This is a genomic window from Legionella stuttgartensis (assembly GCF_977063405.2).
Genome location: NZ_CDRUHA020000111.1, coordinates 1 through 115,343 on the forward strand (window position 1 = coordinate 1; position 115,343 = coordinate 115,343).

The window sequence follows — 115,343 nt, forward strand, 5'->3', positions numbered from 1 at the left end:
TCATTAGTCCCTTTATTTTAGATGAGTTTTCTGTCTTGGTCTTTTTGTAAACTTCTTGGGGTATTTTCTGGTGAAACTTTATTGATGGCCTGCGCCATTTACTAGCGGGTTATTAGCACTGTCTACACCATTTTATCCATTACTCATTGCCCTACTTTTCTTTGCCCTTTCCTGTTTCTATACCGCATACTTTAACGTAGATATTAATTTTAACCGTATTGCATTTTCACGAGGACTAGCCGGTATAGGCCTAGCATTATTTTTATCCCCCCTCTTTCATTTATCAGTATTCACTTTTCCTGAAACAAAGCTCGCTGAATGCATATGTTTTTTTCATGTGTCACGTTTGCTTGGTAGTGCGTTAGGCGTTTCATTATTTCTTATTTTATGGCATAGACGCGAAGTCTTTTTTCACCTTCGATTGGGCAGCAATTTGACTGCATTTTCCCCTGAAACACAAAATTTTTTACAACAGGCAAAACTATTCCATCTCCAAGGTAAACATGCTCTTGCTCAATTAAATAATTACCTTACGCGTCAGGCTATTGCTTTGGCACTTGATGATTGTTTTTATCTTATGGGTTGGATGGCGCTTTCTATGATGTTTTTGTTAATTTTTATAGCCGTAGCTCGTGCTAATAAAGATCAACCCCTTACAAGAATGGTATTAAATCATAGTGTTCCAAAAGTTAAGCAATCTTAAATATTTTTTGAACATATTATTCTATTTTCCATCAACAATTTGCAACAATTAAAAAGTTTTGTCCATTTATTACGCTTTTGAATTGATAATTTATCATTTTTACAAAATTTACATACTCCTGAAAGCTTAAATTTAGTTCCTCTTCAAATAAATATTCATATTCAAAAACAATTGGCATTTTATATTTTTCTATTGTTTTTACCGCCCCTTGCATTGCCAATAAATCACCGCCTTGAATATCGATTTTCATAAAGCTTACTGGTTTTTCAAAATCAAGATCATCTATCATTATTGATTTGACTGGACGCCCTTTCCCATAGACATAATCTATTCCGTAAGAACCATAAGTAGAAAATCGCTCGAAATCTTGGACAGGAAAAAACAGAGTCTCATCCCTACGATTATGGACTGCACCGAAATGACTTATGATGTTTTGGGCATTTTCTGCAATATTTTTCCTCAAAACAGAATAAACAAAATCATCAGCCTCAAATGCATGTACGACACCTTCATCACCCACTAATTGAGAAAACAAAACTGCCATTTGACCAAAATTAGAACCAATATCTAATACTGTAGTTCCGGGTTTAATATAACGCTTAGCTACTTCATAAATAGGCTCATCAAAAATATTCCCAGAAATGATGGCATTCGCAATAATGTCTTCATGCGCATCCGTTGGCAAAAAATAATTTCCTGTAGCAGTGATATGGTGTGTAAGGCTATCCGTTTTTTGACTTTTCTTAACAACTGTTTTGTTTATTGAGTCCATTCTTTTTTTAAATTCATCACAATGCCAAAAAGAATTTAACATTTCGATGAGTGATTGATGATGAGCATAATGAATATCCAATACTTCGATACTTTCTGGTTGGCGCCCCAAAAAGATATGGTACATGGTACATACATCTTCTTTAGTAAAATCTTTCACTGTCTTTCCCTAGATCAGTAGATCATATCCCCCGACCAATTTATGTAAATTAAATTTGAATCAATAATCTGAAACTCAAAGGCTTATAGCTACATAAAAGATAACGCTACATTTGCCCTATTAAAAACATCAATGAATTAATGCTAATTCTTCTGTAAAAAATGGACCATCCATAAGTTTTTCTGGCCATTTATAAAGCATTACGGTAAGAGTATTACGATGTTCACCAAATATAAAATCGACAGAGTTGGTGCGCGCAGGAATCATCTGATGTTGCGTGTTATATACTGTCTCTAAATGGTCCCTTATTTTTTTAATTACTGGCGAATCCTTTTTATTTAATAACAATAAGCAAACCCCTATTTCGGCAATAACATCATTCTCCGAGCGCTCTATTATTTGTTGCATATTACGCTCAAAATAATCGCTTATCCAGAGGAAGGATTCGTCATTTACTGAGTTTTGATAATAATGACTCGCTGCAGTGACAAAATACGTCATACCATAAAGTTTTGCTTCATACTCCAATTCGGATAGTTGACTATCCATATAATCGGGAAAAGTTTGCTGAAAAAGTTTGGTATAGGATTTCCTTAAATCAATAATATTTAAATCATGTAAATAATATACATAATTAACTAATTGAGCTCCATAAATCCTAATGTTTTCCTCATTGACGATAAACGCCTCCAAGCGAGGGATTTGAGTTTTTAAAATGTCTATAACCGTATTCGTCTGTGGAAACAAAGAAGTATTTTCCAAATGATAGGAAAAAATCTTATTAGTTGTCTCTAACAAATAAAGATAAAAAAAGTAATCATGGGTTAATTCAAAATAGCAATTGAAAGAAGGTTCCTATCACTGGAACTTTTTATAATTTGATGTACTATCGCGAAAGGAAACCTGGGAATTCTATTCTCTATAATCCCCGGGTTTCTCTGCATTAAACCCTGGCTACAAGACCTATTCAACCTTACGCCAAGTGGTTCCGTTGACCCCATCTTCTAACTCGATGCCACGACTTAGTAAGTCTGCTCTTATCTGGTCAGCACGCCCCCAATTCCTATCAGCACGTGCTTGAAGTCGCTCAGCAATTAATTGTTCTATTTCTACTCTATCCTCTTCAGCAAATCCTGATTGTAAAAATGAAGCCGGGTCTTCCTGCAATAGCCCCATAATACCTGCTAAATATTTCAAGGTAGCACCTAGAACCGGTGAGTTATTCTTATTTACTTCATGGCTAAGCTGAAACAAAACAGATAATGCCACGGGTGTATTAAAGTCGTCATTCATCGCCTGGTTAAATTCATTAATCCAATGATTATCTAATTCTCCGTCAGCAATAGTATGGCCGTCTTTTATGGTTTGATACAAACGAGTTAATGCTTTTTTTGAGTTGGCCAAATTTTCTTCAGAATAATTCAATGAACTACGATAATGACTGCTTAAAAGGAAATAACGCACCACTTCAGGATGATGATCAGCCAAAACATCAGCAATAGTGAAAAAATTGCCCAATGATTTTGACATTTTCTCGTTATTAACTTGCAACATTCCTACATGCAACCAATAATTTGCAAATGGCTTTTCGGTAGCCGCCTCACTCTGAGCGATCTCATTTTCATGATGAGGAAATTGTAAATCCAAACCGCCCCCATGAATATCGAATTGCTCACCTAACTCACTCATAGCCATTGCAGAACATTCAATATGCCAGCCTGGACGTCCTTCACCCCAAGGAGATGGCCAACTGGGCTCGCCTTGTTTTGCTTTTTTCCATAAAACAAAGTCCAATGGGGAGCGTTTTTCTTTCACAATTTCAACACGAGCTCCAGCGACTAATCCCTCTAAATCCTTGTGCGATAATTTACCATAGTCAGCGAATGAGTCGACTTGGTAACATACATCACCATTATCGCTAAGATAAGCATTTCCTTTCGCAAGCAAACGTTCAATTAATTGAATAATACTGTGTATATGCTCCGTAGCCCGTGGTTCTACATCCGGTGCTAAAATATTTAAGGCTTTTGTATCCTCATTCATTGCTGCAATATACTGAGCAGTCAATTCATCTATTGGTATAGCACGCTCATGTGCACGTGCGATAATTTTGTCATCAATATCCGTAATATTACGCACATATTTCACCTCATAACCTTGGGAACGCAAATAACGAACAATAACATCAAAAGCTACCATAGAGCGAGCATGGCCTATATGACAATGATCATAAACAGTAATACCACAAACATAGAGCCCGATTTTTCCAGGTGCAATTGAAACAAACGGTTCTTTTGTTCTGGTTAAAGAATTATATAAATGCAACATATCTGCCCCTTTAGCTTACCCTAGTTTTCCCCAAGTATCTTTCAAGTCAACGACACGATGAAATATGTTAACACGTCCATCTTTTAATTCATTAACACCATAGTATCCCAAACGCTCAAACTGAAACACTTCGCCTTCTTGCTGAGTTGCTAAAGCTGGTTCACAATAGGCTTGTTTTATTTGCAATGAGTTATGATTTAAAAATTGGAAAAAATCGTCCTCTCGGCCAGGGTTGGGATCATTAAATAAACGGTCATACTCTAATACAGTCACAGGATATGCATGTTCACATGATACCCAATGGATGACCCCTTTTACTTTTCTATCTTCAGGATTTCTTCCTAAAGTTTTTTCATCATAGGTACAGCGCAACTCAATAATATTGCCCTGTTCATCATGAATCACTTCATGACATTTAATTACATAAGCGTGACGTAAACGCACTTCAGCCCCGGGAGATAAACGGAAGTATTTTTTAGGTGGCTCTTCCATAAAATCTGAACGTTCAATAAAAAGCTCTCGCGTAAACGGTAAATCACGTCGCTCCGAATCTGGATCTTGCTGATTATAAGCTGGCTTTAATACTTCTACTTTACCTTCTGGATAGTTTTCTAGAACTACTTTTATAGGATCCATAACGCATAAAGCGCGTTTCGCTGTTCTATTTAACTCATCACGAACACATTCCTCAAGTATGGACATATCGATTACAGAATCACTACGTGATATTCCTATTATTTCACAAAACTGGCGGATTGCAGCTGCTGGATAACCGCGTTTTCTCATCCCACGTATCGTAGGCATTCGTGGATCATCCCATCCAGTAACAGCCTTTTTTTCGACCAGCTCACGTAATTTGCGCTTGGAAGTGACTGTATGTGATAAATTCAAACGTGCAAACTCTGTTTGTATCGGTTTTGCAGGTAACGGTAAATTGTCTACACACCAGTCATAGAGAGGACGGTGATCTTGAAACTCTAAGGTACACAATGAATGAGTAATTTTTTCTAAAGCATCGGAAATAGGATGAGCATAATCATACATCGGATAAATACACCATTCGTCACCAGTACGCTGGTGATGCGCATGTCGAATGCGGTAGATTACCGGATCACGCATGTTCAAGTTACCAGACTGCATATCAATTTTTGCTCTTAATACATGGGCACCATCAGAAAACTCCCCTGCTTTCATGCGTGTGAATAAATCCAAGCTTTCTTCGATGGGTCGATTTCTGTATGGACTTTCACGTCCAGGCTCTTGTAAGGTTCCGCGATAAGCACGAATTTCTTCCATGCTTAAACTATCCACATAAGCCAAATCTTTTTTAATAAGTAACACAGCAAAATCATACAACTCATGGTAATAGTCTGAAGAGTGCGTCATGTCATGCCATTCAAACCCTAACCAACGTACATCCTCAATAATGGCATTGACATACTCTTCCTCTTCTTTGATTGGATTAGTATCATCAAAACGTAGATAACAGATTCCTCCAAACTCTTGCGCCAAACCAAAATTCAAACAGATAGATTTAGCATGCCCTACGTGCAAATATCCGTTAGGTTCGGGAGGAAAACGAGTCACTACAGACTTATGTTTGCCACTCGCCAGTTCATCAGTAATCAGTTGTCTTATAAAATGAGCTCGTTTTTCAGTTAATTCTATCATTGGGATATTTCCGTCACTGTTATTACTATGTAGCTTCAGTAAAAATAAGCTATAACTCGATTAATCTTATATGCCGGTTATTGAATACCGGATTCCCAGGTTACGCTTGTGTTCATCAAACCAACCCAATAATGCATTTTTCTCTATATCTCATTAGTTGGAATAAGACTGGCGCAACTTTTGTTATCATTTTAAATTTTTATCCATAGCATGTCGCATAGAGTAAATTAAATCGGCTCCCGCTTCCAACATATCTTTATTCGCGTTGTACGCTTCCAGAACTCGTGTAATCAGGGCCGCTCCAACGATAACACCATCTGCAAATCTGGCAACTTCTGCAGCCATTTCTGGTGTTTTTATGCCAAAGCCTACCATTAAAGGAAGCTTGGTTTGTGCTTTACGGCGTTGATACTGCGCGTTTAAAGATGATACATCCAATGCATCTGAACCAGTAACACCTTTTAAAGACACATAGTACAAATAACCCTTGGCGAATTGGTTAATTAATGCCATTCGCTCATCGGATGTCGTAGGAGAACAAAGAAAGATACTGTATAAACCATATTTTTGCCAGATCTTAGCTACTTCTTCACTTTCCTCGGGAGGTAAATCTACTAAGATTGTTCCATCTACCCCGGATTCTATTGCCTGTTGTGCAAAAAGTTCATAGCCAAAATGCTCAATAGGATTTAAATAACCCATGATAACAATTGGCGTCTCCTGATCCTGCAAACGAAACTCTTTCACCATATTCAAAACCGTTTGGCAATGCACATCCTGAGCAAGCGCTCGTTCCATTGCTCTTTGGATAACAGGTCCTTCCGCCATGGGATCAGAAAAAGGAATACCCAGTTCTAAAATATCTGCCCCGGCTCTAACCAGTTCATGCATAAGCTTCACCGTGATTTCGGGATAAGGATCTCCGGCAGTAATGTAAGGACTAAGCATTTTTTTACCACTGGCGTTCAAGCGCATCAATGTTTTGTCGATTCGATTCATACGGTAATCCCATCAATTTGTGCCACAGTGTGCATATCTTTATCACCTCGACCTGATAAATTCACGATAATACTTTGATCCACTGACATCTTCTTGGCAAGCTTCATTGCATAAGCCACTGCATGGCTGGACTCAAGAGCAGGAATAATTCCCTCAACCCGTGTTAAAGTACGAAAAGCGTTCAATGCTTCATCATCATTAATTGCTTCATAAATAACGCGTCCTGTATCTTTTAAATAAGCATGTTCAGGACCTACTCCCGGGTAATCAAGACCTGCTGAGACGGAGTGAGTATCTTTGATTTGACCGTATTCATCACAGAGCAAATATGTCCGGTTACCATGTAACACCCCCGGTTTTCCCGCAATCAATGAAGCAGAATGTTCGCCACTTTCTAACCCCTTTCCTCCTGCCTCAACTCCATAGATTGCAACCGTTGAGTCACTTAGGAATGGGTAAAATAAACCGATTGCATTAGAGCCACCGCCTACGCAAGCAACTAATGCATCGGGTAAGCGTCCGGTTTTTTCCAGAAATTGAGCTTTTGCTTCTATGCCAATAACAGATTGAAAATCTCGAACCATCTGGGGATAAGGATGTGGGCCAGCCACTGTACCAATAATATAAAAGGTATCATCAACATGGCTTACCCAATCACGCATCGCTTCATTTAATGCATCTTTTAACGTTTGTGATCCTGATGTAACTGGGACAACTTCCGCACCTAACAATTTCATGCGATAAACATTAGATGACTGACGTTTTATATCCTCAGCCCCCATATACACCACGCATTCTAAACCTAATTTAGCCGCTACTGTTGCAGAAGCCACCCCATGCTGGCCAGCGCCTGTTTCGGCAATTACTCGAGTTTTTCCCATACGTGTGGCAAGGAGCGCTTGCCCTACTGTATTATTAATTTTGTGCGCCCCGGTATGGTTCAAATCCTCACGTTTTAAATAGATTTGTGCCCCCCCGATTTCTTTACTTAAACGTTGAGCATGATAAAGTGGATTAGGTCGTCCCACATAATCTTTTAATTCAGCATTTAGCTCTGCTAAAAAATTGGGATCTTTTCGATATTTTGCATAAGCTTCTTCTAATTGCTTTAATGCATACATCAGGGTATCTGCTACAAAAATACCACCGTAGGGACCAAAGTGCCCGTGCTCGTCAGGAAGTTCTTTTTTGTTCATCTCTACCTTCATTAACTTCTTAAAAATGAGCCTGGGTGAAGCGCAGCGTAACCCGAGATCAGCATTCCAATTTCCCGGGTTACGCTGCGCTTCACCCAGGCGACTATACTACCAATTTAACAATTTCTGCATAAACCGACTCATTTTGCCATGATCTTTAATCCCAGGTGATACCTCAATGCCACTGCACAGATCGACAGCATAAGGATGACAAGATTTAATTGCTTCGAGTACATTAAATTCATCCAATCCACCAGCCAATATGTAAGGCTTTTCCAGCTTTTGTGGAATAATTTTCCAATCAAAAGCACATCCAGTTCCACCGCGCGCTACCTCTGAAGGTGTGTCTAACAATAATGCGCGTGCTGTTGCAAAATCCTGTGCAGCCTGATGAATATATGTTGCTGAATTACAGTGTATTGCCTTAATAAAAGGCATATTAAATTGCTCGCAAAACTCAGCGGATTCATCACCATGAAACTGCAATAGCTGAATCGGTAATTCTTCTACTATTTGATGGACTAAATCACGTTCAGGATTCACCAAAACAGCAACGGAATTTACAAATGCAGGCAAATCTTTTAACAAGACTTTTGCCTGATCTATTGAAACATAACGTGCACTTTTCGGATAAAAAATCAAACCTATAGCATCAACACCCAGATTAATCGCATGCGCGACATCTTCGCTACGTGTCATACCACACATTTTGACTCGTATGCGTGCCAGATTCATTATTTCTCCATAAGAAAAGAAGGCCCCGGATTATTCTGTAATATAGAAAACGTCTGAGGGTAAGTCACTTGTACTAAATACAACCCATAAGCAGGTGCTGTTTCGGCACCGAGTCTTCTGTCTTTTGCTTTTAGCACTTCATCTACCCAAGATACAGGATGTTTTCCTGAACCTACTGCAATTAATACACCAGCAATATTTCGTACCATATGATGTAAAAAAGCATTAGCAGTAATATCTATTATCACCAAATCACCAGTACGACTCACCTGTAATTTATGAATATTCCGCATAGGCGTATTCGACTGACATTCAACAGAGCGAAATGAAGTAAAATCATTCTCTCCTAATAAAACCTGGGCCGCTTGATGCATCAAACGATGATCTAATTGCCGGTATTGCCAAGTTATATTGCTTCGAAATAAAGCAGGTCGAATAGCACCATTATAAATAACATAACGATATCTTCTCGCAGTGGCAGAATATCTCGCATGAAATTCTTCTGTTAATTCTTTTCCCCATTTAACGCAAATATCTTTAGGCAAAAAAGAGTTCGCGCCATGAATCCATGCACGAATACTACGCACTTTATCACAGTCGAAATGAATTACTTGGTTTGTAGCATGTACACCAGTATCTGTCCTACCTGCGCAAACTACAGAAATAGGACCATCTGCTACCTTTGATAAAGCATGTTCTACGGCTTGTTGCACAGTATGCAAGCCTGTTTGTGCTTGCCAGCCATGATACTGGCTACCATCGTACTCAAGCACTAAGGCGATACGCATTGAATATTCCTGATAAAAGGGTCAATTTATAATACAGTATATGTTTTGTCTATACCTTAATATAATTGATTTACAAGTTTATTAAATATTATAGTAATTTCTTTTATCTTGGTTCTGATTTTTAGTAATTAATGATTTTCGCCTATAAATTAATAGGTATTAAAAAGTGTCTTCGACTATTTTATTGATTTGATTCATTCAATTATGATACTTTCTCATTCCGCAATTAATTGGCGTCAATAATTGTGCATATCATTATAATCATTAATTGAGACTCATTATGAAAAGGAATTTATTTTACTTAGGTATTACCACTTTATTATTTGTCTGCCATAGTTCTTCTTTCTCTAAAAACATCGAAAACATTCAAAATTCCTTACATCAATCTATCTCCAACGCTCAAGGTAATTGGTTTTTATCAATTGGAGGAGGCGCGCAATTTCCGGAATTAAATTCCCATACCAAAGTAAATAATGGCTCGGGGTTTCCAGCCCCTTATGGTGCAGACCGCTACTCAATTACGAGTAATAATGGAGGAATTATTGCAGCATCTGCAGGCCGACGTTGGCAAAATGATGGCCTCTGGTTCCCTTCTTATTCATTGAGCATCTTTTGGCAGTATTTTTTCAAAACACATATCAGTGGGGAAATTACACAATATTCTTTACCTCAATTTACAAACTACAACTACAATCTGGACTTTACTTCCAATCTCTTATTAGCCTCTGGAAAAATAAATCTGATGAGATATGGAATATTTTCACCATTCATTAACGGAGGAATTGGCAGCTCTTTCAACAATGCCTCTAACTATAGTGAATCCGCATTATCAGGAGTTACCCCGCGAATTAGTCCTGAATTTAGAAACTCTAATACAAGTGAGTTCGCTTACAATATAGGTGCAGGTGTGGATGTACAACTCCTTCCGCAATTGTTCCTCTCAGTGGGTTATATTTACCAGGACTTAGGCCCACTCGCCTCTGGTAACGGAGTTAATGCTTGGACTGGAGAATCATTAACTCTTGGTTCCTATCGTTCAAACGAAGTTTTAATCACAGCCACCTATCTTTTTGGTAAAGAAAAGAACTTTGTTAAATAAAGAAATAAAACCCTCATAGATAAGCCTGGGTCTAGCGTAGCAAAGCCCAGGTTGTTTTTGCTAATGGAGCTCACGTTACGAGCAAAACCCTCATCCAGGTCATAATAAAAATTATGGTTTTCCTTGTATTTCATCAATTAAGCGTTGCGCTTCATCTTTTTGTGACTTAGTACCATGTTCCATAACTTCGTTTAAAGAATGCAATGCAGATTCTATATCTTCCATTCCTATATAAGTTCTTGCTAGAGCAAGCAGAGTATCTAGTGCCTTTTTGTTTTTTAACTGGGAAAGATCACTATTCTCATCGTTTTTCTGTGTTTGAATTACATCATCAGATGAAGGAGTAAAATCCAAACCATTGTCCTCATCGCCGTGCTCTTGAGAATTATTTTCTCCTAGAGTCGGCTTTGATGTAAGCATATGATGTAAACCCGATTCAAACTCAAGTAAATTATCTTCTTGAGATTTATCTTTTTTGCCATCATTAGTTCGCTCAGATGACTCAAATTTCTCTTCAGTAGGTATAATTTCCAACAAGTGCTCTTCATCTGTTGCCAATACTTGAGGCTCAGGAGCATTAGAAGTACCTTTTGTGAACTCACTTGCAGCCTCAAAATTAGGTTCTGTTTTTATCACAGGTCTAAACTCTAATTCCGGCTCAGCCTTTGGTTCAGGTTCTGGTTTTAATTCAGGTTCTGGTTTTAATTCAGGCTCAGGTTTTAACTCAGGCTCAGGTTTTAACTCGGGTTCAGGTTTTAACTCAGGTTCAGGTTTTAACTCAGGTTCAGGTTTTAACTCAGGCTCAGGTTTTAATTCAGGCTCAGGTTTTAATTCAGGCTCAGGTTTTAATTCAGGCTCAGGTTTTAATTCAGGTTCAGGTTTTAATTCAGGCTCAGGTTTTAATTCAGGTTCAGGTTTTAATTCAGGCTCAGGTTTTAATTCAGGCTCAGGTTTTAATTCAGACTCAGATTTTAATTCAGGCTCAGATTTTAATTCAGGCTCAGGTTTTAATTCAGGCTCAGGTTTTAATTCAGGCTCAGATTTTAACTCAGGCTCAGGTTTTAATTCAGGCTCAGGTTTTAATTCAGGCTCAGATTTTAACTCAGGCTCAGATTTTAACTCAGGCTCAGATTTTAATTCAGGTTCAGGTTTTAATTCAGGTTCAGATTTTAATTCAGGTTCAGATTTTAATTCAGGTACAGTTTTTTCATTAGACTCTGCTTTAAACTCTTGTACAGGTTCTTCCGTAATAAGCCCCTCATCAGAACAAATAATGGGTTTCTGTGAATCAGAATGTACAGTAATTGGAGCATTGGTCTTTGCTGTAACGGATCCTTTTTTTGCTTGATCACGCCATTTAAAATAAAAATATGCAGCAACCCCACTCGCCCCACCAGCAACAAGCAATAACAGAAATAAAATCCAAAAATCAGATGAGTGATCTGAATTGTTCATGGAGTTGGCTTGTCCTGCAATGGCTATCCGCTCTTTCATCATCGTTTGAATTTGATTACGGATTAATTGAAGCTCGTGATCGCGTATATCTAATTGTTTTTGTAATCTTTTATTTTGTGTTTGTAATAAACTGAGTTGTTCTGTTAATAGAGCATTAGACTCCCGCAAAGAATCTACTGCAGCAGTTGTAATTGATATTTCAGCTTTCAGTGTCCTATTTTGCTCAGGACTCACTTGTTTCTTGGTCTCCAAAGACGAGATTGAACTTGGCAAAGTAAATCTAGACAATGTTTGGCTCGGTATCAAAGTTGAAACATCAGAAAACTTTGGTACAGGCGGTATTTGTGAGTACTCAACAGAGGCTGCACTGGATGCTTGTCCTGTTATATAGGGAGGAGCTAATACATGATTAATTGATGTTTTTTCGTTCCATGCTTTATCATGAGCCATTACTTCAACTGTAGCTAAGTCAGCTGGAACCTCCTGAAAATCTTTATCAGAAGGAACGTTAAGGCGAACTCCATTTTTTAATCCATTTAGATTTCCATCAATAAATGCATCCGGATTTGCTCCTACAATTGCAAGAACAATTTGCGGTAAAATTGCTTCTGAAGTTTTATATCTTTGTGCAATCTGCCATACATTTTCATTAGATACTGTCGGACCATAAACTGCTTTTTTCTTTTGTGTAGCCTGATCCTGATTCACTTGACGATACTTCTTAGTCGAACCTGTTGTATTTTGATGATAAGTAGTAAATTTTCGCTGATAGGTTAAACCGCTTTGTGCAGTTGTATTCGCTAATTTATAACCAGGTGGATCCAGCAATACCGTAAAAACTTTATTAATTTGCCCTTTAGACCAGATCAAATCGACAACAAGTTCCATATAGGGATCCGTCATTCGTTCTGTTGAGTGAACGATCACAACGAATTTTCCCTGTTTATTTTTTCTAATATCAAAGGAAAGAGAACTAACTTCTTCAGAATGCTCAATACCTAAGCTTCGATAGCTTTGTGGATCAGCAAGTCCTACTTTAATACCGGACAAAGAAACGTCGTGTACATCGAGTAATTCAATTTCAGCAAGAAAAGGCTGGTCTAAAGCTGATTCTACTTTCATTTTACCTAAACCTAGGGTGTACGCACTTATTGGCAAAGTAAGTGAAAACAGAGATGAAAATAAAACCGTTTTTTTCAATCAGAGCTCCATGCCCTTTGGGGTTGAAGACAGAAAATTAGCTTTTAAAAAAATTAACATTCTTTACTAATCCATTCAAGTAATTAGCGTTCTTATGAACATCTTAAGTAGAACTATTTAATTTAAAATATTCTATTTGGCTCACGAAACAAAATACTATGAAAAATGCATTATTCAATTAGATAACTCTACTTGCAATGCATGCAAGAGTCCATCGTTATCTCTATAAAATTTCTAACAAAAATGAGCTTCCCATCTCAAAAGGAATAATTGATAATAGCATGAATTATTATTAAAAATAGGATAAAAATCATGGAATTCAGCAAAATAAATCCGCTTGCTTTAAGTATTTCTATTAGTATTCTATCAGCACTTGCTTCATTTTTTATGGGCTTGGCGGCATTTGTTTTTTATACTGGTAAACCCTTTGTCGCCATGGTAGGCAGTATATATCTTTCATATACTCCCTCCGTGGCTAATGCCGGTCTAGGTGCGGGCATAGTACTCATGAACACTTTTGTTAGTAGTTATATTGCTGCTTGGGTATATAACTTTCTGCTCGATTACATTAGATAAGAGTTGGCTCCTTAGTATAATCTTGTGTCCCATGATAATGGGATGCAGTATAACAGTCTTCAAGGGAAATAAAATCAAACCAACAGGTTTGAAGTAACATCAACATCTTGTATCCCATTTCAACATTGGTTTCAATCAATTGATCGATAAGTAATTCTAATTGTTCATGCTGATGCAATGGTTGTTTTGCTTTCGGCTTTTCCTTACACATTTTAGCAAACATAGCCTGGAACCTTTCTTCAACCATTTTAGGTACGGTCGAATTACCATCAAAAATACGATGATCCGCGCTGATAGAGACGGGCAACATATCTTTAGGTACAAATGACTGTGTATCATGTTGCCAAACAGGTCTTCGATCAACTTCCATTATAGTAAATCGCATGGACTCAGTTTTACGAAGTGGTGCCATAGATTGGGTATAACCAAAAACACCAATATTACTTAATGAGATATACGGTGTTCCTGCGAGGGGATATGGATAAGTGTTATATGCATATTCATAAACCATATCTTTCATTAGTTGCTGTATACGTGGATTTGTTTTTTCTAAGTGTTCACGTTTTTTATAGCAATAAACCATCATACCTACTATGGTGCGAATTTTTGCAGACAAATCATAAAAGCTAAGATTATGACAATTTTCGAAAACAATTGTACCTAGATGATCACCACATCCCGGCAGCAATACGACAAGACCAACATAAGCTTCCTTCGTTTGGAAAATTTTTCGAAAACTCAAATAATTTCTAAAAGAATCCGAGAGCGTCATCCAGGAACTAACTGCCTGCAACATCAAAGTAGTCAAGGTCTCTGAAGCAAATTTTTTATTAAAAAAGTCAAGGCATGAGATATCGATCCTAAACTGTCCAGTCATCGTTGGATCGCTTGGGTTATCCCACTGAGTCATGAGTGCTTTTCGAATTGGAGTCATTTCAACTTCTCGATTTGACTCAGTATAATTTCGAACTCTAGGTAATAGTTCATCTGCAAATCCAATGAAATTCTTCCAATTTTCACTGGGTTCAAGATTGACTTTACTTAGCTGCTGAGTATGTTTTCTATTGAGGGATTCTTTAAAATGCATCACTCCATCAACACCCAATAAAGCACAAACAGAAGACATATATTTATATTGCATAAAAATATTGGTGATTAATTGTTCTTCCAGATAAGCAATTTTCGGTTTTATTTGCTCAACATCTGGCATACCAATATCACGATATAAATCGGCTTCGCATACATGACGATGCTCATCTTCGAGAATTGTTGTGAATACTTTTGGTGCAACACCATAACGATGTAGGCTTTCAAAAATTTCCTCAATCCATCCCTCACCTATAAGATTAAGCAACATAATTGCTACTTTAGGGCAACTTTCTGCTCGAATAAAATTACAAATGATTTCAATATGTGGGCTGTAGGGAGGTGGAGAAGCATAAGGGGCGCAAAGCATATAAACAATTTTAGTGAATACTAAGCCATGAAATATTTCGTCAAGCAATTGTTGACGCATGCGCTCTCTGTATTCAACAGTAGACATTTTTGATTCAAATTTAAGCGGAATTTGCACTGCCAATACTTCGAGCTGTGCTAAAAGTGAAAACGTGTAAATATAAAATAGCTTGTCAGATTGAAGCTCAAAAGGTAAACCATCGCAAAATAACTCGTCAATTCTATTTTTAATGAGTTGTTTCTCATCTGCCGTAATCTTGTTCCATCCCTCTAAAATCCATTTTTCTGCGCCCCAAGATGGTCTAAGTAATTCACTAAGTTCTTCCACAATATTTACCATAAAATCAAAGGTATTTCAGTATAGAGATAGCAAGCTTATGAGTCAATCATGCTCCGTTGCAAAAAAATTTTGTAATTTAGCTCCTCCTCACCTGAGTAAAATATGTTCAGCTCTTTTAATCTGTCATGTACAAAGTAAGATGCTTCCAATAACCATGATAATAATTAATAATGGAACGAATTATTAGGAAAATAATAGGTAGCTATATGAAATTCGGCAAAATAGATCCTGTTGCTTTAGGGGCATCTCTTGGCGCTCTCTCTGGAATATCTACATTCTTCATGGGGTTAATGATTGTAATTTTTAATAAAGGGAAACCCTTTACTGGTGTGATGGGAACAATATACATGACCTATGATCTCTCCTTACTCCAATGTGTTCTTGGTGCAGTCGGAGTATTCATTAGTACCTTCATTAGTAGCTTTCTCATCGCCTGGCTTTACAACACTTTGAGTAAACGAGTTTGAAGCAGATGTACAGTCCAATGTACGAGACAATAATGCGAACTAACTTCATTACAGAAGCTTAAAATTTTTTTTGAATTCCAGTACATAGATATTAAAGTTCAATGAATAGTTGGGAGTAGCTTAAAATTATGATAATTACTTCATACATCATTAATCCTATTGCATTACCCCAACCTCTAATTCATAATTTATTACCTTGCTTTTCTTATGGGTAACTATGTCTGCATCATTGATTGATGGAAAGGTTGTCGCTTCTCTTCGTCGAGAGGAATTAAAACACCATGTACATGATTATGTACAAATAAATCATCGCGCACCAGGTCTTGCTGTCGTTCTGATTGGCAATGATCCAGCCTCTACTGTCTATGTAACCAATAAGCGTAAAGCGTGTGTCGAAGTAGGTATTACCTCTCATTCTTATGACTTATCTGAAAAAACAACTCAGGAAGAACTAATCAAGCTGATTGATGATTTAAATTGCTCTGATCAAATTGATGGGATTCTTATCCAATTGCCATTGCCAAAACATATAAATGAACGTGTCATTATTGAGCACATCAAACCAGAAAAAGATGTTGATGGCTTTCATCCTTATAACTTGGGACGACTAGCACAGCGTAATCCATTATTACGCCCATGTACGCCTCTTGGCATAATGAATTTATTAAAACATTATCAAATTGAAGTCAAAAGGAAACATGCTCTAGTTATTGGTGCATCAAATATTGTGGGTCGCCCTATGAGTTTAGAATTACTCCTTGCTGGAGCAACAGTAACTATTGCCCATAAATTCACCCAACAATTAGAAAAATTTGTGCGAACCGCTGATATTGTGATTATAGCCACAGGAAAAATGGATATTATTGATTGTGAATGGCTAAGTAAGGAACAGATCATTATCGATGTAGGTATTCATCGATTAGCGGATGGTAGCATTAGAGGTGATATAGATTTTACAAAGGCGGTAAACAAAGTCTCATGGATAACTCCCGTACCCGGCGGCGTAGGACCAATGACTATTGTCACATTACTCGAAAATACACTAAAAGCGGCCACTTTAGCGAATCAAATAGACGGGTAATTGATCAATAAAAACCCCCCGCCTTTTATTCCAAAGCGTTTAATAACTGGCATCTTTTAGAGACGCTCAGCTACTTATCTAAAATATCCCAGTCAAAGTCTCCGCTCAACTCGTCGAAATCATCTTTAAATTCCTCTTTTAAACGTTTACGCTCTAGCTTCTCTTCGAGCATACGTCTAATGTTTTTTCGATGAGCTGTAGATTCGATATCATCATCGTAATTATAATCAGAGAATGATTGGTCATCATAGTCTTCGTGAAGATCCATAGCTTTCCCCTTTTATACTCTCTTAAAAAGAGTATAGTAGACAAATTATAAAAATGTTTTAGGAACACTATGCTCAGTTATCAACACGGATATCATGCAGGTAATTTTGCAGATGTCATTAAACATATTGCTTTAACCCATCTTTTGAATTACCTAACACGTAAAGATAAGCCTCTTTTTTATCTTGAGACCCATTCAGGGAAAGGCTTATATGACTTAAAGAATAAACAAGCTGAAAAAACTCAGGAATACAAACAAGGCATTCAACGAATTTGGCCTGATCAACGCACCCTACCCTCTGTTTTTCAAGACTATTTTCAGGCGATCAATCAACTCAATTCCACTCCTTCATTAAAATATTATCCTGGTTCACCGTTTCTCGCGATTAATACCTTACGTATGCAGGACAGAATGTACTTTTGTGAGCTTCATCCCAGGGAGTTTGAAGCTCTAACCCAGCTTCAGCGTATGAATAAGAAAGTGCATTTTAGCAATACTGACGGTATCGCAGCGATGAAAGCACTACTTCCACCGCCAGAAAAAAGAGGATTAATTTTTATTGATCCTTCATTTGAAATAAAAGACGAATATAAAGAAATTCCTCTTTCAATCAAACACGCTTATTCTCGTTTTTCTACAGGTGTATTTTGTCTTTGGTATCCGTTGGTCGATAAAAAATTGACTGATAGACTTAACAGAGGTATGAAAGAAATCAATGCCAAAAATGCTTTACGTATTGAATTTAATCTGACAGCAAAGCCAATGGAAGGTATGTCGGGTTGTGGTCTATGGATAATTAATCCACCCTTTACTTTAGCAGAAGAAATGAACACTGCCTTAAATATACTTAAAACTTATTTTAATCCGGATAGTTCCTCTTACATCATTGAGACTTATTCATGACGATTTATCCTATTCCTGCTTTTTCAGATAATTACATTTGGGCCATTATTGATACAACTGCAGGAACTTTTGATTGTGTCGATCCTGGTGATGCAGAAGCAGTAATCGAATTTGCACAGACACAACAACTGCGCTTGGGTTCTATTTTGTTAACTCATCATCATCAAGATCATATTGGAGGAGTAAGTCAATTACTCAAAACCTATCACTCATGCACTGTTTATGGTCCAAGTGATCCGCGCATCCCTTATGTAAATAATACGATACGAGAACATCAGTCCCTTCGAGTTGGGCGATGTGTTTTCAAAATTTTATTCAATCCAGGACATACCTCAAGTCATATTAGTTATTATGAACCTAGTAAAGGATTATTATTTTGTGGTGATACCCTTTTTTCTGCGGGTTGTGGCCGTGTTCTTGACGGGACAATGGAACAATTACATCAATCATTGCATCTTTTCAAAACATTACCCCCCACCACAAAAATATTTTGCGCCCATGAGTACACAGAACAAAATCTACGCTTTGCACAAACAGTGGAGCCTAATAATCCGGTTATTCAACAATACTTAAAAAAGATACAAAGCTCCTCCCAATTTTGCACGCTTCCGTCAACTCTGGAACTCGAATTATTAATTAATCCCTTTTTACGTACCAATCAGCCCGAAGTACAAAAATATGCATTAACACATGGGGCAACATCAAATAACTCATTAGAAGTATTCAGCGTTTTAAGAGAAGAAAAAAACATATTTAAATAAGACCAGGTTTTTATGGAGATACAAACCGAGCTGGCACAACTAATTGAGGCATTTTCACTTTTTCAGCGGGAGATGTGGAGGGTAATTTGTTCTCACTGACTCCCCTCTTCATATCGATACTGGAGGTCTTTTTCCCCATAAAAAACCCAAGTTTTGAATTTGAAAGAGTGGGAATTATACTTTCATTCGAAGCTCCTCTTGCCTTTTGTCTTATCTTCTCATGAACCAATAATTTAGATTGCATATCTTCATTCAAAACAAATGAGGGTATCTCATCCAATAATGCCGTTTTTTCTGAGAGATTTGATTGTTCATTGCTTTGTGCGGAGAATTGGTTAAGAAAGACGGGGGCAACCATCCATGCAGCAAGAGCAAAACAGACTAAAGCCACAGGGATAGACAAATATATAAAGCTATAGCTGATAAAAGCCACTGTTGCCATTAAGACAACAAGCTGCTTTAAGCTAAAATGCTCCGATGAGTCTTTAACCTCCTGCTCGAGTTTGGGTGCTACTGCATTTACCACAGGCTTCAGTTTCGCTAACTCGCTTTTAAACTTACTCAGAGTTAAAAGATACGTTTTACGAAGATTTAACATGTTTTGTTTATTTTCTTCTGCAATACGCTCATGATTCGTTTGATAATCCAATAACTCTTGAATCGCTTGTCGACTTTTCTTAGGTAGATCATCAGGTATTGTTTCGAGCCATTGCCCCAATTCCTCAAAAATAGTCTCCTCGGGAAGTTGCTCCATTAATGCAAAAAAATTTGGATGAGCGGTTATCTTGATTAAATTGATAAATTCAGGAAATGAAAAAGAACTTATTTGACCTATAAAATTAGAGTCTAACAAACTTAATTGCAACAAACTTTCATAATAAGGACTATTTTTTAATACATTTAAAACTCTCTTTGAGTGGCAAGCATGTTGCAAAAAAGCCATGACCGTGTCAACTTGTAATAACTCATTAGGTTTGCATTCTCTGTACTGTTCCAACAGCTCTAGAACATCGGGAATAACTTGTAGCCATGGGATGTATTGTGGTTTTTCTATAAGCTCTAAGTATTTTGATAAGGCTAATAGAAGCGCTTTATTTTTTACTAATGGACCAAACTTATCTAGTAAAAGTCCTATGGTAATTTTTTCATTATCTAATGTCGTAATTGCATGAATGGCCTCCGATAAATCATTACCAATGTCGTCAATACCAATAAGTATTTGTGCTACTAGAGACTCTGAATTTGCAAAACTACGTTTGAGCGTTTGTTTTATCCATCCGAAAATCGTGGGGATGATAAAACGATTTATAATAAAAGACATTGGTCCTCCAATAAATATGGAGCCGACACTAAGGACATGACTTATTCCTGTGAACCATGTGGTTATACTTGAAATATCGAGGGTAGGAAGACGTATCTCATCCCATTTTTTTTCAAGTATCTTAGCCTTCGTTGTATCAATATAATTTTCTATATAACTTCTGATCGACTTGACAGGAACTAATTTTCCAATTACCGGGATGGTTTGCGCAAATTCCAACATTTCATCCAAACTTGTTTTAATTAGTTTAACGTATGCATTTATCTGCTCTGATCCAAGCATTCCCTTTTCATCTACAGCATTCCCCAGTGCCTGTTTAAAGCTGCATTTCTTTTTAAAATAAGGATCAAAAAGCTCAACTAATTCATCTAAGTTATCAAAATTTTGTTTTGTTATCTTATGACCATCCAGTTTCCATTTACGGTGAAAAATGTCTGAAAAAATCCGTAATTGCTTAACTGTGGTTTGCAAATGAGGCGTTAATTTTTTTACAGTTTCAAGTGGAATAGAGGGTTGTACGAATTGCACATCATTAAATTGATTTTCTGGAAGCCAATTATCCACCACGTGTTGATAATCACTGATTCGTGTTGACAAAAATTCATCTATTACTTCATCATCGAATAAGGGGTGTTGCTCTAATAATTTTCCATAATGCTTCTCTGCATTTCGATTTAAGGAACTTAAAGAACGCAATAACTGCTGTGGATCCGCAATCGAATTATCCTCTCCATATTGGGATGCTAATATTTTATCAGCAGTTTCCCGCAGTTTTAGAATCTGGTTTACCATAAAGTTACGAGCTTCTTCTAACAAACGAGTTTTTGCACGTTCTTGTTGTTGTTTTAGGCTAATATTGAGTTGATGTTTTCTAAAAGCAGCTGCCAAAGTTTCTGGGGAGTCAGAAGGATTACCTAGATTTTGTGCATCAATGATTGAGATAAATTGTCCAGGCTTCCCATTTCGAGCTGACCTTCCTTGAATTTGGCGCAACTCACTGGGAGTTAAATCGGTACATAAATTAATGGTCAATAAACCATCTTCATGCTCCGGATCAATATCTGCACCTCGAGCAAGACTTTGATTCGCCGCAGTTAAAACATCATCTTTTCCAGCAGTATAAATTATATTTTCTTCTGATTTCCCTGCCTCTTCGAAACCATGATAACTCTGAATTTTCCAGTCTGTTCGCGACGTAATAAAATTCTTAAATAACTCTGTATATTGTGGTGAGCGGGTAATTAACAAAATAGGTTGAGTTGGATTTTGCAGTTTGTGTTGCTTAATCCACTCAAATGTTTTATGAAGATGCTCTTCTCTCCCGAACACTGTTATTAATCCCAGATCTTTGGATCGATCCGGATAAAATGTAGGATAACTGAACGCTAGTAAACCTTGCTGCGTATAAAACTCAGCCCGTTCTACGCAGGACCCAGCTGTTCCAGTCAAGCCAATAATAGGGCCATTATGTAATCGATAATAATCAAAGAAATTTTTTGCACTGTTAACAAGGATTGTTTCGGTGCTCGGTTCAATTTTGAATGGATGAACTGGTGGCGGTTGTTTATTATTTAGCCGTGTATGGAGTAATTGTTGGACATACTCTGAATAATTAACATTAGGAGCTGGTCTTTTAGTACTATCAATTATAGGGGCTGCATAAAAATATTCCTTACCCTTTTCACTTATTTTAACGATGTAATAGTCTTCTTTCTCTTCAAGCTCATGAGCAATCATGGCTGATTCAATTAACATCCCTAAAAACTCGTTGGGTATTTTTTGTATAAAATCAAGAAACTCTTTACTTGGTTTTTTAGCAATAAAATAATTCTTTAAATTAACGATATCGTCGTCTTTGCTGCAGGGATTATTTAGATAAATTTCCTTTTCTTTAACAAATTCAAGTAATAACTTATTCAGTTCGGGCCACAATTTTGTATCTTTGCCCATAAGATCTATTGTAGCTGCCAAGCGAAACTGCACGGTAGAAGTTAAAGTTGCATCAATTTCATCCCCCACCAAAGAGGGATTAGTTGGCATCACTTTTTTTTCCAACGCCATACGCATGCGAAATAAAGAAAGATTCGATGCCGTAGAATAATTTATGCCGTTGGGGATATATTCTGGATGAGTACTTTGTGCAGTGATAATGCTTTTCCCATAAGGGATTCCTAAATATTGATAGAATGGTGAAAATTTCTCCAAGGCGTTTTTAGCCAATTGATCATTTTCAGTAACAATATCAACCGTTCGCCCCATTCCACACAGTAAAACAGCATGCATTGCAGCAACAATACTCTTCCCTTCTCCGGTTTTAATTTCATGAATTATGTTGCCCGGATAATGAATGTGTTTTAGAAGTGTTAATATTTGCGTGTGTCGAGGAAATTTATTAGTAGTTCTATATAGAGCTTCAACACTTAACGCAATTAATAGTAATTGGTTACGTTGAACATTCACTCCTCTATATAATTGTTCTTGTAGTACTTTGAACAGGAGCTGAAACTCTCTTTCATTCAATTCATTAATAGTGACTTCTTTGTTAACTCCATCCACATAAATTTTTATGGGATTTTGAGCCATATAGGACATTACAAATTGATAATCCTGCAATAACTGCGCTTGTTCCTGAGGGCTCAATGGTAAATCGTCATCTGTTTCATGCGATTTCAGTTTAATTTGCGAAATTTGTTCCCTTATTACTTCGGGATTATAATCATATCTTTCGAGGTTCTCTTGATATTTTTTACGCAAAAATAATGCAGTAGCCTTTTCTAAAGATGTAGCTGCCAATAGTTTTATGACATCTTCAACATTCGCTATCTTTAATTTATAGATCGATGCTATTTTCTTCAAATCCTGGATTGGTTTGTTGTTAAGATTTTGCAATTGAGTTAACAGCGATTTGTTCTTTGTCTGACAAACTTGACCGAGCAGCAACAAGCAGCGTATGTCCTTTTCTTTTTTTTGCTCGAATAAAGAAATTATTTCAGGGAGTTCTTGAGTAAGACCCTGTTGGTAAAGCCCCTCCAGTAAATTTAATGCAAGTGTATTGGGTTTAACTATTTCTAAGAGTTGGATTATTCGTCTTAATTCAGTCGCATCTAAATCCGAATGGGACTTTAGGAAATGGCTGCCTCCTTCACTATCAATAAGGGGAATAAGTTTCTTAAAAAGTTGTTGCGCTTCGACCACTCCAAATGGCAACAAAATTTCCATTAGATTAAACAATAAATTAAGATCTCCTTTCACTCCAATTAATAAAAAAGTTTCCAGAAGCGTGCTAATTAAATCTTTTGTGTTGGCTAAGGCGTAGTAAAATTCAGGCTTTTTCGCCAAAATCAGTAAGAAATGAGCAGTTAACTTGTCTAATGATGGTTGATTTTCATGTTTTGATATTTCTGTAGCCACAAGCTGGATCAAAGAAATAAATGAATCCTGGTTTAGGGTTTTATCAAGAAAATGGTCAAAGACAAGATGCACAAAGGACTTTGAATTTACTTGAAAGATTGTATTATTAGAATACAAGCAGGCCTTTATTTTATCAAAATTCCCCAGAAAATTTCCCATATCCATTTTTGGATAAAGTTTTTCTAAATAATACCTAATAAGTTTTTTATATTCCGGAGAACTATTTAACTCATCACACCAAACATCTATAAGTGGCCATGGAGAAAGCCCAACTTCATTTATGGCGGGAAGTGCTTTTATCAAGTTTTCTTTTTGCGTTGATAGGAAATGTTCTATATTTTTTTTAGGAAATTTTCTTAAGAAGATTTCTGGTATTGGAGTTTTAGCGGTTTTGTACGCAAAAGTATGCTGATTTTGCCAAATACTCCATAAGCTCTGAATCCCCTTATGTTCATCGGTGGTTGTTTTGTTTAATTGTAAAAATAAACTGTTGATGCATAAAAAAATCTCATCAGATGATAGTGAATTAGACAAGCTATGGCTTTTTATAAAAGCCATAAATTGCTCCGTAAATCTCCTGTGGTCGAGATCCCGATGATATCCTTTCCCGGTATATTGAGTGACATAGAAAGCAAATAAGAGTTCTGAGATAAACTTCGTGTTTGGACTTACTGCTTGGTGTATCAGTGGTTCATACAAATTTCGATAATAATTAAGACTTTCCCTTAGGTTTTGTGCTCCCAAGTATCGAAAGACAGCTGTTTTAAGCAAACTATTGTCGGGTTGATGACTTTTAAGAATGTTTAAAAGTTCCATCTCAGAAATGGAATAAGCATTATTTTTAGGATTGATAGCTGATGCATGAATTTGCATTTCAGAAGAAATCACGTGAAACCCATTCCAAGTACAAGCATATGGAACATCCATAGGTAAAAATGAAATCCCTTTGATTTCTTCAATTTGTTCTTCTAATGCATGCTTGGATATGGCATGGTCAAGTAAGCGTTCTAGCCCTGTTGCGAATGTTTCAAATGAGGTAACTGGAGCAATACATAAACCATAATCATTAATTAAGTTTGATGTAAGTTGACTTAATAATTTTTGTGCTTCCTCCTCATTATTTTCGCTGTACGCCAAAAACTTTGCATACAATCGGTACCATAAAGCTTCAACCGTCCAGAGATTATGGGCAGTGATTTGGAAATTATTTTCTGCAGCAAATGACATTAAGTGCAAACAAAATCGGTCGAAATCAGGCCATTCATCCGGGGATTTGGAAATAGGAATTCGCGCAGCTAATCTTATAAAAGTTGATTTTAAGAATGCCTTAAGAACTTCTTTGACGGCTGAACTATTGACTGCATATTGAAAGTAAATCTTATAAAAATAGTCTAATAATGCCCGTTCTTTCAAAAAAGATAATAATTTTAAAAACGAATCAAGACCCTTTTTATGATTACAAATAAGAATTTGTAAAAGGATTTTTAAGTTGTCCTCATTGTGCACAGTAAAACGTGCCATAAATTGCTCTAAAAGCTCAACTTCCCCCAATCGATTCGGACAATAAAAACGTATTAAAACGAGAAATTGATGCTCCAGAACGCCAATTTCTTCCTTATTTAAAGATGGATGCGAATTAAAAAGCTTAAGCAGTGATTCAACACTCTGAATAAGTTCAATTTTTTGTCTACTGTCAACCGAGCCCAGTTCCTCTTCAGTAATAAGTATGCAAGGTTGAAGAGAAGGTACAAATAATTCCTCAGTGGGCGACTTTTGTTCTATAGATGGTATATTCCATAAGCGTGAAAGAAGTATTGAAGATACAGACTTGGGTATATCATTTGACGTGGTTGTATAATCATATAGGGTGCGCCCAAATAAGTAATGGTCCTTAATTATTCGATTTTCTTCAAACAGTCCATCGCGAATAAGCTCGATATTCGCTATAAGAGAATCAGCCACAATCGCTTCAATATTATCTATTGCATAATGAGGTAGTTTAATTTTTATAGCGGAGGACAAACCCTCTTCAGCCATCAATCCAATACCGAATATTTTAGCGGCTACTTGCATACGAAAGGCATTATCATTTGCAAGTTGTCCATAAAAATGCGCACGACTATGGTGCTTTAAATAAAACTCAGTGAGACACCCTGCTTGTTTCAATAACTGTTCTTCATTGACGACAGTCGGTAGTTTTTTTTTGGCAAAAGTCTCTAATCGTCTACAAAAACTTTCTAAATTAACTTTTAAATCCCATGATGAAGCAACTGTCGTTTGGGAAGACACAGCTGCAGCGTGCACGGATTGCTGATTAACCGCTTGTTGCTGAGTGTTTTGAATTTGCTGATTAACCGCTTGTTGCTGAGTGTTTTGAATTTGTTGATTAACTACCTGTGTCTGCGCAATAGATTCTTGCTGTGTTATAGATAATCGTGCAGTGGACTTTAGTTGTCCACGACTTAAAGTTTTGGACCTGCGTATATTTTCGCTTACTTCTTTTGCATATATATATGCAGTAGGTTTATTTTGGGGTGTTTTCTCATAAATTTTATTTAACAATCTGAGTTTTTTCTCAAAAAGATCAGGAGCTAATGCTAATTCTTGAATATTTCTGTATGTAGCCGATAAAAAATTTCTTGAAGACAAATAATACCCTGCCTCTTGCGGAAGGGGTTGAAAAAGACAGGACGTTTCCTGAGTTTCGGGTCTTAGTTCCAATAAATTCGCATTAATATTATCTTTAGTAATTAAAAAAATGTGAATCATTGAAGTAGACTTACTTTCTTTTATCAACCTTAAAATATCTTCATAAACCTTTTGTCGCTCGAACTCATTTTCATATTGGCTTCCCCTAAAAACGAAAGTCAGTTCCGGAATCTCGTAGAAGACACTGTTTCGAAAAAAATTAATTAATTCAGAAACATTAATTGGATAAGCAAGAGCGATAACCTTAGAGATGGAGGCTGTTTTTAAAAACTCATAGGAAATGGATACTTTGTAGCTAATAAAAGATGCGAAGACAGAATCAAAAAAACGATAATTTTTCAACGGAGTAGTGTAATCTATATAAGGTTTATCCCAATCAGTGGAATAAGGGTTATTTGAATAATGATTAGCAATCGTTTGATTAAGAGGATCTCGTGCTGATATAGAGGGTTTATATTGATAAAATATCCCTTTTCCTATTTGATAAGATAAACGATCTGTCATTTTCTTGTATTCAGTGGTAGTTCTTACACATACATCAATACCCGGTCGAAAATGAGAAGGGGGTTCTTCATGTTCAGGCACTAGAAATACTTCGCGAAAATTTATACCAATTGTAAAACCATTTTCCAAATACTGATCCAATTTCCTAAGCAGGATATTGGTTAAAAACGATTTATCATACCAATCGCCAAGCTCATCCAGTTCAGCTATAGTGTCCAACGAAAGGTATGCTTTACGACTCCGCCAAAACGGTAGACTTTGAATTGTGTGTTCTGAATTCCCACTCTGGAGTTGCATAGCGGCAATTTTTTCAGCATAGGGATTTTTAAACCATCCCATTAAGAATTGTTTTAGTATAGGGATAGTTAAATTGTGAATAACCCCTGACTCAGAAGAAGTCCATAAGTACTTTGGTTTATTCTGGACAGAAAAAAAAGAGGTAGGGTGTTTTTTTACATAAAGAAAAGCTACATCTGAATTTTTCATGAAACCACTTTATTAATTATGCTATGAAAACCACACCTACCATTAATAAATGAGCTATCCAAATCCCGCGAGATAGAGTGCCCTCACCTTAATCAATGTGCAAGTATATTGTTCTTTATCGTGTTTCACAATGAAAAATATATTTTTAAATAATCGAAATTCAATTTTAAGCACTAAAGAAAAAGGTATGTTTATCATTTACAGTTCAAAACTGTTAGTCATAAAGAATTAATTTTATTCTTTATGGCTTAGATGAATTCAACAAGGGTTTAATACTATGGCTAATTTTAGTAAACTCAATAGCTAATAATATTCATAGGTATTGACCATTGAAATTTAAGTTTTTCAAAATAAAAGTTTTTTTATTCTGGCTACTCATTTTTTTGGGCATTACTAACAACACAATAACCTTTGCAGCGGTTGATTCCTGGGAAGTATTACGCGCTCAACTCACCTTAGATCATCAAACATCGCGGCCTGAAGTACAGGAGCAAATCCGCTGGTTTATAGCACATCCAGGCTTTCTTACTAAAGTATGTCGTCAATCTGAACCCTATCTTTATCATATTATTTATGAAGTAAATAAGCGAAATCTCCCTGGAGAGTTAGCTCTGTTACCCATGATTGAAAGTGCTTATGATCCTTTTGCTTATTCCGTAGCGGGTGCGGCGGGATTATGGCAACTGATGCCACAAACGGGAGCAGGCTTGGGATTAAAACAAGATTGGTGGTTTGATGCACGGCGCAGTATCAGTTCCTCTACCGATGCCGCGCTCAATTATCTTCTATATCTTAATAGATTCTTTAATGGCAATTGGGTTCTGGCCATAGCTGCATATGATGCAGGCGAAGGGACTATAGACCGAGCGATCAAAGCAACGGGTGGACGTGCTCAAAGTTTCTGGGATTTAACCGTCCCAAGAGAAACTCAAATATACGTGCCTCGTCTGCTCGCCTTAGCAGAAATCATTAAAAGTCCCACACAATATAAAGTAACATTACCTGAAATTCCTTATCTTCCTTATTTTGTCGAAGTAAATATTGGGAGTCCAATTGATTTAAACCACGCTGCGAAAATGGCGGGAATCAGTTATAAAGAATTAATCAAATTAAATCCGGGTTTTAATCGTTGGACAACCGCTCCCGATAAGCCCATCAAATTGTTAATCCCTGCTGAAAAAGTACATCAATTTAATTTAAATCTTGCGAACCTTCCTGCAGAAAAACGTGTGAGCTGGGAAAAGCACATCGTACAACCTGGCGACAACTTGGATAACATTGCTGTTAGATACCACACAACGGTGAATTTAATAAAACAGTTAAATCAGCTGAGGACAAATCATGTTGAGCCCAATCAGTTCCTTTTAATTCCGAGTACCAGAAATACCCCGGTAGTAGTTAAACGAGAGCCAGCTATAAATGTCCTCCCATTAGAACATCAAATAACTGTCCCACAAAATCATCGTGTTATTCATATTGTCCAAGAGAATGAGACCTATCAGACGCTGATAAAAACGTATGGTGTTAGTGTTAAAGAAATTCAAATGTGGAATAAATTAGCAACAACTCAAGCTCTACAAAAAGGGCAACAACTCATTATTTTGAAAAAAGTAACTCCACCAATACACTACATTGTAAAAAAGGGGGACAGCCTCAGTTCTATAGCGCAACAACATAAAACCAAAATAGAACGTATTCTTTCATTAAACCCCGGCCTCAATCGAAACGATCCTTTATTAAGTGGACAAAAAATATTAGTCGGTTAATTGATAGGCGTTAAATGAGTTAATGAAGCATAGCCCCGATTTACTCTGTTCTTGGACTGAACTAACCGTTTTTATGAATACATAATTCCCGATTGCTAACAATTATTTTGCATTTGTAGTATAAAGCAAGGAGGTGAGCACAAAAACTTGTGTTATAATGAAAGTAACTTATTTTATTGCATTAAAGTATATGAAATTACTATTTGATTTTTTTCCTATAGTTTTATTTTTTATAGTATACAAGTTTTTTGGTATCTATACTGCGACAGCTATTGCGATGATTGCCTCTTTAAGTCAAGTCGCTTTTTACAGATTAAAATTCCAGCATTATGAAAAAATGCATCTAATCAGTCTTGCAATAATCATGGTTCTTGGAGGAGCTACCCTCTTCTTCCATAATCCCTGGTTTATTAAATGGAAGCCAACCGGTATTTATTGGCTCTCAGCTTTAGTCTTTTTTAGTTCAGGTTACATTGGCAGCAAACCATTGATCCAAAAAATGATGGAAGCAAATGTAACGCTACCAGGAAGGATCTGGTATAGACTGAACACAGCATGGGTATTGTTTTTTATTTTAATGGGTGCAGTAAATATTTACGTTGCCTATAATTTTAATACCGATGCCTGGGTTAACTTTAAGTTATTTGGTGGGGTTGGTTTTACTCTGCTTTTTGTATTAATTCAAGCTTTTTATCTAACAAAACACATGGACGAGACTGGCCTTGAAAAACAATAGGAGCAAGAATGAGACTATTGCTAGTAGAAGACGACGAGTTACTTGGTGATGCGGTCAAAACCGGCTTAACCCAATTTGGTTATATAGTAGATTGGCTTAAAGATGGTGAAGCAGCTCGCGCGGCTTTAAAATCCGAATCATTTGAGCTAATTATTCTAGATTTGGGTTTACCAAAGCTATCTGGACTCGCATTATTACAAAGCGTACGCCATGATGGTAATCCTACTCCAGTTATTATTTTAACAGCCCGAGAATCAGTTGAAGATCGTGTAAAGGGATTGGATAGTGGAGCAGATGATTACTTAATTAAGCCCTTCGATCTCAACGAACTTAGCGCAAGAATCAGAGCTCTAGTTAGACGTTCACAAGGCCGTGCTGACTCAGTTCTGCAATATAGAAATATTACTCTAGATCCAGCCGCCCACTCCGTATTCGTTGATGATGTTTTAGTTAATGTTCCACGTAGAGAATTTGCATTATTACAGAAACTTCTAGAAAACAGCGGTCAGGTTTTATCACGTGAACAGCTCATGCAAAGTATTTATGGTTGGGAGGAAGATGTAGATAGTAATGCACTTGAAGTTCATATACATAATCTACGTAAAAAACTTAATGCCAACTTTATTCGAACAATTAGAGGTGTTGGATATATGGCAGAAAAAAATGATGGTATTGCTGTATCGTGAAATCTTCTATAAGAAAGTTTCTTCTAATCAATCTATTGTTGGCCATTACTATAACGACCACATTAACTGCTATAGGTAACTACTATCTTGATCAAAAGGATATTCAAGATCACTTGGATAGTTTAATGGCCGTTTCCGCTCTTTCTTATCAAGCTTTATTAGGTGATGATCTTCATCAACGCCCTCTTGCGAAAATTCAAGAAGCACTCGAAACAATCCCGCAAAAGATTGATACATACTATCAAAAGAGATTTCTGAATGAAGAGCCTCCTGAAAATTATCTCGATAAGTTTAATTTTCAAGTGTGGACCAATGGTGGAAAACTGTTATTGCATTCCTCCTCAGCACCCAAAATTCCTTTGACTTCTGAAGTAGATGGATTTAGTGATAAAAAAATATCCACCCAAGATTGGCGTGTTTTCACTACTTACAATGATAAAGCAGGAATTCGCACCGTTTTAGCTGAGCGTTACGATACCCGAAACGAGCTAGGTCATCGAATTGCACAAGATGACCTCTATATTATGCTTTTAACATTCCCATTATCTGGCTTATTAATATGGATTATTATTGGCCGTGGTTTAGATAGTCTGGATAAGGTTGCAGAAGAAGTAGCTAACCGCGCCCCCACTCATCTTGAACCGGTTGATTTACACGAAGTTCCGGAAGAAATCAAACCCGTAATTGACGAATTGAATAAATTGTTTTTCAGACTCAAAGAAGGATTCGAACGCGAAAAACGTTTCGCAGCTGATGCAGCGCATGAACTACGCACCCCTCTTGCCGCACTAAAAACACAAGCGCAAGTAGCATTGCATTCTAATGATATAGAGGAAAAAAATCAGGCACTACAAAAGCTTATTGCAAGTGTTAATCGAAGTACCCACATAGTTCAACAGTTACTTACTATGAGCCGACTTGTACCAGAAGCAGCGCACATGGATGAGAAAGATGAAGTTAACTTAAGTCGATTAACTCGCGAAATACTTGCTATGCTTGCACCTGCGGCGGTCGAAAAGCAAATTGATCTTGAATTTGAAAGTGATGCAGAAAATTTAACTGTTTATGGAAATTCTACTGCTCTGGGAATATTAATTCGTAACCTTGTTGATAACGCTATACGATACTGTAATGCACATGGACGGATTATCGTACGTCTGGCTAAATTAAAAAATGAGATAATGCTTGAAGTCAGTGATAACGGACCAGGTATCCCAGCGGAATTACAATCACGTGTTTTTGAGCGCTTTTTCCGTGTCTTAGGAAACAAAAGCCCCGGAAGTGGTCTTGGCTTAGCAATAGTTCAGCAAATTTCCGAATTGCATGGTGGAAGACTTATGCTCGATACCCCTAAAGAAGGCACAGGTTTAATTGTAAGATTCTTCATACCTGTCCAAGAAAATAAATAATGTAGTAAACAGGTGCATATCTGCACCCGAAGAATAAAATAAAATGCCTCTTCCATTCCATACATTTCATTAGCGAGCTGCTAAAACTTGCAATGCATCACGGATAAGCTGCTCACAACTTTTAGAATTATCATTCACCTTATTGACTGCTTTTAACGCTTCTTGAGGCCTATACCCCAATGCTTCTAAAGCACACACTGCCTCATCTTGACCACTCATTATAGGAAGCGATTTATTTAGAGAAGCCGAAGCGGACATAGAAAATTGTTTCATACTATCACGCATTTCAACGACTAAACGTTCCGCCGTTTTTTTACCTATGCCTGGCAACTTCATTAAAATGGAAGCGTTTTCCTGTTGAATGCATTGAATAAATTCATTCGGTGTTATACTCGAAAGAATTGACATGGCCAGTTTTGGACCAATACCATTCACTTTAATTAAAGCTCTAAATAGCTCTCTCTCTTGTCTCTCTAAAAAACCATACAAAAGTAAAGCATCTTCACGAACTACTGTGTGTATGTGTAACCCTACTGAACCATTTAAACTATCCAACTGAAAAAAGGTATTTAATGAGGTTTCGACATCATATCCTACACCATGGACATTAAGAACCAATTTTCCTGGTTGATGTTTATCAATAATTTGTCCATCCAACCAACCAATCATCTCTTTCTTCTCCTTAATCCCCGCCTGCCAATTACTGATGACAAATTATGACGCATATGACTATGGCAAATTGCAATTGCCAATGCATCTGCAGCATCTTTCTGTGGCGCCTTATTCAGGGCGAGCAAATGCACGACCATGTGACTTACTTGCGCTTTTTCAGCTGCTCCATAACCAACAACCATTTGCTTAATTTCTCGTGCTGAATACTCGCTTACTTTAACACGATGAGATGCAGCAGCAACCATAGCCACCCCGCGTGCATGCCCTAATTTTAGAGCTGAGTTTGGGTTTTCATGCATAAATATTTGTTCAATCGCCACTTCATCTGGTGAGTAATGATCCATTAATTGACAAATACCATCATATATTTGCAATAATTTTTGACTCAGCTCACCATCTGGAGTAGTACGTATACAGCCACTATCAACGTACTCGATTTTACGGTCTGATTCTTTTATCAGACCGTATCCAGTAATCCTTGAGCCAGGATCTATCCCTAAAATAATGGCCATTAATTCATTGATTCTAGAAGTTTTTCTGAGAACTCAGCATTACTATATACTTCTTGAACATCATCTAAGTCTTCCAACATATCGATTAATTTCAAGAGAGTTTCCGCCGATTCATCATCAATAGAAACTAAAGTTTGTGCACGCATGGTTAAATGAGATTGCTCAATATCTAAGCCTGCTTCTGTAAGCGCATTTAATACACTATGATAGGCTTCAACTGGGGTAATCACTTCAATCTGACTATCATCAACAGAAACGTCATCGGCACCAGCATCTATAGCAATTTCCATCACCTGTTCTTCAGACTGTCCAGGCGCCATAAGAATCTCTCCTTGATTGTTGAAGAGATAAGATACTGAACCATCAGTCCCCAAATTGCCACCGCACTTAGTGAATGCATGACGCACTTCGGATACAGTTCGGTTTTTATTATCCGATAAGCAATCGACAAGAACTGCAACTCCTCCGGGTCCATAACCTTCGTAACGCATGGCCATCATTGTTTCGCCTTCGAGTCCACCTACACCGCGCTTGATGGCATTATCAATTGTATCCCGCTTCATATTTGCAGCAAGCGCTTTTTTAACTGCATCCCTTAATCTTGGATTAGAAGACTCTTCTCCTCCTCCCATACGAGCCGCTACGGTAATTTCACGAATTAACTTAGTGAATATTTTTCCACGTTTTGCGTCTTGAACTCCTTTCCGGAATTTAATATTTGCCCACTTACTATGACCTGCCATAACACTACCTCAAACCATATTTAATTTTGTATAAATTATACATGCTCTTTTGTTAAAAAGAATAACTTAACTTACATTTGGACTCGACATTTTTAACTTTTTTAGACTATAGTAGCCACCATCTTTACGTTTTTAAAGTTATTGTAAATAAATGTGGCCTGAAAGAAGCGTGGTATACTCCAGGTTAACACTACAGTACATATTCCCCGGGTTTCGCTGCGCTCTACCCAGGCTACTCAATGAACCATAAACACTAAAGGAGATAACAGTGTATTTGCAGGGATTTGGTAATCATCATCAAACTGAAGCAGTTCCAGGCGCTTTACCAAGTAGCCAAAATTCACCACAACACTGTAGCTTAGGTCTTTATGCCGAACAATTAAGTGGAACGGCTTTTACTCGTCCAAGACAGAATAACCTACATAGCTGGCTTTATCGCATTTTACCTTCTGTTGCTCAAGGTACTTATCAAGCCTATGAAATTGAACTGTTTAAACCTCATCATGCGGAACAATCTCCAAATCCCTTACGTTGGTCTCCCATAGAACTATTTAAAGAAGAAAATTTTGATTTTGTTGAAGGAATGTTTCATCTTGCTGGAAGCCAACATGTGAATGCATATGTTTATCATTGCACTCGCTCCATGCACAATAAATACTTTGCCAATAATGATGGCGAAATGCTTTTTGTTCCTTACTTAGGAGAAGCAAACTTACACACTGAGTTTGGAAAATTAAATATATGTCCCGGTATGATCGCTGTTATTCCTCGGGGTGTTAAATTCAAAATGGAACTTATTGGTCCCGAAACAAAAGGATATCTATGTGAAAATAGTGGTAGCCCTCTTACTCTACCTCCGCTAGGTGTCATCGGTGCAAATGGTTTAGCTAATCCACGACATTTTCAATATCCAATTGCAGCGTTTGAACAAGGTGTTACGCAAGCAACTGTTATATGTAAGTACCAAAATAAATTATGGACAGCGAAATGCGATCACTCCCCTCTTAATGTAGTAGCCTGGCACGGTACTTATGCCCCCTATTGTTATGATTTAAGCTTGTTTAATACAATTAATACAGTCAGCTTTGATCATCCTGATCCTTCTATTTTTACCGTGTTAACTTCCGAAAGTGATACCCCCGGTGTAGCAAATTTAGACTTTGTCATTTTTCCTCCTCGGTGGATGGTAGCCGAACATACATTTAGACCGCCCTATTACCACCGAAATTATATGAATGAGCTCATGGGACTTGTGCGAGGTGAATACGATGCTAAAAAAGAAGGGTTCTCGCCCGGCGGCGTAAGTATTCATAATTGCATGACACCCCATGGACCGGACCAAGTAAGTTTCGAACAAGCGGTAGCACAAAAATTAGAGCCTGAACTGTATTTGAATACCTTAGCTTTTATGTTTGAAACCCGGGATGCATGGATGGTTACTGAGCAGGCCATGCGTATACCTCAGATGCAAAAAGATTATGCTGATTGCTGGAAAGGACTTAAGGTAAATTTTAAATGCCCATAAACATGGCATAGGTGCAACTTGGCTGCACCAGAATAAGTTCAGGAAGCTCATTGAACGAAGTGAAAAGGGATCTCCGTCTTTGCGGAGATACCCCCAATTACAGTTAAATTGCTCTCATAAAGTTTCAACCAAAAACTTTAAGTCCTTTATTTAAAGCACAATCAAGCTGATAAGTTGCGAGCTGTTTAAAATTCGTAGCATCCATCACTGTATTTTTTATAGAAATGTTTCCATCTGAGCTTATATTATATTTAACGAGTTCAAAGATAGGAATACCGCGAGCAACAGGATTATCCAAAGTAAAATGCTTTATTGAGGCAGTAATTCGTTTATCATCTATAATAAGGAAAGCATCAGGTTGTACCGATGCGGTAATAGAATTCAAAGACGGTTTTTGTGAACTACATTCTTGAATATTCATTACTAAAGTAACTTTTTTTCCTTGAGAGATTGCATCAGAAATGTCCATAAATGTTGTTAATTGTTCTGCACGAACCACTGAAGATAAAACAACTAAGACCAATAAAATCATTTTCTTCATTACAACTGCTCCTTATCTTTTTTTATTAATATAAAAAATGTAAACGTTCTCGCCCAATCCACTAAACAGTTACTAAAAAAATAGCCTGGTTAAAACGAAGTAGTTCCTTCATTTTAACCAGGCTAAAATAAATGGATTAAGATTTTTGCAGTTAAAATTTAAAACAAATCTTCCTGCGTTAATCCCATTTTTTCCAATAAACCACGTAATGTTTTTAATGCTTCAACTTGGATTTGACGAACGCGCTCTCGTGTCAAATCAATTTCTTTACCTACATCTTCAAGCGTTGCTTTTTCAAAACCTCTTAAACCGAATCTTCTTGCAATAACCTGTTGTTGATTTTCAGTCAGCTTATCCAATAAAGATTCTATATGTAAACGCAAATTTTCATTGGTGAGCAACTCTGCAGGATTCACGCTGTTTTCATCAGCGATAGTATCCAATAAAGATTTATTTTCATCAAAACCAATGGGTGTATCAACAGAGGTTACTTTATCATTTAAACCCAACAACTTTTGAACATCTTCCAATGGTTTATCAACCATTTCTGCAATTTCTTCAGGTGAGGGCTCATGATCCAGTTTTTGTGTGAGTTGTCTTGCGGCCCTAAGATACACATTCAACTCTTTAACCACGTGTATCGGTAAACGAATTGTCCGCGTTTGATTCATAATAGCACGTTCAATCGTTTGTCTAATCCACCATGTCGCATAAGTTGAAAATCGAAAACCTCGTTTAGGATCAAACTTCTCGACTGATTTCATTAGGCCTAAATTTCCCTCTTCAATTAAATCAAGAAGAGGTAAACCGCGATTAAGATAACGACGTGAAATTTTAACTACAAGACGTAAATTGGATTCGATCATCTTTTTGCGAGCAGCAACATCTCCTTTTAAAGCAAGAGTTGCATAATGCACTTCTTCTTCAGCGCTGAGCAAAGGAGAAAATCCAATTTCACTTAAATAAAGCTGTGTCGCATCCATCATTTTTTGTGCATTTTTGCCACGAAATGAAGGGAATGCAATATCATCCGAAAAATCAGGAAACTCGGTAACTTCTTCTTCATCTTTTTCAAGAAGCGAATCAATGTCCTCCTCTATTAAGAGCGATTCATCGTCTGGTTCAGACCATTCTTCATCCTTAAGTTCCGGTTCTTTTATTGACTCATCGTCTTCGTGCATTGTTTTTCACCTATAGTGTTTCGTTATGTTGAGAAATTTATTCCATAACTTCATTATACTTCATAAAAACATTATTGTTGCTATAACTATAAGTTATCTGTCAACCTTTTTGTAGATAATTCAAAGGATTGACTGGTACACCCGACCTTCTGATTTCAAAATGAACACCTGTATACTTGCGATCGATAACACCCGCTATTGCGATAATTTGTCCTGCTTTCACATGCTGTCCTTCAGAAACCATAATGCGTGTGTTATTACCGTACGCAGTTAAATATCCCTGATTATGTTTAACAATAATCAAATTACCATAACCAGCTAAACCACTTCCAGCATAAGCGACTACACCACTTGCCGCAGCAATTACTCGCTCACCTTTTTTACATGCAATATTTATGCCTTTCTTACCTTGTTGAGGAACAAATGATGTAACAACACGTCCACTCACAGGCCACATCCATCCAGAAGCAGAGCGTGCATACCTATTCGCAGGCGAATAAATTACAGCAGGTCGTGCCTGTCTTTGGGGTGCAACATAATAATTTCTCTTTGTTATCGGTCGACGCGCTGTTTGTCTATGTCTCGAAGTAATGCCTCGCAAATTGATAACCTGCCCTACTCTCAAAGAATAAGGAGGATTAATACGATTCAAGCGAGCTAGAGTTATATAATCAGTATCATAGCGAAATGCAATAGAAAACAGGGTGTCTCCACGTTTTACGACATACGCTTTTTGATGGCGCCAATAAGGATTCCATCTAGATTCCATAACGGGAGCTAAATTATTCCCGCAACCTACTAAAGTCATTATGAGGAAAAGACATAAAAATCTTTTGCAAAATGTGACTATCATTTATTACCCCAAGCAAATTATTTTATTGAATGTGGATCTCATCGAGCCAGTTGGCTAATTGATCGAACATTTTGTAATTCGTCATATCCAAATGAAGTGGTGTAATTGAAACATACCCTTCGCTTATAGCATAAAAATCGGTTCCAGGTCCGGCATCAGCCTCTGCCCCAGGCAAGCCAATCCAATATATTGGCCGTCCTCTAGGGTCCTTATCTTTTACTACAGGCTCAGCACCATGTCTCGTTCCCAAACGGGTTACTTGCATCCCTTTTATTTTGTCCAAAGGTAAATTAGGAACATTAACATTTAAAATAGTTTGGGAAGGCAGGCGATGTTGACTTAACTGCATCACCAACTGTTTAGCAATCGTTGCTGCCGTATCATAATGCTGAATATTCTCCCCTACCATAGAAATCGCAAGGGCAGGCAAGCCTAAATAACGACCTTCCATTGCAGCAGCTACAGTACCTGAATAAAGAATATCATCTCCTAAATTAGCACCATCATTAATTCCAGAAACAACCATATCAAATTCAGTATCTAAAAAACCAGTTACCGCTAAGTGCACACAGTCCGTTGGTGTACCTTCAACACTATAATAGCCATTATCCAATTTTTTGACTTTTATTGGTCGAGACAAAGTCAAAGAATTGCTTGCTCCACTTCTGTTTCTGTCGGGGGCAACGACATCGATTTCAACAAAAGTTGACAGCTCGCTCGCTAGTCTATTAATTCCAGGTGCAAAAACCCCGTCATCATTACTTATTAATACTCTCATTTTTTAACTCATAGGTGATTCAAACCATCTAACCACTGCTAAATGATCGGCTAACTCACGTTTGTTTTGAGTTAAATTGGCTTGTAAATTTTCATTATTATTCTCAGTTTTCAATTGTGCTTGCTGTTTAACAATCGTCTCTTGTAACGCCATAATTTTTTTTCCGAAACCTTGGGGACTAAGTTGTAATTGATAGGCCAGTTTATTCATACGATTGGCAAGAACTTCCATTTGTTCACAAGTCATACCCTGTGGTTGTCGTTCAGGACAAGCTTTCATCGCTTGTTGCAATTCATTAGGATGTGATTTGTAATAATGTTCATTTTTCGCTGAGCAAGATGTTAATCCAAAAATGAGCCATAGTGCTATCAAACATTTATTCATACGCAACCTATTATAAACTACAAAAAACCGATATTATCATTACACAACTGCTAACGCCATCTTATGAGATAACCATGCTTGATTTTAAATTGCTACGTGATCCACAAACAGGAGAACAATATATTGAAACCTCTCTTTGTGGAAAACCCCTTCTTACCACTCCTCAGTTGAACAAAGGGACGGCGTTCACAAACGAAGAAAGAAAAGAGTTTGGCCTATTAGGCAAGCTACCACATCGGGTTGAAACATTGGATGAACAAGTCAAACGAGCGTATTTACAATATTCCAGTTATACCACGCGATTACAGCAAAACATTTATTTAAATAATTTGCACGATAAGAATCAGATCTTATTCTATAAATTAATCAATCGCCATTTAGGTGAAATGCTTCCAACAATTTATACCCCCATAGTAGGAACTGCAGTAAAACGATTCAGTCATGAGTACCGACAACCTCGCGGCTTATATATTTCTCATTCAGATAAGAATCAAATAGAAGAAATATTAAAAAATCGTTCTAATCCAGAAATTGATGTGATTGTCGTTACGGATGGAGAAGGTGTTTTAGGTATTGGTGATCAAGGGATCGGCGGAATGGATATTCCCGTTGCCAAACTAATGGTCTACTGTTTGTGTGGGGGCATCGAGCCAACTCGTACCTTACCGATATTTCTTGATGTGGGCACAAACAATCAAGATCTCCTCAATGACCCTATGTATCTTGGTTGTCGTCATCCTCGCATCAGTCCAGCAGCATATGATGAGTTTATCTCCACTTTTGTTCATGAGATTCATAAACAATTTCCCAATGCATTTTTACACTGGGAAGATTTTGGTCGAGGGAATGCACGACGCATCTTGGAAAAATTCCAAGATCAATTGTGTACCTTTAATGATGACATTCAAGGTACAGGTGCCGTGACATTAGCTGCTTTATTAGCTGCCTGTGATGTAACCGGCTCAAAACTGCATGAACAACGTATTGTTGTTTTTGGTGCTGGATCAGCAGGAACCGGTATTAGCGATCAAATTATTGATGCGATGGTACGTGAAGGGATTAGTCCTGATGAAGCATATCAACGATTTTGGCTAATTGATCGGCAAGGTCTGTTGCTCACCACCGATCCCGATCTTACTGAAGCACAAAAGTGTTATGCACGGGATCCTAGAGAGATAAATAAATGGGCCATCAATGAAAAACAACATCCCTCACTGACTGATACTGTACGACATGTGAAGCCCACAGTACTTATTGGTTGTTCTGCGCAACCAGGTGCGTTCTCGCAAGACATCGTTGAAACCATGTCAGTCAATTGTGAACGCCCTATTATTTTTCCCTTATCAAATCCAGATGAAAAATGCGAAGCCAAACCTTCAGATATATTAACGTGGAGTCAAGGCAGAGCCCTAATTGCTACAGGTACAGCCTTTCCTGAGGTTGAATACCATAATCGAATGGTACAAATTGCACAATGCAATAATGCATTGGTATTTCCTGGCATAGGGTTGGGAGTTCTCGCGGTAAACGCAACAAAATTAACAAAAGAAATGATTCTAGCCGCAGCACATGCTTTATGTAAGTTTGCACCTAGTAAAAAAGAAAGTTATTTGCCTTTATTACCCTCTTTGGATGATGCACAAACCGTTGCTAAAGAAATTGCGGTTGCAGTAGCACGTTGCGCTATCGATTCAGGGCTCGCCCAAAAAAATAATGATGCTGATTTAGAAAAATTAATAGAAGATATGTTTTGGGAACCAAGATATTTACCGTTTAAGTATAAAAAAGCATGATCATTAGTAGCCTGGGTGCAGTGCAGCGCAACCCAGGCTAAATCCGAATTAATTCCCATCAGGCTTTACAAAATTTACTTGAACGCTTTTCAACGTAGCCGTATCAGGCTCCCAAGAACGCGCATATTTAAGTACAATTACAGTACTATCGGGATAACTTTTCCCCTTCTGTCGCGCAAAGGTGAAATGCATTTGCCCGCCAGCGCCAATTAGATTGGTTTTCGGTCTTTCATAACTGCTACTACGGAGTGTTAATAAATTTTTATCGAAACGTACAATTGACCATTGAAATCCTGTGGTTGGATTTGCTGGTAACGTGACTACAAAACTTGGAGCATTCACATTCACGTTCATGGATGAATTATTATTTGCATGGATCATCGTTGATAAGCTAATAAGTAACAAACTCAGTACGGTTTTCATTAACCTACTCCTTTTTTATATCCTACAATCAGTTTAGCCTATTTCATCAGGATCAGTTCCCTTTTGTTTTAATTCTGCCCATAAAACTGTCAAAATACAATTCACTCAAATGTTCAAAATTTAAAATTCTCTGATAAAAGTTAACTATTTGACTCTATTGATTAAATTGGATACTCTGCGCAAAGCTCAATCACCGAGAGGATTTTATGTTATATTTAATTGGCTGGGATGAAATTAGTGAAATACTGGATTTAAAAAATGAAGCAGGAGATGAAAATTACTTTTCAGGAATCATTGAGCGAACGGTAAACACCTATCGAGAACGTCCCGGTTTTTTTAATCGATACCGAGATGGTCAGGAGTTTGCTGGCGAACTACTAGCGCCTGTTTGGTACCCTTTAATATCTACGCTTGGTACCGCGTTTATGGCATTTACTGCAGTTGTAGCTGCGTGTTACTTCGTTGGATTTATGTTGTTCGGTCTTTTATCAATTTTAATGATGGATGAGGGCTACCGTAATACAGCTTTAGAGGGTGTCCACAATAGTCTTGCACTAACGGGTTTAACGCTTCTTGGCACTGCAGCAGGCCTGTTGGTGACTCTTGTCAGCATCCCCCATAGTATTTTTTCACTTTTTTCTCGTTCAGTCGCCACAGCAGTTGCAGCAACAACTGAGGGGTGTGATGATGATCTTCAATTTGTAATGTAACCAGGAATTTAAGTAGCCTGGGTGAAGCGTAGCGAAACCCAGGAATGCAGTATAATCGATCTCGCGCTCTACAACGTGCCCCCAGAATCCAAAGTATATTAATTTTCAATATAAATCTTGATATTAGCGCCTAGAAAAGCGATTATTTTATCTTTTTATAATCACAGTAGGAGCGCGTGTGGAACACGAAACCATGGAATTTGATGTAATCATCGTCGGTGCAGGACCGGCGGGGTTATCTGCCGCGATTAAATTGAAGCAGCTGGCTTTGGCTGCAAAAAAAGAATTATCTGTCTGTATATTAGAAAAAGGAGCTCAAGTTGGGGCTCATATTCTTTCCGGAGCAGTTCTAGAACCACGAAGCCTTAAAGAATTACTTCCTGATACCTGGCAAGATGCGCCTCTTGATACTGCAGTAACCGAAGATCTGTTTTATTTTCTAACTCAAAAAAGTTTCTATAAACTTCCTACCCCTAAACCCATGCATAATGAAGGCAATTATATTATTAGCCTCGGCGAACTTTGCATGTTTCTTGCCCAACAAGCAGAGTCTCTGGGTTGCGAAATTTATCCTGGTTTTGCTGCAGTCCATGCACTTTATAATGATCAAAATCAAGTGATGGGGGTTGCAACTGGAAATGTAGGCCTCGATAAAAATAAAGAGAAAACGAATAACTATCAACCAGGAATGCATTTACTTGCCAAGCAGACTTTGCTTGCTGAAGGATGCCGTGGACAACTTAGCCAAAGCCTAATGACACGTTACCACCTTAGGGATAAAGCAAATCCGCAGACCTATGGCTTGGGAATAAAGGAAATATGGCAGATCAAAGCAGAACACCATAAACCCGGCCAAGTGATTCATACCGTGGGATGGCCAATGGATTTTTCAACCTACGGTGGTTCATTTATTTATCACTTATCAAAACAACGTGTTGCTCTCGGCTTTGTCGTTGGTTTGGATTATAAAAATCCCTGGCTAAATCCTTTTGCAGAGCTTCAACGCTTCAAAACACATCCCTTAGTTCAACCTATTTTAACTGGAGGAGAACGAATCAGTTATGGTGCACGAGCGCTTAATGAAGGTGGGTGGCAATCTTTACCCAAACTTACCTTTCCAGGAGGGGCATTAATTGGTGATGCTGCGGGATTCCTTAATGTCCCTAAAATCAAAGGAATACATACAGCAATGCAATCAGGAATGCTTGCAGCAGAAGCATGCTTTGAAGTTCTACAACAAGAAACCGAAGAACGATTTGAATTAACAAGTTATTCAGAAAAGGTCAAAAATTCCTGGCTAGAAAAAGAACTCTATTCCGTACGCAATATAAGACCAGGATTTAAATACGGGTTAATTCCAGGTTTGATCAACGCGGCTTTTGAAACATACATTACGCGTGGGCATTCCCCATGGACACTGACGAATCATGCAGATCATACTGCTTTACTTCCAGCAAATGAAGCAAAGAAAATAGATTATCCTAAACCTGACGGTGTGCTTACTTTTGATAGGCTGTCCTCTGTTTTCTTATCTAATACCTATCATGAAGAAAATCAACCTTGCCATCTCGTACTGAAAAAACCTCAATTAGCTATAGATATTAATTTAAAAACTTACGCATTTCCGGAGGGTCGATATTGTCCTGCAGGGGTATATGAAATTATCGAAGAAGAACAGGGGCCAAAATTGCAAATTAATGCTCAAAACTGCATTCATTGTAAAACTTGTGATATCAAAGATCCTCGACAAAATATTGTTTGGCATGCCCCAGAAGGTGGTGGTGGGCCAAACTACTCCGGAATGTAACCACTGAGGCAGGTTGAGCGTACAACTTCAACCCGCCTTAATTCATTTATTGTACACTTTTTCAAAAAAATGCCATTTTTTTAGTGTTTTTTTCGTCATTCTCAATCATAATCCGCCCCGAAAAATTAATAGTAAAAGCCTCCGGCTGTTTTTTACAGTAAATCATTTAAAGGTGTACCCAATGTCTAAACTAACCAAAATACATAAAAAGATACTTGCCAATTTTAACAATTTTGTAGCCGACACAAATCAATTCCAGTTATTAGCTAAAAATATTGAACTATTCGAAAAAATACCCACGCGCTATTTAGACAGACTTCATAGAAATATAACAACCTTTGATTTTGCAAAAAACAATGATGCTCTACTAATTATTGCATACAGCTACATCCACTATGCTTATGAAAATAAGAGCAACTCCAATCTAAAAGACTCCCTTATTATGTTAGACAAGGCCAATGATTGTTTTCAGAAAATTAGTGATTCCTATACATTACTACCCCCTTTTCAATTAACTCAAATACACACAGAGCACCTACTGAAAGCTAACTTTCAACTACATAAAATAAAATTGCTCAAAGCCGAAATGCGGCTCTTTTTTATTGAAAAAGAAGGAGTACAGGATATACCCAACGCTGATTTAATGAGAAAAGAATTAACAAACATTATTGCCGAATACTCTAAGTTTAAGAGGATTTTAGATGGCAAATATAAGGATAGGATTCATAGATCTCAACTTTCAATAAACCGCCAACTTCTGGAATCCATTGAAACAGGTCTTGCCCAAGCAAATGATTTATTAGAGAAGCTACCACGACAAGCAACAGCAAAACGTCAATTTTCGGAAACTGCTTCAGAAAATAATCCACCAAAACAAAAAAATGTACAAAGAACGCCCAAAAGAAAGAAAACTCAACATGGAGTAGCGAACCAGAATGATTCAAGCTCCATAGCTCCAACCCCAGTAGAACAAATAGATACAAATAGCGAACACTTCCAACCTGAATGGGATGGTTTGGCAGCATTAATTGCCGCAGCATCTTCGGCAGTTCCCATGGAAGCCCCTGAAGGGAAAGGAAAAGAAAAAGAAGAGGAAGAAGAAATAAGACTCCCTAGCGCCCCCCAACCTTCTATTCCTCAGTGCGTTCAAGACAGTAAAACGTTTCTAAACACGTTTCAAGATTGGTCTAAGCTGTATTTCTCTCGGCATGCTGATTATTCAGAACTGGAACAAACTGAAAAATCTCTAGAGAAAATTGCTCATTCCTTGTTGTTGGCCGCTGTTAGATTAAAAAAAGAAAGCAGTACATTTAAAGATCAACAATTCAATCCTGTAGCCAAGGTCGCGGTTCAGTTTCTTTCATTTATGTGTGGTGTAGGAACCCAATCAAATTTGGAAGCGATAGAAAAACAAAGTTTATTATCAAAAACGTATTCTCCACTTTTGAAACCGTTTATTCGTTCATTCCTTAATGTTCCACCTGAAAAATACATTGGCCATCTCAGAATTCAGTTTACTCCTGAAGCGTCTTCTAATATTTCATTTCGTGGTTTAGGAATTCAAGAAATGGTCGAACAATTATTTAAATTGTTTGAAACAGTATTAACTCCAGAAGATTATCAAAAAGTAACAGAATGTTGTCTTAATGGTTTAATACAAGCACAAGAACGATTAGTTGAACAAAATGCGGCTGAATTTCATTCTAGAATAGCGATGTAAACTATTCCTGGAGCGGGTGAGCGAAGTTAAATCTGCATATCAGGAAATTACTTCGTTTCACCCATAATCACACTTAGCATTTTGTATCATGGAGGATACCGACATTGTAGAATTTACAGTTTACGTGAACATTTTTTGTATAAACCACATTGACATGATCAATTGTTTTACATTAAGATATAAAGTTAGGTTAAAAGACCCATAAAAATTAGGTTTAGAGCATCATGAAAATTACATCTTAATCCGCCCATTCATGGGCAAAGTGAACAAAAGTCTTTTTAGATTTTTTATTTTACTGCCTAAAGGCACACTTAAGAGTAAATCATGAACTATAAACCAACTCAATTTCGATGTTTAAGTCTTATCCATTCTCATAAATCCTATTTTGAACCATTTATTTATAACCTACGTTCCAGCAATTTGCTTGGACTAATTAGGCGTAATAAAGCAGACATACCGATACAACGAAACGTTCGTTGTGACCTTTGGCATGCTGAGGGAGTTAACAAAGATGAGTAACGCCTATTTACCCAACCGCTTAGGCTCTTTTATAGGACATTTTTTAAAACCCTATCGTAAGATTGTTATTTTATTTATATTCATTGCAGTATTAGCTGGATTTTGGGGACCATTTAATAGCCTATTAATTAAATCATTCATTAATACGTTAGCATCTGAGAAAGGCGCTGATACATCCTGTCTTAATTGGATAGCGGGATTGTTGGTATTGAACTTTATAGTTTTTGATAATATCACCTGGAGAACTATCGGGTATCTAAATTATAAATTTGAACCAGTTATTAAAAATCAAATTATTAGTCAAACTTTTGATTATGTTTTAGGTTCTTCTTATCAATTTTTTCAAGATAATCTATCAGGGCGTATTACGGATCAAATTACAACTCTTGCAGATAATCTTGAAATTATTCTTCATAGAGTCTCTGTGGATTTCATTCGCGGAGCTTCATTACTGATTGTTTCATTTATTACTGCTTATTATGTCAATGTCCTGTTTTTTTACATTTTATTACTTTGGTTTATTGCCTTTGCTTCTTTTAGCATTTGGATGTCCTCTCGATTAGTGCACTTGTCTGATGAGCATGCAAGCAATGAATCTCAACTTTCTGGTCAACTCGTCGACGCCTTAAGTAATCAATCCAATATCCGCATCTTTTCTCAAAAAGCTTATGAAATGGACCGAATGAGCTCCTTTTTTCGGTTAGTCCAACAAGCCTATCAGAAAAAAGAGCTTTTCATTATGTTGTTGAGCAGTGTACAAGGCGCAATGATTGCAGTGATGATGGGAATGGCAGGATTTACCTTAATCCATTTGTACAGCAAAAAGCTTATTAGCATTGGTGATTTTGCTTTAATTTTAGGACTTTCAATGGAATTGGGTCATATGATGTGGTACACGATGTTCCAAGTGGATCAGTACAACCAAGCTCTTGGGAAATGTAAGCAAAGCTTGAAATCGTTGATGATACCCCATGACATCGAGGATAAAAACGAAGCCTCAGAATTAATTGTTACTCACGGTAAAATTCAGTTCTCAAAGGTTAAATTTAATTATCGAGGGACGTATTCGCTTTTTCAAAATAAGTCAGTGACGATTGAGGCCGGTCAGAAAATTGGATTAGTCGGATATTCTGGTAGTGGCAAATCAACCTTTATGAACCTTATCTTAAGACTCTACGATGTTGTAGATGGCCAAATTCTTATTGATGGTCAAAATATCAGTGAGGTCACCCAAAAAAGTCTTAGACTCGCTATTGCTATGATTCCACAAGACCCAACGCTTTTTCATCGAAGCTTGATGGATAACATACGCTATGGAAAGATTGATGCGACCGATAAGGAAGTTATTGATGCCTCTCAAAAAGCTCATGCACATGAATTCATTGGTCAATTACCAGAAGGCTATGGTGCCTTAGTAGGAGAGCGTGGAATTAAGCTTTCAGGAGGTCAGCGCCAGCGCATTGCAATTGCCCGCGCCATATTAAAAAACGCCCCCATTTTAATGCTTGATGAGGCCACCTCTCAGCTTGACTCTGTTACCGAAACGAATATCCAAGACAGTTTATGGCAATTGATGCAAGGAAAAACAACTCTGGTTATTGCCCATCGCTTATCTACCCTTCTCCACATGGATCGAATTTTAGTATTTGATAAAGGACATATTGTTGAAGATGGTACTCACCGCGAACTGCTCAAGAATGGTGGTTTGTATAAAACCTTATGGGATGCTCAGATCGGTGGATTTTTGCCAGATAAACAGGAGGAAGAGTCTGGTATTTAATGAATCATCAAATGTCCATGAATAACTTATGTATCTTCAGCAGGGAGCAACTGTCTGAGTTGCTCCTAGCTAAAGTAATATCCCAATCAATATAAGAGAATAATCGCTAATTAATGGGGGTTAAGGCCGAAAACTCGAGATTCTAACTTTTCCTGATTTTCATCAAGCTCTAAGGTATTCGCTTCTAACATCTTTTCAGCTAGCCTTTTGGCTAATTTTGGCAAATCCTTTGGAACCTCCTTGAATGTCCTTTTAAATCCTTTCGTATAAGACGAAATTTCATTTTTTATCACTGAAAGTAGTTCACTGTCCTTGCAAATAAAAAAGTCTAACTCAGAAGGAGTACACGCAGGTTTAGAGTTCTTTTGCTTTAAGATCCAACTTATTTGACTTACGAGAAGCCTACAAAATTCATCATGCTCTGGTAATAAGGAGTTGAAGCTAATAAATCCAGGAGGAGTAAACTTACTTTTAATAGCAGAATCAAAAGTAGCCTCCTTGATTCGTAACTCCTCTAGATAATCATATATCTGAACTATTGAGTGTCCTAATTTCTCTAAGGTTTCAACGTATTCTGGCCCATGATAAACGTTTACATAATGCGCCAAAAACGGCAAAACTATTGCTAGTGGCTCATTAAATTTTTCTGTTTGCAAGAAGTCCAAACCAGCTGTTTGTATTTCAGCTCTTAATTCATACTCTTTCTTTTGTATTCTCTTCATTGTCATTAAGTTACTATTTATCTCTTTAGGAAAAAAATGACGTTTGTCTTTATACGAGAGCCCTTTAACGAAGGGGTAATCATCAAATTGTGTGAGTCCCATCACTGCATCGATACGTTCCCTTAAGAAATCACAGAGTTTATCGACTTGTCCAGCGTCATCACTTGTCTCTATTAAATACACCGTTAATGCTTTATCAAGTATTTGGCAAAGCTCTCTTATTCGTTTAACCTGTTCTCCTTGCGCATGTTGAAGCAGTTTTTGAGCTTCTTCAGTGTGAACAGACTTTAAGCTGGCTGCTGTATGCCATGGGGACTTAGTCAGCGATTCAATATAGGTATTGTAATGCTGCGCTAAAACGGTACATGCAAGCGTTCGACGATATAACTCTGGATGTGTTTCTTCAGAAATTAAATTATCCAGGCAAAGCACACCAAACATTGTTCGATGACTTTCAACTCTTTTTAATATTGGCGCTTCTACTTCTTTAGACTCTACAACTTTAGCCGTTTTTTTCTTAATTTTTAAAGTGTCATTACTAAGGGCTAAAGGTATCCCTGCTGGTGCATTATAAGGAGTGGCGGGTGGAGCTGCTCGCGGAGATGCTGGAGGAACTGCAGGAGTAATTGGTAGCGTTGGAAAGGAAGTGGATTTTCCACTTCGAAAAAATTTTAATGCCTGGGTAATTGAGCCTTTACCCGAGGGCGTTTCTGAATGCCCATTCTTCTCATGGCTTGATTTGTCAGTAATAGGAGGATCACCTACCTTTATTTCTCCCTGAGAATCAGGAACATTAATCTCTCGAGGCGATGTAGGTCCTGAATTGCTTTTAGGGAGCTTTGACGGTTCGAATTTGCGCGGAGAAGACGGTAGCGATTTGTTTTTTTTCATAATACTCTTCCTTAAATTATAAAAACAGGGAAATTCTAGTTTAGAATACCCCATAAGATCAAATAAAAATCAAAATGTGATATTTATTGAATAAAAGAATTAAAAAAGGCAAATATTGTCTTTTAGGACAAACTGTAAGTTTTTAAACTTAATGTATGAAGTAACTTATTGCATTTAAGCGCTCACTTTACTCCAATGGCACCAGGTTAAGCTTATTCTCCTAGAGCCTATGTTCCGCGAATTGTTCGCAAGACGTAGACATAGAGTAAATATAAAAATTCTCAACTTAGTGCCATTACACTTGACTCAGATATTTTTAGGGTGATAAACGTTGGAAATTCCATTTATTAGTCTTTAAAGCATATTCCCAAACATCGGACAGTTCATCTTGTCGGTAGGCATAGAATATCATGCGTTCCGGTTGGATACGGAAGCCGCAATATTCAGGACTGAGAGGTATTGGTTTATTCAAAAATGACTCCTCTATCTTCTGACGCTTTTGTTCGAGAATATCTTTACTCTCAATTAATTGCATTGAAGTAGGAGCATAACTTAAAAAGCGAATTTGTGCCCATTGTGGATAGCTGTCCCAATAATGTTTATTCTCACCCTGATTTAGAAGTAGAGTTTTACCTTCAATAATCACTTCTCGTTGTAACAGCTCCAACCAGAAAACAAGACTTACCTGAGGATTGTTTTTTAGTTCATTTACTTTGCGAGTACTTTTTTGCGTAAAAAATAAAATTCCGTCATCTGAAATTTCACGAATAGCAACGACTCGACTATGTGGTACACCATCTAATGAAATAGATGATAAAACTGCGTGACATGGGTTAGGAGCACCAGCCTCCCGTTCACTCGCTAGCCAAAAATTCAACTCAATAAGAGGATTTGATTGCATTACACTTCCTTGGGCTTAAAAACTTAGTCGAAAAACTATCTCGGACTATAGTTCTCAGTCTTCGACTCTTCATGGCCTGCAGTTTTCGAATGTTCTATCTCTTCTGTCCAATAAGTTTGTTTATGACCTCGAGCCTCTAATTCACTTTCCATCTGCTTGGCCTTTTCAAAAGGAATGTTTTCTGCAACAAAAAAAGTATTGCCATGAGTGTCCATACGTTTAACATTGGCCATTTTGAAAAGATTAGCCCCCTCTTTAATTTTAGGGATTGAACTAAAAAAACGGATCATAACAATTCCTCACTATATTGACGAGATTTTATGGCTCATACTTCGTTAGCGTTCACAGCAATCAGGGCAGCAAGAGGCTAAATACTTAAGTTATCCAAGAATGTAAGCCTACGAGCAGCATGTTATCTTATTATTTGCGACATCCGAGGGTATCTGATGACGACTCCTTGAAAAGTCTATTTAAATAATCTGAATATAGATTTTCATGCTTAGGTGATGACTTTATCGCATTTTCTAAAAGTGCCTTCACCTCGCTTGCTAAAATGTTATCTTGGAATCGAATATCCCCATGCTCATTTGTTGCAACAGGAACAATATTGAGCTTACCCTGAGATAAATCACCTTTTGGCCAACAAACTTCTACACCTGAAAACTGATGATGTACGACCTTAGGGAGATGTTTTGTATAAAAAATCAAACTAGGCTTATTTAAATCACCACGCTCCAATAGATCTAAAACACGTGAGAAATCACCTTCTACTCCATTTTGTAAATCAGGAAAGTAACCTAATACTTCCGCACTCCCCGTGTCATTTTTGAGATCGATACACGTATCTTTAAGGATTTCTTTGAACATATTACTTCGCACAGTATGTAAAAAAGGACCAAACAATTCGCCGTGTTCTGGATGGTTTACCGAAACCTTTTGTGCAAGCTCCACCAAGGTTGGTTCAGACTCAGTATGATTAAAGCGTTGGAAAAATCCTAGCCACTGTGAGGACGCATTGGTGTTCTTTGATAACATATTGGTAGGATGAGAAGCAACGATTTTCCTGAAGGCTTTATACATAAACAATCCTTAGTAAAATTTTTAACCTCTCTGATATTAACATGAGCGAATAACAATAGTCTATTTTTGGATTAATTGGTATGCTTCAAAAAAGGAACATCTATTGATGTCAAATAAAAAACAGCTTGTCATGCAATTTCATCAAGACAATGCTCATAAATTATCATTGTTTTCAATGGCAAAGTATTAATGGCTTTTTGCAAATCAGCTTTCAACGCGTTGATTAAGAATAAATCTCTAATTTGAACATTTCCGTATTCATTTGTGAGCGCAATAACAATGTTGAGTTTATTATTCTGCAATTCTTCCTGTGGCCAAAAAACCTCTACACCAGAAAACTGATGATGGAAAATCTGCGGTAATTGGGAAGTATAAAAAATGAGTTGAGGCGCACTAAAGTCCGCTCGCTCCAGAAGATCCAAAACAACGGATACATCTCCATTATCCATTTCTAAAAGATTGGGATAATATCCTAAAATTACCGAGCTTTCTTTATCCTCCAATTCAATACTGTTATTTTGTAGAATTCTTATATAAGAATTCTCCGCAGAATACAGAAATGGACCATAAAGCTTACCATCATTTGGATGAACAACCATCGGCGTTAGAGCGTGTTTAAATAGCTCTCTCGTGATGTCTTGTTTATATTTAGGATGGATAAAAAAACTGTCCTTTTTTGACATATCCCATTCCTTAATTAAATGCGATTATTTGTAGTATAGGCTATATTGATGGCGTGTATATATTTCAATCAATCAGATTGCAGATTAATCTAAATATAGGAATAGGTAGTTTAATATAATGTATCATGCGTATAGCATGTTTTAGATGTAAAAATTCATTACAGCCATTATCCAAATTCAATTCCAATATTCTCAAGACCTCTCTTGCCATCTCATAAGGGGGATGCACCGATATCAAACATATTGCACCTACATAATCTATACTGATCATAGGAAAACCAATCAAGGCAGTTAAGATGAGTTTCTCAAAAATACAGAATCTACAGAATATATTAAAAAATTCTAAGACTGTAGCTACTAAAATGACCGGCGAATACTCCGCTGAGCTCATGAATCAATCAGGCCAGAACTTAAATCAATTATCTTGGGTAATACGCCATCCTACTAATGCATTGCACATAGAGGTCAATAAAGAGGATAAGCTCGTAGTGCCAGAGCAAATTGATCTACAAAAAGTGCTACCGATATTAGTACATTGCAGTTCCGAAGATACCCAAAAACATTTAAAAAAAGAATTAAAAGGCGCGACACTTGCTAATTACTTTCGCTCTAAAGGAGCTGTTGATTCTCCCGGTATGTTGATAGATAAAGTAGTTCAGGAATCTTTAAAAAGACCAGATATTAATGTGGGTTCATTTACGCATTCAACCACTGAGAAAGGATTGCGAGCGATTGTGCTAGACGGCCATTTAAGAGAGCCGGATTACATGCAAGGAGGAATGGCAAGCCAGCCAGGCATTTGCATGAGTACGGATATTCGTTCCCGTAGCATTTCAAAAGCCATTGAAAGCAAACTACATCAACCTATGCTTTTTTACAGTGCTGATAATAGTAAAGTTTCCATTGGAAGAAGCGCATATGCGCTTAGCGATGGAACTACCGTCAAAGCAAATAATGTTTTACCCATTCAAATTAGTGCCACTTATATACCAACAGAAGGATTCGAGATCATTGATTCTAAAAATTTTGCCGAAAACCAAGTGGGAGGTCTTATTTTAAACCCACTTGCAGATAGAGCCTGTCTCTTTCAATTCATTTCGATCATGACGACATTAACAGGAGATAGACTGTATGATAGTGACAATAATGTTTATAACCTGGAGGATATTACCAGGCTCCCTTTGAAAACTGTAGCTGATATTGCAGAGCGTACTCTAATGGACCATGCACAAATGTTCGACAGTGAAAATAACTCAATAATGGTTACTATTTTAAGGAGAGCTTTTCATGAATATAAAGAGGAAGCTGAGTTAAAAACAAAAGCGCTCGAGACGTGTATTCTAAAATGTAATACCGACCCACAACTGGAAAAAGGGTTTAGGGCTGTTCCAGGTTTAGTAGAAGTTGCACTAGCCACTGTAAAACTAAATCAAACTGGCCCTGAGTCTATAAAAGAGAACCCAATAACCCCTTGATAAAAAATCGGTAAGCGTTATTGAGCCACTGCTTCCTTGGTTTTCGATCTGTAGGTTAATTCTAACTATTTTTCATCAAAGAAAAATATCCATGCTTTTCTTTTGACCTAAAAAGCGCTTAATCAATTGTATCTGAAACTCAGTTGGAAACATGCCATCAATTATGAAATCGGCGTTTTTTTTCAACTGTTCATCAAAAAATAAAGGCCTCGCTTTATCTAAATAAAACTCCAACTCAGCCATAAGCTCCATTTTCTCTTTTTTTTCTTCTTTAAAGTCTCGTAGCACTCTTCTGCATAAGGAAACATCTAACGGAACTTCAATATGAATACATACATCAATATATTGCCCTGTCTGTTGATGTAATCGCCCCAAAGGAGCGTCAAAAATAATGAACTCCCTAGGTTTTAGCCTATCCTGGGTTATCGGATGTACCATTGAATGCCCTGCCTTAAGTCCTTGCAATACAGTAGCAAGTTCCCTGTAATTCCACTCTTGGTAATCTTGTCCACCTTGATACCACTCTACATAATCTTGAGGGGCAATGGAAATTTCATCAAACTCATCCCAATTAATTTGTAGCGCACGTAAGCTTTTCGCAAGCATCGTAGAAAGCGTTGATTTTCCAGCACCTGATACACCACTAATGCCAAGTACCGTTGCCATAAAATACCTCATCTCATTACTATTAAAAAAAAAATGTTTATTATATTCTACGCTCTAGTTTGATTTGACATATAGGGACGTAAAAATTTAACTACTCTATAGGAGGGTAAATATGGTTAATTCGTTCCATTTACAAGGTGTAGAAGCCCTTAATAACGCTAAATACATTCAAGCTAAAAATTTATTTCTTAAAGCAATAAAACTAAATCCTGAAGCTGCCGAAACCTACTTTTTTTTAGGAAAAACCTGCTTTTTAGCCGATGAAATACAGGAGGCTATTTCTTATTTGCAACAGTTTATTAAGTTAACTCAGGAGACAAAAGAACAAGAAAATCAATCGAATGCCTTTGATCTGTTAGGACAATGTTATGCCGCCGACAATAAGGATGAGATAGCCATCACGTGTTACTTAAATGCTATAGAGTGTGATCCTTCTTGCGTGTCCGTACGACACAATCTAGGTTTGCTTTATATGAAGCTCGCTCAAGGATATCTGAATATCAATTTACAAAATTGTCTTACTTTATTGCGGCATGCTCAAATTGCACTCAAGTCAGCACTGGAACTATGTAATGACAATCCCATGTTTTTGCATTCTATTGCCAGCTGGTATGAACAATATATTGAACTACTGAAGAAATTATCTGAAGACAACAGCCTTGAAGAAATGATAAGCAAACAGTTTAATCACGCTATTCACTATTACCTTGAGGCTATAGCTCACTGTCATCAAAATGACAAATTACTTCACAATGGAATTATAGAAAATCTTACGGAATGTTATGCACAATTCGGACATCATCTATACAATACCCAAGCATATACAGAAGCACAGAAACTCTATACCTCAGCTCTTGAACTGGATGAAAATCACTTTACAGCGCTCAATCAACTAGGTATGTGTCTATTCAAACAAGGTGTATATATCGAAGCACGAACTAAGTTTGCAGCATTTTTTGAGCGAACTCAAGACGCGCAGGATAAAGCAGATGCCTTGCTTAATATAGCCTGTTGTTATCGATTAGAAAAAAATTGGGAAAAGGCAGAGCAATCGCTCGATGGAGCAAGAAAATTAGCGCCTCAAGATCCTGAAATCGATAAGGAAAACGAGAATCTAAAACAAGCAAAATCTCAAGCGCTGCTTGTAGTGGCAGAGCAAGCTTTTTTTGATCCTAAATTGAATAACAATTCTGCTTTATCATCCAAAAATACGGATAATTTACAGTACAATTAATCAGACAATTCTAACTTAGGTGCCTCTTTTCCTGGGTTTCGCTGCGCAGCCCCCAGGTTACAATAACGGAAGATGTGATCCCGAACGCAGAGAGGGATCTCCAGAAGATTAGTATAAGTAAAAAATCAGGAGATCCTTCGTCGTAACTCCTCAGGATGACGCGGTCGTGCATGCCTCTACATTTATCCGTTCTTTTGGGCAAGCCATACAGTCGCGTCGCCACAATCTGGATCGCTAATCTTATGCACCAATATCCGTAAATTGTTCGTATGTAAAATCGTTTCATACTCTTTAGTATCCAGTGAAGCATGAAATAAATCATGGCCCCCATTGTCACCCCAAACTTCCCCTGCTTCAGGTCCTGAAGTAAAAAGTAATAGGCCTTTTGGTTTAACTAAGCCAGAAAATAAATTTAACGCATTTCGTTGATCGGCTTGTGGTAAATGAAAAAAACTATGCCATGCAATGACAACATCAAACGGCTCAGTAAACTTCATCGTCCTCATATCCTCCAAGATCCATTGAGCCGTGGGAAAGTTATGTTTACAACGCTCTATCATTTTTTTGCTGGCATCAACACCAGTTAAGTCGTAACCGGATTCAATCAAAAATTTCGCAATAGGTTCTCCTGTGCCACAACCAATATCCAGCACACGTCCACCATGAGGAAAATATTTTTTTACTTGTTGCAAATAAAACTGCTCCATAAGGAGCTCTTTATTACGATGCGCATCATACCAATCAATTATTTCATCATAAGCTTCATAAACTTTATTTTTATTTGATTTTTTTATCATTGCATTCATCTTAATTTAAAATTGAAATAGTGGTGAAAATGCCATATGCCTTAGCTCATTGAGCCACTGTTCCCTTGGTTTTCCACCTGGTGCCGTAGGTTCATTCCAATTATTTTTACACCAAAGATAAATATCCAGGCTCTTCATTTGGCTAAAATCATTTATCGCATGTAATAACTGCTCATCAATAGATAAAATACTCTTATATCCTTCTATCATCCAGGCAAATTTCGCAGCCCACTTAGAATAGGGATTACCGCATAAATCTAAAAAAGGCTTAGCAATATCAGCCATAAACCAATGATAAACTGGCTCATCAAAGTCAATAAAATGAATGTTTTTGCCGTCAAACAACACATTTCCTGGACGATGATCGCCGTGTGTCAAACCGAAATTAACATTATTTATTTTAAAAGTTCTGAAGTGCTCGTCAATAGTGTGGAATAAATCCTGGATAGCGGAGTCTTCATAAGCAAGGTAACCAGCCGTTTCCTCCCATAAGTCCTTCCAACTTCTAAAATGATGGTCATCCGCCTGATAAGTTCCTGCAGCGCGATGCAAACGAGCCAATGCTTGCCCCCAGTGAACGTATGCATTTTTATCCTGATATTCGAAATGCATGATTGTTCCCGGAACTTCCGAACAAACTTGAGTTAAAAAATGAAGCTCCTCTTGCACAACAGTTTCAATATAATATCCATTTTTCGATATAAGTACTTCACAAACTGGAGCATCATTTTGAAACAAGTGTTGTTGAAAATCGATGGCAGCTAGTAATTCTTTTTCAGGACGAATATTTTCATGAGTTATGCGTAAATAGAATCCTTTACCCTCAGACTCAAAACGATACACACAATTGATTTGGTTATTTACCAACTGCAAATTACCTGGATTTTCTACCCATTGCGATGCAGCTTTAAAAGCTGTTTTATTGCTGATTTTTTTTAAGGTATTTTCCCAAACCATAACGTTAACCTAATAAGTTGTTTACCCTGGGACTAGACTTAATCGAAAACACTCTTCAATTCGTCCCCTATCGTGAAACTCAATGATTGCATCCAATATTTGTTCAACATCGCCTTTTTCAGCCCAAAAACTCTGAAAAGCCAAAGGATGTTTCGCTCTAACATTCTTTTTAGAAATTTCTTGAGGATTTTCTATTGCTTTGGATAGTGTATTTAATAATGTAATCTTATCTTTTATTTTTTCATTTCCTGGACCAATTTGATCCTCCAGTAATTTCAATTTGTTCTGAATCAGCCCTACAAGATAAGGCTTAGCTTCTCCTCTATCCATTCTTCGAATTACTGCACTGTAATCACAACATGTAAACATTCTGTGATGTTTAGGTTCTACTTCCTTATTTTGCGGGTTAAAAATTGCCTCCTTATTCACAATTGCATCCTGCGTTACATCAGGCTTGCTCAAATGAAGCCAACCTTTGATAAGTTGTTTTACAGAATAGGGAGCCATACGCCACAATAAATCTACACCAGTAAATAAGACTGCTGTAATTGAAAACACTGTGCCGACAACTGGAGCTATAGGAAAAAGTAAAGCAAAAACCACCGCACCTAAAGCTGAGGATAAAAAAGCCATGGCAAACGCGTTACTTAAAGCGGCCTGCTTATAATGCATCCGTTGAATACTGTCTTTTGGAGATTCAAAGGCTCTATATAAGTTGAGTCCAAACATCATGAGCTGATGAGTTAATGCCACTAGTAAACTACTAAAGAAAAACCAAGGGCCTGCAGCAAAGCTAAAATCAAGAATCTTCGAAATTGCAGCACCATAAAGTGATACACTGGCTAAAACAGCACAAACCGCAGAAGTAGCAAAAAGTGACCACTTATCCACATTGCGATTGCTGGCTTTTGTAAGTTGATATCCATTAATTAAGGCATTTACAGTTAATAAGAAGCCAATAAAAGGCAAAATGATATAGAACAAAGGAGATACGCTAAATGCCGCTGAAAGTCTTGCGTCAGCCATCGTAGCAAATAAAGCGATTTCCTGAGTTTCTCTAATGTATGTAATCGCCTTCTGGAAGTGAGTAACAAACATAAAGCCACCTGATAAATTATTATTATTCCTTTTTGCTTGGGCTCAATACCCAATAAGAACGCTTAAAGCATAACCTGACTACTGAGAGCCATAATGAAGTTTATGATAATCTCACAAAACTCTAGATTATGGCCGCATCAATAGTCAGGCTATGTTTCTGCTGTGTAGCTGTTTATTATTGCCGCAAATGTGGGAACAAAATAACATCCCGGATTGACTGAGAGTTTGTAAACAACATGACCAAACGATCAATACCTATACCCTCTCCGGCTGTAGGAGGCAATCCATATTCCAATGCCTCGATATAATCACTGTCAAAATGCATGGCTTCTAAATCACCTGCATCTTTTTCTTCAACTTGCTTACGGAAACGCTCGGCCTGATCTTCTGCATCATTTAACTCAGAAAATCCATTGGCGATTTCTCGACCAGCTATAAAAAACTCAAAGCGATCAGTCACATCTGAATCATTATCACTACGACGTGCCAAAGGTGAAATTTCAGTTGGATAACCCGTAATAAACGTAGGCTGAAATAATTGATGTTCGACAGTTTCTTCAAACAATATGATTTGCAGCTTCCCTAAACCATCCGTTTCTTTGAAAGGAAACCCTTTTTTCTTCAATATCTCACGACAACTTACGATACTTTCTAACTGTTGAGCGTTGATTTCTGGATGATAATATAAAATTGCTTCTTTCACCGTCATACGCGCAAACGGCTTATTAAAATCAATAATTTGACCTTGATATTCAACCTGCCGTTTTTCCATCACTGTATCACAGAGGTAGCGTAATAATTCTTCGGTAAAATTCATCAAGTCTTTATAGTCTGCATAGGCTTGATAAAATTCCACCATAGTAAATTCCGGATTATGACGCGTTGAAATTCCTTCATTGCGGAAATTACGGTTAATTTCATAAACACGCTCAAATCCACCAACAACGAGACGTTTTAGATACAGTTCTGGCGCGATACGCAAATACATAGTCATATCCAAAGTATGATGATGTGTCACAAAAGGACGTGCCAAAGCGCCACCCGGGATAGGATGCATCATGGGTGTTTCTACTTCCAGATAATAGTGTTGATCCATAAACTGTCTAAACGCTTGAATCAATCGCGAACGTGTTAAAAAAGTAAGACGACTTTCATCGTTAGCAATTAAATCTACGTAGCGCTTACGATATTTAACTTCTTGGTCAGCTAAACCATGAAATTTATCAGGTAAGGGGCGCAATGATTTTGTCAATAACTCAATATCCTCTGCATTTACAGTAAGCTCACCTGTATTTGTCTTAAACAACTCCCCTTTAACCCCAACGATATCGCCTAAATCCCAATGCTTGAACTCCTCATATTGCTCGGGAAGATCATTGGCACGAATATATACTTGAATCCGACCTGAAAAATCTTGAATATGAAAAAAACTGGCCTTGCCCATAATACGTCTCAATACAATGCGACCGGCAACAGTAACCTTAACATGCTGTTCTGCTAAAGTTTCTTTATCTAATGAATCATAATGTTTTATGACCTCTTCAGCTAAATTTTCACGACGAAATTGGTTTGGAAAATTAAAACCTTTTGTACGTAACTCAGCTAATTTTTGTTTACGAATATAATAAACTTCGCTTTCATCTATATGTTCAATTTGCTCTTCACTCATGCTGCCCTACTCCTGCCTTTAAACTGGCTTCAATAAATTGATCCAACGCCCCATCCAATACAGCTTGTGTATTGCTTGTTTCAACACTGGTCCGTAGATCTTTAATACGAGATTGATCCAATACGTATGAACGAATTTGAGATCCCCAACCTATATCTGATTTACTGGCTTCTAATGCTTGCTGCTCTGCATTTTTCTTTTGCATTTCCAATTCATATAACTTGGCACGCAGCTGTTTCATTGCCTGATCTTTATTGCGATGCTGGCTTCGATCATTCTGGCATTGTACTACAATTCCACTTGGTGCATGAGTAATACGCACTGCTGAATCAGTTCGGTTAACATGCTGTCCACCGGCCCCGGAAGCTCGGTACGTATCAATACGTAAGTCGGCAGGGTTAATTTCTATATCAATATCATCATCAACTTCAGGCGAAACAAATACTGCTGCAAAAGAAGTATGTCGTCTATTTCCTGAATCAAAAGGAGATTTTCGCACTAAACGGTGCACCCCACTTTCCGTACGCAACCATCCAAAAGCATACTCTCCTTTAAAATAAATAGTGGCACTTTTAATACCGGCAACCTCGCCTGGGGAACACTCAATTAGTTCTGTAGTAAACCCGTGTTGTTCACCCCAGCGTAAATACATGCGCAATAACATCTCGGCCCAATCTTGGGCTTCAGTTCCACCAGAACCTGATTGAATATCTAAGTACGCATTTGAGTCGTCCATTTTTCCGGAAAACATTCGACGAAACTCTAAATCAGCAACTTTTTTCTCAATGGAAAATAGCTCTTCGCCAATTTCATTGATAGTTTGTTCGTCACCTTCCTCACGCGCAATTTCAAACAATTCATTTAGATCAGTAATGGATTGACCTAAGCAAGTTAAAGTTGAAACCACTCCTTCCAGCTGGGTTCGTTCACGACCCAGGGCTTGAGCAACCTCCGGATTATCCCAAACATTAGAGGACTCCAACTCTCGAACGACTTCTTCTAAACGCTCACTCTTAGCATCAAAGTCAAAGATACCCCCTAAGCGCTTCTACTCGCTTAATAAGATCCACCAGATTAAGATTAATTTGGTTTACTTCTAACATAAGTGTCTCTTTAAAAATAGTAATTAGGTCATAGCTCTAATCTTCACACTGCCTGCGTGGAGCAGTCTACGATAAGATAAAGCGCGACTAAGTAAAAAATAAGTTTGGGATTTTACCGTGAAAGTAGGCAAAAAAACAGCTATGGAGTCTTCATTGCAGTCCGATAAGCTTGCAAATTCATTAATAAATCAGCTTCTGCTGGAGATAAATGACAACTTTCAACAATTTCATCTCGATTTCCACCCATTTCCAAAATACGCAAAGCATGGCGATAACCGCCATCATTAGCTCGTTTATTTTCTAAATCCTGAATTTGATTATCCATACTAATCAATTGAGTATTTATCTCTTTTAATTGTTTAGAGAATAATAAATCGGCATGAATCAACATGGGATGGTCCTTAGTGATTTGCTCAATTAGTTTTTGCTGTATATCCAATTGTTCCTGAAAATGAATAAACTTCTTCCGCTGATTAAATAAGTAATTCAGTAAAAATAAAAAAATAACCCCATTTACACTTAAAATAAAAGTAATCATTTTATATTTATATCCTTATTTCCGATGACTACACGATGAGCTGCTGGATGACTTAGCTCTGGATTTAAAAGACGAGGAATATTTCTATCCAAAGCAATGATGATAATCACCCTACGATTTGCAGCCCGTCCTTGTTCTGTAACATTATCAGCAACAGGATATTGTTCTCCATATCCCGTCACTAAAATGCGATTTGTTGCAATCCCAAATGAATTTAGAATACGGCCCACAACTGCTGCGCGCATCGCAGAGAGCTCCCAATTTGACGGAAATTGTGGGGTTTCTATAGGAATATTGTCTGTATATCCCTCAATGGCAATAATAGAAGATGATTTTTTAATTTTACTGGCCAATCGCATTAATTTAACAAAGGCTTCTGGTTTTAAATCGGATTCACCGGAGTCAAATAAAGCACCTGATTTAATATCTAACTCAACCCACCCTTCTTGTCGATTGATTTTATAATTCCCATCTTCCAACTCTGCTAATGATTGATTTAGTTCATCAAGCCCATCTTTAAAAGGACTTTGAAACTGTTTGGTTTGTGGTCCGTCTTTTATACTTTTCGTTGATTTGAGTGCCCGAGCTTCATCTTTTTTATTGAACGCTGATTTCATTCCCTCAGAAAGGGAGCGATACTTTGAAATATTTACAGAAGAAATAGCATACATCACTACAAAGAAGGCAAATAGCAAGGTAATAAAATCTGCATATGAAACAACCCAACGATGATTATCGTTATGTTGTTCATTTCTTTTTTTTCTTTTTTTCATCTTTCTTCTGTTGGCCAAAATTATTGAGTTTTAACAGCAAAATTCCTGGACTTTCTCCAGAAGCGATCGCAACTAACCCTTCTACAATCATTTCGTCATAGTGCACTTGACGAGCAATACAACTTTTTAATTTATTCGCCACCGGTAAAAAAATAAGATTGGCCATTCCCACTCCATATATCGTAGCTACGAATGCTACTGCAATACCTAATCCCAATTCACTAGGTTCCGATAAATGGCGCATTACTTGAATCAGCCCCAATACTGCTCCCAATATTCCTATAGTTGGACTGTATCCCCCCATACTTTCAAAAACTTGTGCTGCATGGGAGTCATGCGCTTCGACACGATCAATCTCATCCTCTAGAACTTGTCTTATAGTGAGTTTATCTACGCCAATAACTAACAACTCTAATCCTTTACTAATGAGGGGATTTTTTTCAACTTCCAAATGCTCTTCCAAGGAAAGCAAACCCAGCTGACGGGCTTTTCGTGCCAAATCAAACATCTTGTTGCGGCAGTGTTCAAATTCGAGTTTGGGAGGTTTGATAACCCAGGGTAAAATTTTAAAGGCTCTTTTAAAAGTACCTAGTGGTGTTTGCACCATAACAGCACCTACTGTTCCCCCGAGCACTATTAACAATGCAGAAAAGTTCAATAGGGTCTGCATGCTCCCACCTTCTAACATCTGCCCTACTGTAATAGCTAAAAAACTGACTAACATCCCTATTAAAGTTAATGCATCCATTCATTTTATTCCGGTAATCGTGATTTAATACGATGTGTTGCCTGACTGAGGATTTGTGAAACACGTGACTCACTAACGCCAATAACCTCTCCAATTTCCTTTAGATTTAAATCTTGTTCGTAATATAAAGAAAGTACCATGCGCTCTTTTTGAGGCAATCCACGAATTACGTCCGATAAACGCCGCATTAAATCGCTATGAAATACATTAACATGAGGCTCGGTAGAAGCGTATCCATCTTCGACTTGTAGGGCATCGTCAGTAACACCCAAATCTTCAAAACCATATAAATGACTGCTTACAGAGTCTTGTAACATTTCATGGTATTCATTAAGTGGTATTCCGAGTTCAGCTGCTATTTCTGAATCTTTGGCCTCTCTTCCTAATCGGTGCTCAACGGATTTCACTGCTTCAGAAATCATTCGTGCATTACGATACACTGAACGAGGAACCCAATCATTACGCCTTACTTCATCAAGCATATATCCTCGGATTCGGATTCCCGCATAGGTTTCAAATGAAGCACCCTTGGAAGAATCATAATGTCTTGTTGCTTCCAGCAAACCGAGCATCCCCGCTTGTATTAAATCATCGAGTTGTACACTTTGCGGTAACCGCCCCAATAAATGATGTGCTATGCGCTTAACCAACAAGGCATGAGTTTTTACCAGCGTCTCTTGAATTTGCTGGTTCACTTTGCTATAGGCAGCCAAAGCATCCACATTAATCTCCTTAAAAGTCACCCGCTACTAAACGTTCTAAAAAGAAACTGGTATTACCGCCCAGCAGGGAACTAGGTGGCCACTCAGATACTTCGTCTGCTAACTGTCTCATCGCCAAAGCAGCAGCGGAATCAGGATAAGCAATTAATACGGGTTTTTGCATTTTCACTGCCCTGTGTATGTGTTCATCAAAAGGAACCGCTCCTAAATAGTCTAGCTGAACCTCAAGAAATTGCTCGGAAACTTTGAATAATTTATTAAATAATTCTCGTCCATCACGCTCATTTCTCACCATATTGGCTAGAATATGGAACCGTGTCCATTCATAACGCTTGCTCATTACTTTAATTAAAGCATATGCATCGGTTAATGACGTGGGTTCATCACATACAACAACGATTAATTCTTGCGATGAACGAGTAAAACTTAAAACCGTGTCAGATATACCTGCAGCAGTATCTATAATCATGTAGTCTAAATCATCAGTAAGCTCATTAAACGCATCAATAATTCCAGCCAGCTCTGGTGGAGAGAGTTGTGTCATAAACTCTGTTCCGGAAGCGGCGGGAATGACACTAATACCATTAGGACCTGGCAAAATAATGTCACTTAAATGACAGATTCCCTGAATTACATGCGATAAATTATATTTAGTATGCAGCCCCAGCATAATATCGATATTTGCCAATCCCAAATCAGCATCAAGCAGCATTACTTTTTTATTAAGCTGAGCCAATCCAACTGCCAAATTAACAGAAACGTTGCTCTTGCCAACTCCGCCCTTTCCCGCCGAGACTGCAATTACTTTAATCGGCTTAGCACGCGATAGATTTCTCAGCCCCGAAGCTTGATCACTTATATTTCGTCTCACTTTAGACATGATATTCTCTCCCAGCACTTTGATGTGCTTTCCTAACATTATCTGTCTGAAACAGTTGTGCTTCCTGTTCAGCAAATAACTCAACGAGCTGATGGCGTGTTGCCATTTTAATGTCTTCCGGTACACGTTGTCCGTGTGTCAAATAGCTCACACCTAAACCCGATTCAATAAGTGCACTGAGTGCACCGCCTACAGCTAACGATTCATCCAATTTTGTCAAAATACACTGATCAATTTGATCTGCTTCATAACGTCTTATCGCATCAATTAATACTTGGTAATGACTTGTTGCCGGTAAAACTAAAACCTTAGAAATCGACTGCAAATAAGTGCCTAACACATGCATTTGTTTTACAACACGTTCATCTGCAGGGTTCATTCCAGCGGTATCAATCAAAATTAATTTCTTATCATTTAATTGCCGTAACACGCGCGCCAAAGAAATCTCATCTTGAGCAACACACACCTTAACTCCTAAAATTTTTCCATACATCATGAGTTGTTCTTGGGCTGCGATTCGATAAGTATCCATAGTCACCAGGCCTAACTTATCTGCGCCAAATCTCAAAGTAAATCGCGCTGCAATTTTAGCCAATGTTGTCGTTTTTCCAACACCAGTTGGTCCAACAAAAGCATAAACACCGCCCTCTTCTATTCGACGTGTATCACAAATGCTTAATTGATCTGTAATAAGATTCAGTACAGATTCCCACCCTCTTTGTTGATTTAAATCAGGTCTTACCGAACATGCCCAAGTCGCAGCAGTGGTATGACTTACCCCCAGATACAAAAGTTTCTGAAGTAAAATAGTATGTAAAGGCTCATGGACCCCCACATTTCCTCTTAATTGTGCTTCGAGCATCCCTCTTAAAGTTTGAATCTCCTGACGCATATCCTCAAGCGGGGTTTGCATTTGAAATTTAGGAGTCTGACTGATGGGTTCAGCACAAGCTACCGCTGCTGAAGTTGACAGAATGGTTTCATCAAAATCAATCGCAGCAACAACTTCCACGCCTCCATCAACATGGTGGCTGGATAAAATGACAGCATCTGCACCAAGTGTCTCTTTAATTTGTTTCATAGCGCTGCGTGTATCGGCCGCAACAAAACGTTTTAATTTCATAAAGCCTCCTGCTTATGAAGAAATTTGTCACTATTCACGCAATGCCTCTATAGAAATTGTAGCCTGCTTGTAGGAAAACTGAGAAGTTTATAACTTGGAATTGCTCTATTGCATTATCATTCCAAATTCTCAGTTCTTCATTTTTATCCTACTGTGCCTACTATTCTTATTTGTTTATTATCAGGAATCTCCTGATAAGACAAAACATGAAAGTCATAAGATATATTACGCACAAATCGTGCCAACACTGCGCGTATCCCTGGCTGTACGACTAATACAGAGCTCTCTTGTTTTGCCTGCTGTTGCATTGCTAATTGAGTCAATGAATGTTGTATTTTATCTGCCATTCCTGGCTCGAAATTTACGCCCCCAGATCCACTGCTCTGAATAATGTTTTGCAATAATTGTTCCAACTCAGGTTTTAACGTAATAATAGGTAACTCCTCATGCACGCCACTGATTTTTTGAGTAATTAATCGAGATAAAGCGATACGAACCTGACTGATTAAATACTCCGTATCCTTAGATTTTGGCGCTAACTCCGCCAAAGTTTCGACTATAGTACGAATATCTGTTAGAGGAATATGTTCGATTAATAAACCTTGCAATACTTTACTAACCATTCCTAAGGAAAGACCATCAGGTACTAATTCTTTCACTAGTTTAGGGGAGCTTACTGCAAGTTTATCTAAAAGCTGTTGGGTTTCTTCATAACCTAACAATTGCTGACTGTTTTGCTCTAGTATTTGGCTTAAGTGTGTAGCAACAACTGTTGAAGAGTCGACTACAGTATAACCTAAGGTATGTGCTTGCTCTCTTTGACTTTCATTAATCCAAACCGCTTCCATACCAAAGGCTGGATCACGAGTTTTTATTCCCTCAATTTCGCCAAAAATTTGTCCAGGGTTTATAGCCAAGCACCGATCAAGATGAATCGCCGCTTCTCCCATAACTACTCCTGCCAAACTAATTCGATAATGGTTAGGTTTTAAATCCAAATTATCACGTACATGTACTGAAGGAATTAGAAAACCCAGCTCTTGTGATATTTTCTTGCGTACCCCTTTAATACGAGAAAGTAAAACGCCCCCTTGTGCTTGATCCACTAAAGGTATTAAACGATATCCTACTTCAAGACTTATTACATCGACAGGATTCACATCATCCCAAGACAATTCAGTCGAAATATTCGCATTTGGAACTGCAAGAGAGTCATTTTCCTGAGTAAGTTGCTCCTTTTGTTTTGCTTTGTCTTGCTGGAGAAATAAATAGGCAATTCCTGCCAAACCTGCAGAAAGAAGTATAAATGCAACATGAGGCATTCCAGGAATAATACCAATCAATCCAATAATACCCGATGCAATAATCAAAGAACGTGGATTGGCAAGTAACTGAGAAATTACCGCATGCCCCATATTTTGTGCACTTGAAACTCGAGTCACAATGATGGCCGCTGCGGTAGATAAAACTAACGAGGGCACTTGCGCCACTAAACCATCACCAATGGTTAATAGAATATAGTTATGCAGGGCATCAGAAACACTCATTCCATGCTGAAAAACCCCAATAATCAGTCCACCGATAATATTAACTACTAGAATTAAAATCCCGGCAATTGCATCGCCACGAACGAATTTACTCGCACCATCCATCGAACCATAAAAATCTGCTTCTTGCGCTACTTCCAATCGACGTTTTACTGCCTGCTCCTGGTTAATTAAACCTGCATTCAAATCCGCATCAATTGCCATTTGCTTTCCAGGTAAAGAATCCAAGGTAAAGCGCGCACTTACTTCGGATACACGGCCAGCACCTTTAGTTACTACAACAAAATTGATGACTACTAGAATCATAAAAACAACCAAACCTACTGCATAGTTTCCGCCAATAACTACTTCACCAAATGATTGAATCACATGCCCAGCCGCATCAGTACCTTTATAACCATTTAATAAAACGACTCGAGTTGAGGCAACGTTTAACGCCAAGCGTAATAATGTTGCAAGTAAAATAACGGTTGGAAATACAGCAAAATCTAAAGGTCTTTCGCTATAAATCACCGCTAACAAAACTACAAGTGACAAAGCGATATTAAAAGTAAAAAACATATCCAATAAAAATGGAGGCAAAGGCAACATCATCATGCCAAGCATTATGATTAGAACTAAGGGTGTACCCAAACCTTGGCGCATCCAATATTGCATATACTGTAATGCTTTATTCATTAGCAGCCTCCTCTGCATCACGCACTAACTCTGGTGGAATAGGAACATTCTGTAATACAGAAGGTTTATAGTCATAACGTTCCTTGTTACGCAGTTGAAATACATAAGCTAAAACCTGAGCTACAGCGACATAAAGTCCTCTGGGTATTTCTGCATTTAATTTTGTCGAAAAATAAAGCGCTCGAGCCAGAGGAGGCACTGAAATAATGGGAATTTGATGTGACGTAGCAATTTTATTGATTTGAAAGGCAATCAAATCTTTACCCTTTGCAACTACTATTGGCGCTTTATGGTTTTTTTCTTTATAACTGATCGCAACAGCATAATGAGTGGGGTTTGTTAGCACAACATTAGCTTTAGCTATTTCATTCATCATTCGTCGTCTTGATATCTCTTGTTGCGCACGACGAATAGCGCTTTTTATTTCGGGCTTACCTTCCATTTCTTTGTATTCATCTCGCAATTCCTGCATAGTCATTTTCATGTTTTTTTGATGCTCATATAATTGAAAAGGTACATCAAAAGCAGCGATCAAAATCAAACTAGCAGCAATCAAAACAAAAGATTTCACTACGATCAGGCTACCGCTGCTAATCGCTGTTTCTATAGGAACATGCGCTAAATGAAGTAATTCAGGAATTTGTGCTTTAAGTACTATAATGGCAACTGCTGCGACTAAGAGAAATTTGAAGAATGACTTGGACATCTCGACAAAACCTTTCAATGAAACCATACGTTTGAGTCCTTGAAATAAATTGAGTCGCGAAAACTTAGGTTGTAACACTTGGGCACTGAATACCCACCCGCCCATCAGCAAAGGCGCTGCCAAGGTCACGAGAAAAATAACCACTAATAATGGCATTAAGGACCAAAATCCCATCTTAGCTAGAAAAAACAAGCGCTCCACGCTTACAACTGAAGTCAGTGTAACTCGCGTATCGAATTCAAATGCATGGCGCATCATAACTGCTAATTGCATTGCTAATTGCTTTCCAAAAACCAAGAATCCTAAAGCAGTAAAAAGTAATGTTACTGTGGTATTGAAATCTCTTGAACGAGCAACCTGACCTTTTTTACGCGCATCTCTAAGTCGCTTGGCCGAGGGCTGTTCCGTTTTTTCTTGTGTCTGTTCTTGATCACTCATCAAGGTAATATCCCTATCATAAAACGCATGCCCTCTTTGATAAGATCTGCCATTTGTACTGCAATACTCGACAACCCTACCTTAATCACTACCATTCCCATAATTAAAGTAATGGGAAATCCTAAAGAAAAAATATTTAATTGAGGCGCAGCGCGAGACATAATTCCGAATGCAAGACTCACAATAAGTAAAGACAGTAAAGCAGGAATTGAAATCAGAAGAGCCTGCTTAAACATCCATCCCGAAAATAAAACAACATTCCACACCATTGATTGACTTACCGATAACTGTCCTATAGGCATTAATCTAAAACTATCTAATAAGGTTTCAAAAACGGTTAAATGGCCATTAAGTGACAAAAATATTAAGGTCATCATCATTGAATAAAACTGACTGACCAATGGAACACTTGCTCGGCTTGAAGGATCCACCATCAGCGCAAAACTGAGACCTGCCTGCATCGCAATAATTTGTCCTCCTAAAACAAATACCTGAAAAACAAGCTGTAAGACAAATCCCATCAATAGTCCAAAGAGGACTTCCTGGATGATATAAGCTAAATAAAGTCCATTGAAATTCAGGAACGAAAGCTCTTTAGGAACCATAAAGGCACAGACGCAACTTAAAACGAAAAGCAGAATAATTTTAATACGAGCTGGTAATAATACAGAAGAAAACACAGGTACAGTAAGTAGCAATCCACCAATGCGCCCCATGGGCCAAATAATCTGACTTATCATATGTATTATTATTGGATAATCCAGTTTCATCTGCAGCTAACCGATTAAGTAAGGAATATTGGTAATTAAAGAATCGGTATAATTCACCATAGTCTTCAATAACCACGGACCGGCAAATACGAGCATTAAAAAAGTAATAAATAATTTGGGTATAAAACTTAAGCTTGTTTCATTAATTTGTGTTGCTGCCTGAAACATAGAAACAATCACACCAACAATCAAACCAGGAAGAATGAGTACCATTATCAATAACAGCATCAAATACACACCTTCACTGAATATAGAAACTACAGACTCTGGAGTCATTTTATTTCCCTATAATTTTTATTTTCCCTATAATTCATAATCTGGATGCAAATGAATTTTTAACTCGTAGCAAAACTCGACGCCAACGATCCCAAAATAAGTGTCCACCCATCGACCATTACAAACAGCATAATCTTAAAGGGTAATGAGATAATCAAAGGTGATAGCATCATCATACCCATAGCCATCAGAACACTTGACACCACCATATCAATAATTAAAAAGGGTAAAAACAAAATGAAGCCAATCTGGAACGCTGTTTTTAATTCACTCGTTATGAATGCAGGAATCACCACACTCATTGGCACTTCATTGAGGTTTGCCGGATTATTTTGCGCAAATTTTTCAAATAATGACAAATCATTTTTACGCGTTTGATTTAACATAAACTCACGCAAAGGAACCTGTGCATTTGCTAATGCTTGAGGAAATTTCATAGTCTCTGCGAGATAAGGCTGCACTGCCGTATCATTGATTTTATTAAAAACTGGAGACATCACAAAATAGGTCATGAACAATGCGATACCAATTAAGATTTGGTTTGTAGGAGTCTGCGCCAAACCAATAGCTTGACGTAATATAGAAAGTACAATAATTATCCTTGTAAAAGCCGTCATTGCCATTAACATCCCAGGCAAAACAGTTAACAAAGTCATAAAAATTAAAATTTGCAGATTAACACTATAAGTTTGCTCACCGTTCGCTCCAGGTTGTACAGTCATAGCTGGTAATGATAAAGGGGCAGCCTGTAAAGCAAGAGGAACCAAACCCAACAAAATGATGCATACAGTAGCTAGGACAAAACGCAGCGCCACTCGAGGTTTATAAGAACTGTCGCTTTTTATGTTATAGGAGGAAGATCGCATCATTAAATTCATTGTGTTCATCTTATGATTTCTTAACAGATTTAAGTAGATCTGCAAACGAAGTTTTATTTATGGAATCAAAACCTGTAGGTAATTGTTCACCAAAATCGTAAAGCAGCGTGACATGTCCAGAACCCGAACCAACCAGCAAATAACGTGCCCCCACTTTTAACAAGGTAATTTTTTCCTTGGGGCCTAAAATCATACTCGCTACTGATTGAAATCCTTTTGTCGAGCCCATTTGCATACTATGTAAGCGCTTCATCACCCAAGACAATACAAGGATAATCAATAAAACTAACAATAAGCCCATAAACACCCGCAGGAGTTCTCCCTGATTAAGTGCAGTTTGCATCATCTTAATCGCTTAATTCGTTCTGCTTTGCTGACGATATCGGTTAATCGCACACCAAATTTATCATTAACCACGACCACTTCCCCGTGAGCAACTAAAGTCCCATTGACTAAAACATCAAGCGGATCACCAGCTAAACGATCAAGGGCAACAATGCCTCCTTGGTTTAGTTGGAGTAAATTACGAATAGTCATTTTGGTACGACCGATTTCTACGGTCACTGATACGGGGATATCCAAAATCAAATCCATTTTTTCACTGTCTGCTTCCTGAGGAAGAGTATTCGATGGTTTTGGTTGTTCAATTGCTTCTTGAGACATTACTCATCTCCTAATAACTAATATTTTTTATTATTTTTACAGCACGCTTGTCATTTGTCGTACCTTGAGTTGCCGTAAAGCCTGGGGTTCCTTCAATATCTAAAGTAACTATTTCTTTCATTTCCATAGGTATAAAATCACCTACTTGCCATGACATCACAGCACCAAGAGTGCTTGTTGTCTCTGCCATTACTGAACTCACAGTTAATTCAACATCCATTAACTCTTCTTTTAGCGATTTGACCCAGTTCGGATCAATCTCATCATCTGGACGAGAAGCACCAAGTTCCAATTGTTCTTTGATTGGTTCGACCATGGAATAAGGCAACACAAAGTAGAAAATACCTATTTCTTTACCGAAATCCATAGAAAAACGCGCAACTAATAGCATTTCTTCAGGTTCGGCTATGTTGACCAATTGAGGGTTTGTTTCATCATTAAATTTAGTGATATCAATCTGAATAATGGGTTTCCAGGCTTGAGTCAGGTTGGCAATAAGCTTTTTCGTGATCACATCCATAACACGCAACTCAGTCGCTGTAAAATCCGTTCTGTCTTTTTGGGCAAAGAATTGAGAACTACCCCCAAAATAATAGTCGACAAGATCATAGACAAATGTACTATCAAAAAGGATTATTCCTTTTCCTCGTAATGGTTTGAATTTAAAAATACTCATTAAGCTTGGGTTGGGCAAACTTTCCATGAAGTCGCGATGTTTTATAATAAGTAGTGAATCTTGCTTAATCTCAAAATCCTTGGCAGTCACATTATAGATATCAGATGCAAATAAGCGCACGGCACGGTCATAAATTCTATCCAATACAGGCAACTTGCCTTTGACGATACGTTCCTGAGCAGTAAAATTGAGTGTTTTTACATCATTTTCTTTTTTTATTTCAATAGGCTCAAATGCGGAATCTGCTGCATCTTTTTTACTACTTTTTGCTTTCTTATGATCCGATTTTTCTTTAGTAACTGATGGACCCTCTGATTCTTGGTGTTCCTCTTCCGGGGATTCACCAACTGTTTTCAGTAATGCATCTATTTCTTCTTGTGATAAAACGTTTTTATCAGCCATATAAGCAATCCATACTATTTTTAAACTTGAATTTCAGTCATTAAATTCAAGTACTCATCATGATTTTTCTATTGAATACCCTTATGCAAACTATATGCCATTTATAAAAAAGTCCTGTCATTTAGTAGAAGTGTGCCTGGGTTATGGATATCTCATCCCGAACAAAGTGAGGGATCTCCTGAAGATTAGCATCCATATAACCCAGGAGATCCTTCGTCGTATACTCGTCACGATGAGGAGGTCGCGAAGATTACCAAGAAATCAGTGCCATGTTTGATTTGACAGTTACAAAGTCATATGCCAATCATTTGACAATCAAACGAAATAAATTGGAAAAAATGCAATACAACTCTACTCATTAATTTCTTGCTGACATTTTGCCTTTGCCATCTTTCGACAATTATCCTGACAATCAATTTCAGTAGAGTTCAGACATTGTGAATTAATACAATCTTGGCTTGTATTGTGAAAACACTGAGTTCTGTCATATTTTTGTGCACCTAAATAATCCTGAGGAATATCTGCTGCATAAACAGAAAGGGAAAAGAGAAAGCCTAGAAAGATTGAAATAGTTTTCATCATAATTCCTTTTAAATATGTTTCTAAATGAATTATAGTCTTAAAATATTGGAAATAATGAAAGAACATATAAAAATGCACAGCAAAACAAAAGTATTCACCAATTTTAGCCGTGCGCACTTTAGCCAGTCGTTCTGTTTACGTCCAGACAGCGAAGAACAACTTGCTGATTACCTTGCTCATAATCCCCAGAAAAACATTCTCGTACGTGGTTCAGGACTATGCTACAACGACAGTTGTTTTAATACGAATGGTTTTATTATTGATAGCGAGCGCTTGAATCACTTTATCGATTTTAACCCTGAAACAGGGGTCGTACTCTGTCAGGGAGGAGTACCGCTGAGAGATTTATTTTTAGTGCATCCCGATTTTATTCCCCCTGTCCTGCCAGGAACTGTTCATGCTACAGTTGCAGGTGGCATTGCTCATGATGTGCATGGAAAAAATAATCATCACGAAGGTAGTTTTGGACACCATCTTATTGAATTCGATTTACTGATTGGAAGTGAGAAAATTCATTGCAGCCGTAAGGAAAATAGCGAATTATTTCATGCCACGATTGCAGGTTTTGGCCTTACAGGAATTATTACTCGGGCAGCACTCCGTCTTAAAAAAGCTCCTCGTTTTGTTCAAGCCACACATAAACAATTTGAATCACTTCAAGCACTTACTGAATGTATGATAACAACGGGCATTCACCATGATTATCAAGTAGCCTGGCTTGATCTCCTTCATCCTATTCCCCGTGCTATTTTTTCTGTAGCGGATTATTGCAAACCATTCGAAGATAAAAAATTAAAGATCCACACTGTACCTAAAATTCCTTTTTCTTTAATCAGGCCCTGGGGTGTCAAATTATTTAATCAGCATTTTTTTAATCATAAAAAAGGGCAAGAAAAACTAACTCTTGAGCAATTTAATAATCCACTGGATAAACTCATCCATTGGAACAGACTTTATGGTCCTAAAGGACTAGTTCAATTCCAGGCAGTTTTTAGTACAGAGCATGCCCCAACCATTTTAGATCAATTAGTTCAATTGATGCGGCTACATCAAGCAACACCAACTCTTGCTGTACTCAAGCTGTTTACCCAATCTGGCGAAGGTTTGCTTTCCTTTTGTAAACCTGGATTTACACTGGCAGTTGATTTTATTCATAATATACAAGCGAGGCAGGCAATCTATGCCATGAATCAATTAATCACTGAAGTCAATGGTCGAGTGTATTTAGCTAAGGATTTCCTCTTAAATGAAGAACAATTTAAGAAGATGTATGATCGGCATGAGCAATTTTCTCAAACTCTTGAACGTCATGCATGTACTATGAACTCTGATCTGGCAAAACGATTAGGGATTAAAAAATGATACAAAGAACTTGGGTCATACTGGGCGCAACCTCCATCATTGCAGAAAAATTTGCTCATATTGTTGCCCAATCAGGACATCAATTAATTCTCGTAGGCCGCCAACAAAATCAACTCCAACTGATCGCAAATGATATCAAACTTCGATATCAAGTGAGCTGTGATGTACTTGTTCTAGATTTGATCGAGCAAGTTAATGACCTGCTCTCTGTTTTTAAAACAGAAAACCGCGAGCTCGATTTACTGATCGCACATAGCGACTTTACCGATAACGATCATTTGAATATTGACACCATTTCTCACCTCATCAAAGTAAATATTTTGACAACTACCTTGTTGATTCACACCTACTTAAATCGGCAGCAAAAAGAATATAATTTATTGTATTTAAGTTCTGTTGCTGCATGTCGTGGGCGCGCCAAAAATAGTCTGTATGGAGCAAGTAAAGCAAGCATTGAAATTTACCTTCAGGGTTTACAGCAAGCAGCCCACAATAATTTACACATCACCATTGCTCGCTTGGGTTTTATTGATACCAAACAAACTTATGGCATGCCCGGAATTTTTTATGCAGCCCCCGCGGGTTCTTGTGCAAAAGCTTGTTGGAAAGCACTACGAAAAAAGAAAAGACTATTTTATTATCCTTTTTTTTGGCGAATTATCATGGCAATAATTACTCGATTGCCATTCGTTCTTTATAAGAAAATGGGTAAGATGTGATATCAGATTGATTCGCTTTACATAGAATCATGCAACCCAGTGAAGCGTTTAATCCAAATCTCTGGCTCATCACACTCGTTTACTTCAAAATTTTAATCATTGGTAAAATTGTTTTTATCAAGCCAAAAAATTGTAAAATATAGATAACTAAAATAATAAGAACGAGTACATTTAATAAGCTTTTAATAGATGGCGGCATAGGTATGAACATATCGATTAGCCATAAAACCACCCCAAAGACAACGATTACAGCAATTAAATTCAAGAGCCCGGCCATAACTATCCTTTTTAATGATGATTCTGTTTAAAATTATAGCAGATTTACAAAGACTTAGGAGTTATGAAATTTACATAGCTTGGGTGCAGCACCACCCGGAAATCTGAAATCTTATTAACTCAGGTTCTGCTACGCTGTACCCAAGCAAATGATACGCCAGAAAAACTTATTCGCTTTTTGGGCTCTTCTCCTTCAAAAGATCACGAATTTCAGTTAATAATGTTTCTTCTCTAGTTGTTTTTTCTTTCTTTTCTTCTTTTTTTCTTAATAAAGAAAGTGCTTTAATTGCAATAAAAATTGAAAATGAAATGATAGTAAAGTCAATCACTGCTTGTAGAAACTCACCCCACTTTACAACCGCATCACCTACGATAAAGGTTTTTTTTGCGACATTCACTCCACCTAATATTAACCCAATTAAAGGCATAAGAATGCCGCTAACCAATGAACTAATAATTTTGCCAAATGCCGCGCCTATAACCACAGCGACGGAAAGATCAATCACATTCCCTTTAATCGCAAATTCTTTAAACTCTTTTAAAAAACTCATGTCATTTCCTTATGTAATGATTATTTTACAGGTAAGTAGCCTGGTGGAGAAACCCAGGCTACAGAAATACCATTTACGAATGACGCACCATTTCTCTAATTTCAGCTACTTTTTTCTCCAAATCAGATGGCACAACACCTCCTCCCTGAGCCATATCATCACGACCACCACCTTTTCCACAGAGATGTCTAACCAAAGTAGCTGCAGTAGGTGCTTTCCCTAAAATGTTCTTACTCACTCCAGCAATCACATTCATTTTATTTTGATCCACCGTAAATAAAACAATGACCGCTGAATCAAGTCTGGATTTCAGTTGATCCAAAGTAGTACGCATAGTTTGACTATCAACACCTTCCAATTGTTTCACCAGTAAACTGATTCCATTAATTTGTTCTACTTCATTGGCCAGATCGGCTCCTGACTTATGTGCTTTCTCACTTTGTAATTTGGCAATTTCTTTTTCTAAACTTCTACTTTCGGTGATAAGCTGTTCTATTTTATCCGGTAAGTTATTCGTTGTGGTTTTTAACAATGAAGCTAACTCACTTAACAGTGACTGTTGCTCATTGATCCAAACTAGCGCATAACGACCTGTTACCATTTCAATACGTCTTACACCACTTGCAATTCCGTATTCTGCAACAATTTTAAACAGCCCAATGTCGCCTGTCCGTCGTGCATGAGTTCCGCCACAAAGCTCTTTGGAGAACTCACCCATAGATAATACACGTACCTCATCGGTATATTTTTCTCCAAACAGAGCGACTGCTCCACTTTTTTTAGCGGAATCAATATCCATGATTCGCGTAACAACTTCGTGATTAGCTCGAATTTGATCATTAACTAATACTTCAATTTCTTTGATTTGTTCTGTGGTCAATGATTCAAAATGGGAAAAGTCAAAACGCGCGCGCTCCGCATCAACCAATGAACCTTTTTGTTGGACTTGCGGTCCGACTACTGTTTTTAAAGCAGCATGCAATAAATGAGTAGCTGTATGATTTAACCGAATTGCTTCTCGGCGCTCGTTATCTATTTCTGCTTTCACTAACTGATTTAAAGTTGCAGAGCCTTCTACTACTTCACCATAATGGACTATAGCGAATCCTTTTTTTTGGGTATCATCGACACGAAAACGAAAGCCAGGAAGCTTCAATACACCCTTACCTCCTACTGGGGAACGCAACTTTGAGCCAGTACTCGTCAATATTCCCTTATCACCTACCTGACCTCCACTTTCCGCATAAAAAGGTGTGTGATCTAAAACTACAGCTCCTTTCGCCCCCTTACTTAAGACTTCCACTTCATTTCCATCTAGAAGCAAAGCAATAATTTTTGCTTCTGTTTCTTTTTGTTCGTACCCATGAAAGTTAGATTGATAATCCAATTGGGCACTGGTGCTATAATCCACGCTGAACTGACTGGCAGCCTGAGACTGCTCTCTTTGCTGCTGCATCAATTGATTGAAGCCATCCATATCTACATAGAGGCCTTGCTCTCGAGCTATGTCAGCAGTCAAATCGACTGGAAAACCGTAGGTATCGTAAAGTTTAAATGCGATTTCCCCTGAGATTTCGTGGCCACCAAGAGAATGCATTTGCTCTTGCAAGAGACGCAATCCTTGATCGAGTGTGCGGGCAAACTGATTCTCTTCTTGGCTTAGAATTTTTTCTATATGAGCTTTTGTTTTTATCAATTCAGGATAAGCATCACCCATTACTGTAATTAAAGGCTCTACTAATCGTGAAAAAAATGGCGTTGGCAAACCTAGTTTATTACCATGCCTTATTGCCCTTCTAATGATTCTTCTTAGTACATAACCTCGCCCTTCATTGCCAGGTATCACGCCATCAGCAATTAAAAATGCGCAAGAACGAATATGATCGGCAATTACCTTTAGAGATGTGTGGTTTAAATCAGTAAGATTTCCAAGTTTTGCTGTCGTTTGAATTAGATATTGGAAAATATCCGTTTCATAATTGCTGTGCACGCCTTGAACCACTGCAGCAAGTCGCTCAAGTCCCATACCAGTATCTACAGAAGGTTTGGGTAGTGGATGCAAATTCCCATCTTTATCCCGATTAAATTGCATGAATACTAAGTTCCAGATTTCAATATATCGGTCCCCATCCTCATCAGGACTACCTGGAGGACCACCTGGAATTTCAGGACCATGATCGTAAAAAATCTCGGTGCATGGACCACAAGGACCTGTATCCCCCATAGACCAAAAATTATCTTTTTCACCGCAACGTGAGAAGCGTGCAGCCGAAACGTTCATTTCTTTTAACCAAATATCCTCTGCTTCCTGATCTTCTTTATAAACAGTCACCCACAAACGCTCTTCAGGCAAATGTAGAACTTGGGTTAAAAATTCCCAAGCAAATTTTATTGCTTCTCGCTTAAAATAATCACCGAAACTAAAATTACCCAACATTTCAAAAAATGTATGATGTCTTGCTGTATACCCCACATTTTCCAAATCATTGTGTTTCCCACCTGCACGTACACAACGTTGTGCAGAGACCGCTCGCTGATACGAACGTGTTTCAAGTCCTAAAAATAAGTCCTTAAATTGCACCATGCCCGCATTAGTAAATAATAAAGTAGGATCATTAGCAGGAATTAAGGAGCTGGACTCCACTAGTTGATGACCACGTTGTGTGAAATAATCAAAAAATGCTTCTCTAATTTCAGAACTTTTCATTTCGAATCAACACCAATTTGAGTTAATTTTAATTTTCGACCGTACTAGGGGAATGCGCAGTAATTGGGCTTAAGTTCAATAAACTCCCTCTCCCAGCAATGGGAGAGGGCTGGGGTGAGGGTAATAAATGCCCTCATCCACCCTAACGGGCACCTTCTCCCCTTTAGGGAGACGGGAATTTCGCTTAACTTAAAAACAGCAATTACTACGCATTACCCAGACTACAAGGCACCTAGGCTACGATTTCATTTTTATTTTTTCAATTCTTTTTTCACTTGAACAATGGTATCCATACCAAATCCACGATAAAGCAAAAAACGTTGTTGTTTTTGGAGCTCATCAAACGACAAATCACTTTGACCTTTAGTTTTTTTCTGCCATACATCTAAAGCATAAGTCAACCAATTATCTTCCTCCTGCTGCAAGAACTGATGAATTAATTCCTTATCAACTCCTTTACTACTCAATTCCTGGCTTATTTTTAAAGGTCCGTAACCTTGACGTATTCGTAAGCGACAGCATATTTCTACAAACCGTCGATCACTTTGTAAATCCAAGCGTTGACATTCCTCCAATGCTTTTTTTGCTTCTATCGCACTATATCCTTTTTGCTTTAATTTATCACAAAGCTCTAGTGCACTGTGCTCACGCCTAGACAACAGGCGCACAGCACAAACAAATGCTTTAGTCATCAACAGCCTCAAATTCCTCTGCACTAGCTGACGCAAGCATAGGGAGTTTTTTCTCTAAAAGCTCCGTACGAATTTGATGCTCAAGAGTTGCTGCAACTTGAGGGTTCTCTTTCAAGTATAAGCGAACATTATCTTTACCCTGGCCAATTTTCTCACCTTTATAACTGTACCAAGCTCCAGATTTTTCAATCAGATTGAGTTGAACACCTAAGTTAATAATTTCACTTTCACGAGAAATACCTTCGTTATAAAGAATATCAAATTCGGTCATCTTAAATGGTGGAGCCACTTTATTCTTAACGACTTTAACTCGTGTTTCACTACCTAAGACTTCCTCACCTTTTTTAATTGATCCAATGCGACGAATATCCAGGCGAACGGAAGCATAGAATTTTAGTGCATTACCACCAGTAGTTGTTTCGGGGCTACCAAACATTACACCAATTTTCATACGAATCTGGTTAATAAAAATAACCAGCGTATTAGAACGTTTAATATTAGCAGTCAATTTACGTAAAGCTTGTGACATGAGTCGAGCTTGTAAACCAACATGTGAATCCCCCATTTCCCCTTCAATTTCGGCTTTAGGAGTTAAGGCGGCAACAGAGTCCACGATAATGACATCCACTGCAGCGGAACGCACCAACATATCGGTAATTTCTAAAGCTTGCTCCCCTGTATCAGGTTGAGAAACCAGTAACTCATCCACATTAACACCCAGTTTTTGCGCATAGCTTGGGTCTAAAGCATGTTCTGCGTCTATAAATGCGGCAGTACCCCCCATTTTTTGACATTCGGCAATAACTTGTAATGTTAAAGTTGTTTTACCAGAAGACTCTGGACCATAAATTTCAACAATACGTCCTTTGGGCAAACCACCAATTCCCAATGCAATATCTAATCCTAAAGACCCTGTTGAAATAGCTTCTATATCTCGGGCTATATTACTGTCACCCATACGCATCACTGAGCCCTTACCAAACTGCCGTTCAATTTGCGAGAGCGCTGCGGATAATGCTTTTTGTTTATTTTCTTCCATAATATTTTCCAGATAGTTATAAGCAAGGGTAAAATTATCACACAGATAGGAACAAGCAGCAAATTGATTCACTGGATTAAAGGAGTTTTTTTGCTCAAGCCAAAATGAAGTAAAATAGAAATTTATGTTGGGTTATTTTTGCACATATGGTAAAATTATGAAACACAACTATCCAAGATAGATATTATGCAAAGTAAATGTGAAGAACTAGTTTCTAAAGTAACAACTCCATCATTATATGCAGCACGCGCCGCAAAAAATATTTCTAATGCCGCCAAGCATATCTTTTTCCCAACACCAGAGGAATCAAATGTACCTCTTATAAATCGTGTGCACGTTGAATTTGAGCGAAAAGCATCATATGTAGCCGAAGATATAGTAAGCCTAACTATAGGAAAATAAATAGAGCACTTAGACGATTGCTGCAGTAACCCGTGCTGTCATCAACATCTCTTTTTATCGCACCATATTTATCAATTTTTGATATAAGAAAGAACACCCAACAAAGCCTCCTGACATGCAGCCAAGCGTATGTCGTGTCGATCCCCAGTGAATTGTTTTCTTAAAACCTTGGGTTTCATGCCTCTAGCTGCCCAACCAAAACACACTGTTCCAACTGGTTTCTCAGAGCTACCACCATCTGGTCCAGCAATACCAGTAACCGATACGGCTACATGTCCTACACTATGTTGTAACGCACCAGTCGCCATCGCCAGAGCAACAGGTTCACTAACTGCACCATATTCTTCAATTAATTGCTTAGGTACTGAAAGCAACTCTTCTTTCGCGAGATTACTGTACGTAACAAACCCACGTTCAAACCAGACTGAACTTCCAGGAACTTCAGTGAGATAACTTGCAATGAGCCCGCCAGTACATGATTCAGCTGTAACTAACTGCCAATTCATTTTTTTAAGAATTGCTGAAATTTCTTTGATTAGTTTATCAAAAGAACTCATAAATAGGCCGGAATTTTCCTGGGTTACGGCCTAAGCCTTCACCCAGGTTAAAGATTTTACTGGTTTTGAGTTTGATTTCCACCAGCTGGTTGTTGCGCTGGAGCTGGTTGTTGTGTGGTAGTAGTTTCAGTAGTAGTGGTTGCTGTAGGTTGTTTGTTACTTGACTCACCACATGCAGTTAGCGCTAATGCTAAAAAACCAGTTGCTGCAACTAAAGCGAAACGTTTCATTTCATTCTCCCTATAAGTTTAATATTTTTTTAAATCCCTTTAGATTCTAGCAAATAAATTTAACTTCAACCATGACCTATTGATATTTCAATAAAAAAGTATGGCAATATCTTACTTTAGAATCTCAAAAAATTAACAACCCATTTAGCGAATACCCTATCATCACAGTGTTGCTGCAATGATTTTAATCCCTGGTTAACTACTTCTTGGCTTAAGTTATTTTTGCGCAGTTCAATCAACGCCTGGGAATAGTTTTTGCTGTACTCAGGATGACCTTGTACGGTGAGTACGTTGTCGCGAATCTGCAACATGTAAAACGGACAGAAATCACTTGCAGCCAAAACCTCTGCCTCTTCTGGAAGAAGTACAACTTGATCCTGATGACTAACGATTAGATTCAAAATCCCTAAAGATGGCGACATCCATGGCTTGGGTTGGGTAATTTTATTTATGGAAATACCAACACCCCACCCTTGATGTGCTTTTATAACCTTTCCTCCTAACGCCTTCGCAATAAGTTGATGACCAAAACAAATCCCTATGAGTTTTTTTCTAGCCGCATGAAGACATCGAACGAGTTCTTCAAGCGCGCTAATCCAAGATAAATCGTCATTAACACCATAGCGACTCCCGGTAATAATATAAGCATCTGCGGCATCAATATGACTTGGCAATTCACCATAACGAGCATCATAAATAGTGAACATCAAATTGGGTTCTTCCTGATGCAGTAGCTTGGTATACATTTCCGAGTAGGCTCCATGTACAACAATTAACCTTGGATCTACTTGGTCACATTGCAATATTCCAATTTTCACGGCGTTCCTTAAGGTGCTTCTGCCAATCGCATCATCACCGTCTCCGAATGATAGGAATAATCACCGTGGATTGCAGCCATCAGAATACATTCATATTGTTGCGCGTCGAAAAGAATTGGATTGCCCTGAGCAGAAGGGTCTTCCGTCGCCATTATTGCAATACGTGTCACATGTCGTTCATCAATCCCAATTTCAATTAAACTATGTTCAATACCTAATTCACGTCGCAACTGGATTATCCAATCAAAAAATCCATCAAACCCATTTTCAATCTCTAAGTAGGTTGCTAACCGTTTTATTTTATATTCAATCTCGGATCGATTTGCGTGCACTACATAAGGCATCAGAATGGCATTTAATCGTCCATGATGAGCGTCATAAATTGCTCCCAAAGGATGAGCAAGTGCATGCATTGCCCCTAATCCACGTTGAAAAGCCGTTGCCCCCATCGAAGAAGCTACAAGCATTTGGGTTCGGGAGTTTAAATCATTACCATTTTGCATCACTCGGGGTAAATGTTCTTTTATTAGACGAATCCCCTCAAGAGCAATTCCTTCTGCAAGCGGGTGATAGCCGGGAGCACAATATGCTTCCAAACAATGAGAGAGCGCATCCATACCTGTTGCTGCGGTAATATTCGGTGGTAAAGCAACAGTCAACTCAGGATCTAAAATAACCATAGCGGGCATCATTTTAGGGTGAAAAATAATCTTTTTGCGTTGTTGCTGGGTATCAGTAATCACCGAAGCACGCCCAACTTCTGAACCAGTACCTGCTGTACTTGGTATAGCAATGACAGGAGCTACACCTGCGGCATTCACTCGTCGCCAATTATCTCCTATATCTTCAAAATCCCATAAAGGACGCTCTTGTCCAATCATCAAGGCAATCGCTTTACCTGCATCAAGCGCGGAGCCTCCTCCAAAAGCAATAATCCCATCATGTTGTCCTTTTTGATAAGCACCTACACCGGCCATGACATTTTCTCCCGATGGATTGGCTTTTACATCGGCGAATAAGGAGCTAAGCAAACCCGCATCACGACAATGTGTCAAGATGGACTCAACCACCGGCAATTTCGCGAGATTACTGTCGGTGACTAAGAGAGGCGACTTCATTCCTAAGGCATGGCAAACGTCGACAAGTTCACGAACACGCCCTGCTCCTACCTTTATCGAAGTGGGATAATTCCAATTAGCCATCAATAATGTACTCATTATGGTATATTCCTTTCTAAATTAACCGTTTTTAAATGATACGATTTGGGTCTAGTCAGTAAGTCATATCCTATAGAAGAGAGCGTACATCCACGCCCAGAATTCTTAATTCCAGTCCAAGCCAATGCAGGATCTAGATAATCACAACGATTGATAAAAAATGTTCCTGTATGAAGTTGTTCCCCAAGAGCAACTCCTTTGGGAATATCTTGAGTAAAAACCGCGGCTGTTAGCCCGTAGTCACTGTCATTCATTAATGCAATAGCTTCCTCGTCACTGTCGACAGCCATGATACCGACCACGGGACCAAATGTTTCTTCTGTCATTATCCGCATTTTGTGATTTACTTGGGTTAAAATTTGGGGCGCCATATAAGCAGTCCCAGGCTGATCCATCATAAAATCTCGACTATCAATATGTGCTATGGCTCCTTGCGCCAATGCTTCTTGAATCTGTGTACGTACAAAGACCACTGAAGAAGGACGGACAAGTGGTCCCAAAGTTGTTTCCGGATCATCAGGACGCCCAAGTTTATATTGTTTAACGAAGGCTACTGCCTTATTAACAAACTGCTCGTAAACACTCTTATGAACATAAATACGTTCAATACCGCAACAGGATTGGCCTGAGTTAAAGAACGCCCCATCCATCAGTGTATCTACCGCGTTATCAATCTCCGCATCAAAACGCACATAAGCTGGATCTTTCCCACCAAGTTCCAAGCCAATATTCAAAAAACGCCCCGCGGTTACTCGCTCTATCATTGCCCCACCCGCAACAGAACCCGTAAAAGCAATATTGTTTATTGACGAATCACGCAAAATTGTTTCGGTATCAGAATGAGTCAGATGCAAATACTGAAACACTCCTTGAGGAAGATTTGCTTCTCTAAAAGCTTGGTCAAACCGCTCTGCTACAAGGGGTGTTTGCGCTGAATGTTTGAGCAATACCACGTTTCCAGCCATAATGGCTGGAATAATCGCATTTACAGCCGTAAGGTAAGGGTAGTTCCAAGGAGCAATAACGAATGTAAGTCCTAATGGTTCACGTTTTATGTAACGGATAAAGCCCGTTTTTTCAGGTAATGAGATAGGGGCAAGTGCATCGCGTGCAGCAGCGATCATATAACGAGCCCGCTCCTCAAGACCATTAATTTCCCCAGCAGCATAACGAATGGGTCGCCCCATTTGCCAGCAAATTTCTTTGGCAATCTCATCCTTCTTTGCAACCAAAGCATCTACTGCCGCATTACAGTATCTCTCGCGTTCGGATAAAGAAGTCGCTGCCCAATATTTCTTTGCACTTAATGCACTCTCCAAAGCAAATTGAATCTCAGCATCTTTAGCAAAAGTACGTTCTACATATAAAGAGTTATCAATAGGTGAATAGGTTTTCAATGTGTCATTCATAATCGAGGCAAACCCATGTTATATAATTTCAAAGTAACGGTCCAATTCCCAGTCTGTGATGTGACGTCGAAATTCCCGCTCTTCCCATTCACGAGAGGCTGCAAAATGCTCAACAAATGAATCGCCAAATAAAGAACGAGCGGCTTTGGATTCCTTAAGACGAGTAGCAGCCTCCCAAAGAGTGCGTGGTAAAGCAAGCTCTGCTTCGTGCTGTTGTGTATAAGAATTACCTTTAATTTCAGGGTATGGTTCCAGTTGTTGTTCAATTCCATACAAACCAGAGCCTAAAGCGGCTGCCAAAGCCAAATAAGGATTCGAATCGGCAGAACCCAATCGATATTCAACCCGTTGCGACTTGTCACTTCCCGGTATAACCCGTAGTGCTGTAGTACGATTTTCCACACCCCAGGTTGCATCAGTTGGAGCCCAGAAGCCTGGGATCAAGCGAGAAAAACTGTTCACCGTAGGTGAAACCATTGCCAAAAACTCGGGCATGAGTCTCTGTTGACCTGCTACAAAATGCCGTTGAATTGTGCTCATGTTATGGGGCATAGAAGGTTCATAGAACGCACTGGATCCTTCCTCTTTATGACGTAAAGAAAGATGAATATGTCCGCTTTGACCAGGATAATTCGGCGACCATTTAGCCATAAAAGTTGCCATCATATTGTTGCGTTGCGCTAAAACCTTCATAAATGTTTTAAACAAAGCAGCTTTATCCCCTGCTTCAGTGGCCCTATCTACAGCAATCGCGGCTTCAATCACTCCCGGACCTGTTTCCGCATGCAAACCCTCAATAGGAAAATCCATAACCTCACTCATATTAAGGATCTGATGATATAAATCCGCATGAACGGTATTGCGAATCATTGAATAACCAAAGAAATCAGGCGTCATAGGTTTTAAATCGCGGAAACTTTTAGAACGAACACTGTCAGGTGTTTCATCAAACATAAAGAATTCATATTCTAACGCGGCATACACGACAAATCCCATTGAATCTGCTTTATTAACAAGCCGACGCAGCAATGCTCGAGGACACAAGGTTTCAGCCTCTCCCGCAAATTCAGCCATAAATAACAACTGATTTTCTTCAAAAAAAACATCGCGACACGTTTCGGGAAGAATGCGCACGAGAGTGTCAGGGTAGCCAGTGTGCCAACCGGTATATTTCCCATTATCGTATAGTTTATCTTTGGAGTCCCAGCCCAAGATCACATCACAAAAAGAAAAACCATTATCCAGAGCCGAGAAGAATTTATTGCGGCTCATATACTTTCCAAGCATCACACCATCTAGGTCAAATAAACCAACTTTGACATGGGTTAGATTACGCTCTTCAACAATTTTTTTTGCTGCTTCAACTGTCTTAACATCCTTTGGAGTTAACATAGCATTTCCTTTGCCTGTTGATTATGAATTATTCGATTTCTTTCGAAATTCGCTGCAAATGTGAGGTGCAAGAAGATATGAAGCTTGAAACCAGAATATGTACATCAATACATGAGATTCAAGCACTATATCGACGACGCAATTCTCCTTTGTAAATGGTTTTCGAAAATAGTCTATTGATAATATCCCAGATTCTATTATTGAATCCAGGGTTATTTATTGATGTTGAAAAAGACATAAAATGAAAAATAAATACACATATTTTTCCTCTATACGAAAGATTAACTGATAATCTTTCCTACCACTTCAAATTGCCTCTACTCTCCCTTATATGATTTTGTTAAACTCGCCACAAGTTTCACTCAAGTAAAAAATATTCATGACAACATCCCATACCCCTATGATGCAACAGTATTTACGCATTAAATCAGAATACCCTGATATGCTCCTGTTCTACCGTATGGGTGATTTTTATGAATTGTTTTTTGATGATGCCAAACGTGCATCACAATTATTGGATCTTACTTTGACCCATCGCGGTCAATCTGCTGACAAGCCAATACCGATGGCTGGCGTTCCTTATCATGCTGTAGAAAACTATCTGGCAAGATTGATTAAAAAGGGCGAGTCAGTAGCAATTTGTGAACAAATAGGAGATCCAGCAACCAGTAAGGGACCTGTAGAACGACAAGTGACCCGTATTATTACCCCAGGAACGGTGACTGATGAAGCGCTTTTGGACGCTAAAAAGGATAATTTACTTTTGGCCGTTCACCACCAAAAGCAAAAAATTGGTCTTGCATGGGTTGAATTAAGTAGTGGCCGTTTTCATTTACAGGAATTAGCTGAAACAAATCAGCTGAGTGCAGAGCTTACTAGGTTACAACCTGCTGAGTTGCTCTTAGAAGAACGATCGTCCCTGGAAGAATACTGTCAAAATTTCCCAATTAAACAAAGGCCAGGCTGGGAATTTTGCTTTGACAATGCCAAAAAGCTCTTATGTGAGCAATTTTCAGTAAATGATCTCACTGCGTTTGGCGAGAAAGAATATACCACCGCGCTGGTTGCAGCAGGTGCATTATTGGCCTATTTACACACCACACAAAAACAAGCGCTACCCCATTTAACTACCATAACCCTAGAACATACACATGATTACTTGCAACTCGATGCAGCAACACAAAAACATCTAGAATTATTTGATAATATAAGCGGCAATCATGAAAACAGCGTATTATCTCTTTTAGATAAAACCGCCTGCTCCATGGGCGGTCGTTTACTCAAACGCTGGTTAGGAAGACCACTTAAACATCGGGGTCAGATCAAATCTCGCCAGGATTCAATCATGGAAATAATGCATTTGCAAAACGATGCATCTATCCATGAGTTGTTAAGACAAACTTGTGATGTAGAACGAATTATTTCACGTATTGCACTAAAATCAGCTCGACCACGTGATTTAGTTGCTTTAAGCCATACTTTAGCCCTTCTTCCCGAACTAAATAATATACTTGCACATAACAAGAGCGCACTCACCCTACATTTAAAAAAACACCTTAAGCCAGTACCAGCACTCCAGCAATTGCTTGCATCAGCAATCATAGAAAATCCTCCAGTATTAATTCGTGATGGCGGCGTTATCGCTCCCGGTTTTGATGAAGAGCTTGATGAATTAAGGATGCTTAGCACGCGTGCTAACGATAAACTCATACAATTGGAACAGGAAGAAAAACAAAGAACTGGACTTTCTTCCCTGAAATTTGGCTTCAATAATGTACAAGGCTACTATATTGAGCTGTCCAAAACACAGGCTGAGAAAGCACCAACTCATTACCATAGAAAGCAAACATTAAAAAATGTAGAGCGTTATATCACCCCAGAATTGAAGCAATTTGAAGAGAAAGTATTATCCGCACAAGTTAAAGCCTTAGCACGTGAAAAATGGTTGTATGAAAATTTACTGGTGGAAATCCAGCAAAATATAAGCGAATTAACACAATTAGCGCAGGCCCTAGCTCAACTGGATGTGATAAAGACTCTAGCTGAGCGAGCACAAAGCCTCAATTGGTGTTGTCCAAATCTCGTAGCTGAATCGCAAATTACTATTGAAGCCGGCCGTCATCCAGTAATTGAACATTTGCTACAAGAACGTTTTATTGCCAATGACCTGCAACTCAAACCGTCGCAAAATATCTTACTTATCACCGGTCCCAATATGGGTGGTAAATCCACTTACATGCGCCAAACGGCTTTAATTGTACTTCTGGCTCATATTGGCAGCTTTGTGCCCGCTAAATCAGTAACTTTAGGACCAATTGATAGAATTTTTACCCGCATTGGTGCTAGCGATGATTTGGCCTCTGGACGTTCAACCTTTATGGTAGAAATGACTGAAACAGCACAAATTTTGAGACAGGCAACCCATGAAAGTCTGGTTTTAATTGATGAAATCGGTCGTGGCACCAGTACTTACGATGGGATGGCGCTTGCTTATGCCACCTGCACCTATCTGGCGACAACCATAAAGGCCTATACTTTATTTTCCACTCACTACTTTGAATTAACCAACCTTCCCCAACAATGTTCATGCATTCGGAATGTTCACTTACAAGCCTCCTTAGATACTGGCCGCATCATCTTTTTATATCGAGTGGAGCCAGGACATGCAAACCGAAGTTATGGACTAGAGGTCGCCGAGCTTGCGGGCATACCTGCTGAGGTCTTACACATTGCCCATACGCATTTAAATCATATACAAAATCAACCGCCATCGGCTCTTCAAGCGCAACCTATAGTTCAAGTAAAGCCTCATTCACCTATTTTGCGTGAATTGGCGCAAATTGATCCCGATCAATTGAATGCCAGAGAGGCGCTGGATTTGATTTATCGACTCAAAAGTATGGAAACCGCTGATGTTTAATAATGTAGCCCCCAGCAACGCAGCAAAACTCGGGGTTTCTAAACTTGAATAAAACCTCTTAATCCGGGAGTTCGTCTGCACCGTACCGGCTACATTACTATGTGAATAGTTTTATTCTAGCCCTATATTTCGATTAAGTGTATATTCGTAAAAGCGTTTTATACGCAGAACAAGAGGATATTTCTGGTGAAACAAGTACTGAGACTATCATGAAAAAATTAATTTATATGATACTTCTCATTACCTGTTTTACATTATTTGCTAAAAGTAATGACACAGCATCCATTACAATTTATGGAGTCGCAGGAAAAGTAGAGGCGAACGTTGAAAAACGATTAAGTGAATTACAAAAATTAAAACCACTCTCCAAATTCAGCCTAGAAGAATTGAATGAACAAGTAATTCAAGCGGTCCAACCTTTTGGTTATTTTAAGGCTGTAGCAACACTTCAAAGACCAAACGTTCAGCAGTTGATCATTACCATTCATCCTGGCCCACAAATCATGATTTCAGGGCTTACCATGGAACTCATTGGTGAAGGATCACATAATCCTATCCTGCGTGATGCAATAAAAAATGTACCCCTAAAACAAGGAACGCCCCTTTTCACGGAGCAATACGAACAAACCAAATTAAAACTTCTTGATAGCGCAGAAACGCAGGGTTACATGCGTGCTGGATTTCAGAAAAGTGAAATTTTAATCGATGAAGATAACTATACAGCAGAAATCACACTCATTCTTGATACTGGGCCACTTTATTATTTTGGCCAAATACAATTTAACCCTACATACATTAACCCTAAATTATTGCATCGTTTTGTTCCTTTTCATCCAGGACAAGTCTATTCAGGGAGTAAGATACTCAAATTAAATAATGATTTATCAAACAGTGGTTACTTTAGTTCGGTTCAGGTTAAACCACTAATTACAGAAAATCCCACAACTCCCGTGAAAATCTATACTGAACCTGTATCCAAATACTCTTATACCCTTGGTGCAGGTTATGGAACAGATACAGGACCTCGCGGTCGAGCCGCTTTGCATGTAGTACCAGTCAATAGCGAAGGGCATAAATTTAATCTTATGGCTCAAGGATCTTTTGTTCAAAATGCCCTGCAAGCCCAGTATGTGGTTCCCGGTAAAAATCCTGTGAATGATCAATATACTCTTACCGGAAATTTTTCGAATTTAAGCTACAGTGCAGGTTACAGTAATTCCTTTCTTATTTCACTGGCGCAACAACATCGTGTAACCAATTACCAACGTACTTTATCAGTAAATACCCTTTATGAAGGATTTCATTATGCGTTACAGCAAAATACAAAACAATTTCTGCTCTATCCCAAAGCAAGTTTCACCTTTAGCAAAACACAAGATCTGCTTTTTTCACCGTCCGGATATAACATCACTCTAAATGGCCTTGCTGCAAATCAAGCCCTCTTGTCGACTATTAATTTTGCCCAAGCTTCCGTGGATATGAAAGCTGCGATGCGGATTGAACCAATTCGTTTACGTCTTTACGGACACGCAATTCAAGGGGTTACTGCCATCAACAACATCAACCAACAACCTTTGTCACTTGCATTACTTTTAGGAGGAGCAGATAATCTAAAAGCATTTAGTTTTAATTCAATAGGTCCAGGCAGAGTCATCAGTTATGCTGGCTTTGAAATTCAAAAGGAAACTAAAAAAAATTGGTACCTCATTGCATTTTATGATGCAGGGGCTGTGTACAACCCAACTCCTTTAGTTAGTTATTATGATGCAGGCGGTGGGTTAATGTGGGTTTCACCTATAGGTCCAATTAAAATAGGATTGGCGCAAGAAATTAATAAACGGTGGCAGCGGAATAGCAGCAGCCCTCGATTGGTGATCAGCATGGGACCAGACCTATGAAGCGACTTCTGGTAAAAACGCTGCGAGTGTTAGTTAAAGTACTTTATATTTGCTCGTTATTTCTTATTTTATTCGGTGGTATTGCCTTATTCTTAGTAGGCACCAAATCAGGGTTGCGTACTGTAATTCACTTCAGCGGCTTATATCTCCCTGGTAGCCTAAAAATTCAACAAATTGAGGGTAGCTTATTAAATCACTTTATTGTGAGTGGAATCGAATATCAAAATAAAACACTTAAAGTTAAAATAAAACAATTGAATGTGCAGTGGCATCCTCACTCTCTACAAGAAAGCCAATTAATAATTGCAGAATGGCAAGGACTGCAATGGAATATAGAGCAAGACAAAATCATCGATAGTAAAAAAGGAACGATTACAGCAACCGGTGTCTTGCCTAATCTACAAATTGATATGCGCTCCCAAATGATTACTGCTCCTGAAGATCATTGGCTAATGAAGGCAAAAATTCGCGGAACTTTCCCTTGGCAGTGGACTTTTGATGCTAATCTAAATCCACAGAATAGCGCCCCCCAGAATGCTCGCTTGTATACCAATTTATCAGCTCGAGGTGAGATCACCGCCCACAATCAAGGAAATTTATTAGTCAAAATACGTCCTGGGTTTTATCATGAACCCAATAATGACGCCCTCCCAGTTCTTCAATTTAAAGGTGGCTCTTTAAAGATTCTCCTTTCACCTGAATCTCTTAAAGGTTCTGGTCTTTTAGCGATTGATGAACATAAAAATTTAAAACTCAAGTTTCAGTTACCTAAATTTGCCCTTGATACTGGCCTTAATGACGAGCAATCAATCAACAGCGAACTAGTATTGAAAATAAATTCTTTGGATTTTTTACAAAAAATTAGCCCCGAAATTAACAACCTCAAAGGACAGTTAGTTGCTTCATTAAAAGTAAGTGGTACTTTGAATAAAAGCAAAATCGAAAGCCAATTAAGATTGAGTAACACCCATTTCGACTTACCTAGATTAGGACTTTATATCGATGCTTTTGAAATAAACGTGCGTGGAAAAGAACGCTCTTGGGAGACAACAGGCTCAATAGCATCCTCGGGTCATCATTTATCGCTTACTGGGAAGGGAAAACTTAACTCCAAATTTATAGGTGATTTCGTATTAGAGGGAAATGATTTTCCACTGGTTCAAACCAGTGAATACAAAATTGACATTTCACCAAAACTCAATCTGCATTTCACTCCAACGGTACAATCCATCTCCGGTAACATCTTGGTTCCCTATGCAGAAATTAAACCTCGCTCATTCCATAACAGTGTTTCTTTACCCGATGATGTAGTTTACAAACGTAAAGAAAAACCATCCACTTCTTTTAATTTGTTTAATAGCATGGATATTGATCTCGAGATGGGAAAAGAAGTTGCAGTCAGCGTCAAAGGCTTAAAGGGTTATTTGGAGGGAATACTCCATTTAAAGCAATCACAACAAAGCTCAATTAATGCATTTGGTGAATTATCTGTGAGACAAGGTACATATAAAGCTTATGGGCAGGATTTAGCAATACAACAAGGACAATTACTCTTTAGGGGTGGTCCCATCAGTAATCTAGAAATTAATCTAAGAGCCGCGAAAAAAATTTCCACTACCTCAACAACCCTCGCGACTTCAACTCAACTTTTAGACTTTAATAGCTCTAACATGCAAAATATTAATTATGGGGAAACCATGATTTTAGGCGTTGAAGCAACCGGTCGGTTAACTCGTCCTAAAATACAATTATTTTCTGATCCTGCAACGCTTTCCCAAGCAGATATTCTTTCCCTGCTGGTTCTAGGTCGCCCTGCGAACCAAGCAGATAAAGCAGGTGGACAATTACTTCTCACAGCTATATCTTCAATGAATCTAGGTAGTAATACGAATAGTCTTCAACTTTTAGAACAACTCAAACAAACTGCTGGTATCGATTTTAATGTACAAACTAATACCAATTATAATCAACTTACCAATACCTCAAGCGACACAACCTCCTTTGTAGTAGGAAAATCTCTTTCAAAACGTCTTTATTTAAGCTATAACATCGGGTTATCACAAACAGATACGAATATGTTGACGCTGAGATACTTACTCAACCGATTTTTTAGTATCCAAATCAGCAACAGTGATACCAGTAGCGGTATTGATTTCTTGTATACCTCCAATAAGAAAATAAAAAAACGAAAACCTAAAGTAAAGGCGGGATGAGAACTACAAAGGCGTATTCTGAGTTATGTACTTTGCACACTTCACCCAGTCTCTCATGAGTTGTGTTAAAATACCTCGAACTTTTTGGGATCCGAGATCTTTTTAGACACAGAATGAACTATATGATTAGGAATTAATTCCATGACCGATTACAACATACCATTAAGATTAACTCGTTTAAGAAGTAATCCGATGTCGCGAGCTTTAGTTAGAGAAACACGCCTACATCCTCAGCAATTCATTGCTCCTTTATTTATCAGTGAAGTACTTAATGCCCCCCAAGAAATAAGCGCGATGCCTGGTCAGTTTCAATTAAGCCTAGATTGCATCCCTAAAGAAATTGAATTGCTTAGTTCCTTGGGTATTCCTGCAGTACTTCTATTTGGTATTCCTAAACATAAAGATGCTTATGGTAGTGAATCATTTAATAATGAAGGAATTATTCAAAAAGCGATAAAACAAATTCGTGCTGTGAATAAAGACATCCTTATTATTACCGATCTTTGCTTTTGTGAGTACACAGATCATGGTCATTGTGGTGTGCTTAATGAAGAATGCATTGATACTGAAAAAACCTTAGCGTTTCTTGCAAAACAAGCTCTAAGTCATGCGCAAGCTGGTGCTGATTGGGTTGCACCTAGCGGAATGACCGATGGAATGGTGACTGCGATTCGCGAAGCCTTAGATGCACAAGGATATCAGCATATTCCCATTTTAAGTTACAGTGCTAAATATTGTTCTTGTCTATATGGTCCTTTTAGAGAGGCAGCCCAAGGAGCTCCAAAATTTGGCGATCGCAAGGCCTATCAGATGGATCCTGCTAATGGATCTGAGGCCTTAAGAGAAACAGCCCTGGATCTTGAGGAGGGTGCAGATATGATCATGGTGAAACCTGCCGGATTTTATTTGGATGTTATAGCAAAACTAAAACAAAACTTCCCTGAAGTGCCTCTTTGTGCTTATCAGGTAAGTGGTGAATATTCAATGATTAAAATAGCTGCTCAAAATAAACTCATCAATGAAGAACACGCTATTATAGAAAGTTTGATTGCAATAAAACGTGCTGGAGCGGATTTTATTATTTCTTATTTTGCCAAAGATATTGCACGCTTGTTAAGTCAAAATAAATCATCGATATAAGATGCCCAATGCGACATTTATTCTTACAATAAAAGCCCATACTGAATGTGTCTATGAAACCTATGGTGATAGACACTTAGTTATTTTCCGATATACTCTTGATGGGTTTTAGATGTAGAAAAGCCGATTAGTTAGATCAATTTGACTGTTCACTAGCCATAGTGGAGAGGATAACAACTAACCAATCATTTATAATTAAACGGAGAAAAAGATATAATGAATTTAATATTTAAAGGTTTTTCAGCAGTAGCTTTAAGCATCAGTGCTTTATCCGCTTTTGCAAGTCCAACGTATTTAACCACGCATAATAATACTCCTGAAGAATCAAACGCTTATATAGCAGGCGTCCCTTCTGCATACCCAACTCCCGCCAACTCAACTCAACGAGTTTATTGGAATCTCGTAAAATTGGCCTGCTACGGACATACTACTGGTAGACAATGTTCTGCAGTAATTAAAATGGCCACCAATACATCCAATCCTGTAGAGGTTGGTGAGGTTCATATGGATCTTGATACTGGCGATATCACTCCAAAGTTTTTATCTAAAAACGGATATACCCTTACTGTAAATGGTCTTGGCGAAGCAACAATAACCAAAAAATAATTCTGAATTGGGTAGTGGGAAAACTCCCCAAAATCACAGAATATTTCATATAACAGACAAATAAAAAAGCCACTTGAAGTGGCTTTTTTATTTATTGGAACTACTTTTAAATAGTTATTTTGTAGGCGCTGGTGGAGCTTTATCAATAATCCATGTCAATTGAGCACCAACAAGATCTGCACCAAAATTACCGTCATCAACATCGACATTGTATACAGATGTTTGTGACAGAGCCTGTTCAGAATGAACATTTGGTTTATTACCAGCAAACAGATGAGTGTACCCTACATCAACACCAATATTGGGTCGCCATTGATAATGGCCGCCAACGGCGATAGCCCAACGATCCACGTCTGGTAAACGAATATTTCGATCCGTGTCATTAGTTGGAGTCTGATCATAACCCCCACCCACACGAAGCATCAACTTCGGATTTACATGGTAGTTTGCACCAAGCGCAACGCGCCAAGAATCGTGATAATTTTGCGGTACATTGCTATTAATATTTGCTTGCGTGACAGGGAAAATTGGTGCATGCCCAATATTTGGAACAGCCACATTATTCAATTGGATTTCTTTGAAAACCCCCCATCCTGTGTAAACAACAGATCCCAATAAAGCGAATCGCTCATTGATGTCTTGGTAAGCACTTAAAGTAAGTACATCAGGAAATTCTTGTGGGTTACTAAATAAGTCATTATTTGTTCTAGAAGTCGAAGGAGGTAAGACAGGGAAAACCAGATTAAATTGGTTGTTAGCCAATATTCCAGAGAAACGGCTATGTCCATAGAAAACATGTCTGACTCTGGATTGATAATTAAGACCTATACGGGTGTGATTGTCATTAAATATTCCCATCACCCCAACATGGAATCCAACACCCCAAGAGGACGCTTTGTTGTAACTTAAAGAGTCAACAGTCGCAGGATTTTCTCCAAGAATTTGAAATAAAGTCGGCGCACCAATTATTTGATTGAATTTAGCGCGAGACCATTGAAGATCAAGACCAGCTCCCAATGCAAAATTTTCAGTTAATCGAGTACCTAATTCTGGTGAAAAATTAGAAGTTAATATTTCGGTATACGTTGCTGAATAACGGACTGGAGAATCAGGAGCCCAATCAGTAGACAAACCAAAAGGGGCAGTAACGCTAAAACCGAAGGTAGTACGCTCACCTAAAGGAAGCGCGTAATGGAATGAAGGGACAAAACCATTATAACTCCCATCTACTCCTTCGAACTCTTGTACATATTGAACCGCAGAAGGAAACGGTGGAGGAAGACCGGTCGAAGTAGTAAAGGTACTAGTACCATCTAGTTTCATAGTAGGAAATATGCCCACACCACCAAAAACTACTTGTTGTTCACGAAGTAAAGCTAAACCAGCAGGATTATACCAACCGGTTGATGCATCAGCGGCTTCTGCAGCAGAACCAGCAGCATAGTTACCAACTGTATATCCGGTAGCTTCTCCATATAAAGAAAATCCAGATGCATGAACTCCACTAGTAGCCAGAACACTAAGAACAGCCGCATTAACCAGTGTTCTTAAAGGTTTGTGCATATTTTTCACTCCTTTTACTCCTCAAATATCATACTTCAAAAATTGAATAAAACACGTCCGCTAAAAAATCGAGTGTAACCTTTTTTCAAATCATTAAAAATACCTTTTTCTCATTTATATTCAACAGGTAATGAATATTAATCCATAGTGATCCAATTGAGCCCATCATGAACAATTAATGGATAAAATTAGCGATAGTTCTGTAATTCAAGTTGTAAGAACTTGTGTATCGACTCCTGTCCATGCTAATGTGTATTAATTTTGTGCGGAAATGAATCATGCAACAAATAGTAACTAAATTTGGTGGTACCAGCGTTTCAACTCGCAACAATTGGAATAATATTGTTTCCATTACCAAAAAGCATATGAGTTCCGGGGTGCAGCCGGTTATTGTTTGCTCCGCACTAACCCAAATATCTAACAAACTTGAAAAGGCTATTGAAGCTGCTTTAATCAATGAACACCAAAGTATTCTTACTGATATTCGTAATGGGCATCTTAATCTCTCTGAACAACTGGAAGTCAATCCTGAATTAATAGCAAAAGACTTACTTCAACTCGAACAGTGGCTCACTGGAATTGCCTTATTAAAGCAAGCTCCGGCAAAAACGCATGCAGAAATTTTAAGTATGGGCGAATTGATGATGACCCGCTTAGGACATGCATTTCTCGAAAACCAAGGAATTCATTGTAAATGGTTTGATGCACGTGAACTCTTAACCAGTACGCCCTTCCCTGAAGGTGGGTCTGCAAATTACCTCTCTGCTCGCTGTGACAGTGAATATGCTCCTGAATTAGTTGAAAAATTTACATCCTGTGGCGCTCAAGCCATCATTACTCAGGGATTCTTTGCTGCCAATCCCCAAGGCGAAACGGTCTTACTGGGTCGTGGTGGTTCAGATACATCCGCTGCGTTACTTGCAGGCAAGCTTCATGCCGCATCATGTGAAATTTGGACTGATGTTCCTGGAATTTATACGGCCAATCCTCATCAACTGCCTCAAGCCCGTTTATTGAAAAAATTAAATTACGATGAAGCTCAAGAAATTGCGACCATGGGAGCAAAAGTATTACATCCTAACTGTATTCCTCCGGTTCGGCGCGCCAATATTCCAATGTCAGTCAAATTTACTCAAATGCCAGAACACTCGGGAACACTGATTACTAAAGATATTGATGAAACAGCACCGTTAATAAAATCCATACAGATTAAAAACAGCATTTTATTGATCTCTATAGATACTTTGCACATGTGGCAACAAGTAGGATTTTTATCCGATGTATTTACAGCCTTTAAACACCATGGTTTCTCAGTAGACTTACTCTCCTCTTCCGAGTTTAACGTCACTTTATCACTGGATATCAATAGTAAAATACATGATCGACCAGCCATTAATGCGTTACTCGACGAGCTAAACCAATTTGGTCGTGCAAAACTTATTGAACCCTGTAGTGCAGTGAGTCTGGTAGGCCATCATATCAGAACTGTATTGCCACAACTTGGCCCAGCATTGGAAGTATTTGAAGCAAAACAAGTCTACTTGATGTCACTGGCATCCAATGACTTGAACCTAACTTTCGTGGTTGATGAGTCGCAAGCAAATCAATTATGTCAAAAACTTCACCACTTACTTATAGAAAATAATCCTCAAATTTTCTACTATTCAAAAAGCTGGCATGAAGAATTTGGCAAACCTTCGGCTCGCAATATTCCATGGTGGGAAAAAGAGCGCGATCAGTTATTAACCATTGCCTCAGTTAATTCACCTTGTTACGTTTATCACAGTCAAACCCAAGCGGATCGAGCGAAGCAACTACTGGCATTAAAGTCAATCGATACCTTATTTTATGCAATTAAAGCCAATCCTCATCCATCGATTTTAAAAACAATGGAACACGAAGGAATCGGTTTTGAGTGTGTCTCCATCCAAGAGTTAGACCGAGTACTAGAACTCTTTCCTAATATTGACCGTAAACGAATTTTGTTTACTCCTAATTTTGCTCCAAAAACAGAGTATGAATATGCTTTAAATATTGGCTGTTATGTTACTATTGATAGTTTATATCCATTAGAACGTTGGCCAGATTTATTTAAAAATCGCGATGTTATTATTCGTATTGATCCAGGTACAGGTGCAGGTCATCACAAACATGTTTCAACGGGTGGAAATGAATCAAAATTTGGTATTACGCAAAATGATATTGAGCATGTCGTCGCCTTAACTAAGAAATATAAAATTCAGGTAGTAGGGTTGCATGCACACTCAGGGAGCGGCATCCTCACTCCAGAATTATGGCAACAAACCGCTTTAATGCTCGCCTCGTTAACAGAGCAATTTCCACGGGTCAAATCCATTAATCTAGGTGGTGGGCTAGGTATCGTAGAGAAACCCGGCCAACAACCATTAGATTTCGAAAGTATGGATGCTTCGTTGATGGCAGTTAAATCACGTTATCCTCAAATCCAAATCTGGCTTGAACCTGGTCGTTTTTTTGTAGCAGAAAGTGGTGTTATCCTCGCCAAAGTGACCCAATGCAAAGAAAAAGGAAAGGTAAAATTCGTTGGGATAGAAACAGGTATGAATTCATTAATCCGACCTTCGTTATACGGTGCTTATCATGAAATCGTAAACCTAAGTCGGTTGCATGAAGAAAAGGCAGGTTTTTCTCATATAGTAGGACCCATTTGTGAATCAGGAGATACCTTGGGTTATGACCGATTATTGCCTGTAACAGAAGAAGGTGATGTGTTATTAATTGCCAATGCTGGGGCTTACGGTCGTTGCATGAGTTCCCATTACAATTTGCGCCCACCGGCACAAGAAATTGTTATCGACTAAAAATCCCCTCTCCCTATTGGGAGAAGGGATTTTCCCCTCCTTCTAGCGCTCAATAATGTACAGGAATAAAAATAATGCTAGTCGACAGTGATCAACGGAGCCAAGCCACTAATCCTTCCTTATCCTTTATCGTGCAAGCCCCAGCAGGATCGGGTAAAACTGAAATTCTGACCCAGCGCTATTTACGATTATTGAGCACGGTAACAGCGCCCGAGCAGATTATCGCATTAACATTTACTCGCAAAGCCGCGAGTGAAATGCGTGAACGTATTGTTGTGGCGCTTCAACAAGCAGCCCATAATAAAAAGGCCAAAACTCCTCATCAACAAAAAACGCTTGATTTTGCCCATGCAGCACTTCAGCGTGATGCTTCCTTTCAATGGGATTTGTTACAGCAGCCCAATCGCTTAAAAATAATTACAATAGATTCCTTATGCCAAAGCATTAATCAGTCAATTCCTCTCTTGGAAAAGCAAATTTCTTATTCACAAATTACTGAAAAGGCTGAAAGTCATTATTTAAATGCTAGTCGATGTTGTATTCAGTTTGCTCTGACATCCCCTGAATATCAGAATGCAATAAAAACTCTTTTGTTGCATGTTGATAATCGCCAGGATCGATTACTTGAATTATTCACAGTCTTACTCTCTCAAAGGGATCAATGGATAACTCCTTTATTTCAAGCACGTTCCCAAGAAAAATCGGCTTTCGAACATGCACTACTTCTTATAGAACAACATGAGTTAAAACGCTTTACACAAAGTGTGCCCCCACATTTGGCTCAGAAATTAACTCAATGTGCCCGGGAATTAGCAATCATAGAAAATGATTTTAATTCACCACGGTATCCACTAAAAAATTGGTATGATTTCCAACAGACCACCCAAGAGATTGCCGCCGCTTTAAGTAAACTCTTGCTTACAGGAGATGCAAATTTCCGTAAAAGTTTTGATCATCACGTCGGCTTGCTCAGTACCTCCTGCGCTCCTGATGAATATAAAAGACTAAAAAATGCCAGCAAAGAATTACTTAACGAACTCAATGAATATCCTGATTTTCTTGAGGCATTAATCCAAGTCAGTAATTTACCTAAACCCGAATATGATTTAGAACAATGGGACGTCTTACAAGCGCTGTTTTTGTTGCTCCCCCTTCTTGTAAGTCATTTACATGTTTTGTTTAGCGAACAAAATGAAATTGATTTCACTGCCATATCTCAGCAAGCATTGAATGCTTTAGGGGATGCAGAAAGTCCTACTGACTTGGCTTTGTATCTAGATCATACACTTCATCACATCCTAGTCGATGAGTTTCAGGATACATCAATTACTCAATTTGAATTGTTAACGAAACTCGTTTTTGGGTGGCAGGAACATGACGGGAAAACTCTATTTATCGTCGGCGATCCCATGCAATCGATTTATCGATTCAGACAAGCTGAAGTAGGATTATTTTTTCGCGCTAAAGAAGAGGGCATTGGGCCTGTTAAATTGAAATCACTTGAATTAAGCTGCAACTTCCGGTCAACACAAACTATTGTTAATTGGGTTAATAATCAATTCACCAATATCTTCCCCAAACAAGTTGATATAGAGTCTGGAGCCGTTTCCTTTCATTCAAGTGTCAATGTCATTCAAGATGAAGAATGCAGTGCAATTCGCCCCTTACAATTTAAAAATCGGGAACAAGAAGCAACAAAACTCATCGAAATCGTTCAATACGAATTACAAGCTCATCCTGAGCAAACAATTGCGATTCTGGTGCGCTCAAGAACGCAACTAGCTGAAATCATTCGACTCTTGCGCCAACATCAAATTCCCTATCAGGGTACGGATATTACTTTATTAGCCAATCTAGGTCATTTACGTGATGCGTGGTCATTGACTCAGAGTTTATTGACGCCAGCTAATCGTCTCTCCTGGCTCGCAGTACTTCGCAGTCCCTATTGTGGTTTGGCTTTAAGTGACATTCATGCCATTGCTCATTTCAATAAGAAAAAGTCGATTTACTTTGCCTTGTTACATTTAAATAAAATCCATGGATTAAGTGAAGAAGGAAAGATTCGCGCCGATTTTTTTATACGAGTTGTGCATAAATCTTTAACTCAAAGATATGAAAGCAAGCTCTCAGTCTGGGTGATTCAAACTTTAAAAGAATTGCATATGGATAATATCCTGAATGCCGCTCAACTCAACGATCTGGAGCAATTTTGGAGCTTACTTGATCGTTATGAACAAGATGGTCGTTTACCGGATCTTAAGGAATTTCTCTCGGAACTTAACAAACTCTATTCACAACAAGCCAATCCCTCTCGTTTACAAATAATGACTATTCATAAATCCAAAGGGCTTGAGTTTGATACCGTAATTTTACCTGGTTTGGGAGCGCAACCCAATCGTGGCGATAATCCGATGTTACGTTGGCTTAATTTACCGACTCAAAAACACGGCAATTTGTTACTCATGTCCCCTATCCAAGCGGCACACCAAGAACATTGTGCTTTATATGATTATCTAAGTCGATTAGATGGAGTTAAAAGCCATTATGAATCTCAACGATTACTCTATGTAGCTGTAACACGGGCAAAATCACGTCTGTATTTAATGGATCATTCTGAACGCTCTTCCAAAGCTTCATTTAGATATCTTCTAAAACATTTAGAATTTACTGAAGATACCCCCCTGCCCCTGACAGAAGAAACAAACGTGTCTTTACCCAAACTCGGACGTTTGCCCCTTGATTATTACCGAAATAAAGAATCTGAAGCGTTTGATGTCCGCCTCAGCATCAAGAATACTTCATCTTCCTTATCGACAAGTATCCCTAGATTAATAGGCATCGTAACGCACCGACTCTTGCAATGGATATGTGATCATCATCCGAAAAACATGACGGAAGTTCCTTGGAACCTTGCACGGTATGAATTACGAAAATTAGGTTTCGATGAAAAAATGCAACACGAGGCTCTTGCAAACATCCAAGAACAAATTACTAGGATGTTTGAAGATCAAATAGGACTATGGATCATTAGCAAGCATCATCAGGAGCAAAATGAATACGAGTTATTGGTGGAACAATATAATAGACCCATTACACGTATCATTGATCGCACTTTTGAGGATCAAGATAAACGCTGGATTATTGATTTCAAAACAGGAAAAGAAGATGAAACATCAATGATGAAACATCGACAACAATTGGACGAATACGGTTCTTATCTCACAATGCATACGGCTCTTCCTATTTATTGTGGTATTTATTACCTCTCCAGCAATCATTGGGTTAGTTGGGAATATGAGCCTGTCGGACTCACTGTTTGAACTCGAAAACTAATCCTATGAAATAAAACTGCTCTGCGCTATTATTCCTCTTTTGTGTTAAAAAGGCCAATCCATGTCCACTGAAAATACTGTAATCCACTTACTAAGTACCTTAAAAGATCCGTTTCTTGATCTTACCGGTAAGGAAATGAATTTACAGTGCAGCCTTGAAATAACGGATAAGGAGTTGCTCATCAACTTAACTGCCGGGTTTCCCTGTAAACTGCTTGAAGAACATTATATACCTCTCTTACAAGCAGCATTACAATCTGCATTTCCCAAACAAGACATAGTGATTCAGATCACCCAACGAATCAAACCGCACAGAACACAACTCGTTGGTAAAGGTCTGCGTGGCGTTAAAAATACAATTGCAGTAGCTTCAGGGAAAGGAGGCGTTGGAAAATCTACTGTAACTGTAAACTTAGCAACAGCATTAGCACGATTAGGAGCACGAGTAGGTATTCTGGATGCGGATATTTACGGCCCAAGCATGCCTTTAATGCTCGGCAAAACCGAGCCAGTAGAAATCAGCGGCGATCATTATCTTCCTGCAAAAGCGCATGGAATCCAAACCATGTCTATTGGTTATTTAACAAACAGCGAGCAGGCACTCATTTGGCGAGGTCCTATGCTTGCTAAATCACTAATCCAAATGTTGGATATTACTCTTTGGGATGATCTGGATTATTTATTCATTGATTTACCACCAGGAACCGGGGATATCCAATTGACTTTAGTACAAAAAATACCGCTTACCGCAGCTATAGTAGTAACTACTCCACAAAACGTAGCAACTCTTGATGCACAAAAAGCGATAAGCATGTTTTCTAAAACAGGAATTGATGTGTTGGGTATTATAGAAAACATGTCCACTCATATTTGCAGTCAATGCGGACATCAAGAGGCAATTTTTGGTGCAGGTGGAGCTGAAGCACTTTGTGCTACACATCTTACTACATTACTAGGACAACTACCTTTGGATGGACGCATAAGACAAAACTGTGATGAGGGAAACCCTACTGCAACTCAAGCGCGTAATGAGTTAACGGATACATTGATTAAAACAGCCATGAAGAGCGCTATGGAGTTAGCGAAAAAACCAATTAACTATGCGGATAAGTTTCCCAAAATTGTTGTTGAGTGAACTCAATAGAGACAGCTATAATCGCATTGTACTATGTAGTAAGGTTAGCGTAGTGACTTTGTTTTAAGTTAAACACCACTCCCTTCTCCCAGGGTGAGAAGGTGCCCGACAGGGCGGATGAGGGATTCACTAGATCACCCTCACCCATCTCCCATTACTGGGAGAGGGGAATTTATTTAACTTAAAACAGCATTACTAAATGCGATAACGGGTAAATCCATTAAAATAATAACAATAAATAAATTAGCCATGGACCGATTAATAATAATAACTCTAAGCCTCTTATATTCCTGCGTGACTTTAGCCAAGTCTTCTTATCAAATTGATTTAATTATATTTGCACAACCAAATCAAAACAGGGAAGTGTCAGTTGATGCACCGCTTATCCCAACGAATGCCAATACAATTTCTTTGAAATCAGATTCAGAAAAATCGGGGAAATCCTATCAGCTATTATCCCCTTCTTCTTCAAGCTTACGTGATGAATACTATCTACTGACTCGAAAATCACGTTACCAAGTCCTGGGACATTATTCATGGAAACAACCTGCCAATAATCAAAGCACTGTTGCTCTGCCCTTTGTCGATCATAACGGTTGGCAAATGCAAGGTACTTTAAATATAAAGCAAAGCAATTATTATACTTTTGATGCAGAACTCCAGGTATCGCCACCCAATAATCCACAATCATCATTCACTGTCTCACAAAAGCAACGCTTGAAAGATGATGTAGTTTATTATCTCGACAATGCTCAGATTGGTATGTTAGTTAAAATTCATAAAGTGGGATAAATCATTGTAGCCTGGATGAAGCGCAGCGAACCCGAGCTTTTTGTATAAGTTCCCGGGATTCTTATTGCACTTCTTCAGATTACAGACTACAAACTCATTTTTTCCCTGGAGGAAAAATCCGATCAAACACCGATGCACCACCCTCCACAACATGATTCATAGTAACGTTTAAATCGGAAGCTCCAGAATTGGTCTTATTTGCAAAGAAGCCCCAAAAGCCATTTCCCGCTTGTTTGCTCCTGCCTACTTCATGCAATCCAAATAAGGCAGCGGCGGTTAAAGTCAATGAAGCAAATGGACCTAATCTGGCATATAAAGGTGACATAAATAAATTTCCAAAACTGATTAATGCGCCAGTTTTTAGAGCTTTTTCAGGATTGATTTGATCTCGGGGCATACTACACTTCCTTGAGTAATTGTTTTAAAAGAAAATTCATGGATGACTTTTCTTATCACTAGGCATAATTTCATCGAAAATAGCCGCACCACCGACAACTATATTTGCAATAGCATTTTCAACTTCAGTACTTTTGTCACCGGTATTACCCCCAAAAAAAGAGTTAAGGCTATTTACTCCGTTTTGGACAGGTCTTCTTTTTTTACCTATTTCGTGTGCGCCATATATAAAAACACCAGTGCCTATAAGGGCAGTAGTCAACCCAAACTTGGCATCTATCCAATACAAAGGGGCTAAAATGGTGTTTCCTAGAGCAAGTAGAGCCCCCGTCTTTCCTGCATCATCCATATTTATTTTATCTTGCGCCATTTCAATATTCCTTATGAATTATTGTTTTTAGTACAGACTAAGTGAGCATCAATAAAATTGCAAGCATAAATTAATACATCATATTGATCAATATCAAGCCAAACACGTAGTGAATTGAATTCGGTCAGTTCGTAAATTATACTCTCATATGATGCAATCAAATCATGAGCTCATAATGACCCAAAATAGCCGAATTATTGATGCGCTCACCTTATGTCTCAAACAAAAGTCCGGTAAGGATTTTAAATTGAATCAATCTGCTGCTTACGCCGGGCTGACTGACTTGTATGAACACTATTCCCTGGAAAACAAAACCGATCAATTTTTTGAGGCATTCGAACAATTATGCATGATTCCCGATGATTATCTTCTTGGAGACAATCCAATTTTGGATGGTTTTATCATTCAATTCGAAAAAGTATTCCATCCCAAAAAAAATGAAAAAAGAATGGATCGCCCTACCCCATGGTGGGAAGTTGACCGTGAGCGCCTGCTCGCAATTGCAGAAATTCATTCTCCATGTTACGTATATCACAGCACGACACAAATATCTCAGGCACAACAATTACTGAAATTACAATCAATTGATACTCTATTTTATGCAATCAAAGCCAACCCTCATCCTTCTATTTTAAAAAAATTGGAAAAAGAAGGTATAGGATTTGAATGTGTTTCCATTCAGGAGTTAAAACGGATAACAGATTTGTTCCCCCATATAAACAAACAACGAATTTTATTTACTCCAAATTTTGCACCAAAAATCGAATATGAAATTGCAATGAATTTAGGCTGTTATGTCACCATCGATAATTTATACCCCTTAGCAAACTGGCCTGAGCTATTTAAAAACCGTGAGATCATAGTCCGTATTGATCCAGGTGCAGGTGCTGGTCACCACAAACATGTTGTAACCGGAGGAAATGAATCAAAGTTTGGAATTGACCAAAATGACATAGAACAACTGCGCACCTTAACTCAGAACTATAATATCCATGTCATAGGCTTACATTCGCATTCGGGAAGCGGAATTCTTACACCAGAACTTTGGGAGCAAACTGCTTTAATGCTCACATCACTCATTGAGAAATTCCCTAATACGCAATTCATTAATTTAGGTGGTGGCTTGGGGATTGTTGAAAAACCAGGACAAAAACCTTTGGACCTTACACAACTTGATACACGATTATTAAAAGTAAAAGCAAAATACCCTTATTTGAAATTCTGGTTAGAGCCTGGTCGCTATTTCGTCGCGGAAAGTGGCGTCATCTTGGCAAAAGTCACTCAGTGTAAAGAAAAAGGCGAAGTACAATTTGTAGGAATTGAGACGGGGATGAATTCTTTAATCAGGCCGTCTTTATACGGGGCTTATCATGAAATTGTCAATTTAAGTCAACTGCACTCAAAAAAATCTAGCTTTTCCCATTTAGTGGGTCCGATTTGTGAGTCGGGAGATACTTTAGGATACGACCGTTTACTCCCCATAACCCGAGAAAAAGATATCATTTTAATTGCGAACACTGGAGCCTATGGACATTGTATGAGTTCCCACTATAATTTAAGACCACCTGCAAAAGAAATTATTTTAGAAGCATAATAATTCTTCCTCCATTCTTAAAATCTTAGCTCCTTTTTATTTTGCATAAATTTCAGTCACTATGTATTGTATTAAATTAGTCTGCCAATTATAATTGCACCACCAAAAAATAGGAGTGTTGACTATGCCGAATCAAGGCAAAATTATTAATGTAGTAAACTTTTGTCTCAAGCAAAAAGGCAATATTGACTTCACTCTGAATAAAAAAGGAATTTGCGCAGGACTCGCAGCTCTACATATCAAATATGCCTCAAAAAGCATTAAAGATAATTTAGAAAGTAAAACTGCTCAGTTTTTTCATTTACTCGACCAGCTAGCAAACTTACCCAGCACTTATCGCATCGGGGATAATCCCGCTCTTGATAGTTTCATTATCAAAGTTGAAAAAGCATTTCGTGCTGATGAATATAGTTATTATGAAATCTTGCAAAGTGACATTGAAAAAATATTAGATACTGAAAATAAACCATTAAAAAATGAATTTAATTTGGGACTTGTAACAAGCGAGGCAGCATGGAAAGAAATTTTCAAAAAAATTGTCCGCGATAATCGCTCCTATTCAGTTTTTAGTAATAACCATGCAATTTCCTTATCTGTCGAAAATGGTAAATTTATTGTTTACGACCCAAATTACACGAGAAGAACAAAAGAGTTTGAAACAATTGATGATTTAGTTAAAGAATTTAAAGATTGCTTTCAATATAAAGATGATTCTTTTGGTCTGGCAATTCGAGCATTTGCTCCTCCAGATGCTACTCCTGAGCACTATCCCTCTCAAGATGAATTACATCAAATTGCATTTACAAGTCAGGCTGATTCCAATTCAAGTTTCTTTGCAGCTATAGCAAGAGATACCAACACCCTCGAATACTTATTTAAGCAAAATAGAATAGCCTATGACAAATTAGCAAAAGAATATTTTCGTCCTGAGTTTAATAATCTTTTAATGCAACAACCTAAGTCACCCATTCTAAAGAAAGCTGTTTTACGAGGAATTCTTTGCACTCTTTACGTCGGAAACATTAAGGAAACAGAAAGCTTAATTGAGCATTACCGCAAAACATATACTACAGTTGAAGAACAAGAAGAATTAAAACATGAATTGCAGGCCCTACTGGACAGCTCAGCAAAACAACTAGTTCTGCTCATGAAAAGGGAAGCAAATTACACAGAAATATTAAAGTTATTCGATCAATTAAATCTCACCAAGGAGACTAAAAATCAAACAATTTGCAATCATTTGCAACTACTTACGTATGTTAAACAGGACGTGGCTGCTAGTACAATAGAACACTTTTTAAGCAAACTGTCTCCCGAACAAATAATAAAACAAATTCAATGCGCTGCGACTGCCAACCAACATCATGTTTTACATTTGTTATTTCAGCAGTTAACCAAGGCTCAAATTACCCCCAAATCATTTCCTTCAATTTTTAATAAAGAGCTTATTCAAGAGGTTAATGTAACCACTTTGAAAAAACTTTTTGAAAATGACTTCAGGGTCAATCTTCAAGACCCTGATTTACTTGCGGAATGCATGGAACGTAACGATAAATCTATTTTTGAAACTTATGTCCAAGCATGGCTTAAACAATCAAACTCTCCTCTTTGGGAACATATTGAGAAACGTGAATACGATTTAATTGATCTCAGAAAAAAGCTTGGTTCTCTAACGATACTCAATGTCCTTATTTTCTTACGCAAAAATGAGCATGTTAAAAAAGCATGGCAAGCTAATATTCCAGAAGAAATGATCAAAAGTGCACTCACAGTTGCCATATTGAATGGTAATAAAGAAATGAGCGTATTTCTCCAAGAAAAGCTGCAATCCAAAAAAAGCAGTCTTGATTCAGATACTTTAGAGTTTCTCTGCACAAAAGCATTAAAAGAAGAAGACTTATCTATTTTAGATATTCTTACTCAATTAAAATTTAACGTACTGTATAAAACTGAGGACCTTAATACAATTTTGTGGTTATGTTCTGACTATGAAGATTATTCAATCATCGAAAAATGTTTTGCAAATGCCAGCCCTAAAATAAAGCAACTTATTTTAGAATACAGTTTAAACAGGAATATTGAACCTGTAATATCAATCTGTGTTAAAGAAGCCCCTCAACTATTTAATGAATACCTCAACAGTTCTGCTTCAAATACTAGGAATCTTGCCAAACTCAATCGGGTAATGACCAAGATTCCCGCCCACACCCTTTCGTTAAACGCCAAACCAGAAGAACAAAAAAAACAAGTTAGAGCCTTATTCAAAAATAAGCTCCCATCGCTAGCAAAAAGATTATTTCACACAATAAAATGGGAAGAACAAGATCTGGATGAATTCCTTAATGAACTAATCCAAGACAAAAATGAACATGGGATTAAATTACTATTACAACTCGCGCCCACATTAAAGCAACGACCAAAACTGATCGCTCTGCTTGCCCAAAATAATATGTTAATACCTTTAGATTATTTGTTCGAAGAACCAACTAAAAAACCAACTGAAGCAGCATCTGAAGAAGCACCTGTTGTAGTTGATGAGGAATTAACCGAACAAATATTTATTTCCGCCTTAGCCAATAACAATCGAAGCTTGGTTGCCAGATTTTTAAGCCAAGGAAGAATAACTCCTAAAACCCCATTAAAAAAATCTATTGTAGAATTACTGAAACAAGCTATAGAAAAAGGTAATGATTCTGTTTTAATACCCTTTATTGAGTCTAATCTTGATTTCGGATTAGATTTTAAAGAATTATTTCTTTTTGGTTGTGCGAAAAAACAAGCAAAAATAGCCAATCTGCTACTTACCAAAGAATTGACTCTGAACACGATTGAAAGAAAATCTGCCATTCAACAATTATTTGGTGATCAATCTATCCCTACTTTGTTTGATACAGTTTATGAACAAGGTTACGGCAGACTTTATCAATTATTATTAAAAACAAACGTCCAAAACCCAAGGGAGTCGCTTCTGAATTCAATTAAAAGTCCAGAGCAAGATCCTTCAATTCAAAGCAGCCCACTTTATTTAAATCTCTTAAAAAGAGCCGTTAAAGAAAAAAATGAGAAGATATTTAAAACCTTGTTTACTCAAAGTGATCTTCCCATTACCCCCAATAAAAGTATTCTAGATGCGTTAAAAGATCCCATACTTTTTGCAAGTATCTTTCCTTTATTTGAAAGAAAATACAGTCTACAAAAATTATTAGCGGAGGCATTGCAACAAAAAGAATGGGGTGCATTAGCCAATCTTCTTGAAAATAGAAAATTGGACGACTTAGATAAGGACCTACAACAGCCTATACAAGATCATGGTGCGTACATCATCCAAGCTTATATGGAGAATCTAGAAGCTCATTATGATAAAACCGACGTACGACCTCAATTGTTTCAGCTTCTTAATGGTAACAATCCTCAAACTCTTACTCAACTAGCAGCTCCATACCGAGAAGTTATTCAAAAAACTTTAGAACGTGTTGAGTTTAGGATGTTAAAGGAACAACTTGATTTAAACAATCAAATTTATCGTTATACCTTTGACAGTTTACCATTGAAGCAAGCACTTGAAGAACTTGCTAAAATATTTACAAAATGTGAAAAGCTCATTAAAGAACAAAAAATTGATTTGGATGTAGCCATTGAAAATTTGGAAATAGTCAATCATCTGGCGCAGATAAAAATCATTATGGCTGGAAAAGACATCTCTCCTGATTACTTAAGTGAAAAACATTATGGGCTTTTGGAACAATTAGTCGAAAACCCTCGATTTAAAGAGACTTGTCAATTGGAATTTAAGCTTCATTGCTTACTCAGACAATTTCAAAAGCCCCTTTCGGAGCAAAGTGAGGAAGTTTCCAAAGAATTCCACACAACAATTAAATTACTTCGTGAATGTTTAACAAAAGCCAACTTACCAGAAAATTTTGTTTTGCCTGAAATTCAACGCTTTTTCCCCCCTAAAACCAATGCGGTTCTACAAGAATCAGAGAAGAAGGAAACAGAATTTTTAGACTCAAATCCTGTCCCACCAGGACCAGAAATGAAAGACAAAGCTTCGTTCCCATCAAGACCGGTGTCACAAGAACAAGAACAGATGGATACAGTATTATTGCCGTCAAATCCTGTTTCATTAGAACTAAAAAAGGAAAAGAATCCATCTTTACCTGCTAAAACAGTTAAGAAAAAATCAACTTTAGATACATCGAAATTGGATAAATTGAAGCAAAGCTGTACTAACGCAGTGGAGTTTTATCTAGGACATCGTGACCAAACTTTAAGTTATTTTTCTTATTTTCTGGATTATTATCGGGGTAAAATTCGCGCCAAGCATTATAATGATTTAATTAAATCAGCTCAAACAGAACAACAATTGTATATCCTGGAATATGCGATTTTAGTTAATGATGATACAACTCAATTTAAAAAAGATTTGCTGTTTAAACTTGAACTTCCAGATGAGCGAACAGCCAAGAAGACTCTCGAAGCCGTAATTCGAAAATCTTTTGCTAAGGACGAGTTACCCCATATAGATGCACTGATTGAGTCAATCAATGACAAAGCCAATGGAAATGATAATCAACCAACTGCACGCTTATTTAAAGAGGAATTGGAATATTTAACACACCTTGGTAAGCCTCGGCCTCAAGGTCCCATGAAGAATTATTCTTTCTTTAACCAGCAAAACCCATTTGTTGGATTCTGGCAATGGGTAATAAGCTGGCTTAGTGGTGACAATTCCTCTAATAATGAGCATAAATTATCCTCGGGAAAATAAACCATAATTGCGCTTTTAGCCTGGGTCAAATACAAAACAGCCCCGAATTAGCGCTACTTATACTCTCTTCTTAAAAAGCTGGGACTGGGCTCCGCCCTCACCCAAGCTTTTTTATTTTGGAAAATATTCTACATCGACAAATTATGCTAGGATGGAAACATCTTTACTATTTGTCAGAGCATGATGCACGACGCACTAAAAAAAATCTTTCAAATATATCCTCAAACAGAAGCTCCTTTCATGCATGAACAACTTTCAGAATGGAGCAGCACACGACCCTTGACTGGCCTACGAGTAGTTCATCATGTTCCAGTAGTAACCAATACTTTATTAAAAATAACATGTTTACTCGCAGCTGGAGCTGATGTCACCGTCACCAATCCTACGGAATTCTGCCATGCGCATCCGCAAGCAGTGTCCTCTTTAAAAGAAGCCAAAATCCGTTATGTAGAGGACCCACACTCACTTCTTGGAGAAAAATTTGATTTTTATTTTGATTGTGGGGCTCAGCTTTATCAATTTCTTGGAAAACCTAAAATGGGTGTCATCGAATTAACTGGTTCTGGTGATCAATTTTACCGACAACAATCACTCGATTTTCCTGTGGTTAGTGTGGATCGCACGCGGACAAAACAACTCGAAACAGTTTTTGGATGTGCTGAAAGCAGTCATATGGCTCTAGCTCAATTGACAGGAATCAATCCTACTGAAACCTCATGGATTATTTTTGGTTTTGGGAAAATTGGCCGTGGACTCGCCTATTTTTGCACCCAAAATAAAGTTCCTGTGGTTGTTGTTGATTCGAATGAAGAACAACGAAAATTAGCCAATAAGTTAGGTATCAAAGCACTTGTTCCTCAAGATTTCAATGAATTAGAGCGTGCATTGCTGGAAGCGAATGTGGTTGTGACCGCAACCGGAGGAAAAGCAGTGATGAGTGATTATCCTCACTCCTGGTTTAGCGGAAAAATTCTCGCAAACTTAGGAGTCTATGATGAGTTTGGTCCTCACTTCAGTGATGATGAGGTTTTAAATCATAAATTGCCAATCAATTTTGTACTCAATGATCCCACACCAATGAAATACATCGATCCTGAGTTCTACATACATAACCTAGCCGCATTAAGATTTCTCAACGAAAAACTACCTCCAGGGGTTCATGGAATATCAGCAACTTTGGACAATAATATTATTGAGCGCTGGTGTACTCACCACTCATTTCCCTTAGATAAAATAAATACCTGGATGTATTTATAGTCTGAGAAAAGCAAAGACGAACTTCATCTATTGCACTCGCAATAGATGTTCTCTTTTTTAAAATAATTTACACTTTCTCCATGATGCTATATATTTCGCCTTTTTTGTTGAAACAGAATTAATGAATTTATTGGCCTCAACACCTTCATACAACTCCAAAAGAACCACTATCTGGTTGGTCAGCGTATTTTTTCTATTGTTTCAATTTTTCTTGCAATTATCTTCAGGAATTATTATTGGCGCCATCATGCATGAGAAACAACTCACCGCATTCACAGCTGGTCTATTAAGTAGCGCTTTTTATTATGTTTATACCACAATGCAGATTCCCGTTGGTCTTCTTTTTGATCGATACAATACGCGAACATTATTATCAATAAATGCTCTGATCTGTGCCTTAGGTTGTCTTTTATTTTCTACAGGCTATAACTTATTTGTGCTATTTCTAGGTCGCCTGATAATCGGTGGTGGTTCAGCCTTTGCTTTTGTGGGTATGACCCGAGTCTTACGTCAACATTACCCTTTAAAGCAATATGCTTTTATGATTGGACTTACAGAAACATTAGGATTTACCATTACTGTATTTAGCATGATTGGAATGGGATCACAGATAACTCGTATTAGTTGGCACTATTTTCTTGCTGGTGCTGGTGGCATTGGTCTTTTAATCGCTTTTTTGTGCGCAAAATTCATTCCCAGTAATAAACCTACAATCAATCATCAATATAAAAAACATTTACTGCTCATGTTGAAAAACAAACTCGTATGGATAAATGGATTGTTTGTCGGCTTAGAATTTTCGGTTATTACTGTTTTTGCTGCAATGTGGGCTGTTCCTTTTCTCCAGCTAAAATTGGAGTGTTCTTTGGAAGCAGCAAGTATTCTCACATCGATGATCTTATTAGGGGCGGGTTTAAGTTGTCCCATTTATGGCTGGTTGTCTATTCACTTATCTACACGTAAACCGCTCATTCATATATCCTGTTTATCCACAGCTCTTTTATTTATTCTTGTTCTTTACTTACCGATCCAAAATATGATTCTTACAGGTATCTTATTATTTGCAATAGGACTTTGTTGTGGCGCATATATGCTTGCATTTACCATTGCGAATGAGTTGGCACCTCCAGAATCACTCTCTGCATGCACAGGCTTTACTAATACCCTGGCAATGGCTACAGCCCCTTTATTACAGCCACTGATTGGTTATTTGCTGGATTACTTCAAAGGCGGTACAAATCTCCATGCTCTAAACGATTATCAACTTATCCTGTTAATCATTCCGGCTGCATTAATTATTGCCAGTGCATTATCACAATTTCTGCCGGAAAAAGAGATATAAATATTCGCTTTTCTCTGTTTTCTTATTTTTAAGAAAACTCAATTGGGTAATTCTTGCTTCATTAATAAAACCTTAATAATTTATCTATAAAATAACAAATATTATCCAGTGTGTAGTTATTTTATATGGCGACTTCTAAAGCAGAAATTAGAAAACCTACTGACTCTCCCAAAAAAGAAATAAGCTATTTTGT

General features: G+C 38.0%; 97 protein-coding genes and 1 pseudogene (1 of these 98 running past the window's edge). 37 read left to right on the forward strand and 61 right to left on the reverse strand.

Features of this window, described 5'->3' with window-relative positions; translation table 11 throughout:
• The first annotated feature begins 337 nt into the window (after nucleotides 1–337).
• Nucleotides 338–703: a hypothetical protein gene (locus tag ACWTEW_RS37530; protein WP_454783076.1), complete on the forward strand. Its 366-nt coding sequence runs from the start codon at nucleotides 338–340 to the stop codon at nucleotides 701–703.
• Between the two features lie 31 nt (nucleotides 704–734).
• Here the strand turns inward: ACWTEW_RS37530 and ACWTEW_RS37535 are convergent, their stop codons facing one another.
• From ACWTEW_RS37535 to truA, 8 genes are all read right to left on the reverse strand, one after another.
• The gene (locus ACWTEW_RS37535; protein WP_454783077.1) at nucleotides 735–1,634 is read right to left on the reverse strand and encodes an FkbM family methyltransferase; all 900 of its coding nucleotides are present in this window, start codon (nucleotides 1,632–1,634) and stop codon (nucleotides 735–737) included.
• 129 nt (nucleotides 1,635–1,763) lie between these two features.
• Nucleotides 1,764–2,432 (reverse strand): DUF3541 domain-containing protein, encoded by a 669-nt coding sequence (locus ACWTEW_RS37540; protein ID WP_454783078.1) that lies wholly within the window; start codon nucleotides 2,430–2,432, stop codon nucleotides 1,764–1,766.
• 165 nt (nucleotides 2,433–2,597) lie between these two features.
• Nucleotides 2,598–3,962: a cysteine--tRNA ligase gene (cysS, locus tag ACWTEW_RS37545; protein WP_454783079.1), complete on the reverse strand. Its 1,365-nt coding sequence runs from the start codon at nucleotides 3,960–3,962 to the stop codon at nucleotides 2,598–2,600.
• A 15-nt stretch (nucleotides 3,963–3,977) separates the two neighbouring features.
• Nucleotides 3,978–5,633: a glutamine--tRNA ligase/YqeY domain fusion protein gene (locus tag ACWTEW_RS37550; protein WP_454783080.1), complete on the reverse strand. Its 1,656-nt coding sequence runs from the start codon at nucleotides 5,631–5,633 to the stop codon at nucleotides 3,978–3,980.
• Between the two features lie 186 nt (nucleotides 5,634–5,819).
• Nucleotides 5,820–6,632: a tryptophan synthase subunit alpha gene (gene trpA, locus ACWTEW_RS37555; protein ID WP_454783081.1), complete on the reverse strand. Its 813-nt coding sequence runs from the start codon at nucleotides 6,630–6,632 to the stop codon at nucleotides 5,820–5,822.
• Nucleotides 6,629–7,828: a tryptophan synthase subunit beta gene (trpB, locus tag ACWTEW_RS37560; RefSeq protein WP_454783082.1), complete on the reverse strand. Its 1,200-nt coding sequence runs from the start codon at nucleotides 7,826–7,828 to the stop codon at nucleotides 6,629–6,631. Before trpB ends, trpA begins: the two co-directional genes overlap by 4 nt.
• A 108-nt stretch (nucleotides 7,829–7,936) precedes the next feature.
• The gene (locus ACWTEW_RS37565) at nucleotides 7,937–8,563 is read right to left on the reverse strand and encodes a phosphoribosylanthranilate isomerase (RefSeq protein ID WP_454783083.1); all 627 of its coding nucleotides are present in this window, start codon (nucleotides 8,561–8,563) and stop codon (nucleotides 7,937–7,939) included.
• Nucleotides 8,563–9,351 carry a tRNA pseudouridine(38-40) synthase TruA gene (truA, locus tag ACWTEW_RS37570; RefSeq protein ID WP_454783084.1) on the reverse strand — a complete coding sequence of 263 codons (789 nt, stop codon included), beginning with the start codon at nucleotides 9,349–9,351 and terminating at the stop codon, nucleotides 8,563–8,565. The genes ACWTEW_RS37565 and truA overlap by 1 nt, the downstream gene beginning before the upstream one ends.
• 280 nt (nucleotides 9,352–9,631) lie before the next feature.
• Between truA and ACWTEW_RS37575 the strand changes: the two genes are divergently transcribed.
• On the forward strand, nucleotides 9,632–10,450 hold the full coding sequence (locus ACWTEW_RS37575) for an outer membrane protein (RefSeq protein WP_454783085.1): 819 nt from the start codon (nucleotides 9,632–9,634) through the stop codon (nucleotides 10,448–10,450).
• A 111-nt stretch (nucleotides 10,451–10,561) separates the two neighbouring features.
• On the opposite strand, the gene ACWTEW_RS37580 is transcribed toward ACWTEW_RS37575, so the two are convergent.
• Nucleotides 10,562–13,105 carry a FimV/HubP family polar landmark protein gene (locus tag ACWTEW_RS37580; protein WP_454783086.1) on the reverse strand — a complete coding sequence of 848 codons (2,544 nt, stop codon included), beginning with the start codon at nucleotides 13,103–13,105 and terminating at the stop codon, nucleotides 10,562–10,564.
• 312 nt (nucleotides 13,106–13,417) lie between these two features.
• On the opposite strand from ACWTEW_RS37580, the gene ACWTEW_RS37585 reads away from it, so the two are divergent.
• Nucleotides 13,418–13,681 (forward strand): hypothetical protein, encoded by a 264-nt coding sequence (locus ACWTEW_RS37585; RefSeq protein WP_182393310.1) that lies wholly within the window; start codon nucleotides 13,418–13,420, stop codon nucleotides 13,679–13,681.
• Here the strand turns inward: ACWTEW_RS37585 and ACWTEW_RS37590 are convergent.
• Nucleotides 13,674–15,464 (reverse strand): 2-oxo acid dehydrogenase subunit E2, encoded by a 1,791-nt coding sequence (locus ACWTEW_RS37590; RefSeq protein WP_454783087.1) that lies wholly within the window; start codon nucleotides 15,462–15,464, stop codon nucleotides 13,674–13,676. The genes ACWTEW_RS37585 and ACWTEW_RS37590 overlap by 8 nt on opposite strands.
• A 218-nt stretch (nucleotides 15,465–15,682) precedes the next feature.
• Between ACWTEW_RS37590 and ACWTEW_RS37595 the strand changes: the two genes are divergently transcribed.
• Together ACWTEW_RS37595 and folD are read left to right on the forward strand one after the other, a co-directional pair.
• Nucleotides 15,683–15,943: a hypothetical protein gene (locus tag ACWTEW_RS37595; RefSeq protein WP_454783088.1), complete on the forward strand. Its 261-nt coding sequence runs from the start codon at nucleotides 15,683–15,685 to the stop codon at nucleotides 15,941–15,943.
• A gap of 217 nt (nucleotides 15,944–16,160) precedes the next feature.
• A complete protein-coding gene (gene folD / locus ACWTEW_RS37600) occupies nucleotides 16,161–17,024 on the forward strand; it encodes a bifunctional methylenetetrahydrofolate dehydrogenase/methenyltetrahydrofolate cyclohydrolase FolD (protein WP_454783089.1) in 864 nt (287 codons plus the stop codon).
• Nucleotides 17,025–17,094: 70 nt separating this feature from the next.
• Here the strand turns inward: folD and ACWTEW_RS37605 are convergent, their stop codons facing one another.
• Complete coding sequence (locus tag ACWTEW_RS37605; protein ID WP_454783090.1) at nucleotides 17,095–17,292, reverse strand: PA3496 family putative envelope integrity protein; 198 nt, start codon at nucleotides 17,290–17,292, stop codon at nucleotides 17,095–17,097.
• Between the two features lie 69 nt (nucleotides 17,293–17,361).
• Here ACWTEW_RS37605 and ACWTEW_RS37610 point away from each other — a divergent pair, with 69 nt between their 5' ends.
• Together ACWTEW_RS37610 and gloB are read left to right on the forward strand one after the other, a co-directional pair.
• Nucleotides 17,362–18,195, forward strand: coding sequence for a 23S rRNA (adenine(2030)-N(6))-methyltransferase RlmJ (locus ACWTEW_RS37610; RefSeq protein ID WP_454783091.1), 834 nt, complete (start codon nucleotides 17,362–17,364; stop codon nucleotides 18,193–18,195).
• A complete protein-coding gene (gloB, locus tag ACWTEW_RS37615) occupies nucleotides 18,192–18,956 on the forward strand; it encodes a hydroxyacylglutathione hydrolase (RefSeq protein ID WP_454783092.1) in 765 nt (254 codons plus the stop codon). The genes ACWTEW_RS37610 and gloB overlap by 4 nt, the downstream gene beginning before the upstream one ends.
• A 10-nt stretch (nucleotides 18,957–18,966) precedes the next feature.
• Here the strand turns inward: gloB and ACWTEW_RS37620 are convergent, their stop codons facing one another.
• Nucleotides 18,967–27,387 carry a preprotein translocase subunit SecA gene (locus ACWTEW_RS37620; RefSeq protein ID WP_454783093.1) on the reverse strand — a complete coding sequence of 2,807 codons (8,421 nt, stop codon included), beginning with the start codon at nucleotides 27,385–27,387 and terminating at the stop codon, nucleotides 18,967–18,969.
• 329 nt (nucleotides 27,388–27,716) lie between these two features.
• On the opposite strand from ACWTEW_RS37620, the gene ACWTEW_RS37625 reads away from it, so the two are divergent.
• The 4 genes from ACWTEW_RS37625 (at nucleotide 27,717) to ACWTEW_RS37640 (ending at nucleotide 31,984) form a co-directional block, all read left to right on the forward strand.
• On the forward strand, nucleotides 27,717–29,153 hold the full coding sequence (locus ACWTEW_RS37625) for a lytic transglycosylase (RefSeq protein ID WP_454783094.1): 1,437 nt from the start codon (nucleotides 27,717–27,719) through the stop codon (nucleotides 29,151–29,153).
• A gap of 190 nt (nucleotides 29,154–29,343) precedes the next feature.
• A complete protein-coding gene (locus ACWTEW_RS37630; RefSeq protein WP_454783280.1) occupies nucleotides 29,344–29,889 on the forward strand; it encodes a septation protein A in 546 nt (181 codons plus the stop codon).
• 8 nt (nucleotides 29,890–29,897) lie between these two features.
• On the forward strand, nucleotides 29,898–30,575 hold the full coding sequence (locus tag ACWTEW_RS37635; protein WP_058512365.1) for a response regulator: 678 nt from the start codon (nucleotides 29,898–29,900) through the stop codon (nucleotides 30,573–30,575).
• Nucleotides 30,572–31,984, forward strand: a complete 1,413-nt coding sequence (locus tag ACWTEW_RS37640) for an ATP-binding protein (protein ID WP_454783095.1) — start codon at nucleotides 30,572–30,574, stop codon at nucleotides 31,982–31,984. The genes ACWTEW_RS37635 and ACWTEW_RS37640 overlap by 4 nt, the downstream gene beginning before the upstream one ends.
• Nucleotides 31,985–32,053: 69 nt before the next feature.
• Here ACWTEW_RS37640 and ruvA read toward each other — a convergent pair whose 3' ends face one another.
• Genes ruvA through ACWTEW_RS37655 form a run of 3 tightly spaced genes read right to left on the reverse strand, consistent with a single transcriptional unit; the run spans nucleotide 32,054 to nucleotide 33,911 of the window.
• Nucleotides 32,054–32,653, reverse strand: a complete 600-nt coding sequence (ruvA, locus tag ACWTEW_RS37645; protein WP_454783096.1) for a Holliday junction branch migration protein RuvA — start codon at nucleotides 32,651–32,653, stop codon at nucleotides 32,054–32,056.
• Nucleotides 32,650–33,168: a crossover junction endodeoxyribonuclease RuvC gene (gene ruvC, locus ACWTEW_RS37650; protein ID WP_454783097.1), complete on the reverse strand. Its 519-nt coding sequence runs from the start codon at nucleotides 33,166–33,168 to the stop codon at nucleotides 32,650–32,652. The genes ruvA and ruvC overlap by 4 nt, the downstream gene beginning before the upstream one ends.
• Complete coding sequence (locus tag ACWTEW_RS37655) at nucleotides 33,168–33,911, reverse strand: YebC/PmpR family DNA-binding transcriptional regulator (protein WP_454783098.1); 744 nt, start codon at nucleotides 33,909–33,911, stop codon at nucleotides 33,168–33,170. Before ACWTEW_RS37655 ends, ruvC begins: the two co-directional genes overlap by 1 nt.
• A 268-nt stretch (nucleotides 33,912–34,179) precedes the next feature.
• Here ACWTEW_RS37655 and hmgA point away from each other — a divergent pair, with 268 nt between their 5' ends.
• On the forward strand, nucleotides 34,180–35,436 hold the full coding sequence (hmgA, locus tag ACWTEW_RS37660) for a homogentisate 1,2-dioxygenase (RefSeq protein ID WP_454783099.1): 1,257 nt from the start codon (nucleotides 34,180–34,182) through the stop codon (nucleotides 35,434–35,436).
• 124 nt (nucleotides 35,437–35,560) lie between these two features.
• On the opposite strand, the gene ACWTEW_RS37665 is transcribed toward hmgA, so the two are convergent.
• From ACWTEW_RS37665 to ACWTEW_RS37685, 5 genes are all read right to left on the reverse strand, one after another.
• Nucleotides 35,561–35,977 (reverse strand): VirK family protein, encoded by a 417-nt coding sequence (locus ACWTEW_RS37665; RefSeq protein ID WP_454783100.1) that lies wholly within the window; start codon nucleotides 35,975–35,977, stop codon nucleotides 35,561–35,563.
• 158 nt (nucleotides 35,978–36,135) lie between these two features.
• Nucleotides 36,136–37,158, reverse strand: coding sequence for an RNA polymerase sigma factor RpoS (gene rpoS, locus ACWTEW_RS37670; protein WP_454783101.1), 1,023 nt, complete (start codon nucleotides 37,156–37,158; stop codon nucleotides 36,136–36,138).
• Nucleotides 37,159–37,258: 100 nt separating this feature from the next.
• Nucleotides 37,259–38,011: a peptidoglycan DD-metalloendopeptidase family protein gene (locus tag ACWTEW_RS37675; protein WP_454783102.1), complete on the reverse strand. Its 753-nt coding sequence runs from the start codon at nucleotides 38,009–38,011 to the stop codon at nucleotides 37,259–37,261.
• Nucleotides 38,012–38,033: 22 nt separating this feature from the next.
• A complete protein-coding gene (gene surE, locus ACWTEW_RS37680) occupies nucleotides 38,034–38,789 on the reverse strand; it encodes a 5'/3'-nucleotidase SurE (protein WP_454783103.1) in 756 nt (251 codons plus the stop codon).
• A 3-nt stretch (nucleotides 38,790–38,792) separates the two neighbouring features.
• A complete protein-coding gene (locus ACWTEW_RS37685) occupies nucleotides 38,793–39,173 on the reverse strand; it encodes a hypothetical protein (RefSeq protein WP_454783104.1) in 381 nt (126 codons plus the stop codon).
• Between the two features lie 74 nt (nucleotides 39,174–39,247).
• Here ACWTEW_RS37685 and ACWTEW_RS37690 point away from each other — a divergent pair, with 74 nt between their 5' ends.
• Complete coding sequence (locus ACWTEW_RS37690) at nucleotides 39,248–40,966, forward strand: NAD-dependent malic enzyme (protein ID WP_454783105.1); 1,719 nt, start codon at nucleotides 39,248–39,250, stop codon at nucleotides 40,964–40,966.
• A gap of 48 nt (nucleotides 40,967–41,014) precedes the next feature.
• Here the strand turns inward: ACWTEW_RS37690 and ACWTEW_RS37695 are convergent, their stop codons facing one another.
• On the reverse strand, nucleotides 41,015–41,389 hold the full coding sequence (locus tag ACWTEW_RS37695) for a protease inhibitor I42 family protein (RefSeq protein ID WP_454783106.1): 375 nt from the start codon (nucleotides 41,387–41,389) through the stop codon (nucleotides 41,015–41,017).
• A 206-nt stretch (nucleotides 41,390–41,595) separates the two neighbouring features.
• Here ACWTEW_RS37695 and ACWTEW_RS37700 point away from each other — a divergent pair, with 206 nt between their 5' ends.
• The 5 genes from ACWTEW_RS37700 (at nucleotide 41,596) to ACWTEW_RS37720 (ending at nucleotide 47,925) form a co-directional block, all read left to right on the forward strand.
• Complete coding sequence (locus ACWTEW_RS37700; RefSeq protein ID WP_454783107.1) at nucleotides 41,596–42,099, forward strand: hypothetical protein; 504 nt, start codon at nucleotides 41,596–41,598, stop codon at nucleotides 42,097–42,099.
• 178 nt (nucleotides 42,100–42,277) lie between these two features.
• Nucleotides 42,278–43,906: an electron transfer flavoprotein-ubiquinone oxidoreductase gene (locus ACWTEW_RS37705; RefSeq protein WP_454783108.1), complete on the forward strand. Its 1,629-nt coding sequence runs from the start codon at nucleotides 42,278–42,280 to the stop codon at nucleotides 43,904–43,906.
• A gap of 181 nt (nucleotides 43,907–44,087) precedes the next feature.
• Nucleotides 44,088–45,626 carry a hypothetical protein gene (locus ACWTEW_RS37710; RefSeq protein WP_454783109.1) on the forward strand — a complete coding sequence of 513 codons (1,539 nt, stop codon included), beginning with the start codon at nucleotides 44,088–44,090 and terminating at the stop codon, nucleotides 45,624–45,626.
• Between the two features lie 324 nt (nucleotides 45,627–45,950).
• The gene (locus ACWTEW_RS37715; protein ID WP_454783110.1) at nucleotides 45,951–46,145 is read left to right on the forward strand and encodes a hypothetical protein; all 195 of its coding nucleotides are present in this window, start codon (nucleotides 45,951–45,953) and stop codon (nucleotides 46,143–46,145) included.
• Nucleotides 46,138–47,925, forward strand: coding sequence for an ABC transporter ATP-binding protein (locus ACWTEW_RS37720; RefSeq protein ID WP_454783111.1), 1,788 nt, complete (start codon nucleotides 46,138–46,140; stop codon nucleotides 47,923–47,925). Before ACWTEW_RS37715 ends, ACWTEW_RS37720 begins: the two co-directional genes overlap by 8 nt.
• A 110-nt stretch (nucleotides 47,926–48,035) precedes the next feature.
• Here ACWTEW_RS37720 and ACWTEW_RS37725 read toward each other — a convergent pair whose 3' ends face one another.
• From ACWTEW_RS37725 to ACWTEW_RS37745, 5 genes are all read right to left on the reverse strand, one after another.
• Nucleotides 48,036–49,538: a hypothetical protein gene (locus ACWTEW_RS37725; RefSeq protein WP_454783112.1), complete on the reverse strand. Its 1,503-nt coding sequence runs from the start codon at nucleotides 49,536–49,538 to the stop codon at nucleotides 48,036–48,038.
• A gap of 316 nt (nucleotides 49,539–49,854) precedes the next feature.
• Entirely contained in the window at nucleotides 49,855–50,439 is a 585-nt protein-coding gene (locus ACWTEW_RS37730; RefSeq protein ID WP_454783113.1) for a pyridoxine/pyridoxamine 5'-phosphate oxidase, read from the reverse strand.
• A gap of 35 nt (nucleotides 50,440–50,474) precedes the next feature.
• Nucleotides 50,475–50,729 (reverse strand): hypothetical protein, encoded by a 255-nt coding sequence (locus ACWTEW_RS37735; protein WP_454783114.1) that lies wholly within the window; start codon nucleotides 50,727–50,729, stop codon nucleotides 50,475–50,477.
• Between the two features lie 130 nt (nucleotides 50,730–50,859).
• Nucleotides 50,860–51,519 (reverse strand): hypothetical protein, encoded by a 660-nt coding sequence (locus ACWTEW_RS37740; protein ID WP_454783115.1) that lies wholly within the window; start codon nucleotides 51,517–51,519, stop codon nucleotides 50,860–50,862.
• 128 nt (nucleotides 51,520–51,647) lie between these two features.
• Nucleotides 51,648–52,202 carry a hypothetical protein gene (locus ACWTEW_RS37745; protein ID WP_454783116.1) on the reverse strand — a complete coding sequence of 185 codons (555 nt, stop codon included), beginning with the start codon at nucleotides 52,200–52,202 and terminating at the stop codon, nucleotides 51,648–51,650.
• A 296-nt stretch (nucleotides 52,203–52,498) separates the two neighbouring features.
• Between ACWTEW_RS37745 and ACWTEW_RS37750 the strand changes: the two genes are divergently transcribed.
• A complete protein-coding gene (locus tag ACWTEW_RS37750; protein WP_454783117.1) occupies nucleotides 52,499–53,677 on the forward strand; it encodes a hypothetical protein in 1,179 nt (392 codons plus the stop codon).
• 75 nt (nucleotides 53,678–53,752) lie between these two features.
• Here ACWTEW_RS37750 and ACWTEW_RS37755 read toward each other — a convergent pair whose 3' ends face one another.
• Complete coding sequence (locus tag ACWTEW_RS37755) at nucleotides 53,753–54,343, reverse strand: nucleoside/nucleotide kinase family protein (protein ID WP_454783118.1); 591 nt, start codon at nucleotides 54,341–54,343, stop codon at nucleotides 53,753–53,755.
• Nucleotides 54,344–54,455: 112 nt separating this feature from the next.
• Here ACWTEW_RS37755 and ACWTEW_RS37760 point away from each other — a divergent pair, with 112 nt between their 5' ends.
• Nucleotides 54,456–55,577: a tetratricopeptide repeat protein gene (locus ACWTEW_RS37760; RefSeq protein ID WP_454783119.1), complete on the forward strand. Its 1,122-nt coding sequence runs from the start codon at nucleotides 54,456–54,458 to the stop codon at nucleotides 55,575–55,577.
• A gap of 182 nt (nucleotides 55,578–55,759) precedes the next feature.
• On the opposite strand, the gene ACWTEW_RS37765 is transcribed toward ACWTEW_RS37760, so the two are convergent.
• The 20 genes from ACWTEW_RS37765 to ACWTEW_RS37860 all read right to left on the reverse strand — a co-directional run bounded on the left by ACWTEW_RS37765 (nucleotide 55,760) and on the right by ACWTEW_RS37860 (nucleotide 73,610).
• Complete coding sequence (locus tag ACWTEW_RS37765) at nucleotides 55,760–56,374, reverse strand: class I SAM-dependent methyltransferase (RefSeq protein ID WP_454783120.1); 615 nt, start codon at nucleotides 56,372–56,374, stop codon at nucleotides 55,760–55,762.
• A 15-nt stretch (nucleotides 56,375–56,389) separates the two neighbouring features.
• Nucleotides 56,390–57,340, reverse strand: a complete 951-nt coding sequence (locus tag ACWTEW_RS37770; protein WP_454783121.1) for a phosphotransferase enzyme family protein — start codon at nucleotides 57,338–57,340, stop codon at nucleotides 56,390–56,392.
• Nucleotides 57,341–57,361: 21 nt separating this feature from the next.
• Complete coding sequence (locus tag ACWTEW_RS37775) at nucleotides 57,362–58,438, reverse strand: hypothetical protein (protein ID WP_454783122.1); 1,077 nt, start codon at nucleotides 58,436–58,438, stop codon at nucleotides 57,362–57,364.
• A 175-nt stretch (nucleotides 58,439–58,613) separates the two neighbouring features.
• Nucleotides 58,614–60,107 carry a lysine--tRNA ligase gene (gene lysS, locus ACWTEW_RS37780; protein WP_454783123.1) on the reverse strand — a complete coding sequence of 498 codons (1,494 nt, stop codon included), beginning with the start codon at nucleotides 60,105–60,107 and terminating at the stop codon, nucleotides 58,614–58,616.
• Nucleotides 60,100–61,210 (reverse strand): peptide chain release factor 2 gene (prfB, locus tag ACWTEW_RS37785; RefSeq protein ID WP_454783124.1). Its coding sequence is split into 2 segments (ribosomal slippage): nucleotides 60,100–61,134 and nucleotides 61,136–61,210, totalling 1,110 coding nucleotides; the frame shifts between segments, so codons are not numbered across the junction. The genes lysS and prfB overlap by 8 nt, the downstream gene beginning before the upstream one ends.
• A gap of 139 nt (nucleotides 61,211–61,349) precedes the next feature.
• Nucleotides 61,350–61,748 (reverse strand): DUF2802 domain-containing protein, encoded by a 399-nt coding sequence (locus ACWTEW_RS37790; RefSeq protein ID WP_454783125.1) that lies wholly within the window; start codon nucleotides 61,746–61,748, stop codon nucleotides 61,350–61,352.
• The gene (locus ACWTEW_RS37795; protein WP_454783126.1) at nucleotides 61,745–62,521 is read right to left on the reverse strand and encodes a flagellar motor protein MotB; all 777 of its coding nucleotides are present in this window, start codon (nucleotides 62,519–62,521) and stop codon (nucleotides 61,745–61,747) included. The genes ACWTEW_RS37790 and ACWTEW_RS37795 overlap by 4 nt, the downstream gene beginning before the upstream one ends.
• Complete coding sequence (locus tag ACWTEW_RS37800; protein ID WP_454783127.1) at nucleotides 62,496–63,269, reverse strand: flagellar motor protein; 774 nt, start codon at nucleotides 63,267–63,269, stop codon at nucleotides 62,496–62,498. The genes ACWTEW_RS37795 and ACWTEW_RS37800 overlap by 26 nt, the downstream gene beginning before the upstream one ends.
• A 5-nt stretch (nucleotides 63,270–63,274) precedes the next feature.
• Nucleotides 63,275–63,991: an RNA polymerase sigma factor FliA gene (locus ACWTEW_RS37805; RefSeq protein ID WP_454783128.1), complete on the reverse strand. Its 717-nt coding sequence runs from the start codon at nucleotides 63,989–63,991 to the stop codon at nucleotides 63,275–63,277.
• Between the two features lie 10 nt (nucleotides 63,992–64,001).
• Nucleotides 64,002–64,871 (reverse strand): MinD/ParA family protein, encoded by an 870-nt coding sequence (locus tag ACWTEW_RS37810; protein ID WP_454783129.1) that lies wholly within the window; start codon nucleotides 64,869–64,871, stop codon nucleotides 64,002–64,004.
• On the reverse strand, nucleotides 64,864–65,994 hold the full coding sequence (gene flhF, locus ACWTEW_RS37815) for a flagellar biosynthesis GTPase FlhF (RefSeq protein WP_454783130.1): 1,131 nt from the start codon (nucleotides 65,992–65,994) through the stop codon (nucleotides 64,864–64,866). The genes ACWTEW_RS37810 and flhF overlap by 8 nt, the downstream gene beginning before the upstream one ends.
• A gap of 143 nt (nucleotides 65,995–66,137) precedes the next feature.
• On the reverse strand, nucleotides 66,138–68,219 hold the full coding sequence (gene flhA, locus ACWTEW_RS37820) for a flagellar biosynthesis protein FlhA (RefSeq protein WP_454783131.1): 2,082 nt from the start codon (nucleotides 68,217–68,219) through the stop codon (nucleotides 66,138–66,140).
• Nucleotides 68,212–69,363, reverse strand: coding sequence for a flagellar biosynthesis protein FlhB (gene flhB / locus ACWTEW_RS37825; RefSeq protein WP_454783132.1), 1,152 nt, complete (start codon nucleotides 69,361–69,363; stop codon nucleotides 68,212–68,214). Before flhB ends, flhA begins: the two co-directional genes overlap by 8 nt.
• On the reverse strand, nucleotides 69,363–70,133 hold the full coding sequence (gene fliR, locus ACWTEW_RS37830; RefSeq protein WP_454783133.1) for a flagellar biosynthetic protein FliR: 771 nt from the start codon (nucleotides 70,131–70,133) through the stop codon (nucleotides 69,363–69,365). Before fliR ends, flhB begins: the two co-directional genes overlap by 1 nt.
• Nucleotides 70,134–70,139: 6 nt before the next feature.
• Nucleotides 70,140–70,409, reverse strand: coding sequence for a flagellar biosynthesis protein FliQ (gene fliQ / locus ACWTEW_RS37835; RefSeq protein ID WP_454783134.1), 270 nt, complete (start codon nucleotides 70,407–70,409; stop codon nucleotides 70,140–70,142).
• Nucleotides 70,410–70,468: 59 nt separating this feature from the next.
• A complete protein-coding gene (fliP, locus tag ACWTEW_RS37840; protein ID WP_454783135.1) occupies nucleotides 70,469–71,296 on the reverse strand; it encodes a flagellar type III secretion system pore protein FliP in 828 nt (275 codons plus the stop codon).
• Nucleotide 71,297: 1 nt separating this feature from the next.
• On the reverse strand, nucleotides 71,298–71,630 hold the full coding sequence (gene fliO / locus ACWTEW_RS37845; protein WP_454783281.1) for a flagellar biosynthetic protein FliO: 333 nt from the start codon (nucleotides 71,628–71,630) through the stop codon (nucleotides 71,298–71,300).
• The gene (gene fliN / locus ACWTEW_RS37850; protein ID WP_076547449.1) at nucleotides 71,630–71,950 is read right to left on the reverse strand and encodes a flagellar motor switch protein FliN; all 321 of its coding nucleotides are present in this window, start codon (nucleotides 71,948–71,950) and stop codon (nucleotides 71,630–71,632) included. Before fliN ends, fliO begins: the two co-directional genes overlap by 1 nt.
• A gap of 10 nt (nucleotides 71,951–71,960) precedes the next feature.
• On the reverse strand, nucleotides 71,961–73,028 hold the full coding sequence (fliM, locus tag ACWTEW_RS37855) for a flagellar motor switch protein FliM (RefSeq protein ID WP_454783136.1): 1,068 nt from the start codon (nucleotides 73,026–73,028) through the stop codon (nucleotides 71,961–71,963).
• Nucleotides 73,029–73,379: 351 nt separating this feature from the next.
• Nucleotides 73,380–73,610 carry a hypothetical protein gene (locus tag ACWTEW_RS37860; RefSeq protein WP_454783137.1) on the reverse strand — a complete coding sequence of 77 codons (231 nt, stop codon included), beginning with the start codon at nucleotides 73,608–73,610 and terminating at the stop codon, nucleotides 73,380–73,382.
• Nucleotides 73,611–73,682: 72 nt separating this feature from the next.
• Here ACWTEW_RS37860 and ACWTEW_RS37865 point away from each other — a divergent pair, with 72 nt between their 5' ends.
• Both ACWTEW_RS37865 and ACWTEW_RS37870 read left to right on the forward strand, forming a co-directional pair.
• Nucleotides 73,683–74,972, forward strand: a complete 1,290-nt coding sequence (locus ACWTEW_RS37865) for an FAD-binding oxidoreductase (protein ID WP_454783282.1) — start codon at nucleotides 73,683–73,685, stop codon at nucleotides 74,970–74,972.
• Nucleotides 74,969–75,691, forward strand: a complete 723-nt coding sequence (locus ACWTEW_RS37870; protein WP_454783138.1) for an SDR family NAD(P)-dependent oxidoreductase — start codon at nucleotides 74,969–74,971, stop codon at nucleotides 75,689–75,691. The genes ACWTEW_RS37865 and ACWTEW_RS37870 overlap by 4 nt, the downstream gene beginning before the upstream one ends.
• Nucleotides 75,692–75,770: 79 nt before the next feature.
• Here the strand turns inward: ACWTEW_RS37870 and ACWTEW_RS37875 are convergent, their stop codons facing one another.
• The 5 genes from ACWTEW_RS37875 to recA form a co-directional block, all read right to left on the reverse strand.
• Nucleotides 75,771–75,968: a Thivi_2564 family membrane protein gene (locus ACWTEW_RS37875; protein WP_454783139.1), complete on the reverse strand. Its 198-nt coding sequence runs from the start codon at nucleotides 75,966–75,968 to the stop codon at nucleotides 75,771–75,773.
• Nucleotides 75,969–76,134: 166 nt separating this feature from the next.
• A complete protein-coding gene (gene mscL, locus ACWTEW_RS37880; protein ID WP_454783140.1) occupies nucleotides 76,135–76,518 on the reverse strand; it encodes a large-conductance mechanosensitive channel protein MscL in 384 nt (127 codons plus the stop codon).
• Nucleotides 76,519–76,591: 73 nt separating this feature from the next.
• A complete protein-coding gene (gene alaS / locus ACWTEW_RS37885) occupies nucleotides 76,592–79,225 on the reverse strand; it encodes an alanine--tRNA ligase (RefSeq protein WP_454783141.1) in 2,634 nt (877 codons plus the stop codon).
• A gap of 251 nt (nucleotides 79,226–79,476) precedes the next feature.
• The gene (recX, locus tag ACWTEW_RS37890; RefSeq protein ID WP_454783142.1) at nucleotides 79,477–79,917 is read right to left on the reverse strand and encodes a recombination regulator RecX; all 441 of its coding nucleotides are present in this window, start codon (nucleotides 79,915–79,917) and stop codon (nucleotides 79,477–79,479) included.
• Entirely contained in the window at nucleotides 79,910–80,956 is a 1,047-nt protein-coding gene (gene recA, locus ACWTEW_RS37895) for a recombinase RecA (RefSeq protein WP_454783143.1), read from the reverse strand. Before recA ends, recX begins: the two co-directional genes overlap by 8 nt.
• Before the next feature lie 186 nt (nucleotides 80,957–81,142).
• Here recA and ACWTEW_RS37900 point away from each other — a divergent pair, with 186 nt between their 5' ends.
• Entirely contained in the window at nucleotides 81,143–81,358 is a 216-nt protein-coding gene (locus ACWTEW_RS37900; RefSeq protein WP_454783144.1) for a hypothetical protein, read from the forward strand.
• Nucleotides 81,359–81,429: 71 nt separating this feature from the next.
• On the opposite strand, the gene ACWTEW_RS37905 is transcribed toward ACWTEW_RS37900, so the two are convergent.
• The 6 genes from ACWTEW_RS37905 to ACWTEW_RS37930 all read right to left on the reverse strand — a co-directional run bounded on the left by ACWTEW_RS37905 (nucleotide 81,430) and on the right by ACWTEW_RS37930 (nucleotide 86,981).
• Complete coding sequence (locus ACWTEW_RS37905) at nucleotides 81,430–81,915, reverse strand: CinA family protein (protein WP_454783145.1); 486 nt, start codon at nucleotides 81,913–81,915, stop codon at nucleotides 81,430–81,432.
• A gap of 56 nt (nucleotides 81,916–81,971) precedes the next feature.
• Nucleotides 81,972–82,145: a hypothetical protein gene (locus tag ACWTEW_RS37910; protein ID WP_454783146.1), complete on the reverse strand. Its 174-nt coding sequence runs from the start codon at nucleotides 82,143–82,145 to the stop codon at nucleotides 81,972–81,974.
• Between the two features lie 116 nt (nucleotides 82,146–82,261).
• A complete protein-coding gene (locus ACWTEW_RS37915; protein WP_454783147.1) occupies nucleotides 82,262–82,963 on the reverse strand; it encodes a glutamine amidotransferase-related protein in 702 nt (233 codons plus the stop codon).
• 8 nt (nucleotides 82,964–82,971) lie between these two features.
• Nucleotides 82,972–84,180 carry an iron-containing alcohol dehydrogenase gene (locus ACWTEW_RS37920; protein WP_454783148.1) on the reverse strand — a complete coding sequence of 403 codons (1,209 nt, stop codon included), beginning with the start codon at nucleotides 84,178–84,180 and terminating at the stop codon, nucleotides 82,972–82,974.
• Complete coding sequence (locus ACWTEW_RS37925) at nucleotides 84,180–85,589, reverse strand: aldehyde dehydrogenase family protein (protein WP_454783149.1); 1,410 nt, start codon at nucleotides 85,587–85,589, stop codon at nucleotides 84,180–84,182. The genes ACWTEW_RS37920 and ACWTEW_RS37925 overlap by 1 nt, the downstream gene beginning before the upstream one ends.
• Before the next feature lie 18 nt (nucleotides 85,590–85,607).
• Entirely contained in the window at nucleotides 85,608–86,981 is a 1,374-nt protein-coding gene (locus tag ACWTEW_RS37930; RefSeq protein WP_454783150.1) for a glutamine synthetase family protein, read from the reverse strand.
• Nucleotides 86,982–87,360: 379 nt separating this feature from the next.
• Between ACWTEW_RS37930 and mutS the strand changes: the two genes are divergently transcribed.
• The 5 genes from mutS to ACWTEW_RS37955 all read left to right on the forward strand — a co-directional run bounded on the left by mutS (nucleotide 87,361) and on the right by ACWTEW_RS37955 (nucleotide 95,758).
• Entirely contained in the window at nucleotides 87,361–89,901 is a 2,541-nt protein-coding gene (gene mutS, locus ACWTEW_RS37935; RefSeq protein ID WP_454783151.1) for a DNA mismatch repair protein MutS, read from the forward strand.
• Between the two features lie 209 nt (nucleotides 89,902–90,110).
• On the forward strand, nucleotides 90,111–91,799 hold the full coding sequence (locus tag ACWTEW_RS37940; RefSeq protein WP_454783152.1) for an autotransporter assembly complex protein TamA: 1,689 nt from the start codon (nucleotides 90,111–90,113) through the stop codon (nucleotides 91,797–91,799).
• Nucleotides 91,796–94,012 (forward strand): translocation/assembly module TamB domain-containing protein, encoded by a 2,217-nt coding sequence (locus ACWTEW_RS37945; RefSeq protein ID WP_454783153.1) that lies wholly within the window; start codon nucleotides 91,796–91,798, stop codon nucleotides 94,010–94,012. Before ACWTEW_RS37940 ends, ACWTEW_RS37945 begins: the two co-directional genes overlap by 4 nt.
• A gap of 141 nt (nucleotides 94,013–94,153) precedes the next feature.
• Nucleotides 94,154–95,152, forward strand: coding sequence for a porphobilinogen synthase (gene hemB, locus ACWTEW_RS37950; RefSeq protein WP_454783154.1), 999 nt, complete (start codon nucleotides 94,154–94,156; stop codon nucleotides 95,150–95,152).
• A 216-nt stretch (nucleotides 95,153–95,368) separates the two neighbouring features.
• Complete coding sequence (locus ACWTEW_RS37955) at nucleotides 95,369–95,758, forward strand: hypothetical protein (RefSeq protein WP_454783155.1); 390 nt, start codon at nucleotides 95,369–95,371, stop codon at nucleotides 95,756–95,758.
• Between the two features lie 114 nt (nucleotides 95,759–95,872).
• Here ACWTEW_RS37955 and ACWTEW_RS37960 read toward each other — a convergent pair whose 3' ends face one another.
• A complete protein-coding gene (locus ACWTEW_RS37960; protein WP_454783156.1) occupies nucleotides 95,873–97,330 on the reverse strand; it encodes an OmpP1/FadL family transporter in 1,458 nt (485 codons plus the stop codon).
• Nucleotides 97,331–97,599: 269 nt separating this feature from the next.
• Here ACWTEW_RS37960 and ACWTEW_RS37965 point away from each other — a divergent pair, with 269 nt between their 5' ends.
• The 4 genes from ACWTEW_RS37965 (at nucleotide 97,600) to ACWTEW_RS37980 (ending at nucleotide 105,420) form a co-directional block, all read left to right on the forward strand.
• The gene (locus ACWTEW_RS37965) at nucleotides 97,600–100,161 is read left to right on the forward strand and encodes a bifunctional aspartate kinase/diaminopimelate decarboxylase (RefSeq protein WP_454783157.1); all 2,562 of its coding nucleotides are present in this window, start codon (nucleotides 97,600–97,602) and stop codon (nucleotides 100,159–100,161) included.
• A gap of 74 nt (nucleotides 100,162–100,235) precedes the next feature.
• Nucleotides 100,236–103,481 carry a UvrD-helicase domain-containing protein gene (locus ACWTEW_RS37970; protein ID WP_454783158.1) on the forward strand — a complete coding sequence of 1,082 codons (3,246 nt, stop codon included), beginning with the start codon at nucleotides 100,236–100,238 and terminating at the stop codon, nucleotides 103,479–103,481.
• A gap of 73 nt (nucleotides 103,482–103,554) precedes the next feature.
• Entirely contained in the window at nucleotides 103,555–104,628 is a 1,074-nt protein-coding gene (apbC, locus tag ACWTEW_RS37975) for an iron-sulfur cluster carrier protein ApbC (protein ID WP_454783159.1), read from the forward strand.
• A 249-nt stretch (nucleotides 104,629–104,877) separates the two neighbouring features.
• The gene (locus tag ACWTEW_RS37980) at nucleotides 104,878–105,420 is read left to right on the forward strand and encodes a CsiV family protein (protein WP_454783160.1); all 543 of its coding nucleotides are present in this window, start codon (nucleotides 104,878–104,880) and stop codon (nucleotides 105,418–105,420) included.
• 94 nt (nucleotides 105,421–105,514) lie between these two features.
• Here ACWTEW_RS37980 and ACWTEW_RS37985 read toward each other — a convergent pair whose 3' ends face one another.
• Nucleotides 105,515–105,817 (reverse strand): hypothetical protein, encoded by a 303-nt coding sequence (locus ACWTEW_RS37985; RefSeq protein ID WP_454783161.1) that lies wholly within the window; start codon nucleotides 105,815–105,817, stop codon nucleotides 105,515–105,517.
• 36 nt (nucleotides 105,818–105,853) lie between these two features.
• Nucleotides 105,854–106,186 (reverse strand): hypothetical protein, encoded by a 333-nt coding sequence (locus tag ACWTEW_RS37990; RefSeq protein ID WP_454783162.1) that lies wholly within the window; start codon nucleotides 106,184–106,186, stop codon nucleotides 105,854–105,856.
• Between the two features lie 454 nt (nucleotides 106,187–106,640).
• Here ACWTEW_RS37990 and lysA point away from each other — a divergent pair.
• From lysA to ACWTEW_RS38015, 5 genes and pseudogenes are all read left to right on the forward strand, one after another.
• Nucleotides 106,641–107,780, forward strand: a pseudogene (gene lysA / locus ACWTEW_RS37995) (diaminopimelate decarboxylase); the annotation flags it as partial.
• Between the two features lie 124 nt (nucleotides 107,781–107,904).
• Complete coding sequence (locus ACWTEW_RS38000) at nucleotides 107,905–112,551, forward strand: hypothetical protein (protein ID WP_454783163.1); 4,647 nt, start codon at nucleotides 107,905–107,907, stop codon at nucleotides 112,549–112,551.
• Between the two features lie 183 nt (nucleotides 112,552–112,734).
• Nucleotides 112,735–113,808, forward strand: coding sequence for an NAD-binding protein (locus ACWTEW_RS38005; RefSeq protein ID WP_454783283.1), 1,074 nt, complete (start codon nucleotides 112,735–112,737; stop codon nucleotides 113,806–113,808).
• 121 nt (nucleotides 113,809–113,929) lie between these two features.
• Entirely contained in the window at nucleotides 113,930–115,150 is a 1,221-nt protein-coding gene (locus tag ACWTEW_RS38010) for an MFS transporter (protein WP_454783164.1), read from the forward strand.
• Nucleotides 115,151–115,275: 125 nt separating this feature from the next.
• Nucleotides 115,276–115,343, forward strand: partial view of an SGNH/GDSL hydrolase family protein gene (locus ACWTEW_RS38015; protein ID WP_454783165.1) — the 5' end (the start) only. The gene runs 2,017 nt beyond the window's last position; the window shows 68 of its 2,085 coding nt (coding positions 1–68); the start codon lies at nucleotides 115,276–115,278; the stop codon falls past the right edge of the window.

What these genes read in the sequence shown, in the direction of transcription:
- cysS (WP_454783079.1), bottom strand. Translation starts at nt 3,962, where the DNA reads ATGTTGCATTTATATAATTCTTTAACCAGAACAAAAGAACCGTTTGTT.
- ACWTEW_RS37550 (WP_454783080.1), bottom strand. Translation starts at nt 5,633, where the DNA reads ATGATAGAATTAACTGAAAAACGAGCTCATTTTATAAGACAACTGATT.
- trpA (WP_454783081.1), bottom strand. Translation starts at nt 6,632, where the DNA reads ATGAATCGAATCGACAAAACATTGATGCGCTTGAACGCCAGTGGTAAA.
- trpB (WP_454783082.1), bottom strand. Translation starts at nt 7,828, where the DNA reads ATGAACAAAAAAGAACTTCCTGACGAGCACGGGCACTTTGGTCCCTAC.
- ACWTEW_RS37565 (WP_454783083.1), bottom strand. Translation starts at nt 8,563, where the DNA reads ATGAATCTGGCACGCATACGAGTCAAAATGTGTGGTATGACACGTAGC.
- truA (WP_454783084.1), bottom strand. Translation starts at nt 9,351, where the DNA reads ATGCGTATCGCCTTAGTGCTTGAGTACGATGGTAGCCAGTATCATGGC.
- ACWTEW_RS37575 (WP_454783085.1), top strand. Translation starts at nt 9,632, where the DNA reads ATGAAAAGGAATTTATTTTACTTAGGTATTACCACTTTATTATTTGTC.
- ACWTEW_RS37585 (WP_182393310.1), top strand. Translation starts at nt 13,418, where the DNA reads ATGGAATTCAGCAAAATAAATCCGCTTGCTTTAAGTATTTCTATTAGT.
- ACWTEW_RS37595 (WP_454783088.1), top strand. Translation starts at nt 15,683, where the DNA reads ATGAAATTCGGCAAAATAGATCCTGTTGCTTTAGGGGCATCTCTTGGC.
- folD (WP_454783089.1), top strand. Translation starts at nt 16,161, where the DNA reads ATGTCTGCATCATTGATTGATGGAAAGGTTGTCGCTTCTCTTCGTCGA.
- ACWTEW_RS37605 (WP_454783090.1), bottom strand. Translation starts at nt 17,292, where the DNA reads ATGGATCTTCACGAAGACTATGATGACCAATCATTCTCTGATTATAAT.
- ACWTEW_RS37610 (WP_454783091.1), top strand. Translation starts at nt 17,362, where the DNA reads ATGCTCAGTTATCAACACGGATATCATGCAGGTAATTTTGCAGATGTC.
- gloB (WP_454783092.1), top strand. Translation starts at nt 18,192, where the DNA reads ATGACGATTTATCCTATTCCTGCTTTTTCAGATAATTACATTTGGGCC.
- ACWTEW_RS37620 (WP_454783093.1), bottom strand. Translation starts at nt 27,387, where the DNA reads ATGAAAAATTCAGATGTAGCTTTTCTTTATGTAAAAAAACACCCTACC.
- ACWTEW_RS37630 (WP_454783280.1), top strand. Translation starts at nt 29,344, where the DNA reads ATGAAATTACTATTTGATTTTTTTCCTATAGTTTTATTTTTTATAGTA.
- ACWTEW_RS37635 (WP_058512365.1), top strand. Translation starts at nt 29,898, where the DNA reads ATGAGACTATTGCTAGTAGAAGACGACGAGTTACTTGGTGATGCGGTC.
- ruvA (WP_454783096.1), bottom strand. Translation starts at nt 32,653, where the DNA reads ATGATTGGTTGGTTGGATGGACAAATTATTGATAAACATCAACCAGGA.
- ruvC (WP_454783097.1), bottom strand. Translation starts at nt 33,168, where the DNA reads ATGGCCATTATTTTAGGGATAGATCCTGGCTCAAGGATTACTGGATAC.
- ACWTEW_RS37655 (WP_454783098.1), bottom strand. Translation starts at nt 33,911, where the DNA reads ATGGCAGGTCATAGTAAGTGGGCAAATATTAAATTCCGGAAAGGAGTT.
- ACWTEW_RS37665 (WP_454783100.1), bottom strand. Translation starts at nt 35,977, where the DNA reads ATGAAGAAAATGATTTTATTGGTCTTAGTTGTTTTATCTTCAGTGGTT.
- rpoS (WP_454783101.1), bottom strand. Translation starts at nt 37,158, where the DNA reads ATGCACGAAGACGATGAGTCAATAAAAGAACCGGAACTTAAGGATGAA.
- ACWTEW_RS37675 (WP_454783102.1), bottom strand. Translation starts at nt 38,011, where the DNA reads ATGATAGTCACATTTTGCAAAAGATTTTTATGTCTTTTCCTCATAATG.
- surE (WP_454783103.1), bottom strand. Translation starts at nt 38,789, where the DNA reads ATGAGAGTATTAATAAGTAATGATGACGGGGTTTTTGCACCTGGAATT.
- ACWTEW_RS37685 (WP_454783104.1), bottom strand. Translation starts at nt 39,173, where the DNA reads ATGAATAAATGTTTGATAGCACTATGGCTCATTTTTGGATTAACATCT.
- ACWTEW_RS37690 (WP_454783105.1), top strand. Translation starts at nt 39,248, where the DNA reads ATGCTTGATTTTAAATTGCTACGTGATCCACAAACAGGAGAACAATAT.
- ACWTEW_RS37695 (WP_454783106.1), bottom strand. Translation starts at nt 41,389, where the DNA reads ATGAAAACCGTACTGAGTTTGTTACTTATTAGCTTATCAACGATGATC.
- ACWTEW_RS37700 (WP_454783107.1), top strand. Translation starts at nt 41,596, where the DNA reads ATGTTATATTTAATTGGCTGGGATGAAATTAGTGAAATACTGGATTTA.
- ACWTEW_RS37710 (WP_454783109.1), top strand. Translation starts at nt 44,088, where the DNA reads ATGTCTAAACTAACCAAAATACATAAAAAGATACTTGCCAATTTTAAC.
- ACWTEW_RS37715 (WP_454783110.1), top strand. Translation starts at nt 45,951, where the DNA reads ATGAACTATAAACCAACTCAATTTCGATGTTTAAGTCTTATCCATTCT.
- ACWTEW_RS37720 (WP_454783111.1), top strand. Translation starts at nt 46,138, where the DNA reads ATGAGTAACGCCTATTTACCCAACCGCTTAGGCTCTTTTATAGGACAT.
- ACWTEW_RS37725 (WP_454783112.1), bottom strand. Translation starts at nt 49,538, where the DNA reads ATGAAAAAAAACAAATCGCTACCGTCTTCTCCGCGCAAATTCGAACCG.
- ACWTEW_RS37730 (WP_454783113.1), bottom strand. Translation starts at nt 50,439, where the DNA reads ATGCAATCAAATCCTCTTATTGAGTTGAATTTTTGGCTAGCGAGTGAA.
- ACWTEW_RS37735 (WP_454783114.1), bottom strand. Translation starts at nt 50,729, where the DNA reads ATGATCCGTTTTTTTAGTTCAATCCCTAAAATTAAAGAGGGGGCTAAT.
- ACWTEW_RS37740 (WP_454783115.1), bottom strand. Translation starts at nt 51,519, where the DNA reads ATGTATAAAGCCTTCAGGAAAATCGTTGCTTCTCATCCTACCAATATG.
- ACWTEW_RS37745 (WP_454783116.1), bottom strand. Translation starts at nt 52,202, where the DNA reads ATGTCAAAAAAGGACAGTTTTTTTATCCATCCTAAATATAAACAAGAC.
- ACWTEW_RS37750 (WP_454783117.1), top strand. Translation starts at nt 52,499, where the DNA reads ATGAGTTTCTCAAAAATACAGAATCTACAGAATATATTAAAAAATTCT.
- ACWTEW_RS37755 (WP_454783118.1), bottom strand. Translation starts at nt 54,343, where the DNA reads ATGGCAACGGTACTTGGCATTAGTGGTGTATCAGGTGCTGGAAAATCA.
- ACWTEW_RS37760 (WP_454783119.1), top strand. Translation starts at nt 54,456, where the DNA reads ATGGTTAATTCGTTCCATTTACAAGGTGTAGAAGCCCTTAATAACGCT.
- ACWTEW_RS37765 (WP_454783120.1), bottom strand. Translation starts at nt 56,374, where the DNA reads ATGATAAAAAAATCAAATAAAAATAAAGTTTATGAAGCTTATGATGAA.
- ACWTEW_RS37770 (WP_454783121.1), bottom strand. Translation starts at nt 57,340, where the DNA reads ATGGTTTGGGAAAATACCTTAAAAAAAATCAGCAATAAAACAGCTTTT.
- ACWTEW_RS37775 (WP_454783122.1), bottom strand. Translation starts at nt 58,438, where the DNA reads ATGTTTGTTACTCACTTCCAGAAGGCGATTACATACATTAGAGAAACT.
- lysS (WP_454783123.1), bottom strand. Translation starts at nt 60,107, where the DNA reads ATGAGTGAAGAGCAAATTGAACATATAGATGAAAGCGAAGTTTATTAT.
- ACWTEW_RS37790 (WP_454783125.1), bottom strand. Translation starts at nt 61,748, where the DNA reads ATGATTACTTTTATTTTAAGTGTAAATGGGGTTATTTTTTTATTTTTA.
- ACWTEW_RS37795 (WP_454783126.1), bottom strand. Translation starts at nt 62,521, where the DNA reads ATGAAAAAAAGAAAAAAAAGAAATGAACAACATAACGATAATCATCGT.
- ACWTEW_RS37800 (WP_454783127.1), bottom strand. Translation starts at nt 63,269, where the DNA reads ATGGATGCATTAACTTTAATAGGGATGTTAGTCAGTTTTTTAGCTATT.
- ACWTEW_RS37810 (WP_454783129.1), bottom strand. Translation starts at nt 64,871, where the DNA reads ATGTCTAAAGTGAGACGAAATATAAGTGATCAAGCTTCGGGGCTGAGA.
- flhF (WP_454783130.1), bottom strand. Translation starts at nt 65,994, where the DNA reads ATGAAATTAAAACGTTTTGTTGCGGCCGATACACGCAGCGCTATGAAA.
- flhA (WP_454783131.1), bottom strand. Translation starts at nt 68,219, where the DNA reads ATGAATAAAGCATTACAGTATATGCAATATTGGATGCGCCAAGGTTTG.
- flhB (WP_454783132.1), bottom strand. Translation starts at nt 69,363, where the DNA reads ATGAGTGATCAAGAACAGACACAAGAAAAAACGGAACAGCCCTCGGCC.
- fliR (WP_454783133.1), bottom strand. Translation starts at nt 70,133, where the DNA reads ATGAAACTGGATTATCCAATAATAATACATATGATAAGTCAGATTATT.
- fliQ (WP_454783134.1), bottom strand. Translation starts at nt 70,409, where the DNA reads ATGACTCCAGAGTCTGTAGTTTCTATATTCAGTGAAGGTGTGTATTTG.
- fliP (WP_454783135.1), bottom strand. Translation starts at nt 71,296, where the DNA reads ATGAACACAATGAATTTAATGATGCGATCTTCCTCCTATAACATAAAA.
- fliO (WP_454783281.1), bottom strand. Translation starts at nt 71,630, where the DNA reads ATGCAAACTGCACTTAATCAGGGAGAACTCCTGCGGGTGTTTATGGGC.
- fliN (WP_076547449.1), bottom strand. Translation starts at nt 71,950, where the DNA reads ATGTCTCAAGAAGCAATTGAACAACCAAAACCATCGAATACTCTTCCT.
- fliM (WP_454783136.1), bottom strand. Translation starts at nt 73,028, where the DNA reads ATGGCTGATAAAAACGTTTTATCACAAGAAGAAATAGATGCATTACTG.
- ACWTEW_RS37860 (WP_454783137.1), bottom strand. Translation starts at nt 73,610, where the DNA reads ATGATGAAAACTATTTCAATCTTTCTAGGCTTTCTCTTTTCCCTTTCT.
- ACWTEW_RS37865 (WP_454783282.1), top strand. Translation starts at nt 73,683, where the DNA reads ATGCACAGCAAAACAAAAGTATTCACCAATTTTAGCCGTGCGCACTTT.
- ACWTEW_RS37870 (WP_454783138.1), top strand. Translation starts at nt 74,969, where the DNA reads ATGATACAAAGAACTTGGGTCATACTGGGCGCAACCTCCATCATTGCA.
- ACWTEW_RS37875 (WP_454783139.1), bottom strand. Translation starts at nt 75,968, where the DNA reads ATGGCCGGGCTCTTGAATTTAATTGCTGTAATCGTTGTCTTTGGGGTG.
- mscL (WP_454783140.1), bottom strand. Translation starts at nt 76,518, where the DNA reads ATGAGTTTTTTAAAAGAGTTTAAAGAATTTGCGATTAAAGGGAATGTG.
- alaS (WP_454783141.1), bottom strand. Translation starts at nt 79,225, where the DNA reads ATGAAAAGTTCTGAAATTAGAGAAGCATTTTTTGATTATTTCACACAA.
- recX (WP_454783142.1), bottom strand. Translation starts at nt 79,917, where the DNA reads ATGACTAAAGCATTTGTTTGTGCTGTGCGCCTGTTGTCTAGGCGTGAG.
- recA (WP_454783143.1), bottom strand. Translation starts at nt 80,956, where the DNA reads ATGGAAGAAAATAAACAAAAAGCATTATCCGCAGCGCTCTCGCAAATT.
- ACWTEW_RS37900 (WP_454783144.1), top strand. Translation starts at nt 81,143, where the DNA reads ATGCAAAGTAAATGTGAAGAACTAGTTTCTAAAGTAACAACTCCATCA.
- ACWTEW_RS37905 (WP_454783145.1), bottom strand. Translation starts at nt 81,915, where the DNA reads ATGAGTTCTTTTGATAAACTAATCAAAGAAATTTCAGCAATTCTTAAA.
- ACWTEW_RS37910 (WP_454783146.1), bottom strand. Translation starts at nt 82,145, where the DNA reads ATGAAACGTTTCGCTTTAGTTGCAGCAACTGGTTTTTTAGCATTAGCG.
- ACWTEW_RS37920 (WP_454783148.1), bottom strand. Translation starts at nt 84,180, where the DNA reads ATGAGTACATTATTGATGGCTAATTGGAATTATCCCACTTCGATAAAG.
- ACWTEW_RS37925 (WP_454783149.1), bottom strand. Translation starts at nt 85,589, where the DNA reads ATGAATGACACATTGAAAACCTATTCACCTATTGATAACTCTTTATAT.
- ACWTEW_RS37930 (WP_454783150.1), bottom strand. Translation starts at nt 86,981, where the DNA reads ATGTTAACTCCAAAGGATGTTAAGACAGTTGAAGCAGCAAAAAAAATT.
- mutS (WP_454783151.1), top strand. Translation starts at nt 87,361, where the DNA reads ATGACAACATCCCATACCCCTATGATGCAACAGTATTTACGCATTAAA.
- ACWTEW_RS37940 (WP_454783152.1), top strand. Translation starts at nt 90,111, where the DNA reads ATGAAAAAATTAATTTATATGATACTTCTCATTACCTGTTTTACATTA.
- ACWTEW_RS37945 (WP_454783153.1), top strand. Translation starts at nt 91,796, where the DNA reads ATGAAGCGACTTCTGGTAAAAACGCTGCGAGTGTTAGTTAAAGTACTT.
- hemB (WP_454783154.1), top strand. Translation starts at nt 94,154, where the DNA reads ATGACCGATTACAACATACCATTAAGATTAACTCGTTTAAGAAGTAAT.
- ACWTEW_RS37955 (WP_454783155.1), top strand. Translation starts at nt 95,369, where the DNA reads ATGAATTTAATATTTAAAGGTTTTTCAGCAGTAGCTTTAAGCATCAGT.
- ACWTEW_RS37965 (WP_454783157.1), top strand. Translation starts at nt 97,600, where the DNA reads ATGCAACAAATAGTAACTAAATTTGGTGGTACCAGCGTTTCAACTCGC.
- ACWTEW_RS37970 (WP_454783158.1), top strand. Translation starts at nt 100,236, where the DNA reads ATGCTAGTCGACAGTGATCAACGGAGCCAAGCCACTAATCCTTCCTTA.
- apbC (WP_454783159.1), top strand. Translation starts at nt 103,555, where the DNA reads ATGTCCACTGAAAATACTGTAATCCACTTACTAAGTACCTTAAAAGAT.
- ACWTEW_RS37980 (WP_454783160.1), top strand. Translation starts at nt 104,878, where the DNA reads ATGGACCGATTAATAATAATAACTCTAAGCCTCTTATATTCCTGCGTG.
- ACWTEW_RS37985 (WP_454783161.1), bottom strand. Translation starts at nt 105,817, where the DNA reads ATGCCCCGAGATCAAATCAATCCTGAAAAAGCTCTAAAAACTGGCGCA.
- ACWTEW_RS37990 (WP_454783162.1), bottom strand. Translation starts at nt 106,186, where the DNA reads ATGGCGCAAGATAAAATAAATATGGATGATGCAGGAAAGACGGGGGCT.
- ACWTEW_RS38000 (WP_454783163.1), top strand. Translation starts at nt 107,905, where the DNA reads ATGCCGAATCAAGGCAAAATTATTAATGTAGTAAACTTTTGTCTCAAG.
- ACWTEW_RS38005 (WP_454783283.1), top strand. Translation starts at nt 112,735, where the DNA reads ATGCACGACGCACTAAAAAAAATCTTTCAAATATATCCTCAAACAGAA.
- ACWTEW_RS38010 (WP_454783164.1), top strand. Translation starts at nt 113,930, where the DNA reads ATGAATTTATTGGCCTCAACACCTTCATACAACTCCAAAAGAACCACT.